The 112,444-nt window shown below is 69.8% G+C and carries 114 protein-coding genes and 1 pseudogene (2 of these 115 only partly in view); 40 read left to right on the plus strand and 75 right to left on the minus strand.

Going from position 1 to position 112,444, the window contains the following annotated elements:
- The 6 genes from ACIA5C_RS04520 to ACIA5C_RS04545 form a co-directional block, all read right to left on the minus strand.
- On the minus strand, nt 1-95 hold the start of the coding sequence (locus ACIA5C_RS04520; RefSeq protein WP_396051189.1) for a response regulator. It extends 274 nt beyond the left edge of the window; 95 of the gene's 369 nt are visible here — the first part of the coding sequence; it begins with the start codon at nt 93-95; its stop codon lies beyond the left edge, outside the window.
- Nucleotides 96-104: 9 nt separating this feature from the next.
- Entirely contained in the window at nt 105-1,142 is a 1,038-nt protein-coding gene (locus ACIA5C_RS04525; protein ID WP_396051191.1) for a methyl-accepting chemotaxis protein, read from the minus strand.
- Nucleotides 1,135-2,202: a chemotaxis response regulator protein-glutamate methylesterase gene (locus tag ACIA5C_RS04530; protein WP_396051193.1), complete on the minus strand. Its 1,068-nt coding sequence runs from the start codon at nt 2,200-2,202 to the stop codon at nt 1,135-1,137. Before ACIA5C_RS04530 ends, ACIA5C_RS04525 begins: the two co-directional genes overlap by 8 nt.
- Before the next feature lie 73 nt (nt 2,203-2,275).
- Nucleotides 2,276-2,749 carry a chemotaxis protein CheD gene (locus ACIA5C_RS04535; RefSeq protein WP_396051194.1) on the minus strand — a complete coding sequence of 158 codons (474 nt, stop codon included), beginning with the start codon at nt 2,747-2,749 and terminating at the stop codon, nt 2,276-2,278.
- On the minus strand, nt 2,746-3,567 hold the full coding sequence (locus ACIA5C_RS04540) for a CheR family methyltransferase (RefSeq protein ID WP_396051196.1): 822 nt from the start codon (nt 3,565-3,567) through the stop codon (nt 2,746-2,748). The genes ACIA5C_RS04535 and ACIA5C_RS04540 overlap by 4 nt, the downstream gene beginning before the upstream one ends.
- Nucleotides 3,564-4,121 (minus strand): chemotaxis protein CheW, encoded by a 558-nt coding sequence (locus tag ACIA5C_RS04545; protein WP_396051197.1) that lies wholly within the window; start codon nt 4,119-4,121, stop codon nt 3,564-3,566. The genes ACIA5C_RS04540 and ACIA5C_RS04545 overlap by 4 nt, the downstream gene beginning before the upstream one ends.
- Before the next feature lie 180 nt (nt 4,122-4,301).
- Here ACIA5C_RS04545 and ACIA5C_RS04550 point away from each other — a divergent pair, with 180 nt between their 5' ends.
- On the plus strand, nt 4,302-6,005 hold the full coding sequence (locus tag ACIA5C_RS04550) for a methyl-accepting chemotaxis protein (RefSeq protein WP_396051199.1): 1,704 nt from the start codon (nt 4,302-4,304) through the stop codon (nt 6,003-6,005).
- Between the two features lie 22 nt (nt 6,006-6,027).
- A complete protein-coding gene (locus tag ACIA5C_RS04555) occupies nt 6,028-6,474 on the plus strand; it encodes an NUDIX domain-containing protein (RefSeq protein ID WP_396051200.1) in 447 nt (148 codons plus the stop codon).
- A 217-nt stretch (nt 6,475-6,691) separates the two neighbouring features.
- On the opposite strand, the gene ACIA5C_RS04560 is transcribed toward ACIA5C_RS04555, so the two are convergent.
- From ACIA5C_RS04560 to ACIA5C_RS04575, 4 genes are all read right to left on the minus strand, one after another.
- Nucleotides 6,692-7,324 (minus strand): NADPH-dependent F420 reductase, encoded by a 633-nt coding sequence (locus ACIA5C_RS04560; RefSeq protein WP_396051202.1) that lies wholly within the window; start codon nt 7,322-7,324, stop codon nt 6,692-6,694.
- Nucleotides 7,321-8,349, minus strand: a complete 1,029-nt coding sequence (locus ACIA5C_RS04565; RefSeq protein ID WP_396051203.1) for an LLM class flavin-dependent oxidoreductase — start codon at nt 8,347-8,349, stop codon at nt 7,321-7,323. The genes ACIA5C_RS04560 and ACIA5C_RS04565 overlap by 4 nt, the downstream gene beginning before the upstream one ends.
- Before the next feature lie 76 nt (nt 8,350-8,425).
- Nucleotides 8,426-11,707, minus strand: coding sequence for a pullulanase-type alpha-1,6-glucosidase (gene pulA / locus ACIA5C_RS04570; protein WP_396051205.1), 3,282 nt, complete (start codon nt 11,705-11,707; stop codon nt 8,426-8,428).
- A 31-nt stretch (nt 11,708-11,738) separates the two neighbouring features.
- A complete protein-coding gene (locus ACIA5C_RS04575; RefSeq protein WP_396051206.1) occupies nt 11,739-12,128 on the minus strand; it encodes a hypothetical protein in 390 nt (129 codons plus the stop codon).
- A gap of 97 nt (nt 12,129-12,225) precedes the next feature.
- On the opposite strand from ACIA5C_RS04575, the gene ACIA5C_RS04580 reads away from it, so the two are divergent.
- Both ACIA5C_RS04580 and acnA read left to right on the plus strand, forming a co-directional pair.
- The gene (locus ACIA5C_RS04580) at nt 12,226-14,019 is read left to right on the plus strand and encodes a glycosyltransferase family 4 protein (protein ID WP_396051207.1); all 1,794 of its coding nucleotides are present in this window, start codon (nt 12,226-12,228) and stop codon (nt 14,017-14,019) included.
- A gap of 148 nt (nt 14,020-14,167) precedes the next feature.
- Complete coding sequence (gene acnA, locus ACIA5C_RS04585) at nt 14,168-16,942, plus strand: aconitate hydratase AcnA (RefSeq protein ID WP_396051209.1); 2,775 nt, start codon at nt 14,168-14,170, stop codon at nt 16,940-16,942.
- A gap of 30 nt (nt 16,943-16,972) precedes the next feature.
- Here the strand turns inward: acnA and ACIA5C_RS04590 are convergent, their stop codons facing one another.
- A complete protein-coding gene (locus ACIA5C_RS04590) occupies nt 16,973-19,588 on the minus strand; it encodes a LuxR C-terminal-related transcriptional regulator (RefSeq protein ID WP_396051210.1) in 2,616 nt (871 codons plus the stop codon).
- Between the two features lie 367 nt (nt 19,589-19,955).
- On the opposite strand from ACIA5C_RS04590, the gene ACIA5C_RS04595 reads away from it, so the two are divergent.
- On the plus strand, nt 19,956-20,201 hold the full coding sequence (locus tag ACIA5C_RS04595) for a DUF2630 family protein (RefSeq protein WP_396051211.1): 246 nt from the start codon (nt 19,956-19,958) through the stop codon (nt 20,199-20,201).
- Between the two features lie 118 nt (nt 20,202-20,319).
- Here ACIA5C_RS04595 and ACIA5C_RS04600 read toward each other — a convergent pair whose 3' ends face one another.
- Both ACIA5C_RS04600 and ACIA5C_RS04605 read right to left on the minus strand, forming a co-directional pair.
- Entirely contained in the window at nt 20,320-21,222 is a 903-nt protein-coding gene (locus tag ACIA5C_RS04600; RefSeq protein ID WP_396051213.1) for a serine protein kinase RIO, read from the minus strand.
- A 149-nt stretch (nt 21,223-21,371) separates the two neighbouring features.
- A complete protein-coding gene (locus tag ACIA5C_RS04605; RefSeq protein WP_396051215.1) occupies nt 21,372-22,022 on the minus strand; it encodes an HAD family hydrolase in 651 nt (216 codons plus the stop codon).
- Nucleotides 22,023-22,186: 164 nt separating this feature from the next.
- Between ACIA5C_RS04605 and ACIA5C_RS04610 the strand changes: the two genes are divergently transcribed.
- The gene (locus tag ACIA5C_RS04610; RefSeq protein WP_396051217.1) at nt 22,187-22,765 is read left to right on the plus strand and encodes a TetR/AcrR family transcriptional regulator; all 579 of its coding nucleotides are present in this window, start codon (nt 22,187-22,189) and stop codon (nt 22,763-22,765) included.
- A gap of 40 nt (nt 22,766-22,805) precedes the next feature.
- Here ACIA5C_RS04610 and ACIA5C_RS04615 read toward each other — a convergent pair whose 3' ends face one another.
- Entirely contained in the window at nt 22,806-23,168 is a 363-nt protein-coding gene (locus ACIA5C_RS04615) for a nuclear transport factor 2 family protein (protein ID WP_396051219.1), read from the minus strand.
- Nucleotides 23,169-23,275: 107 nt separating this feature from the next.
- Here ACIA5C_RS04615 and ACIA5C_RS04620 point away from each other — a divergent pair, with 107 nt between their 5' ends.
- Both ACIA5C_RS04620 and ACIA5C_RS04625 read left to right on the plus strand, forming a co-directional pair.
- The gene (locus ACIA5C_RS04620; protein ID WP_396051221.1) at nt 23,276-24,025 is read left to right on the plus strand and encodes a helix-turn-helix domain-containing protein; all 750 of its coding nucleotides are present in this window, start codon (nt 23,276-23,278) and stop codon (nt 24,023-24,025) included.
- Between the two features lie 9 nt (nt 24,026-24,034).
- On the plus strand, nt 24,035-24,790 hold the full coding sequence (locus tag ACIA5C_RS04625; protein WP_396051222.1) for an SDR family oxidoreductase: 756 nt from the start codon (nt 24,035-24,037) through the stop codon (nt 24,788-24,790).
- 614 nt (nt 24,791-25,404) lie between these two features.
- Here ACIA5C_RS04625 and mug read toward each other — a convergent pair.
- From mug to ACIA5C_RS04650, 5 genes are all read right to left on the minus strand, one after another.
- Nucleotides 25,405-25,938, minus strand: a complete 534-nt coding sequence (gene mug / locus ACIA5C_RS04630) for a G/U mismatch-specific DNA glycosylase (protein ID WP_396052014.1) — start codon at nt 25,936-25,938, stop codon at nt 25,405-25,407.
- A gap of 257 nt (nt 25,939-26,195) precedes the next feature.
- A complete protein-coding gene (locus ACIA5C_RS04635; RefSeq protein WP_396052016.1) occupies nt 26,196-28,127 on the minus strand; it encodes an ABC transporter ATP-binding protein in 1,932 nt (643 codons plus the stop codon).
- A gap of 77 nt (nt 28,128-28,204) precedes the next feature.
- Nucleotides 28,205-28,996 carry an enoyl-CoA hydratase/isomerase family protein gene (locus ACIA5C_RS04640; protein ID WP_396051225.1) on the minus strand — a complete coding sequence of 264 codons (792 nt, stop codon included), beginning with the start codon at nt 28,994-28,996 and terminating at the stop codon, nt 28,205-28,207.
- Nucleotides 28,993-29,220: a helix-turn-helix domain-containing protein gene (locus tag ACIA5C_RS04645; RefSeq protein WP_014441759.1), complete on the minus strand. Its 228-nt coding sequence runs from the start codon at nt 29,218-29,220 to the stop codon at nt 28,993-28,995. The genes ACIA5C_RS04640 and ACIA5C_RS04645 overlap by 4 nt, the downstream gene beginning before the upstream one ends.
- Before the next feature lie 438 nt (nt 29,221-29,658).
- The gene (locus tag ACIA5C_RS04650; protein WP_396051226.1) at nt 29,659-31,263 is read right to left on the minus strand and encodes an ABC-F family ATP-binding cassette domain-containing protein; all 1,605 of its coding nucleotides are present in this window, start codon (nt 31,261-31,263) and stop codon (nt 29,659-29,661) included.
- A gap of 211 nt (nt 31,264-31,474) precedes the next feature.
- Between ACIA5C_RS04650 and ACIA5C_RS04655 the strand changes: the two genes are divergently transcribed.
- The gene (locus ACIA5C_RS04655; RefSeq protein WP_396051228.1) at nt 31,475-32,407 is read left to right on the plus strand and encodes a neutral zinc metallopeptidase; all 933 of its coding nucleotides are present in this window, start codon (nt 31,475-31,477) and stop codon (nt 32,405-32,407) included.
- Here the strand turns inward: ACIA5C_RS04655 and ACIA5C_RS04660 are convergent, their stop codons facing one another.
- Entirely contained in the window at nt 32,408-33,040 is a 633-nt protein-coding gene (locus tag ACIA5C_RS04660; RefSeq protein WP_396051229.1) for an acVLRF1 family peptidyl-tRNA hydrolase, read from the minus strand.
- A 112-nt stretch (nt 33,041-33,152) separates the two neighbouring features.
- Here ACIA5C_RS04660 and ACIA5C_RS04665 point away from each other — a divergent pair, with 112 nt between their 5' ends.
- Together ACIA5C_RS04665 and ACIA5C_RS04670 are read left to right on the plus strand one after the other, a co-directional pair.
- Nucleotides 33,153-33,830 (plus strand): hypothetical protein, encoded by a 678-nt coding sequence (locus ACIA5C_RS04665; protein WP_396051231.1) that lies wholly within the window; start codon nt 33,153-33,155, stop codon nt 33,828-33,830.
- 9 nt (nt 33,831-33,839) lie between these two features.
- On the plus strand, nt 33,840-34,529 hold the full coding sequence (locus tag ACIA5C_RS04670) for a DNA alkylation repair protein (protein WP_396052017.1): 690 nt from the start codon (nt 33,840-33,842) through the stop codon (nt 34,527-34,529).
- A gap of 42 nt (nt 34,530-34,571) precedes the next feature.
- Here ACIA5C_RS04670 and ACIA5C_RS04675 read toward each other — a convergent pair whose 3' ends face one another.
- Both ACIA5C_RS04675 and ACIA5C_RS04680 read right to left on the minus strand, forming a co-directional pair.
- Nucleotides 34,572-35,165: a LysE family transporter gene (locus ACIA5C_RS04675; protein WP_396051232.1), complete on the minus strand. Its 594-nt coding sequence runs from the start codon at nt 35,163-35,165 to the stop codon at nt 34,572-34,574.
- Between the two features lie 162 nt (nt 35,166-35,327).
- A complete protein-coding gene (locus ACIA5C_RS04680; protein WP_396051234.1) occupies nt 35,328-35,516 on the minus strand; it encodes a hypothetical protein in 189 nt (62 codons plus the stop codon).
- 280 nt (nt 35,517-35,796) lie between these two features.
- On the opposite strand from ACIA5C_RS04680, the gene ACIA5C_RS04685 reads away from it, so the two are divergent.
- Complete coding sequence (locus ACIA5C_RS04685; RefSeq protein ID WP_396051237.1) at nt 35,797-36,477, plus strand: histidine phosphatase family protein; 681 nt, start codon at nt 35,797-35,799, stop codon at nt 36,475-36,477.
- 124 nt (nt 36,478-36,601) lie between these two features.
- Nucleotides 36,602-37,591 (plus strand): hypothetical protein, encoded by a 990-nt coding sequence (locus ACIA5C_RS04690; protein ID WP_396051239.1) that lies wholly within the window; start codon nt 36,602-36,604, stop codon nt 37,589-37,591.
- On the opposite strand, the gene ACIA5C_RS04695 is transcribed toward ACIA5C_RS04690, so the two are convergent.
- Genes ACIA5C_RS04695 through ACIA5C_RS04740 form a run of 10 tightly spaced genes read right to left on the minus strand, consistent with a single transcriptional unit; the run spans nt 37,588 to nt 45,722 of the window.
- Nucleotides 37,588-38,430 (minus strand): hydrolase, encoded by an 843-nt coding sequence (locus tag ACIA5C_RS04695; RefSeq protein WP_396051241.1) that lies wholly within the window; start codon nt 38,428-38,430, stop codon nt 37,588-37,590. The genes ACIA5C_RS04690 and ACIA5C_RS04695 overlap by 4 nt on opposite strands.
- Nucleotides 38,423-39,163 carry a maleylpyruvate isomerase family mycothiol-dependent enzyme gene (locus tag ACIA5C_RS04700; RefSeq protein ID WP_396051243.1) on the minus strand — a complete coding sequence of 247 codons (741 nt, stop codon included), beginning with the start codon at nt 39,161-39,163 and terminating at the stop codon, nt 38,423-38,425. The genes ACIA5C_RS04695 and ACIA5C_RS04700 overlap by 8 nt, the downstream gene beginning before the upstream one ends.
- A gap of 9 nt (nt 39,164-39,172) precedes the next feature.
- Nucleotides 39,173-39,622, minus strand: coding sequence for a metal-sulfur cluster assembly factor (locus ACIA5C_RS04705; protein WP_396051245.1), 450 nt, complete (start codon nt 39,620-39,622; stop codon nt 39,173-39,175).
- Nucleotides 39,619-40,065 (minus strand): Fe-S cluster assembly sulfur transfer protein SufU, encoded by a 447-nt coding sequence (sufU, locus tag ACIA5C_RS04710; protein ID WP_396051248.1) that lies wholly within the window; start codon nt 40,063-40,065, stop codon nt 39,619-39,621. Before sufU ends, ACIA5C_RS04705 begins: the two co-directional genes overlap by 4 nt.
- Nucleotides 40,065-41,294 carry a cysteine desulfurase gene (locus ACIA5C_RS04715; RefSeq protein WP_396051250.1) on the minus strand — a complete coding sequence of 410 codons (1,230 nt, stop codon included), beginning with the start codon at nt 41,292-41,294 and terminating at the stop codon, nt 40,065-40,067. Before ACIA5C_RS04715 ends, sufU begins: the two co-directional genes overlap by 1 nt.
- Nucleotides 41,295-41,305: 11 nt before the next feature.
- Nucleotides 41,306-42,067 carry a Fe-S cluster assembly ATPase SufC gene (gene sufC / locus ACIA5C_RS04720; protein WP_396051251.1) on the minus strand — a complete coding sequence of 254 codons (762 nt, stop codon included), beginning with the start codon at nt 42,065-42,067 and terminating at the stop codon, nt 41,306-41,308.
- Nucleotides 42,064-42,396 (minus strand): non-heme iron oxygenase ferredoxin subunit, encoded by a 333-nt coding sequence (locus ACIA5C_RS04725; RefSeq protein WP_396051253.1) that lies wholly within the window; start codon nt 42,394-42,396, stop codon nt 42,064-42,066. Before ACIA5C_RS04725 ends, sufC begins: the two co-directional genes overlap by 4 nt.
- Nucleotides 42,393-43,517 carry a Fe-S cluster assembly protein SufD gene (gene sufD, locus ACIA5C_RS04730; protein WP_396051256.1) on the minus strand — a complete coding sequence of 375 codons (1,125 nt, stop codon included), beginning with the start codon at nt 43,515-43,517 and terminating at the stop codon, nt 42,393-42,395. The genes ACIA5C_RS04725 and sufD overlap by 4 nt, the downstream gene beginning before the upstream one ends.
- Nucleotides 43,518-43,566: 49 nt before the next feature.
- Nucleotides 43,567-44,988 (minus strand): Fe-S cluster assembly protein SufB, encoded by a 1,422-nt coding sequence (sufB, locus tag ACIA5C_RS04735; protein WP_396051258.1) that lies wholly within the window; start codon nt 44,986-44,988, stop codon nt 43,567-43,569.
- A complete protein-coding gene (locus tag ACIA5C_RS04740; protein ID WP_396052019.1) occupies nt 44,985-45,722 on the minus strand; it encodes a helix-turn-helix transcriptional regulator in 738 nt (245 codons plus the stop codon). Before ACIA5C_RS04740 ends, sufB begins: the two co-directional genes overlap by 4 nt.
- Before the next feature lie 88 nt (nt 45,723-45,810).
- Here ACIA5C_RS04740 and ACIA5C_RS04745 point away from each other — a divergent pair, with 88 nt between their 5' ends.
- Nucleotides 45,811-46,767 (plus strand): heme A synthase, encoded by a 957-nt coding sequence (locus ACIA5C_RS04745; protein WP_396052021.1) that lies wholly within the window; start codon nt 45,811-45,813, stop codon nt 46,765-46,767.
- On the opposite strand, the gene ACIA5C_RS04750 is transcribed toward ACIA5C_RS04745, so the two are convergent.
- The 3 genes from ACIA5C_RS04750 to ACIA5C_RS04760 all read right to left on the minus strand — a co-directional run bounded on the left by ACIA5C_RS04750 (nt 46,713) and on the right by ACIA5C_RS04760 (nt 49,030).
- The gene (locus tag ACIA5C_RS04750; protein WP_396051260.1) at nt 46,713-47,621 is read right to left on the minus strand and encodes a RimK family alpha-L-glutamate ligase; all 909 of its coding nucleotides are present in this window, start codon (nt 47,619-47,621) and stop codon (nt 46,713-46,715) included. The genes ACIA5C_RS04745 and ACIA5C_RS04750 overlap by 55 nt on opposite strands.
- A gap of 11 nt (nt 47,622-47,632) precedes the next feature.
- On the minus strand, nt 47,633-47,926 hold the full coding sequence (locus ACIA5C_RS04755) for a hypothetical protein (RefSeq protein ID WP_396051263.1): 294 nt from the start codon (nt 47,924-47,926) through the stop codon (nt 47,633-47,635).
- Between the two features lie 162 nt (nt 47,927-48,088).
- Nucleotides 48,089-49,030 (minus strand): heme o synthase, encoded by a 942-nt coding sequence (locus ACIA5C_RS04760; RefSeq protein ID WP_396052023.1) that lies wholly within the window; start codon nt 49,028-49,030, stop codon nt 48,089-48,091.
- Between the two features lie 257 nt (nt 49,031-49,287).
- Here ACIA5C_RS04760 and tkt point away from each other — a divergent pair, with 257 nt between their 5' ends.
- From tkt to pgl, 5 genes are all read left to right on the plus strand, one after another.
- Nucleotides 49,288-51,417, plus strand: coding sequence for a transketolase (gene tkt, locus ACIA5C_RS04765; protein WP_396051265.1), 2,130 nt, complete (start codon nt 49,288-49,290; stop codon nt 51,415-51,417).
- 11 nt (nt 51,418-51,428) lie between these two features.
- Nucleotides 51,429-52,538, plus strand: a complete 1,110-nt coding sequence (gene tal, locus ACIA5C_RS04770) for a transaldolase (RefSeq protein ID WP_396051267.1) — start codon at nt 51,429-51,431, stop codon at nt 52,536-52,538.
- Between the two features lie 85 nt (nt 52,539-52,623).
- On the plus strand, nt 52,624-54,141 hold the full coding sequence (gene zwf / locus ACIA5C_RS04775) for a glucose-6-phosphate dehydrogenase (RefSeq protein WP_396051269.1): 1,518 nt from the start codon (nt 52,624-52,626) through the stop codon (nt 54,139-54,141).
- Nucleotides 54,138-55,154, plus strand: a complete 1,017-nt coding sequence (locus ACIA5C_RS04780; protein ID WP_396051271.1) for a glucose-6-phosphate dehydrogenase assembly protein OpcA — start codon at nt 54,138-54,140, stop codon at nt 55,152-55,154. Before zwf ends, ACIA5C_RS04780 begins: the two co-directional genes overlap by 4 nt.
- A gap of 60 nt (nt 55,155-55,214) precedes the next feature.
- Nucleotides 55,215-55,940 carry a 6-phosphogluconolactonase gene (gene pgl / locus ACIA5C_RS04785; RefSeq protein WP_396051273.1) on the plus strand — a complete coding sequence of 242 codons (726 nt, stop codon included), beginning with the start codon at nt 55,215-55,217 and terminating at the stop codon, nt 55,938-55,940.
- Nucleotides 55,941-56,261: 321 nt separating this feature from the next.
- Here pgl and ACIA5C_RS04790 read toward each other — a convergent pair whose 3' ends face one another.
- Nucleotides 56,262-56,669: a VOC family protein gene (locus tag ACIA5C_RS04790; RefSeq protein WP_396051275.1), complete on the minus strand. Its 408-nt coding sequence runs from the start codon at nt 56,667-56,669 to the stop codon at nt 56,262-56,264.
- 78 nt (nt 56,670-56,747) lie between these two features.
- On the opposite strand from ACIA5C_RS04790, the gene ACIA5C_RS04795 reads away from it, so the two are divergent.
- A complete protein-coding gene (locus tag ACIA5C_RS04795; RefSeq protein WP_396051277.1) occupies nt 56,748-57,353 on the plus strand; it encodes a GNAT family N-acetyltransferase in 606 nt (201 codons plus the stop codon).
- Here the strand turns inward: ACIA5C_RS04795 and ACIA5C_RS04800 are convergent.
- The 14 genes from ACIA5C_RS04800 to rsgA form a co-directional block, all read right to left on the minus strand.
- Nucleotides 57,350-57,691: an RNA polymerase-binding protein RbpA gene (locus ACIA5C_RS04800; RefSeq protein WP_396051280.1), complete on the minus strand. Its 342-nt coding sequence runs from the start codon at nt 57,689-57,691 to the stop codon at nt 57,350-57,352. The genes ACIA5C_RS04795 and ACIA5C_RS04800 overlap by 4 nt on opposite strands.
- A 125-nt stretch (nt 57,692-57,816) precedes the next feature.
- On the minus strand, nt 57,817-58,074 hold the full coding sequence (secG, locus tag ACIA5C_RS04805; RefSeq protein ID WP_396051282.1) for a preprotein translocase subunit SecG: 258 nt from the start codon (nt 58,072-58,074) through the stop codon (nt 57,817-57,819).
- A gap of 84 nt (nt 58,075-58,158) precedes the next feature.
- Nucleotides 58,159-58,947 (minus strand): triose-phosphate isomerase, encoded by a 789-nt coding sequence (gene tpiA / locus ACIA5C_RS04810; RefSeq protein WP_396051283.1) that lies wholly within the window; start codon nt 58,945-58,947, stop codon nt 58,159-58,161.
- Nucleotides 58,947-60,152 (minus strand): phosphoglycerate kinase, encoded by a 1,206-nt coding sequence (locus tag ACIA5C_RS04815; RefSeq protein ID WP_396051285.1) that lies wholly within the window; start codon nt 60,150-60,152, stop codon nt 58,947-58,949. Before ACIA5C_RS04815 ends, tpiA begins: the two co-directional genes overlap by 1 nt.
- Nucleotides 60,145-61,143, minus strand: a complete 999-nt coding sequence (gene gap / locus ACIA5C_RS04820) for a type I glyceraldehyde-3-phosphate dehydrogenase (RefSeq protein WP_396051287.1) — start codon at nt 61,141-61,143, stop codon at nt 60,145-60,147. Before gap ends, ACIA5C_RS04815 begins: the two co-directional genes overlap by 8 nt.
- A gap of 1,165 nt (nt 61,144-62,308) precedes the next feature.
- Complete coding sequence (locus tag ACIA5C_RS04825; protein ID WP_396051288.1) at nt 62,309-62,617, minus strand: hypothetical protein; 309 nt, start codon at nt 62,615-62,617, stop codon at nt 62,309-62,311.
- A 481-nt stretch (nt 62,618-63,098) separates the two neighbouring features.
- Nucleotides 63,099-64,079 (minus strand): DNA-binding protein WhiA, encoded by a 981-nt coding sequence (whiA, locus tag ACIA5C_RS04830; RefSeq protein ID WP_396051291.1) that lies wholly within the window; start codon nt 64,077-64,079, stop codon nt 63,099-63,101.
- Nucleotides 64,080-64,208: 129 nt separating this feature from the next.
- A complete protein-coding gene (gene yvcK / locus ACIA5C_RS04835; protein WP_396051292.1) occupies nt 64,209-65,183 on the minus strand; it encodes a uridine diphosphate-N-acetylglucosamine-binding protein YvcK in 975 nt (324 codons plus the stop codon).
- Nucleotides 65,180-66,058, minus strand: a complete 879-nt coding sequence (gene rapZ / locus ACIA5C_RS04840; RefSeq protein WP_396052025.1) for an RNase adapter RapZ — start codon at nt 66,056-66,058, stop codon at nt 65,180-65,182. The genes yvcK and rapZ overlap by 4 nt, the downstream gene beginning before the upstream one ends.
- A 141-nt stretch (nt 66,059-66,199) precedes the next feature.
- Nucleotides 66,200-68,350: an excinuclease ABC subunit UvrC gene (gene uvrC, locus ACIA5C_RS04845; RefSeq protein ID WP_396051294.1), complete on the minus strand. Its 2,151-nt coding sequence runs from the start codon at nt 68,348-68,350 to the stop codon at nt 66,200-66,202.
- A 92-nt stretch (nt 68,351-68,442) separates the two neighbouring features.
- Nucleotides 68,443-69,018 carry a Rieske (2Fe-2S) protein gene (locus tag ACIA5C_RS04850; RefSeq protein WP_396051296.1) on the minus strand — a complete coding sequence of 192 codons (576 nt, stop codon included), beginning with the start codon at nt 69,016-69,018 and terminating at the stop codon, nt 68,443-68,445.
- 245 nt (nt 69,019-69,263) lie between these two features.
- A complete protein-coding gene (uvrA, locus tag ACIA5C_RS04855; RefSeq protein ID WP_396051298.1) occupies nt 69,264-72,239 on the minus strand; it encodes an excinuclease ABC subunit UvrA in 2,976 nt (991 codons plus the stop codon).
- Nucleotides 72,240-72,390: 151 nt separating this feature from the next.
- Nucleotides 72,391-74,172, minus strand: coding sequence for a hypothetical protein (locus tag ACIA5C_RS04860; RefSeq protein WP_396051300.1), 1,782 nt, complete (start codon nt 74,170-74,172; stop codon nt 72,391-72,393).
- A gap of 23 nt (nt 74,173-74,195) precedes the next feature.
- Complete coding sequence (gene rsgA, locus ACIA5C_RS04865) at nt 74,196-75,233, minus strand: ribosome small subunit-dependent GTPase A (protein ID WP_396051301.1); 1,038 nt, start codon at nt 75,231-75,233, stop codon at nt 74,196-74,198.
- Nucleotides 75,234-75,408: 175 nt separating this feature from the next.
- On the opposite strand from rsgA, the gene ACIA5C_RS04870 reads away from it, so the two are divergent.
- Complete coding sequence (locus ACIA5C_RS04870) at nt 75,409-76,113, plus strand: maleylpyruvate isomerase family mycothiol-dependent enzyme (RefSeq protein ID WP_396051303.1); 705 nt, start codon at nt 75,409-75,411, stop codon at nt 76,111-76,113.
- Between the two features lie 2 nt (nt 76,114-76,115).
- On the plus strand, nt 76,116-76,763 hold the full coding sequence (locus ACIA5C_RS04875; protein WP_396051305.1) for an MBL fold metallo-hydrolase: 648 nt from the start codon (nt 76,116-76,118) through the stop codon (nt 76,761-76,763).
- Between the two features lie 87 nt (nt 76,764-76,850).
- On the opposite strand, the gene ACIA5C_RS04880 is transcribed toward ACIA5C_RS04875, so the two are convergent.
- Nucleotides 76,851-77,300, minus strand: a complete 450-nt coding sequence (locus ACIA5C_RS04880; protein ID WP_396051306.1) for a hypothetical protein — start codon at nt 77,298-77,300, stop codon at nt 76,851-76,853.
- Between the two features lie 288 nt (nt 77,301-77,588).
- On the opposite strand from ACIA5C_RS04880, the gene ACIA5C_RS04885 reads away from it, so the two are divergent.
- Entirely contained in the window at nt 77,589-77,993 is a 405-nt protein-coding gene (locus ACIA5C_RS04885) for a hypothetical protein (RefSeq protein WP_396051308.1), read from the plus strand.
- Nucleotides 77,994-78,075: 82 nt separating this feature from the next.
- Here ACIA5C_RS04885 and ACIA5C_RS04890 read toward each other — a convergent pair whose 3' ends face one another.
- The 6 genes from ACIA5C_RS04890 to ACIA5C_RS04915 all read right to left on the minus strand — a co-directional run bounded on the left by ACIA5C_RS04890 (nt 78,076) and on the right by ACIA5C_RS04915 (nt 81,486).
- Entirely contained in the window at nt 78,076-78,732 is a 657-nt protein-coding gene (locus ACIA5C_RS04890) for a hypothetical protein (RefSeq protein ID WP_396051310.1), read from the minus strand.
- Nucleotides 78,729-79,250: a SigE family RNA polymerase sigma factor gene (locus ACIA5C_RS04895; RefSeq protein WP_396051311.1), complete on the minus strand. Its 522-nt coding sequence runs from the start codon at nt 79,248-79,250 to the stop codon at nt 78,729-78,731. The genes ACIA5C_RS04890 and ACIA5C_RS04895 overlap by 4 nt, the downstream gene beginning before the upstream one ends.
- An 88-nt stretch (nt 79,251-79,338) precedes the next feature.
- Nucleotides 79,339-79,728, minus strand: a complete 390-nt coding sequence (locus ACIA5C_RS04900) for a hypothetical protein (protein WP_396051312.1) — start codon at nt 79,726-79,728, stop codon at nt 79,339-79,341.
- Nucleotides 79,713-79,931, minus strand: a complete 219-nt coding sequence (locus tag ACIA5C_RS04905) for a hypothetical protein (RefSeq protein WP_396051313.1) — start codon at nt 79,929-79,931, stop codon at nt 79,713-79,715. The genes ACIA5C_RS04900 and ACIA5C_RS04905 overlap by 16 nt, the downstream gene beginning before the upstream one ends.
- Before the next feature lie 41 nt (nt 79,932-79,972).
- Complete coding sequence (locus ACIA5C_RS04910) at nt 79,973-81,337, minus strand: aminotransferase class I/II-fold pyridoxal phosphate-dependent enzyme (RefSeq protein ID WP_396051315.1); 1,365 nt, start codon at nt 81,335-81,337, stop codon at nt 79,973-79,975.
- On the minus strand, nt 81,334-81,486 hold the full coding sequence (locus ACIA5C_RS04915; RefSeq protein WP_396051317.1) for a hypothetical protein: 153 nt from the start codon (nt 81,484-81,486) through the stop codon (nt 81,334-81,336). The genes ACIA5C_RS04910 and ACIA5C_RS04915 overlap by 4 nt, the downstream gene beginning before the upstream one ends.
- A 126-nt stretch (nt 81,487-81,612) precedes the next feature.
- Here ACIA5C_RS04915 and ACIA5C_RS04920 point away from each other — a divergent pair, with 126 nt between their 5' ends.
- Both ACIA5C_RS04920 and ACIA5C_RS04925 read left to right on the plus strand, forming a co-directional pair.
- The gene (locus ACIA5C_RS04920; RefSeq protein ID WP_396051319.1) at nt 81,613-82,953 is read left to right on the plus strand and encodes a dipeptidase; all 1,341 of its coding nucleotides are present in this window, start codon (nt 81,613-81,615) and stop codon (nt 82,951-82,953) included.
- A 146-nt stretch (nt 82,954-83,099) separates the two neighbouring features.
- On the plus strand, nt 83,100-83,483 hold the full coding sequence (locus ACIA5C_RS04925) for a DUF2795 domain-containing protein (protein WP_396052027.1): 384 nt from the start codon (nt 83,100-83,102) through the stop codon (nt 83,481-83,483).
- 30 nt (nt 83,484-83,513) lie between these two features.
- Here the strand turns inward: ACIA5C_RS04925 and ACIA5C_RS04930 are convergent, their stop codons facing one another.
- Together ACIA5C_RS04930 and ACIA5C_RS04935 are read right to left on the minus strand one after the other, a co-directional pair.
- Nucleotides 83,514-83,975, minus strand: coding sequence for a DUF6098 family protein (locus ACIA5C_RS04930; protein WP_396051320.1), 462 nt, complete (start codon nt 83,973-83,975; stop codon nt 83,514-83,516).
- A gap of 461 nt (nt 83,976-84,436) precedes the next feature.
- Nucleotides 84,437-84,880, minus strand: a complete 444-nt coding sequence (locus tag ACIA5C_RS04935) for an STAS domain-containing protein (protein WP_396051322.1) — start codon at nt 84,878-84,880, stop codon at nt 84,437-84,439.
- A 280-nt stretch (nt 84,881-85,160) separates the two neighbouring features.
- On the opposite strand from ACIA5C_RS04935, the gene ACIA5C_RS04940 reads away from it, so the two are divergent.
- The 4 genes from ACIA5C_RS04940 to ACIA5C_RS04955 all read left to right on the plus strand — a co-directional run bounded on the left by ACIA5C_RS04940 (nt 85,161) and on the right by ACIA5C_RS04955 (nt 92,549).
- Nucleotides 85,161-85,964 carry a GAF and ANTAR domain-containing protein gene (locus tag ACIA5C_RS04940; protein WP_396051325.1) on the plus strand — a complete coding sequence of 268 codons (804 nt, stop codon included), beginning with the start codon at nt 85,161-85,163 and terminating at the stop codon, nt 85,962-85,964.
- Between the two features lie 226 nt (nt 85,965-86,190).
- Nucleotides 86,191-89,298 (plus strand): diguanylate cyclase domain-containing protein, encoded by a 3,108-nt coding sequence (locus ACIA5C_RS04945; protein ID WP_396051327.1) that lies wholly within the window; start codon nt 86,191-86,193, stop codon nt 89,296-89,298.
- Between the two features lie 297 nt (nt 89,299-89,595).
- Nucleotides 89,596-92,079: a molybdopterin oxidoreductase family protein gene (locus ACIA5C_RS04950; protein ID WP_396051329.1), complete on the plus strand. Its 2,484-nt coding sequence runs from the start codon at nt 89,596-89,598 to the stop codon at nt 92,077-92,079.
- Entirely contained in the window at nt 92,079-92,549 is a 471-nt protein-coding gene (locus ACIA5C_RS04955) for a hypothetical protein (protein ID WP_396051331.1), read from the plus strand. Before ACIA5C_RS04950 ends, ACIA5C_RS04955 begins: the two co-directional genes overlap by 1 nt.
- Nucleotides 92,550-92,726: 177 nt before the next feature.
- Here ACIA5C_RS04955 and ACIA5C_RS04960 read toward each other — a convergent pair whose 3' ends face one another.
- The 8 genes from ACIA5C_RS04960 to ACIA5C_RS04995 all read right to left on the minus strand — a co-directional run bounded on the left by ACIA5C_RS04960 (nt 92,727) and on the right by ACIA5C_RS04995 (nt 97,101).
- Nucleotides 92,727-93,143, minus strand: a complete 417-nt coding sequence (locus ACIA5C_RS04960; RefSeq protein ID WP_396051332.1) for a CBS domain-containing protein — start codon at nt 93,141-93,143, stop codon at nt 92,727-92,729.
- Between the two features lie 132 nt (nt 93,144-93,275).
- Nucleotides 93,276-93,581 carry a PRC-barrel domain-containing protein gene (locus tag ACIA5C_RS04965; protein WP_396051334.1) on the minus strand — a complete coding sequence of 102 codons (306 nt, stop codon included), beginning with the start codon at nt 93,579-93,581 and terminating at the stop codon, nt 93,276-93,278.
- A complete protein-coding gene (locus tag ACIA5C_RS04970) occupies nt 93,571-93,942 on the minus strand; it encodes a PRC-barrel domain-containing protein (protein WP_396051336.1) in 372 nt (123 codons plus the stop codon). Before ACIA5C_RS04970 ends, ACIA5C_RS04965 begins: the two co-directional genes overlap by 11 nt.
- 2 nt (nt 93,943-93,944) lie before the next feature.
- Nucleotides 93,945-95,177, minus strand: a complete 1,233-nt coding sequence (locus tag ACIA5C_RS04975) for an NRAMP family divalent metal transporter (RefSeq protein WP_396051338.1) — start codon at nt 95,175-95,177, stop codon at nt 93,945-93,947.
- 7 nt (nt 95,178-95,184) lie between these two features.
- On the minus strand, nt 95,185-95,634 hold the full coding sequence (locus ACIA5C_RS04980; RefSeq protein WP_396051340.1) for a hypothetical protein: 450 nt from the start codon (nt 95,632-95,634) through the stop codon (nt 95,185-95,187).
- Between the two features lie 59 nt (nt 95,635-95,693).
- A complete protein-coding gene (locus ACIA5C_RS04985) occupies nt 95,694-96,368 on the minus strand; it encodes a DUF6766 family protein (protein WP_396051342.1) in 675 nt (224 codons plus the stop codon).
- An 83-nt stretch (nt 96,369-96,451) separates the two neighbouring features.
- On the minus strand, nt 96,452-96,853 hold the full coding sequence (locus tag ACIA5C_RS04990; protein WP_396051343.1) for a hypothetical protein: 402 nt from the start codon (nt 96,851-96,853) through the stop codon (nt 96,452-96,454).
- Nucleotides 96,850-97,101 carry a hypothetical protein gene (locus tag ACIA5C_RS04995; protein ID WP_396051345.1) on the minus strand — a complete coding sequence of 84 codons (252 nt, stop codon included), beginning with the start codon at nt 97,099-97,101 and terminating at the stop codon, nt 96,850-96,852. Before ACIA5C_RS04995 ends, ACIA5C_RS04990 begins: the two co-directional genes overlap by 4 nt.
- Nucleotides 97,102-97,190: 89 nt before the next feature.
- Here ACIA5C_RS04995 and ACIA5C_RS05000 point away from each other — a divergent pair, with 89 nt between their 5' ends.
- Both ACIA5C_RS05000 and ACIA5C_RS05005 read left to right on the plus strand, forming a co-directional pair.
- Entirely contained in the window at nt 97,191-98,441 is a 1,251-nt protein-coding gene (locus ACIA5C_RS05000) for a PP2C family protein-serine/threonine phosphatase (protein WP_396051347.1), read from the plus strand.
- Nucleotides 98,441-98,803, plus strand: coding sequence for an STAS domain-containing protein (locus ACIA5C_RS05005; RefSeq protein ID WP_396051349.1), 363 nt, complete (start codon nt 98,441-98,443; stop codon nt 98,801-98,803). Before ACIA5C_RS05000 ends, ACIA5C_RS05005 begins: the two co-directional genes overlap by 1 nt.
- A 23-nt stretch (nt 98,804-98,826) precedes the next feature.
- Here the strand turns inward: ACIA5C_RS05005 and ACIA5C_RS05010 are convergent, their stop codons facing one another.
- Nucleotides 98,827-99,465: a GAF domain-containing protein gene (locus ACIA5C_RS05010; RefSeq protein ID WP_396051351.1), complete on the minus strand. Its 639-nt coding sequence runs from the start codon at nt 99,463-99,465 to the stop codon at nt 98,827-98,829.
- 328 nt (nt 99,466-99,793) lie between these two features.
- Here ACIA5C_RS05010 and ACIA5C_RS05015 point away from each other — a divergent pair, with 328 nt between their 5' ends.
- Together ACIA5C_RS05015 and ACIA5C_RS05020 are read left to right on the plus strand one after the other, a co-directional pair.
- On the plus strand, nt 99,794-100,411 hold the full coding sequence (locus ACIA5C_RS05015; RefSeq protein WP_396051353.1) for a chemotaxis protein CheB: 618 nt from the start codon (nt 99,794-99,796) through the stop codon (nt 100,409-100,411).
- 107 nt (nt 100,412-100,518) lie between these two features.
- On the plus strand, nt 100,519-100,983 hold the full coding sequence (locus ACIA5C_RS05020; RefSeq protein ID WP_396051355.1) for a hypothetical protein: 465 nt from the start codon (nt 100,519-100,521) through the stop codon (nt 100,981-100,983).
- A gap of 21 nt (nt 100,984-101,004) precedes the next feature.
- On the opposite strand, the gene ACIA5C_RS05025 is transcribed toward ACIA5C_RS05020, so the two are convergent.
- Entirely contained in the window at nt 101,005-101,169 is a 165-nt protein-coding gene (locus tag ACIA5C_RS05025) for a hypothetical protein (protein ID WP_396051357.1), read from the minus strand.
- 636 nt (nt 101,170-101,805) lie between these two features.
- Between ACIA5C_RS05025 and ACIA5C_RS05030 the strand changes: the two are divergent.
- From ACIA5C_RS05030 to ACIA5C_RS05045, 4 genes and pseudogenes are all read left to right on the plus strand, one after another.
- Nucleotides 101,806-101,949, plus strand: a pseudogene (locus ACIA5C_RS05030) (cation transport regulator ChaB); the annotation flags it as partial.
- 383 nt (nt 101,950-102,332) lie between these two features.
- Complete coding sequence (locus ACIA5C_RS05035; RefSeq protein ID WP_396051358.1) at nt 102,333-102,659, plus strand: STAS domain-containing protein; 327 nt, start codon at nt 102,333-102,335, stop codon at nt 102,657-102,659.
- A 278-nt stretch (nt 102,660-102,937) separates the two neighbouring features.
- Nucleotides 102,938-103,294: a chemotaxis protein CheB gene (locus ACIA5C_RS05040; RefSeq protein ID WP_396051359.1), complete on the plus strand. Its 357-nt coding sequence runs from the start codon at nt 102,938-102,940 to the stop codon at nt 103,292-103,294.
- A gap of 247 nt (nt 103,295-103,541) precedes the next feature.
- Nucleotides 103,542-104,237 (plus strand): ATP-binding protein, encoded by a 696-nt coding sequence (locus tag ACIA5C_RS05045; protein ID WP_396051361.1) that lies wholly within the window; start codon nt 103,542-103,544, stop codon nt 104,235-104,237.
- Between the two features lie 27 nt (nt 104,238-104,264).
- On the opposite strand, the gene ACIA5C_RS05050 is transcribed toward ACIA5C_RS05045, so the two are convergent.
- The 4 genes from ACIA5C_RS05050 to ACIA5C_RS05065 form a co-directional block, all read right to left on the minus strand.
- Entirely contained in the window at nt 104,265-105,395 is a 1,131-nt protein-coding gene (locus ACIA5C_RS05050) for a SigB/SigF/SigG family RNA polymerase sigma factor (protein ID WP_396051363.1), read from the minus strand.
- 207 nt (nt 105,396-105,602) lie between these two features.
- The gene (locus tag ACIA5C_RS05055; protein ID WP_396051365.1) at nt 105,603-105,854 is read right to left on the minus strand and encodes a response regulator transcription factor; all 252 of its coding nucleotides are present in this window, start codon (nt 105,852-105,854) and stop codon (nt 105,603-105,605) included.
- Between the two features lies 1 nt (nt 105,855).
- Nucleotides 105,856-107,565 (minus strand): caspase family protein, encoded by a 1,710-nt coding sequence (locus ACIA5C_RS05060; RefSeq protein ID WP_396051367.1) that lies wholly within the window; start codon nt 107,563-107,565, stop codon nt 105,856-105,858.
- 24 nt (nt 107,566-107,589) lie between these two features.
- Nucleotides 107,590-109,305, minus strand: a complete 1,716-nt coding sequence (locus ACIA5C_RS05065) for a hypothetical protein (protein ID WP_396051369.1) — start codon at nt 109,303-109,305, stop codon at nt 107,590-107,592.
- Here ACIA5C_RS05065 and ACIA5C_RS05070 point away from each other — a divergent pair.
- Nucleotides 109,300-110,007, plus strand: a complete 708-nt coding sequence (locus tag ACIA5C_RS05070; RefSeq protein WP_396051371.1) for a glycoside hydrolase family 26 protein — start codon at nt 109,300-109,302, stop codon at nt 110,005-110,007. The genes ACIA5C_RS05065 and ACIA5C_RS05070 overlap by 6 nt on opposite strands.
- A 74-nt stretch (nt 110,008-110,081) precedes the next feature.
- Complete coding sequence (locus ACIA5C_RS05075; RefSeq protein WP_396051373.1) at nt 110,082-110,786, plus strand: transglycosylase SLT domain-containing protein; 705 nt, start codon at nt 110,082-110,084, stop codon at nt 110,784-110,786.
- Here the strand turns inward: ACIA5C_RS05075 and ACIA5C_RS05080 are convergent, their stop codons facing one another.
- Nucleotides 110,787-111,389, minus strand: coding sequence for a cysteine hydrolase (locus tag ACIA5C_RS05080; RefSeq protein ID WP_396051374.1), 603 nt, complete (start codon nt 111,387-111,389; stop codon nt 110,787-110,789).
- A gap of 100 nt (nt 111,390-111,489) precedes the next feature.
- Here ACIA5C_RS05080 and ACIA5C_RS05085 point away from each other — a divergent pair, with 100 nt between their 5' ends.
- The gene (locus tag ACIA5C_RS05085; protein ID WP_396051376.1) at nt 111,490-112,113 is read left to right on the plus strand and encodes an ATP-dependent Clp protease proteolytic subunit; all 624 of its coding nucleotides are present in this window, start codon (nt 111,490-111,492) and stop codon (nt 112,111-112,113) included.
- 256 nt (nt 112,114-112,369) lie between these two features.
- Here the strand turns inward: ACIA5C_RS05085 and ACIA5C_RS05090 are convergent, their stop codons facing one another.
- Nucleotides 112,370-112,444: the final stretch of an uL11 family ribosomal protein gene (locus ACIA5C_RS05090; RefSeq protein WP_396051378.1), read on the minus strand. Its footprint extends 351 nt past the window's final position; the window shows 75 of its 426 coding nt (coding positions 352-426); its start codon lies beyond the right edge, outside the window — the gene reads right to left on this strand; it ends in the stop codon at nt 112,370-112,372.

Raw genomic sequence — 112,444 nt, forward strand, 5'->3', positions numbered from 1 at the left:
CCCGTGATCACTTCGTAGCCGGCGCCCTTGAGGGCGATGCTCACGACCTGTCGGACCGACGCGGAGTCGTCCACGATCAGGATGGTCTTGCCCATGGTCGTCTCCTAGAAGAACGTGATTTCGGATTCGGACACCTGGGTGGCCGAGCCGGAACTGTGCGTCTGGTGCTCCTCGGCCATCGTGTACTGCGCCGACAGCTCGTCGAGCAGCCCGCGGGCGTCGAGCGCCGTGCGGGCCGCCGCGGCGGACGCCGCGACCTCGGGGAACCGGTCGATGTTGTCCCGCAGGTGCTCGAGCATCTGGCTGACCCGGTCCTGGAACTGCAGGTTGACAATGGACTCGCTGATCTCGCCGCGAATACCGAGCGCGGCCGACTCGAGCTGCTGGGAGCTGTCCCGCATCCGGGACAGCAGCGCCATCAGGTCGTCCAGCACCGCCTGCACCTCGCCGTTGGCGTGCGCGACCGCGTTGTCCTCGCGTTCGGCGCTCTCCTCGGCGTTGCTGAGCACCGCGGTGATGGCCTGGGCGACCCGGTCGACCTTCTGGACCATGCGTTCGCTGGTGTTCTGCGACCGGTCGGCGAGCTGCCGGACCTCCAGCGCGACCACGCCGAACGCGGCACCGACCGTGCCCACCCGCTGAGCTTCGATGGCCGCGTTGAGCGCGAGCAGGTTGGTCTGGGCGGCGATCCGGGTGACCTCGCCCGACATCTGGCGCAGTTCCTCGTTGAGGCTGAGCAGCGAATGCAGTTCCTCGAGGGCCTGCCGCTTGACGGTCAGCGCCTGGTCGAGCGTGCCGACGACGTCGCCGAGGCGTTCCCGGCTGCGGTCGAACGCGCCGCCCGCCCCCGGGTCGAGCGCGTCGGAGGACGAGGTGAGCACCGAGTCGAGGTTCTCGACGATGCCGGCGAACGTCTCGGTGAGGCGCTCGACCGCGTTGCCCATCTGGTTGCGCGACGAGTCGATCTGCGACGACCAGACCGGCGCGACCGCGTCGGCGAACTCGGTGACGCTCTCGGCGTACCGATCGGGCCTTCGTTCCGCCGTAGCCGCTTCGGGAGCCGGAGCCCGGCGTCCCCACAGGAGATAGCCGCCGCCGACCCCCACGGCCAGCGCGACCACCCCGACAATCAGTTCAGCCATGCTGGTTGATCACCTCCGCGATCTGTAAGAGCGGGGTTTCGCGGTCGACCGCGCCGAGCGCGACCGCCTCCCGGGGCATCCCGTGCACCACGCACGTCGCCTCGTCCTGGGCGACCGTGTAAGCACCGGCCTTGTGCATCTCGAGCAGGCCGCGGGCGCCGTCGTCACCCATCCCGGTCATGATCACGCCGAGCGCGGCCGGGCCGGCCACCTTGGCGACCGACCGGAACAGCACGTCGACCGAGGGCCGGTGGCGGTTGACCGGCGGGCCGTCGAAGACGCGTACCCGGTAACGGTTGTCCCGCATGACCACTTCCAGGTGCCGGCCGCCCGGCGCGATGAGCACGTGGCCGGGCACGACCGGGTCGCCGTCGCGCGCCTCCAGCACCCGGACCCGGCACATGCTGTCGAGGCGGGCGGCGAACGCGGCGGTGAACTTCTCCGGCATGTGCTGCACCACGACCACGCCGGTCCCGCCCGGCGGCAGCGCGGGCAGCACCTTCTCGAGTGCCTGGGTTCCGCCGGTCGACGTGCCGATCGCGACCAGACGCTCCTGGTTGGTGGCGGCCCGGACCGGGGCCGCCGGCACCGTCGTGGCCCGGCTGGGCAGGGCGGCTCCGGCCATTGCGGGGACTGCTTTCGCCGTACGCCGTCGGCCCGCCGCCGCAGCGGCCCGCACCGCCGCGGTGATGTCAGCGCTGTCGTCCTCGATGAATCTCTTGAGGCCGGTCTCGGGTTTGGCGATGACCGCGACCGCGCCGGCGGCCAGCGCCTCCAGCGAGATGTCGGCGTTGCGCTGGGTCAGCGTCGAGCAGATGACGACGGGTGTCGGACGGACCGCCATGATCTTCTTGAGGAAGGTGAGCCCGTCCATCCGGGGCATCTCGAGGTCGAGCACCACCACGTCGGGCCAGTTCTTGTTCATGTGGTCCATGGCGAAGATCGGATCCTGGACGGCCCCCACGACTTCGATGCCCGGGCTCTGGAGGAGACGGGCCGAGAGCACCTGCCGGACGACCGCCGAGTCGTCCACGATCAGCACCCCGATGCGCTCGCTCATGACGCCGCTCCCATCGGCATGCCGGTCCGGCCCTCGCCCGCGAGTCCGGCTGGTTGCCGCTGGGTGCCGGCGGTCATGCCGAGGCCTGCCGCAGCGAACGCACCCAGACCGCGCCGGTGGCGATGTCGAAGATCAGGCGGCGCGGGCCGACGCCACCGAGATTGCGGGAGCTGAGGATGAAACCGTGATGCTCCAGCAGTTCGCGCCCGGACGCGATGTTGCGGCCGGCCACGTCGAGCGCCGACGGCCGGGCCAGATGCGGGAACTGCTCGCTGCCGCCGAACATCTTCACCTCGTACTCCGAAGGAACCGTGCCGGACCGGCGCATGTCCCGCAGGAAAAGCGCGACGGCGTCGTCCGCGTAGCGGGCGTCCGGCGCCACCTCGAGATGGGCGTTGCGCGCCGGCAGCATGTAGTGGCACATGCCGCCGATCAGCCGGACCGGATGCCAGGCGGTGATCGAGACGCAGGAGCCCAGCACGGTGTGGACCCGGGTTCCGCCGTCGCCGAACCAGTAGTCACCGGGGTGCAGGAAGATGTCGGTCACGGCTCGTCCAACCGGTAGATCGACGGCTCGATCATGCGCAGCCGGGACGGGATCGCGTTGAGCGACTCCGAGCTGCCGATGATCAGATGGCCACCCGGCACCAGCCGCTCGACCATGCGCGGCACCAGGTCGCGTTTCGTGTCGAGGTCGAAGTAGATCATCACGTTGCGCAGCATGATCACGTCGAACCGGCCCAGCTGGCGGAAGTCCCCGATCAGGTTGAGGCAGTGGAACTGCACGCGCGACCGCAACTCACGGGTCACGGTCATCAGTCCCTGGTATTCCTCGCGGCCCCGCAGGCAGAACTGGCGCAGCAGCGGCTTGGGGATCCGCTCGGCCGCCGCGATCGGGTAGAGGCCGGCCCGCGCGCGCTCGACCACCCGGGTCGAGATGTCAGTGCCGACGATCTCCCACGAGCCGCTCGGCAGCGAGTCGGCGAGCACCATGGCCGCCGTGTACGCCTCCTCCCCGGTCGAACTGGCCGCACTCCACAGCCGGAACATTTTTTGCGACTTGGGCAGCACCTCGCGCCGCAGATAGTCGAAGTGCTGCGCCTCGCGGAAGAAGAACGTCTCGTTCGTCGTCAGCAGGTTGATCATCTGGTGGAGCTCGACCTCGTTGCCACGCTCCCCCAGCAGGCGCACGTAGTCGGGGTAGCCGCCGAGGCCAAGCGCCCGGATCCGCTTGTCGAGACGGCTCGAGACCAGGGCCTCCTTGCCCGGGGCGAGCCGGATGCCGGTGTGGTCGTGCAGCACCCCGGTGATGTACTCGAAGTCGGCCCGCGAAATGGTCCGCGGAGCCAGGTCCGGGGTGGTCACGCCGGCCCCGGTCCGACCTCCGCCACCGGGGTCTGCGCCAGGTCGCTCAGCCGAACCATGTCGCTGATCGACAGCACATGGCTGATGTCGAGCAGGATCAGGAAGTCCTCGTCCCGGCGGGCCATGCCGCTGATGTAGTCGGCCCGGATCCCGGCCCCGAACGCCGGCGCCGGCTCGATGTCGTCCGGCGACAGCGTGACGACCTTGCTCGCCGAGTCGACCAGGATGCCGATGTCCTGACCGTCGCCGGCACCCTTGCCGTCGCCGTCCGGGTCGGCCATCTCGGCCAGTCCCGCATCCTGGATGTGCACGATGATGATGCTGGTGCGCCGGTCGATCACCGTGCTGCCCCGGGCGAACCGGATCGCGATGTCGATGACCGGAACCGCCCGGCCCCGCAGGTTGATCACGCCACGGATGAAGTCGGGCATCATCGGGACCACCGTCAGCGGGCGGTACTCGATGATCTCCGTGACATGGAAGATGTCGAGGGCGTACGCCTCGGTGTTGAGCGAGAACGTGAGGTACCGACCGGCCTCGGTAACCGTGCTCATCTCCTGGCCCCTCTCGCTGCGCCGTTTCATTCGATCAGATTGTTCGCGGGGCGCTGCGGGAATCGGGAAAGTTCTGGCATATCGCGATCGGCACGTCGTTAAGCTGGCCTGGTCGCGGCGGGGGCCCGGCAGATTCCATTCCGCTTCTGATCGGAAAAGGAAGTGCCTTCCATGGCAGACATGTCGGAAGCACGCCATCACGGTCGATCGGGGTTCCGCGACCTGCCGATCGCCTGGAAACTGCGCGGACTGGCGAGTGTCGTCTGCGTCCTTCTGATCGCCGTGGGGCTGGTGGGCATCATCCAGCTCGGCAGCACGCAGGACCGCCTGGCGCACCTCTACGACAGCAATCTGCACGACGTCCGCCTGCTCGGCGAGGTCGCCACCGACTACAAGGACGTCCGGCTGCAGATGCGCGGGCTCGCACTGGCGAGCGGTGCCACCGAGACACAGGCCGCCCTGGGCGTCCTGGACGCGACGATCACGAAACTCGACCAGGCGTGGGCATCGTTTTCCGCCGGCGCCTCGAAGGACAGCAATGAACAGGCTTTCACCACCGCCTGGGCCACCTACAAGAAATTGGCGACCGACAAGCTCCGGCCACTCGCCGCAGCCAGTGACATCAAGCAATTCAATCAGGTTGTCAGCACTCAGGTAAATCCGGTGGCGACCGCCATCGACACCTCCTTGAACAACCTCATCGATAAGGACGACGAGGCCGCCAAGTCCTCCCTGGACTCATCGGCAAGCGCCTATTCGAAGGCGCGGACGATCCTCATCGTCCTGATCGTCGTGGCGTTGATACTCACCTTCACGGTCGTGCAGATCATCACCCGCTCGATCGCCGGCCCGCTGCGCGACACCGTCACCGTTCTCACGGCGCTCGCCCAGGGCCGGCTCGACCAGCGGGTGCACGTCAGCGCCCGCGACGAGGTGGGCCGGATGGGCACGGCCCTCAACAGCGCGCTCTCCCGCCTCGGCGAGACGGTCAGCACGGTCGTGGAGTCGGCGTCCCAGCTCAACAGCGCGTCGCTGCAGATCAGCGGCGCCTCGCAGAGCCTGTCCCAGGCCGCGACCGAGCAGGCCGCGAGCGTCGAGGAGACGACCGCGAGCATCGAGCAGATGACCGCCGGCATCAGCCAGAACAGCGACAACGCCCGCGCCACCGAAGGCATCGCCGCGACAACGGCGGCCGAGGCCCAGGAGGGCGGCGACGCGGTGACCCGCACGGTGACCGCGATGAAGGAGATCACCAGCAAGATCGGGATCATCGACGACATCGCGTTCCAGACCAACATGCTCGCCCTCAACGCGACCATCGAAGCGGCCCGCGCCGGCGAACACGGCAAAGGCTTCGCGGTCGTCGCGTCCGAGGTCGGCAAGCTGGCCGAACGCAGCCAGATCGCGGCCCAGGAGATCAGCGAACTGGCGGCCGGCAGCGTGCAGACCGCGGAACGGGCCGGCGACCTGCTGTCCACGATGATCCCCAGCATCATCCGCACATCCGACCTGGTGCAGGAGATCGCGGCGGCGAGCGGCGAGCAGTCGACAGGCGTACGCCAGATCAACATCGCGATGACCCAGATCGGCAAGGTCACCGAGCAGACGGCGTCCTCCTCGGAGGAGCTGGCGGCCACGGCACAGGAGATGTCGGCGCAGACCGCCCAGCTCACGTCCCTGATGGACTTCTTCCAGACCGGGGCGACCAACCGGCCGTCGGCGGCCCGCACGCCGGAGCCGGCCAACTCGCGCGGGGGCTGGAGCAACGACGCCTACCGCACCGGATGGGACCGCGGTAACTCGTTCAACGAGAACTCGACGCCGGCGCTGAGCGCGGCCGGTCCGCAGAACGCCGACCTGGAAGCAAAATTCGACCGCTTCTAGCATCGTCGAGCAGAATGACCGGATGGTTTGGCGACCCGCGGCTCGAGTGGTCTGCGTCGACGACCGCTCCCGCGTCCTGCTGATGTGCTGGCGCGACCCGGTCGACGGTCACCTGGTCTGGGAGCCGCCGGGCGGCGGCATCGAAGAGGGCGAGAGCCCGATCGAGACGGCCCGCCGCGAGCTCACCGAGGAGACCGGGCTGCCCGGGTCGGCGGTGCGTGAACCGGGGGTCCGGGTCCACCGCCACCTGCGGTGGAACGGCAACCTCTACGACGGCGACGAGGAGTTCTTCCTGGCCGTCTTCGACAAGCCGCCGGCCATCGGCCGCGAGGGCCTCATGGCGTACGAGTCGGACTGGCTCGTCGAACACGCCTGGGTCGCGTGGGACGCCCTCCCCGAGGGCGTCGAGCCACCCGAACTGCTCGACGTGCTCTGCCGGCTGTCCCCGACCGGCCCGTGGGCCGCCTGACCACCCCCACATGGCGCGGCGTCCGACGCGCGGCTCATGCTCCGACTTCCACGGTGACCATCCGTAGCTTGCACGGCCCGCGCCCGCCGGGCCCACCAGGCGCAGGTGCACGACGCCGCGCCGCGCACGTGGTAGGTCCGGTCGCCGCTGCGCACCACGGCGACCGTGCCGTCGACGGTGACCGCCCCCGCGCCGGTTGATCTTGGCGACAGGGCGCCTATGACATTTTGGAGCCGAGTGCCGCGCGCACCTGTTCCTGATCGAAGTTGGCGCCGAAGAGCTCCGTGCCCGGCTGCATGCGTGCGCCCGCGGCCAGCGGCCCGGCGATGACCGGGTCGAAGCCGAGCGCGTCGACCAGGTCGGCGACGGTCTCCACGTCCGGGGAGGGGCCGGCGATCGCGATCGCCTTGCGTCCGGGGGTGCCCGCCGGCCGGGCCCCGGCTTCCAGGTCGTGGTAACCCATGTGGTTGAAGCCCTTCACGACACGCGACGACGGCAGGAACGCCTGCACGATCTCGCTCGAGGTCGTACGCGGGTCGGTGAGGTCGTCGCGGATGCCGTCGATCTCCCACCAGTAGTTCATGGCGTCGACGACGAGCTTTCCTTGCAACGACGAGACCGGCACGGTGTCGTATTTGCCGAGGGGCAGGGCCAGCACGACGATGTCCGCCTCGGCCGCCGCCTCGGCCGCGGTCGTCGCGGTCGCGCCGGGCGCCAGCACGGACACGATCAGCGCGATCTTCTGCGGGTCGCCGGAGCCGGCGACCAGCACCCGGTAGCCGGCCGCGACCGCGAGCCGCGCCAGCACGGTGCCGACCTTGCCGGCTCCCAGAATCCCGATCGTGGTCATGAAGCGATCTCCCGAACCATGGGCATGACCTTCTCACCGAAGAGCTCGACGTTGCGCATCCGGGCGCCGATCGACTGCGCCCCGGCGGTGTAGATCATGTCGAACCGGCCCACGCCGAGCGTCTTGACCGCCGCGCCGATGCGGCGGCCGACGGTGTCCGGCGAGCCGACGTAGAGCGAGCCGTGCTCGATCTCGGCGTCGAACTCGGACCGGCGCAGGGGTGGCCAGCCGCGGAGCGCGCCGATCCGGTCGCGCTGGGCCTTGTACGCCGGGTAGAACAGCTCTTTGGCCTCCTCGTCGGTGTCGGCGACGAAGCCGGGCGAGTGCATGCCGACCGGGTGCGCGACCGTGCCCAACTGCTCGGCGGCACGCTTGTACAGGTCGATGTAGGGGGCGAACCGGTCAGCGGGACCACCGATGATCGCGAGCATGAGCGGCAGACCGTAGCGGGCGGTGCGGACCACCGACTGCGGGGAGCCACCGACGCCGACCCAGGTGTTGAGGCGCCCGGACTCGGTGCGCGGAAAGACCGAAGCGTCGGAGAGCGCGGGACGGGTGGTCCCGCTCCAGGTCACCGGCTTCTCGTCGAGCAGCTTCACGAACAGGTCGAGCTTCTCCTCGAACAGCACGTCATAGTCCGACAGGTCGTATCCGAACAGCGGGAACGACTCGGTGAACGAGCCCCGCCCGAGGATCACCTCGGCCCGGCCGCCGGAGAGCGCGTCGACGGTGGCGAAGCGCTGGAAGACGCGCACGGGGTCGTCCGAGCTGAGCACGGTGACGCCGGACGCGAGCTTGATCTCAGACGTACGGGTCGCGATGCCGGCGAGGACGGTCTCCGGCGTCGAGATGGAGTATTCGGGCCGGTGGTGCTCGCCCAGCGCGATCACGTCGACGCCGAGCTGGTCGGCCAGCACCGCCTCCTCGACGACCTGCCGGATCGCGACGGCGTGCGAGACGGGCGCACCGGTGCTGTCGACCGGCACGTCGCCGAAGGTGTCGAGCCCGATCACGAGGTCGGCCATGGCTATCTCCCACTTAGTGATTGACGTGTCAATTACAACTGCCCGCATCAACCACGAGGGAGGGGGTGAAATTCCGCTACGGGAGATCGGCCACGAAAACCGGCACCGAGCGCGGCGGCACGGTCAGCACGCCGCCGGCCGCCGCGGCGGTACGCAGCAGCGGGTCGGCCGAGCCGGTCAGCTCCGGGTGGAGCCGAAGGTGGAGCCCGGCCAGGGCGGGCACGGTCTCGACGGCCAGGGAGTCGGTCGCGTTGAAGACGACGACCAGGGTGCCCCACCGGGTGTCGATGCCGGTGCCGTCGAGACACATCACGATCACCCCCGGGGTCTCCCCCGGCCCGCCCAGCGGGAAGCTCAGCCGCCGCTGCACCTCGTCGCCGGTCGGCAGCCCGAAGACCGGCGACGAGCGGCGGATGCGCAGCATCTCGCGGTAGCGCTCGGCGGTCATCGCCACCAGTTCGGGCGACGGGACCAGGCCTGCGTCGGCGAGCAGCGGCCGGGCCCACGGCCAGCGGCCCTCGTTGTCGGAGGCCGGGGGCAGGCCGAGGCCGAACCCGTTGCCGGCCGCCGGGTCCCAGCGGATCGCGTTGAACCAGTCGCCGGAGTTGAACGAGTTGCGGTCGAGCGACTTCGAGCGCAGTCGCTCACTGCCCAGGGCCATGAACCCGACGCCCTGGCCGAGCACGATCAGCGACAGCGCGAGGACCTGCATGCGGGCCCGCTCGACGGGCGGGGTGCCGGGCGGCAGCTTGAACGCTAGGGCGTCGTAGAGGATCTCGTTGTCGTGGGCGTCGACGTAGTTGACCGCCTCGGCCGGGGCGAGCGCGTAGCCGCTCGGCGAGCCGTTGAAGTCGATCTGGGCGCCGCCCTGCTCGTGGCCGGTGTGGGTGACGAACCGGTAGGTCGCCAGCGCACCGGACAGCCCGATCTTGATGCGGTCATGAACCACCAGCGGAGTGCGCGAACCGAGCCCGGTCGCGAAGCCCTGGTCGGTCGGGTCGTCGCCGAACGAGCCGCCGCCGCGGGCCGCGTCGCGCAGCCGGTCGTTGAACGTGCCGATGCCGGTGCCGGCCATGTTGACCTGGGTCGCCTGGGCGAACCGGGCGTCGTAGGCCACCTCACCGAAGTTCCAGCCCTCGCCGTAGACGTAGACCTCCTTGCCGTCCACGCCGTGCTCGAACTTGCTGAGCCGGTCGAGCCCGACCCGCACCTCGAGGATGTTGGACCGCGGGTGGTGCCCCATCAGGTCGAACCGGAAGCCGTCGATCTTGTAGTCGCGGGCCCAGGTCAGCACCGAGTCGATGACCAGGCGGCTCATCATCATGTGCTCGGTGGCGGTGCCCGGGCAGCAGGTCGACTCGGCGGTGGTGCCGTCGGCCAGCAGCCGGTGGTAATAGCCGGGGACGATGCGGTCGAGCACGCTGAACCGGTCGAGCCCGTCGCCCATGGTGTGGTTGTAGACGACGTCCATGACCACGCGCAGGCCGGCCGCGTTGAGCGCGGCCACCATGGCCCGGAACTCGCGAATGCGGGAGGCGCCGGCCGGATCGACCGCGAAGCTGCCCTCGGGCGCGGTGTAGTGCCACGGGTCGTAACCCCAGTTGAAGCCGTCCCGGTCAGCGACCTCGGCCACCGCGCGCTGCTGATCTTCCGAGGAAGGTGGCAGCGCGAGCAGGTCGCATTGCGGCTGAGCCTGGTCCGAACGCCGGTCGGGCACGGTCGCGAAGTCGAACGCGGGCAGCAGGTGCAGGTGGGTGAGCCCGGCGTCGGCCAGCGAGCGCAGGTGCCGCATGCTGTCGGCCTCGGGCCGGGTGAACGCCGCGTAGGTGCCGCGCTCCTCGGCCGGCAGCGAGGAGTCGAAGATCGAGAACTCGCGCACCGACACCTCGGCGATCTGCATGCGGGCCGGCGCGACCGGCGGCGGCTTGGCCAGCGACTCCCAGCCCGGCGGCATGAGCGCCGGGTCGCTGAGGTCGATCAGCAGGCTGTGCGTCGAGTCGACGGCCAGGCCGAGCGAATAGGGGTCGGTCACGCTGGTCGTGACCACCCGCTGGGCGGCCGGGTGCCACACCTCGACCCGGAACCGGTAGTAACGCCCGAGCCATTTGCGCTTGCCGACCGCGGACCAGATCCCGGTGACCGCGTCGCGGTCCATCGGAACCAGTTTGGGTTCCTCGCCGGGGGAACGCGAGAGCTCCAATTCGACCGTACGCGCGGTGGGCGCCCACACCGCAACCACCGGGCGCTCCTCGTCGTCGATGGTGACGCCCAGGTCGGCTTCGGCCGCCTCGGCGTAGAGGTCGTCGAGCACGCCCGGCAGCTGGACCCCGGTGAGCGCGGTGAGGCGGCCGTCGGCGTCGCGGCCGGCCACCAGCAACTGACCGCGCAGCAGGTAGCCCAGCGCGGCGTCGCCCAGTTCGCGCACCGAGAACGCGCGGTAGGCCCGCAGGTGCGGGAACTTGCGGCTCTGGCCCTGGAAGAGGCCGCCCGGGCGTGGGGTCAGCGGCAGCGTGGTGTGCTCGCCGACCAGTTCGTCGCCCACCCGGCGCACCCCGTCGGACGAGCTGACCAGGGCCAGCCCGTCGGCCCGGCCGGCCAGCTCGGGCGGGAGCGCGATCGTCGTACGGTCGAGGAACACGGCGAGCGAGCGGGCCGGGTCGAGCTCGGGACCGAGCGTGCGCAGATCGGGCAGCACCGGCTCGGCCGTGCCGGCGACCAGCCACACCTCGCGGGTCACCGTCAGGTCGAGCCGCTGGTCGTCCGGCAGGTCTTTGGTGTCGCCGCGGTGCATGACGAACCGCAGCCCCACGGCGTCCGGCCGCAGCGGCACCCGGAACACCGCTCCGAACGGGTCGTAGCTGGACGGGCTCAACGGCGTACGCCAAGGGGTCCTGGACCGTGCGCCCTCCCAGACGTGCAGGCCCCACCCGCTGTAGTCGCCGTCGGGCCGCCGGAAGTGCACGGTGGCGAAGCCGTCCGGTGAGGTTTCTGCCCGGGAGGTCGGACACTCCGAATAGATGGTGGAATCGCCGGGTTTGAGCCAGATCTCCGGAGTGACCGCCGGATCGACGTGCCGGTCGTCGGCGACGTCCTTGACCCCGGCGCGGTCGGCCACGACAAAACCGACCTCCCGGGCATCGTCGGCCAGCCGCACCCAGGCGAACCGGCCGTCGGCGTCCTCGCCCGCGAACGGATGCCCGCCCGGGAAACCGGTGGCCTGGTCAGGCGCGATGTCGCCCCAGGCGTGCAGCGACCAGTGCTCGTAGTCGCCGTCGGGCCGCAGGTAGTGCACGACCAGCCATCGAGGCCGGCTCGGGGCAGTCGGTGGCGCGCTGGCCGAGATCTCGATCGTGGTCACCCGGTCATCCTCGCACCGGGGTCCGACGGTTTCAGGAAACCGCGATCACCGCCGTGATCTGGGGTCCTTCGGCCCCGATCCGGATCAGATAGCGATACGACTCGCCGGGCACCGCGTTCCCGGCGCTGTCCAGGTACTCCCACTCGACCAGCACCATCCGGAGCGCCTCGGACAGCCGCTGGACGTCGCGCAACTGGGCGTGCGCGGCGACGACCTGCTGGTCGTGATAGCCGGGCGCGGCTCCGAGGAAGGAGAGCGCGACCGCGGCCGGGGTGGCGAAAGTGAAGCTGTACGAGTCGGACATCACCATGCCCGGCAGGGCGTAGCAGGAGGCGACCGCGGCGACGTCACCGCAGGTGAGAGCCGAACCGTAGCGGTCGAAGAAGTCGGTGAGCCCGGCCCGATCGGTGGGTGTCTTCACGTGCCGCGGGATGCCCGGCGGAACACACAGGTAAACGCCGTTGGATGGCGGGCGCTAGTGTGGCGGCCCTGTCCGAGCCACGGAGGAGCGGCGCGCCGTGAAGGTCCTATTCCTGATCAACGATGCCTTCGGCATCGGGGGAACGGTCAAGACGACGTTCAACCTGGGCGGGGCGCTGGCCGGGCGCGGCCACGAGATCGAGGTGCTGAGCACCGAACGCCGGCGCGACGTGCCTCATCTCACGGTGCCGCCCGCGATCCGGCTGATGTCGCTGACCGAGGTCCGCACGGACCACCCCGACCATGTCGCGGACGCGCCCGGCCGCGACCGCCCGGGCCGCCACTACCCGAAAGCCGACTTCAAGGCCTCGACCTACAACGCGTGGGTCGAGGACCGCTACCGGCAGTACCTGGCCGGCACCGACGCCGACGTGGTGATCGCCACCCGGCCCGGCCTGATCGCCTACCTCGCGCGCCTCGCCCCGCGGCACCTCGTCCGCATCGGCCAGGAGCACCTGGTCCGCGGCCAGCACCGGGCCGCACTGCGTAAGGAGATGCCTGGCCACCTGCGCCGCATCGACGCGTTCGTGACGGTCTCCCGGCGCGACGCCGAGGACTACCGGGCCAACGTGCGCCTCGGCAGCACCCGCCTGCTGCACATCCCGAACAGCATCCCGGCGCCGTCGGTCCCGCCCTCGCACGGCCGGGCCAAGCTGATCGTCGCGGCCGGCCGGCTGGTCAAGAGCAAGCGGTACGACGTACTGATCCGGGCGTTCGCGAAGGTCGTCGCCGAGCGGCCGGACTGGCAGCTGCGCATCTACGGCGACGGCGACCAGAAACCGGCGCTCCGCGCGCTCGTGCTCGAACTGGGCCTGCACAACCACGTCCGCATGATGGGCGGTTACATGCCGATCGAGCCGGAGTGGGCCAAGGCCTCGATTGCCGCGGTCTCGGCCGACAAGGAGCCGTTCGGCATGACGCTGGTCGAGGCGATGCGCTGCGGCGTGCCGGTGGTCAGCACCGACGCGCCGCACGGGCCGGGCGAGATCCTCGAACACGGGGTGGACGGCCTGCTCACCCCGGTCGGCGACCCGGACGCGCTGGGCGACGCCCTGCTCCGGATGATCAACGACGAGCCGCTCCGGCAGTCGATGGCGACGGCCGCGCTGGCCAGTTCCACGCGGTACGACCCGGCACCGATCGCCGGGCAGTACGAGCAGCTGTTCGAGGAGCTGGCGGCGAGCAAGAAGCGGCGCTGGTGGAGCCGGCCGGGCGAGCCGTTGAAGGTGCTGGGACCGGTCGCGTCGGCCGGCCGGCCGACCCTCGACTGGGACGGGTTGTCGCCGCTTCCGGCCGGCGTACGCCTGGACGGCGAAGGCGACGACTACCGGGCCGTACGGGAGGACGGCACCGAGCTGCAGGCCGGGCTGCGCGACACCCGGTGGCTGCTCGAGGACGTCCCGGACATGCGGCTCCAGCTGCCCTACCGGCGCCCGGACGGGACCATGGGCGTACGCGTCACCGACCGGAGCGCCTATGCCGAGGTGGGACCCGTGCAGGCCGATGCGGACGGCGTACGTGTCGCCGGCCGATTGATCGGCCCGGCCTTCTCCTCCGACGCCGCCCTGGTGGCGGTTTCCGCCGGTGAGACCCGCGAGTTTCCGCTCGAACACGAATCCGCGACCTTCCGGGCCGTGATCCCGGCCCTGCCGGTCGGCACCTGGTCGCTGCACCTGCGCCTCGGGCCCGACCTGGTGCCACTGGCCGGCCTGCGCGACGACATCGTCGACAAAAGCCGCGCCTTCGTGCTCCCGGCCGCGACGATCGGCGGCGTCACGCTCCAGCCGGCCTATCTCGCCGACAACACCTTCGCGGTGCATGCCACGGCCTGACCCCGCCTTGCCCCGGCTTACAAGACGGACGTACGGTTTATGGAAAGTCGTGAACCCACAGTTAGGTCCGCCTAACCAGAGGACAGCGCCGACCAATGCGAAAGACTGCTGAGTACTACTCACGGTCGCTGGGTGTGAAGGAGTTGACGTGGCCAGCCTCGACACCTTTGGTGCGAAGAGCGAGCTGCGCGTCGGTGACGCGAGCTACGAGATTTTCACGATCGACAGGGTCGAGGGGCACGACCGCCTGCCCTACTCCTTGAAGATCCTGCTGGAGAACCTGCTGCGGACGGAGGACGGCGCCAACATCACCGCCGACCACATCCGCGCACTGGGCGGCTGGGACGAGACCGCCGACCCCAGCGTCGAGATCCAGTTCACGCCCGCCCGGGTGCTGATGCAGGACTTCACCGGCGTCCCCTGCGTGGTCGACCTGGCCACCATGCGCGAGGCCGTCAAGGAGCTCGGCGGTGACCCCACCAAGGTCAACCCGCTCGCCCCGGCCGAGCTGGTCATCGACCACTCGGTGATCGCCGACCTGTTCGGCCGCGAGGACGCCTTCGCCCGCAACGTCGAGCTCGAATACCAGCGCAACCGCGAGCGCTACCAGTTCCTGCGCTGGGGCCAGACCGCGTTCAACGAGTTCAAGGTCGTCCCGCCCGGCACCGGCATCGTGCACCAGGTCAACATCGAATACCTGGCCCGCACCGTGATGGAACGCGACGGCCAGGCCTACCCCGACACGCTGGTCGGCACCGACTCGCACACCACGATGGTCAACGGCCTCGGCGTGCTGGGCTGGGGCGTCGGCGGCATCGAGGCCGAGGCCGCGATGCTCGGCCAGCCGGTCAGCATGCTGATCCCGCGGGTCGTCGGCTTCAAACTCTCGGGTGAGATGCCGGCCGGCACCACCGCGACCGACCTGGTCCTCACGATCACCGAGATGCTCCGCGAGCACGGCGTGGTCAGCAAGTTCGTCGAGTTCTACGGCCCCGGCGTGAGCGCCGTGCCGCTGGCCAACCGGGCCACGATCGGCAACATGTCGCCGGAGTACGGCTCGACCGCCGCGATCTTCCCGATCGACGACGAGACGATCAAATACCTCCGTCTGACCGGGCGCAGCGACCAGCAGGTCGCCCTGGTCGAGGCGTACGCGAAGCGGCAGGGCCTGTGGCACGACGCGAGTAACGAGCCGAGCTACTCGGAGCGGCTCGAGCTCGACCTGTCGACGATCGTGCCGTCGCTGGCCGGCCCGAAGCGCCCACAGGACCGCGTCCCGCTGAACGCCGCCAAGCCGATGTTCCGCGAGGCCCTGGTCAACTACGTGCAGCCGTCCGGGCACGCGGACGAGGCCAGCGAAGAGTCCTTCCCCGCTTCCGACCCGCCCGCGAATGACGTTTCCGATAATTCGGACAAGCCGCACAAGTTCGAGTCGGCGGCCAACGGCTCCGAGGGCCGGGCCTCCAACCCGGTGCGGGTCACCGGTGACGACGGCGTCGAGTTCGAGCTCGACCACGGCTTCGTCGGCATCGCCGCGATCACCTCGTGCACCAACACGTCCAACCCGCAGGTCATGATCGGTGCGGCGCTGCTGGCCCGCAACGCGGTCGACCGCGGCCTGACCCGCAAGCCGTGGGTCAAGACGACGCTGGCGCCCGGCTCCAAGGTCGTCATGGATTACTACGACCGGGCCGGCCTCACGCCCTACCTCGACAAGCTCGGCTTCAACCTGGTCGGCTACGGCTGCACCACCTGCATCGGCAACTCCGGGCCGCTGCCCGAGGCGATCTCGGCCGCGGTCAACGAGGCCGACCTCACGGCGGTCAGCGTGCTCTCCGGCAACCGCAACTTCGAGGGCCGGATCAACCCCGACATCAAGATGAACTACCTGGCCTCGCCGCCTCTGGTGGTGGCATACGCGCTGGCCGGCACGATGGACCTCGACATCACCACCGAGCCGCTGGGCACCGGATCGGACGGCAAGCCGGTCTACCTCCACGACATCTGGCCCAGCGCCAAGGAGATCGACGACGTCATCGCGTCGGCGATCGGCGCCACCGGGTTCAGCGCGGCCTACTCGGACGTCTTCGCCGGCGACGAGCAGTGGCAGTCTCTGCCGACCCCGGAGGGCGACACCTTCGAGTGGGCCTCCGACTCGACCTACGTGCGCAAGCCTCCCTACTTCGAGGGCATGTCTCCCACGCCTTCGCCGGTGCGGGACATCTCCGGCGCCCGGGTGCTGGCCAAGCTGGGCGACTCGGTGACCACCGACCACATCTCGCCGGCCAGCTCGATCAAGGCCGACTCCCCGGCCGGCAAATACCTGGCCGAGCACGGCGTCCCGCGGCACGAGTTCAACTCGTACGGCTCCCGCCGCGGCAACCACGAGGTCATGATCCGGGGCACGTTCGCCAACATCCGGCTGCGCAACCAGCTGGTGCCCGGCGTCGAGGGTGGCTTCACGGTCAACCACCTGACCGGTGAGCAGACCACGATCTACGACGCCTCGGTCGCCTACCAGTCGGCCGGCGTCCCGCTGGTCATCCTGGCCGGCAAGGAGTACGGCTCGGGCTCGTCCCGCGACTGGGCGGCCAAGGGCACCATGCTGCTGGGCGTCCGCGCGGTCATCGCCGAGAGCTACGAGCGCATCCACCGCTCCAACCTGATCGGCATGGGCGTGCTGCCGCTGCAGTTCCCGCCCAAGACCAACGCCGAGTCGCTCGGCCTGACCGGCACCGAGACCTTCACCATCACCGGCATCGAGGCGCTCAACGGCGGCGACGTCCCGGCGACGGTCAAGGTGCGCACCGACACCGGCATCGAGTTCGACGCCGACGTCCGCATCGACACGCCCGGCGAGGCCGACTACTACCGGCACGGCGGCATCCTGCAGTACGTGCTCCGCAAGATGCTCAACAGCTGAATATGGTTCCGCCGATCGGGCCCGGTGCTGTCAGCGCCGGGCCCGATCGCGTACGAGATCCATGCGCGAGGTGTAGCCGAGCTTGCGCAGAATGCGCGAGACGTGGGTCTGTACGGTCCGCGGCGACAGGAACAACTCGCTGGCGACCTCGGGGTTGGACTTGCCGGTGGCGACCAGTTCGGCGACCCGGCGCTCGGCGTCGGTCAGCGCCGCCCACCCCGACTCGGGCCGCTGGTCGAGGGTCCGGCTGCCGCGCCGGATGCCCAGCGGGCGCAGTCGCGCGTCCACCCGGCGTACGTCCCAGGTCGCGCCCAGACCGGCATAGCCACGCACCGCGTCGTTGAACGCGGCCCGGGCCTGCTCGATCTGCCCGGCCGCGGCGAGCCGGACCGCGGTCTCCTCGGTCGCGAACGCCCGCATGATCGCCCAGCCGTGGTTCTCGTAGACCCGCGCGACCGCCTGCAACGTTTCAGCGTCGTCCTCGAACTGGGCCCGGCACAGCCGCGCGGCGGCCTGCTGCATCGCCAGCGCGTCCGGCCGCCGCGCATCCTGCTCGGTGGCCGCGACGATCTGTTCCTCGAGGTCACGGTCGTGCAGCTCGCGGGCGACCCGCATGAGCGGCGGCAGCCACATGTAGCGTTCCCGGTTCTCGAACTCGGCGTCCGAGTCGAGCCACGTGGTGAGCAGGTCGGCGGCCCGGCGCAGGTCGCGGTCGGTGACCGCACGCATGGCGTCGGCCGCGATCAGATAGCCCGACCAGATGCGGACGTCGCCCGAGCGGTTCGGGATGCGCAGGCCCTCGGCCAGGTGCCGTTCGGCCGGCGTCCACTCCTCGCGGTGGGCGTGCAGCATCGCGGCCAGCCCGTGCCGGCCGATCCGCAACGCGGCCGGCAGCTCCTCGGGCATCCGGGCCAGGTAGTCGAGCGAGGTGTCCCAGCGTCCGAAGTCGTAGCAGCCCATCGCCGCGGCGAGCAGCAGGGACGCACCCCGGACCACGCCGACCCGGGCGACATGGTCGGGTACCTGCCGGGCGGCCGCCTCGAACTCGTCGGCCCGGCCCAGGTTGTTGAGCGCGGCCAGCCGGTTGTTGAGCAGCCGCAGCCGCAGGTCGGGCGCCTCGTCGGCGGCCAGGCCGGCCAGTGCCGCGTCGAGGTGGGCGAGCGCCCGCGCCGGCTCCCGGTCGAGGTGGGCGAGCACGTGCCGGGCATAGCCGGCCGCCTCCGCGTCCTCGACCGCCTCGGCCTCCTCCAAAGCCCGGTTGGCCTGCTCGCGACTGCGCTCCGGGTCGCCCTGGCGCAGCAGCAGCTGGGCCTCCCGGGCCCGCAGATGGGCTCGGAATCCACGCCCGGGCGTCGGGTCGGCCAGTCCCTCGACGATCAGGTCGCCGGCCCGGTCGAGCTCGTTGTTGCGGGCCGCGATCGCGATCCGCGCGATCCAGGCCGTGCCGCGATGCCCCGGGTCGGTGCTGTCCCGCAGCAGCGACTGGGCCAGGTCGTCCGCGCGTTCCTCCCGGCCGAGCGCGGTCAGCACCCGGATCAGCCGGGCGGACAGCGTCTCGCGGACCTCGGGCGGCAGCACCGTCGAGTCGAGAGCCGGGCCGAGCACCTCGGCCGCGACCTCGGGCGCCGCCCGCAGCACCCCCTCGGGCAGCCGGGCCAGCCACCGGCCGACCCAGGGCGCGCCGGGTCCGCCGGCCGCGCGCAGGTGCCCGGCGATCGTGTCGAACGCCGCACCCCGCTCGGCCAGCGCCTCGGCGAACTGCCGGTGCAGCGCCGACCGCAGCGATGTGGACAGTTCGGCGGCGAGGGCCCGGCGGATCAGCCCGTGCCGGAACATCAGCCGCCCCGGCTCGTCGGGCCGGCCGACCCGGTAGGCCCCGGTCTCGGTCTTGCCGCGCAGACCTGATCGATAGGCCCCGGTCTCGTCGAGCAGCCCGGCCCGGTGCGCCTCGTCGAGGCTGTCGGCCAGGGCGGCCGGGCGCCGGCCGAGCACGGCCGCCAGTTCATCGGCGTCGAACCGCTCGCCGAGCACCGCGGCCAGCCGCAGCAGGCTGCGGGTCTCCGGGCTGAGCGCGGCCAGCCGCCTGTCGATCGAGCGGTCGCCGGCGAGGTAGCGCGGGTTGCCGCCGGCGTCGATCAGCTGGGCCTTGGTCGCGTCGCCCCTGGTGCGTACCAGCAGCTCGATGGCGGACGCCTCGTCGAGCGGCCCGAGGTCGATCACGAGCGACGCGTCGGCCCGCAGAGCGTCGATGTGGAGCGCGCGTGGAACCGGTCCGGCCGATCCGATCAGGAGTAGAGGTAAGGTCCCGGCCGCCGAGGCAAGGCGATGCCAGATAACCGACAGTGTCGGATCGGCGTACTGAAAATCTTCGATCGCGACCGCCACCGGGCCCTTCTCCGCGACCTTCAGAACCTGGTCGGCGCCCCCCAGCGCCGTGAACGGATCCGAAATGTGCGGTCCGGCGGACGCGCGCAGCACCTCGACGCCGTTCCCCCCGGCATCGGTGAGCACCTCGTCAAGCAGGGCAGACTTGCCGATGCCCGGCTCACCGCCGACCCAGCAGACCTGCCCGTGCCCCAGGCGCAGCCGGGAAACGGCGTCGTTGAGCATGGTTATCTCGGCCGTGCGGCCGAGCAGTCCCCCCATGGGGCGCGAGTCTAGGCATGCGCGCAAGCCTTCGACCAGCGCGGACCGCCCGGACGTCAGCGGTCGTCCGGGCGGAGATCCGAGAGAAGGGCGCTTGAGGTGCCACCGGGGGGTGGCCCCACGCCCCCGGTGACACCTCGTGACGCCGCCGACGAGCGCCCACTCGCCGGCGGTCCACCGGAACGTCGCCCCCCGGCGTCCCGGTCGTTCATGCGATTAGCTTGCCATTTCAACTACCTCGTAGACATCAGCGGACATGCGTACTTCTAACCGCCGATGTGCGCAAACCGGAGATCACTCTGCGTGATTCGGCTTTCGACCGCACCCGCTGACCCCATACGACCTGCCTGGTGAATAGGCTCAAGCCATGGATGACAACACCGTGCTCGGCCGGATCCACAGTCTGGTCGACGAGGAGCACAAGCTGCGTGAGCAGTTGGGCCGCGGGGAGATCTCCTCGACCGAGGAGCACGCCCGGCTCAAGGAGATCGAGGAAGGCCTCGACCAGTGCTGGGACCTGCTGCGCCGGCGCCGGGCCGCCCGCGAGGTGGGCAACGACCCGAACGTCGAGCAGGCTCACAGCGTGGGCGAGGTCGAGGGATATCTGCAGTGACGCGGCCCCGGCCGCGGCCACCTCGGACGAGGCGGCCGCGGACCGGGTTGTGTTCGTCGAGCCGGCCGGCTTCGCATCACCGCAGGCCCGCCTCGCATCACCGCAGCGCCGCCTCGCATCACCGCAGGCCCGCCTCGTACAGGAGGCGTTCGAGCAATGCCTCCGGCTCCACCTCGAGACCGCGGGCGGCAAACCAGGACGCCACATTGTTGACGTCCCGGGCGATGAAGTCGGCGCCCTGCGGGTTGGCGATCACGTCGACGATCTGCGGCAGGTCGATCAGCACCAGCCGGCCCTCCTGCACCAGCGTGTTGTAGGGCGACAGGTCGCCGTGCGCCACCTGGGCCCGGGCCATCACCGATAGTGCGTCGGTCATCTGCTCCCAGAGGTGGCGCAGTTCGTCCGGCTCCGCCCGCACCTGGGCCAGCCGGGGTGCCGCCTCGCCGGTGTCCCAGTCGCCGATGAACTCGAGCATCACCTCGGTGCCGTCGAGCTGCACCGGGTAGGGCACCCGGACCAGGCCGCTCTCCTGCCCGATCAGCCAGAGCCGGGACAACGCGCCGAACTCGGCCGTCGCCCACTGTCCGGCGATCACTTCCTTGCCGAACGCCGTACGGTTGGTCATCGCGCGGTTCTCGCGCGACCGCCGCACCCGCCGGCCTTCCAGATAGCCCGCGTCGCGGTGGAAGAGCCGGTGCTGGCCGTCGCGATATCGCTTGGCCGCCATCACGCTGATCTTGTCGGTGTCCGGTATGGCGCGACGCACGAGGTACACGTCCGCTTCCTTGCCGGTCTTGAGAATCCCGAGTTCGGTGTCGACCGCGCCATCCTCGGTGCGGACCCAGTCGGGCCGCGGCTCCGGGCCGTGCAGCGCGCCGTCCCAGCTTGACCATCGGTCGCCGGACGGGGGCAGGTCGGGATCTTCGCTCAGGCGCGGCTCGAGCCGGCCGCGCTTCAGGAAAGTGGAATCGTCGTCGTCGAACTTGCGGCGCCCACGGCGCACGGTCTCGTGCTCACGCACTGGAGGAACTCCTCGGAGAGAATTTCGGGGAAGCGGAAACGGGCAGCCAGCAGCACAAAGACAGCCATGTCTCACACCTCCTTCTCTCGTCGGTCGCGCCTACTTTGCCGGGCCCACGACGGAGCCCGCAAGCTATTTATCGGGCGCCTTTATCGGGGCGCGGCCATGATCGCGGACAAGCCCTGGATCACGTTGCCGACCACCCGGGTCGGCGCGAACCGGTTGTCCATCCACTCCCGGCCCCGGTGCAGCCACACGCTGGGCAGGCCCATCGCGGCCGCGCCGCCGATGTCGGCCTCCGGGCTGTCGCCGACCACCCAGGCCCCGCCGAGCCGCATGCGCACCCGCTGGGCGGCCATCGCGAAGATGCGCGGGTTGGGCTTGCTTACCCCGGCCCGTTCGGAGATCACCCAGTCGGCGACGAACTGGTCGAGTCCGGTACGCCGGATGCGGTCCTCCTGGATCTCGGCCGGCCCGTTGGTGACCACCACCGGCACGAAGCCCGCATCTCCGGCGATCTTGAGGGCGCAGCCGACCAGCGGGTCGAGCCGCTCGTAGCTGAGCGGGCCGCCGCGCAACTCTTCCAGGATGTCGATCGAGGGGATGTTCAGGTGGTAGCGGTCGCGGATCAGATCGGCCAGGTCCCACCGGGGAGTGAGGCCATCGGCATCGACCGAGAGTAACCATTGGAGATCTTCCGGTGGCGCCCCTATCTCGTCCAGAAAATCCTTCGCCCACAGCATGAAGGCACCGCTGCGGTCGAGCAGGGTGTCGTCGAGGGCCATCAGGACGAGGGGCACTCGGGCACTTTACGTGAGCTTGCCCGGAGCCGATAGTCCAGCCCTATTAACAAATCTTGACTTGAATGACGGATTTCGCGCCATCCGGCCGGGTTGTCCCCGAGGTTTGACAAGACGTACGTACGGATTGCAACTGAAAGGCCCCGCGTGACACCATCCAAGGCGTGCCCAGGGTAAGCCAGGACCAGCTGGACGCGCGTCGCCACGAGATCCTCGCCGCGGCGCGCGACTGTTTCGCGCGGTTCGGCTACGAGGGTGCCACCGTCCGCCGTCTGGAGGACGCCACCGGCCTCTCCCGAGGGGCGATTTTCCACCATTTTCGCGACAAGGAATCCCTCTTCCTCGCCGTGGCCGAGGACGACGCCGCCGCCATGGTCGAGACGGTCGCCCGCAACGGCCTCGTCCAGGTGATGCGCGACCTCCTCGACCGGGCCGGCGGCAGCGACGGCGACACCGCCGGCTGGCTCGGCACACAGCTCGAGGTCTCCCGCCGGCTGCGCACCGACCCGGCCTTCGCCAAGCGCTGGTCCGAGCGCGCCGCCGCCATCGCCGACGCCACCCGCGACCGCCTCCGCCGCCAGCGCGACGCCGGCGTCCTCCGCGACGACGTGCCGGTCGAGGTGCTCACCCAGTTCCTCGAGCTGGCCTACGACGGCCTGGTGCTGCACCTCGCCACCGGCCGCCCGCCCGGCGACCTCAGCCGCGTCCTCGACCTGGTCGAAGACGCCGTCCGCCGCCGCTGACCCCTGTCCCAGGCCACCACTTTTCGGCCGCCGTCCACAGTCACCCCGGGACCTTGTCGAGGAAGCCGAGCACCTCCCGGATCCGGCCGTCACCGTCGATCGAAGCCACGTCGAAGCCGATCACCACCGGTTCCCCGCCGGCCGGGCCCAGATGCCAGGTGAAGCGGCCCTGGTCGTGGTGGGCGTCGGCCGGGCCGGCCGCGCTGAACACCAGCCCCGGGAACTGCTGGTGGACCACGCCGATCAACGCGCTCAGCGCGTCCCGGCCCTCGACCGCGGCCAGCGGGTCGACGTACCGCACGTCCTCCGCGAACACCTCGGCGATCGCTCTGCGGCGCGCCGCCTCGTCGGTGGTGTTCCAGACCGCCAGGTACTGCCCCACCACACCGTCGAAGTCGCTCATCGTTTCGTCCTTTCGTCGTCGGTGGACCACGATCACCCACTCGAGGTAATGCCGTCGATTACCTCACAGGTAATGGCACCGATGATCGGCCGGACTACGCTGCGGGCATGAGCGACGTCGGGCAGCTGCTGCGCCGCTGGCGGACCACCCGGCGCATGAGCCAGCTCGAGCTGTCCACCGAGACCGGCGTCTCAGCCCGGCATTTGTCGTTCCTGGAGACCGGCCGGGCCCGTCCGACCCGGGACATGATCCTGCGGCTGGCGGAGCGGCTCGCCGTACCCCTGCGGGCGCAGAACGAGTTGCTCCTGGCCGGCGGCTACGCACCGGCCTTCGCCGAATCGGACCTGAAAGGTCCGCCGCTCGCGGCGGTATTGGCGTCGCTGCGCGACGTCCTCGCCGGGCACGAGCCTTTCCCGGCCCTGCTGATCGACCGGCATTGGACACTGATCGACGCCAATGCGGCGGTGGCCCCGCTTCTCGAGGGTTGCGCGCCGTGGCTCCTGGAGCCGCCGGTCAATGTGCTACGCCTGTCGCTGCATCCGGCGGGAATGGCGCCGCGCATCGGCAATCTCGCCGAATGGCGCACGCACGTGCTGCACCGCCTCGATCACCAGGCATCGGCAACCGCCGATCCGATTCTGCGTGAACTCCACGGCGAGCTGAGTGCCTATCCGGGCGGCCTTTCGGCCGCCGAACCCGGCAGCCTGGTCGTTCCCTTGCGCCTCGGGGCTCTCTCTTTCTTCAGCCTGACCTCGGTTTTCGGTACGCCGTTGGACGTGACCCTCTCCGAGCTGGCGATCGAATCGTTCCTCCCCGCCGACGCCGCCACCGCTGCGGCCCTGCACGCCGGATCCTAGGATTCGGGGATGGACCTCGGGCTGGCGGATCGCGTCTACATCCTCACCGGAGCCTCCCGCGGGCTCGGTTTCGCCACCGCGGAGGCGCTGGTCGCCGACGGCGCCAAGGTGGTCATCTCGGCCCGCGACAGCGACCGCCTCTCCGCGGCGGCCGAAAGTCTCGGCAACTCCGCGGTCGGTGTCGTCGCCGACCTCGCCGACCCGTCGGTCCCCCAGCAGCTGATCGACACGGCGATGTCGCGTTTCGGCCGGTTGGACGGCGCCCTGATCTCGGTCGGCGGCCCGTCCGTCGGCTCGGTCGCCTCACTCTCCGACGAGCAGTGGCGCAACGCCTTCGAGACCGTGTTCCTGGGCTCGATCCGCCTGGCCCGCACGGTCGCCGCCAACCTTTCCGGCGGCGGCGCGATCGCCCTCGTCCTGTCGACCTCGGTGAAGAGCCCGCTTACCGGCCTCGGCCTCTCCAACGGGCTCCGCCCCGGCTTGGCGATGGCGGCGAAGGAGATGGCCAACGAGTTCGCCCCGCGCGGCATCCGCGTGCTCAGCCTCATGCCGGGCCGCGTGATGACCGACCGCAACCGCGAACTGTTCGCCGCCTCCGGCGATGCCGCAGCCGCCCAGAAAAAGGTCGAGGACACCGTCCCGATGGGCCGCATGGGCGAACCGCACGAGTTCGGCAAGGTCGCGGCGTTCACCCTCTCCCCGGCGGCGAGCTACCTGACCGGCCTGTCAATCCCGGTCGACGGGGGCCTGCTGGCCGCCCTCTGACGTTCCAACCGGGACGTCACCCCATGCCCGCAGGTCGGCCCCCCGCCGGTGACGGTGCCGCGGCGACACACCGTCCGCAGCGGCGAGCCCATCCACCGGCGCGACGGTAACGCCGGTCGGCCCGACAGCGCCGAACCCACCCACCAGCCCGACAGTCACGCCGGTCGACCCGACAGCGCGACCGGCGCGATGGTCTCGCCAGTCGGCTGGACAGCGGCGAGTTCGTCAACCGGCGCCATAGACACGCCGATTGCGCCGCCCGGGCCGCCGCCACACGACTCATGGCGGACGGGCTCGGCTCCCGAAAAGCCGCCGGCGGCAGAGCAGAAGGCGTGACCGCTCGTCCCAGCGAGCCCGCCCACTTCAGGGCACGGTCGTCCTCCGAGGCCCTCGGCAGCCGGCCGAAGATCTGGCGGAGCGGGCGTCGGAGCGGTGTTCAGGGCCGCCAACAGCTTGACGGGCCGTTTGTCGCCCAGGCCCCCTTGTTACTGCGCAAAAGCACCAAGGTGCAGCCCTCGTCGAGAACGGCCGCTCGAAGCCGGCATCCGCCGCTCCGGGAGCCAGCCGACCCGGCACGCCGGCGACGCGGTCGGCGGCCGGGTCAGCGAGCCGGGTCAGCGAGCCGGGTCAGCGGCGGCGGCCCGGCGGAGTTCGGCATACGCGGTGGCCAGCGTGTCGACCGTGTAGTGGGCGTTGAGGCCGCTCGGGTTGGGCAGCACCCAGACCGGTACGCCGCCGAGCGGCTCGGGCTGCAGGCCCAGCACGGCCTTCGGACGGGCGAACGCCGTGCGGTAGGCCGTCACCCCGAGGATCGCCAGGTAGCGCGGGCGCCACTTGGCAGCCAGGGCGGCCAGGACTGCACCGCCCGCGGTCAGCTCGGCCGGTGAGAGCTCGTCGGCGCGGGTGGTCGCCCGGGCGACCACGTTGGTGATGCCCAGACCCGCCGCGGGCAGCTCGAACTGCTCGGACGGGTGCAGCTGCCGCCCGGTGAACCCGGCCCGGTGCAGCGCCGGCCAGAACCGGTTGCCCGGCCGGGCGAAGTGGTGACCGGTCGCGGCCGAGTAGAGGCTCGGGTTGATGCCCGAGAACAGCACCCGCAGTCCCGGACCACCCAGGTCGGGGATCGTCCGATCGGCCGCGGCCGCCACGTCGGCCGCCGTCGGCTTCCATCGGCCCCCGGGCCGCCCGGTACCGACCGACGACTCCGGCGGAACGCCGTTCCCCGCGGACCCGGCATCGACCGACAGCTGCAGTGCAACGCCGCTCCCGCCGGCACCGGCCGACCGCGCACCGGCCGACCGCGCACCGGTCGACAGCTGCAACGGAACGCCGCTCTCCGCGGACCCGGCATCGACCGACGGCTCCCGCGGAACGCCGCGAGGGCCGGCGGGCGAGGTGGGGCCGGTCACGGTTCGACCGTTCCGGCGGGGACGGTGACGATCTCGACTTCGTCGGTGAGTGCGGCCGGGATGGTCGGGGATGCCGCGGCGAACTGGGTGCGGTAGAGCTCCGAATAGAGGCCGCCCGCGGCGACCAGCTCGTCGTGGCGGCCGCGTTCGACGATGCGGCCGTGGTCGAGCACCAGGATCTGGTCGGCGTCGCGGACGGTGGAGAGGCGGTGGGCGATGACCAACGCCGTACGCCCTCGGAGCGCGACCGAAAGGGCGCGCTGGACCGCGGCCTCGGATTCGCTGTCGAGGTGGGCCGTCGCCTCGTCGAGGATGACGATCGAGGGGTGCTTGAGCAGCAGCCGGGCGATCGCTATGCGCTGTTTCTCACCGCCGGAGAACCGGTAGCCGCGCTCCCCCACGACGGTATCGAGGCCGTCGGGCAGGGTGCGCACCAGGTCGGCGACCTGGGCGCCGCGCAGGGCCTCCCACATCTCGTCCTCGGTGGCGGACGACTTCGCGTAGCGCAGGTTTTCCGCGATCGTCTCGTGGAACAGGTGCGAGTCCTGGGTGACCACGCCGACCGTGTCGCGCAGCGAGTCGAGTGTGGTGTCGCGGACGTCGACGCCGCCGACCAGCACCGCCCCGGAGGTGACGTCGTAGACCCGCGGCACCAGCATCGAGGTGGTCGACTTGCCGGCGCCGGACGGGCCGACCAGGGCGACCATCTGGCCCGGCTCGACCGTGAAGCTGACGCCCTTGAGCACCGGCGCCTGCTCGGTGCGGTCGAGGGTCACCACGTCTTCCAGCGTGGCCAGTGAGACCTCGTCGGCGCTCGGGTAGCGGAAGTGCACGTCGCGGAACTCGATGCGGCCGGAGCCGGGCGGCACCGGCGTCGCGTCGGCCTTCTCGTCGATGCCCGGCTTGAGGTCGAGGACCTCGAAGACCCGGTCGAACGAGACGAGCGCGCTCATCACGTCGACCCGCACGTTGCTGAGCGCGGTCAGCGGACCGTACAGACGGGTCAGCAGCAGGGCCAGCGTAACCACGGTGCCGGCCGTGACGCTCCCGCTCACGGCGAGCCAGCCGCCCAGCCCGTACGTCAAGGCCTGCGCCAGCGAGGCGACCAGCAGCATCGCGACGAAGAACGTGCGGGAGAACATCGCCTGCTGGACGCCGATGTCGCGGACCCGCTCGGCCCGCTCGCCGAACTTGGCCGCCTCGGCGTCGGGCCGGCCGAACAGCTTGACCAGCAGCGCGCCGGAGACGTTGAACCGCTCGGTCATCGTCGCGTTCATCTTGGCGTCGAGGTTGTACGACTCGCGGGTGATGTCGGCGAGCCGCTTGCCGACCCGGCGGGCCGGGATGATGAACAGCGGCAGCAGGGCCAGCGAGAGCACCGTGATCGGCCAGGACAGGCTGAACATCACCGCGGCGGTGAGCACCAGCTGAATGACGTTGCTGACCACGCCGGAGAGCGTCGAGGTGAAGGCGCGCTGGGCACCCACGACGTCGTTGTTGAGCCGGCTGACCAGGGCCCCGGTCTGGGTGCGGGTGAAGAACTGCAGCGGCATGCGCTGAACGTGGTCGTACACCCGGGTGCGCAGGTTGAGGATGATGCCCTCGCCGATGCGAGCCGAGTACCACCTCTGGGCGAGCGACAGGAACGCGTCGACGACCGCCAGCAGGGCGATCGCGACCGCGAGCTTGACGACGAGCGCCCCCGCGCCCTGACTCCGGCCGGTGATGGCGTTGACCACGTGGCCGGCCAGCAGCGGGGTGGCGACCCCGATGCCCGCGTCGAGCACCACCGTGACCAGGAACACCGCGATGTCGCGCCGGTAAGGCGCGGCGAAACGCAGGATGCGGCGGGTGGTCCCGCGGGACAACTGGTGCTGCTTCACCCGGTCCGAGGTCTGGATCGAGCGCAGCATGCTCCAACCTTGCATGCTCATCCGTGACCTCCCGATTCGTCGTCGGGCAAGAGTCTGCCCGGTGGGTACGACAACTTCGGGAGGTGACGAAGCTATTCCGTCAGGTCGCGCAGGCGCCGGGTCTGCGCCTCACGCTCGGCGCGGTCCTGCTCGGCGTACGTCCGCGTGCCGATGCCGGTCATCAGGCCCTTGATCTCGGAGACCGCGCCCCGGTCGCCGGCGAGAATCGCCGCGGTGAGGTCGGCGACCGCGGCGTCCAGCTGATCACCTGGGACCACCGTGGTGGCCAGGCCGAGCCGGTCGGCCTCGTCGGCCGCGATGCGCCGGCCGGTCACGCAGATCTCCAGGGCCCGGCTGGGCCCGACGAGTTCGGCGAGGCGTTTGGTCCCGCCAAGATCGGGTACGAGACCGAGAGTCACCTCGGCCATCGAGAACCGGGCGTCGTCGGCCAGGATTCGCATGTCGCAGTTGAGGGCGAGCTGGAATCCGGCTCCGATTGCATGCCCTCGTACGGCCGCGATGGTGACGACGGACGGGTTGCGCAACCAGGTGAACGCGGACTGGAAGCCGGCAATCCGATCCGCGCACTCCTCGGGTGACAACTGCGCGAGTCGGGTCAGAGAAGAATCGCCTTCACCACGAGCGGCTGACAGATCCAGGCCCGCGGAAAAGGAACGCCCTTCACCGCGCACAATGACGACTCGGACCGACCCTGGCAATTTCCGGGAAATGTTGCCGAGCTCGGCCCACATCTCAGGAGTCTGCGCATTGAGAACCTCGGGCCGGCACAACGTCACCGTTGCGACCGGCCCGTCCAGGTCGTAGCGCACGCCCACCTCGTCAGTGGGCTTCGAGGCTCCGGGGTCGGGGTTGACGGAAGTCACGCCTTCTTGCGCCGGCGAGCACCGCCACGCTGGCGAAGCTGCACGCCAGACTCGGTGAGCACCCGGTGCACGAATCCGTAGGACCGTCCGGTGGACGCCGCCAGCGCGCGAATGCTCTCGCCGGAGGTGTACCGCTTGACCAAGTCCTTTGCTAGCGACTGTCGCTCGCTGCCGACGATTCGGCGACCCTTCTCTGTGCTGGTAGCTGTGCCGGTGGCTGCCATGTTGAATCCTCACGTCCCAGACTGTGCGGTTCGATACGGTCCCACCTATTAGACCGCCTCCAACGATCATGCGCTAGGTATCTTGGCTTAGCCAACGTGCCCATTTATCACTGTCAGGAACTTGACGCTGACCACGCGCATCAATGTCAGACAGTTAACTGATGTTAGGGATAGGCGCTATCCGGCGTGACGGGACGATGCCGCCACCGAAGCCCAAGACCATCGATCACCTGCGGAAACACTCGATCGAGGGCGACTCCACCGAAGACATGACAGACCGTCGATGCCGCGCGCACCGTCCGCTGTCGGCCGAGCGGGCGTGACCGAAGCCGCGGACGCCGTGGCCGCAAATTCCCGAACGTCGCACTGTCTGTGTGGGCACCAGTTGACAACTGACGATCCCCATGATTATCGATCACCGCGACCGTGCGTGACGGATCACGCGAGTTCGACAAGCTCCAGGAGGTCGTCGCTCCACGCGTCCTCATCACCGTCCGGCAGCAGGATCGCGCGGTCCGGCTTGAGCGCCTGCACCGCGCCCGCATCGTGCGTGACCAGCACGATCGCGCCCGGGTAGTTGGCGATCGCGTCGAGCACCTGCTCCCGGCTCACCGGGTCGAGGTTGTTGGTCGGCTCGTCGAGCAGCAGCACGTTGGCCCCCGAGCAGACCAGGGTGGCCAGCGCCAGCCGGGTCTTCTCACCGCCGGAGAGCACCCCGGCCGGCTTGTCGACGTCGTCACCGGAGAAGAGGAAGGCGCCGAGGATCTTGCGCAGCTCGGTGTCGGTCTGGTCGGCCCCGGCACTGCGCATGTGCTCGAGGATCGTCCGGTCGACGTCGAGCGTCTCGTGCTCCTGGGCGTAGTAGCCGAGCCGCAGGCCGTGCCCCGGTCGCACCTCGCCGGTGTCGGGGGCGAGCAGGCCGCCGAGCATACGCAGCAGAGTCGTCTTGCCGGCGCCGTTCAGGCCGAGGATCGCGACCCGGGAGCCGCGGTCGACCGCCACATTGACGTCGGTGAAGATCTCGAGGGACCCGTACGACTTCGACAGCCCGGTCGCGGTCAGCGGAGTCTTGCCGCAGGGCACCGGGTTGGGGAACCGCACCTTCGCGACGCGGTCCGAGACGCGGGTCTCCTCCAGGCCGCCGAGCAGCTTCTCGGCCCGGCGCGCCATGTTCTGCGCGGCCACCGTCTTGGTCGCCTTGGCCCGCATCTTGTCGGCCTGCGCCATCAGGGCGCCGGCCTTCTTCTCGGCGTTGGCCCGCTCGCGGCGGCGCCGGCGTTCGTCGGTCTCCCGCGACTCCAGGTATTTCTTCCAGCCGACGTTGTAGATGTCGACCACCGAGCGGTTGGCGTCGAGGTACCACACCTTGTTGACCGCGGCCTCGAGCAGTTCGACGTCGTGGCTGATCACGACCAGGCCGCCCTTGTGCTGTGCCATGTAGCCACGCAGCCAGGCGATCGAGTCCTGGTCGAGGTGGTTGGTCGGCTCGTCGAGCAGCAGGATGCCCTTGCCGTTCTGCCCCGAGTCGGCGAACAGGATGCGGGCCAGTTCGATGCGGCGGCGCTGCCCGCCGGACAGCGTGCCGATGGTCTGGGCCAGAGCCCGGTCGGGCAGCCCGAGGTTGGAGCAGATGCGGGCGGCCTCGGCCTCGGCCGCATAGCCACCGAGCGCGGCGAACCGGTCTTCGAGATTGCCGTAGCGCCGGATCAGCTTCTCGTCGGCGCTCTCCTCGAGGCTGATCTCCAGCTTCTGCATCTCGGCGATGATCGAGTCGAGGCCGCGGGCCGAGAGCACGCGATCGCGGCCGGTGACGTTGAGGTCGCCGGTGCGCGGGTCCTGTGGGAGGTAACCGACCTCGGAGGTGCGGGTCACCTCACCCGTATAGGGCTGGCCCTCGCCGGCCAGCACCTTCAGGGTGGTCGTCTTGCCGGCGCCGTTGCGCCCGACCAGGCCGATCCGGTCGCCCGGCTGCACCCGGAGGGTGACCGGGGACAGCAGGATGCGGGCGCCGGCACGCAGTTCGAGTCCGGTGGCGGTGATCATCTGAAACGCTCGCTCTCGGGAAGAAAGGGCTGACTCCGGGCACACGAAGAGCGCCGGCCAGGAGAAAGGGGTCGGCGCTGGGGCAGGTCAGCCTTCGCAGAGCAGCACCCGGCCATAATACTCGGGGCCCGCTGCGGCTTCCCACCCGATTACTTTTCAAGATCATCGGGTACCTGCCGGGATACGTGCCGAATCGGTCAGTGAGGACGACATGGAGCTCAACGAGAACGCTGACATCGACACCAGTCAGATCGAGGACCAACGTGGTTCGGGAGGGGGCGGTGGAGGCGGCTTCGGCGGCCTGCCGATCCCGATCGGTGGCGGCGGCATCGTCGGCATCGTCATCTTTCTGCTGGTAGCGGTAGTTGGCGGATATTTCGGGATCAACAAGGCGACCAGTGGCACCAGCGGGACCGGCGACAACACGAGCCTCAAACAGAAGTGCTCGCAGAGCGACAGGCTCAAGCAGCTGGACTGCCGCAACGCGCTCTACGTCAACTCGATCCAGAGCTTCTGGGCCCAGGCCGAGCCGAAATACTTCAACAAGAGCTATCAGAAGGCGCCCACCGACTTCTTCTCCGACCGGGTGACCACCGGCTGCGGCGCGGCGGACTCGGGCACCGGCCCGTTCTACTGCCCGGCCGACAAGAAGGTGTACATCGACCTCACCTTCTACAAGCTGCTCGCCGACCAGCTGGGCGCGCCGGGCGAATTCGCCCAGCCGTACGTGCTGGCCCACGAATACGGCCACCACATTCAGGACCTGGTCGGCACCGAGGCCAAGATGCGCCAGCTCCAGCAGGGCGCGTCGAACGGGCAGAAGAACCTGCTCTCGGTCAAGCTCGAACTGCAGGCCGACTGCTATGCCGGCGTGTGGGCGAAGGGCGCGACCGGCACCACGTCGTCCAACGGGCAGAAGATTTTCAAGAGCCTCACCACCGACGACGTCCAGCAGGGCATCCAAACGGCCGGGCAGATCGGCGACGACACGCTGCAGAAGCAGGCCGGCCAGCAGGTCAACCCGCAGGAATTCACCCACGGCACGTCGGCCGACCGGCAGAAATGGTTCTCCCGCGGCTACGCCTCGGGCACCCCGGAGAACTGCGACACGTTCGCCGACGGCGCGGTCGTCGAGGGCGACTGACTAAGGCTCTTTCACCAGGATCGTCACCGCCCGGGCCCCGGCGACCGCGGAAACCAGAACCGCGTGCCGGGGCTCGGGCACATCCAGGACCCGCCCGTCGCGCAGCGCGGCCACCGGCGCCAAGGAAGGCGCGGCCAGAATCATGTCGATGGCGGAACGGTCGCCGCCGGTGACGAGCGCGGCCAATCGGCGTACCTCCGGAAGCAGAATGCGCCCGACGATGCCGGCGCCGTCGGCCGCCGCCGCCTTCGCCTGATTGTCGCGGCGGCGCGCGAAACGCTGCTGCGACCAGCCGCCCGCGGCCGTCCGCCCCTGCACATAATGGGTGTCGACCTTGGACGAGACCAATTCCTCGCCTTCGGCAATGCCGACGGCAACGGCGCCCTTCCGGGCCAGAAGCAGACCGAGGCGCCGCGGTTCCTGTGCCCGGCGGACAAGCTCGGCCACGCTTTCCGCCGCACGCACGCCGGGCGGCGGGCTGAGCTCCGCCGAGGCGCCGTCGGCGGCGACGAGGGTCAATCCGCTTTCCCGGTACGCCCCGTGCCGGGCCCCGAAGTTCTCCATCCATCGCGCCAACCGCTCCGGCGCGACATCAACCCACTTCCCGCCGCCCGCGGCCGCCCGCTCGCCCATTCTTGTCACCCTACGGTGACCGCCGCGTGGCCGATCCGGTGCCGTCGGATCCCTAGCCTTCGGCCATGGGGCAAGCATGAAGGTATTGCAACGGGTACTGATCGCCGTCGTTGTGCTGGTGGTGAGCGTTCCGGTGGTGGCGGTTCTCGGATTCTCGCTCTGGTGGCATCACGTGACGACCGGCCCGGACGTGCGGAAAGAGTCCCAGTCGGCCAAGGCGCGGCAGCAGCGCGCCGCGACGGCCGCCATTCTCGACGAGGCCGTGACGGCGTTCGTCAGCACGGCGCCGAACGGGACCCGGCTGGCTACCTCGGTGAATGATTCGTGCGGCGGCGACACGGGCTTCCTCGGGGAGCGTCCGCAGATGTCCTGCCGCCGGGACGTCGTCGTATACCTGGCATTCGACGGGGATCAGGCCGGCATTCAGCGCACCTGGACCAGCGGTTTGGCGGCCCGCCACTGGAAGCGGTCGGAGCGGCCGACAACGGGCGGCCAGCAGTACTTCTATGAATTTGCGGACTCGCCGCGTGTACAGCTGCAGTGGGGCACGCGCCCGAAGGAGCCGGAGCATCCGCGGACCGCATTCAGCGACGAGATCACGGTGGAACAGCAGCCGGTCGACGTGGCCGAGGTCTATCGGAACGGATATGCCCGTCATCGCTATGTCGTCGAGTTGGCCGTGGGGTCGCAGTATTACCCGGAAGCGCCGAAGGCACCGCGGAGCCCGGCTCCGGCATCCGGGTCGCCGGGCCACGGCTGTTTCAACGGGCACGATTGCCCGGGCGGCTGACCTGACATGATGCCAGGCGTGGGTGACCTGGCTTCGACCCTGCTCGAACGGCTCGACGACCGCTTCGCGGCGTCTCGCGACCCCGAGCGGGCGGCGGCCATGCGGGCTTACATGCGCGACCAATTCCCGTACGCCGGCCTGCCCGCACCCGCCCTGCGCAAGCTGCAACGGGAGGTTTTCGCCGGGCTGTCCACGCCATCGGATGCCGACCTCCGAGAAATCGCGCTCGCATGCTGGTCGCGCGACGAGCGTGAATACCAGTACGTGGCGTGCGACTACCTGCGTAAGCATGTACGGGCCGCCGACGCGTCTTTTCTCGACGTGACACGCACGCTGATCACGACGAAGCCGTGGTGGGACACGGTCGACGCGCTGGCCACCCGGTTCGTGGGCGATCTGGTGCGATGCCATCCGTCGTTGGTGGCCACGATGGACGCCTGGTCGGCCGAATCCGACATGTGGCTGATCCGCTCGGCGATCCTGCACCAGTTGCACTACGGCACCGCGACCGACACCGCCCGGCTGTTCGAATACTGCGCGCGCCACGCCTCCCATCGCGACTTCTTCGTGCGTAAAGCCATCGGGTGGGCGTTGCGGCAATACGCCCGCACCGACCCGTCCGCGGTGCGCGAATTCGTCGCCGCCAATGCGTCCCGGTTGTCGCCGCTGTCGGTGCGCGAGGCCACGAAACATCTGTAGGGCTGCCGGCCCGGCCGCGGGGGGCGCGGCCGGGCCGACAGGTCAGAGGAGGCGTACAGCCAGGACGACGATCACCACCGAAGAGACGAGCGCGGTGATCTTACGACCGCGCGAGCCGGTCAGCAGGCGACCCACCAGAGAACCGCCGCCGGCGATCAGCAGTTGCCAGCTGGCCGACGCCAGGAACGCGCCGACCACGAACCAGGGCCCTCCCCCGGCCCCGCCCCGGCCGATCACCAGCGCCGCGAAGTAGATCACGGTGGCCGGGTTGAGCAGGGTCAGCGCCAGGACGGCGGCGTACGCCCGGGACGCGGTGGCCGGACGCTCCGGCGTGTCCTGGACGGCCCGCCGACGAAACGCGCCCCACACCGTCAACCCGGCCAGCCCGAGCAGCACCACCGCCGCGGTCCACCGCAGCGGCGTCGCCACCGGCGCGATCAGGTCGGCGACGGCCGCGCCCCCGAGCACGGCCACCGCCGCATAGATGCCGTCGGCGGTGGCAGCACCGAGACCGGCGGCGGCTCCGACGCGGAGCGAAGTGCGGGCGCTGAGCCCGGCGATCAGCACCCCGATCGCCCCGACCGGCACAGCGATGCCATAGCCGGCGGTGACGCCGGCCAGGAACGGGGCGCTCACGACAGCTGACGATGGACCGCCGGGACGCCCGGGCCGGTCTGCTGCCGGGCGGCCCGATCGGCCACAGCGACAGAGACGGCACGGAACGTTCTCGGCTTGATCACGCGGCCATCATTGCGGTGCCCGCAACGCCGCCGCCACCGATTTACCGCCCGGATCAGGTCAGGTGGAGGAGGCGCTGACCCGGGCCGGTTCCGTCCGACAGCCCGGCGGGCAGTTGTCGAGCGGTCGATAGCCCAGGTCCTCCCGCGTACGGTCGGTGCGCCGGAGCCGGGCCGAATTCGCCGACACGCCGTGGTAGACGCCGAATCGCACGTCAGCGGTCAGCGCCGCACCGACGAGCCGCACCACGTCCGGTCCGCTGAGCCAGGCCGGCAGCCAGCTGCGCGAACGGCCGGTCCTGCACGCCGCCGAGTCGCAGGCAGACGACCCGCAGACCGTACCGATCGGCGTACAGGACGTCCGGGACCGGCCACCGGTCGGTCAGGCGAAGCTTGTACGCCGGGCGCAGCCCCGGCACCACGTACCGGGCGACGCCGCCGGCCGCGCCTTCTTATCGGTGCCCGCTCGCAGACTGCCACCGAATTCGACCGGATCGGCGGAGCGACGGCCGGGGTAATAGAGTCCGATCATGAGTGTGGTGGCCGAACTGATCCTTGTCCGGCACGGGCAGAGCCTGGCTAACGTGGCGTTTCCCGCGGCCAACGCGGCCGGGTTGATGGAGGCCGAGGTCAGCGGGCGCGACGCCGAGGTGCCGCTGACGCCACTCGGCGAGGAACAGGCCGCGGCGGTCGGCCGATGGCTGGCCGCGGCGCCGGCCCCGCCCGAGGTCGTGATCACGTCGCCCTACCTGCGGGCCCGCGAGACATGGCGCATCGCGGCGGCGACCTCCGGACTGCGCCTGCCCGAGCCGACCACCGACGACCGGCTGGTCGACCGGCTGATGGGCGACCTGGAACTGATGACCGCGGCGGCGGTCGCGGCCCAGTTCCCGGAGGAGGCCGCCCGCCGCGAGGCGGCAGGCGAATACCGCTACGCGCCGCCGGGCGGCGAGGCGTTCGCCGATGTCGAGGTACGGCTGGGCTCGTTCCTGGCCGACCTCAACCACGATCAGGCGGGGAAACGGGTCGTCGTGGTCGCCCACGACGCCGTCGTGCTGATGATGCGGGCAGTCATCGAGTCGCTGACCTGGGACCAGGTGGTGAAAATGGAGCGGGCCGCCGGCACGGTCCGCAACGCGTCGATCAGCCGCTTCGTCGAGCAGGACGGGCGGTTGGTCCTGGACCACTACAACAGCGTCGACCATCTGTAGTTGAACGGTTGCAGCTGGTTCGTATCGTGGTCGCTCGATGGCACGGTCACGCGGGCATCACGGCTCGGAGGGCGAAGACCCTCCCGAGTCCCGCCGCCACGGTGCCGGACCGGCGGCCCGGAGCGTGGCGCACGGCCAGCAGATCACCTCCGAGTTCGCGGAGCGAGGTCGCGCCGGCGCCGGCTCGTCCGGGTCGAGCAGCACGCCGCGGCAGGTGCGCCCGGAGGACGTCGAGCTCAACCGCATGCTCGCCACCTACGACAAACTGGGCGACCAGCCACCGAACTTCAAGGTGCCGAAGAACGACGACCTTTACCAGGACCAGGGTGCGCACACTATGAAGCACCATGGCGGCGACGTTCCCCTGCGACACACGCCCGGCACCCGAACGATTGAGGGTCGCCTCTACGGGGATCATGGCTGGCGACGTCGGGAGAACAAGTCGTTCCGATGGACTGATCACCACACGATGAATCGGACCATCAACGACTACGTGAGCCGGAACTGGGAGACGATTCGCAGCGATCTCGCGATGACCGGCGTGCACCGACGTACATTCGACGCCGGCCATCGGATCGGGGAAGGCTTCGTCAACGACGGCATGTTCGGCGCCGGACCGGTCAAGCCGCGTTACATGACGACCAGCTTCGTGACGATCCGCATGAGGCTTGCCCCCGGAACAGATCCGCCGGAACCGTTCATCCTGACGCCTTTCCTGCCGGGCTATGGTGAGCCGATGGACATCTCGCGGCTTCCCGAGCCGATGCAGCGACGCATCGCGGAGCTCAACGCGGAGCCTCCGCTGGAGACCGTGCGTGATTTCCTCCGCGCCTACTTCGGAGATGCCGACAGCCTCGAAGAGGTCCACGCAGACCTCGAAAGCCTGGCACAAACCAACGTCAGGTCACACCAGCGGGATCTGGCGGCGTTCGAGGCCGTGATCGCCGACCCGCCGACCGAGCCGAACGCCCTTGCCCATCTGGTCGCCTGGGACGGCAACTGGGTCCTCGACGATCCGTCCGACACCGGCGCGCTGCAATTCCTGCGCGAGGTTGCCGAGATGCTCCGCACGGTCATCGTCGAGGCTCCGGAGACGGCCGAACGCTGGCGCTAGGCCTCCACCCGCACCACGGAGCCGCTCTCCATCGCGACCCAGACCTCGTCGCCCACCAGGGCCAGCCCGTGCGGCTCCTGGCCCGGCAGGTCGAACAGACTCACCGATCCGTCCGCGCTGACCCGCGCCAACTGCCCCGACCCCCACAACGTGACCCAGCACCCGCCGTCCGGCGCGGCCGCCACCGCGTGCGGACGGCATGCCGGGTCGTCGAACTCCACCCGTTCGACGATCGAGCCCGAGCCGGCGTCTGCGGCGGAGACCAGGCCGACGCTTCCGCCCGCGATGTCGGCGAACCACACCCGGTCGCCCGCGGCCGCCACCCCGACCGGCGCCGCCGGCGTGCGTCCCGGCGGAATGTCCACGATGTCGGCCGTGCCGCCCACTGACCAGCGGGCGAGTTGGCCGGCCCCGTTGAGGGTCACCCAGGCCGCCCCGTCGTCGGCGACCGTGACCATGGCCGGGTAGCCCGGTGCCGGAACCATTTGGATCTCGCCCGCGGCGGTGATGTGCCCGATGCGGTCGATGCCCGGCGCCGTGAAGTAGGCCCCGCCGTCCCGGTCGGCCGCTATCCCGTACGGCGCCGCGCCCTCCGGCAGCGGGAACCACGACTCGCCGGCACGCCCGATCCGGCCGTCCTCGCTGGTGTGCCACACCGTGCCGTCGGCGCCGACCGCGACCTGCATCGGCTTGGCCGGCAGCTCAAGCAGCGTCACGTCGGTGCCGTCGGGCGACAGGCGGGCCAGGCCCGCCGGGGAGAGCACGGTCAGCCACACCGGGCCGTCGGGGCCGGCGGCGATCGCGTACGGCGACCAGCCGGTCAACGGGATCTCACGCATGCGCCCAGCTTCTCAACTCGGCGAGCAGGGACGCGTCGCCCTCCAGCCGGAGGCTGTCGAGCGGGATCCGGTTGTAGAGGCCCAGCACCAGCTCACCGGCCGTTCCGTGCACGGTCAGCGCCGGCGACGAGGTCGTGGGCGGGTCGACGGAGACGCCCACGGACGACAGGTCGACCAGGTGGGTCCGCCCGTCGGAGGCGGCGAAGGCCATGCGCACCGGCGCGCCCGGCCACGGCCCGGCCGAGGCCAGCGGCACCGACAGGAACTCGGCCACGCCGTCGACCGCGACCGCGGCGGGCAGCGGAGCGGCCCGGCCGATCGTCTCTTCGGCGTCGCGCGCGTGCACGGCCGCCTCCTGCACCTGGTGGCGCGCCACCGCCCCGGCGTTCAGCGGAGCGCCCGAGGAACCCCACCACGCCCACGCCGGCGATGACGGCCCGGCGGCACGCAGCGCGTCGAGTAGCTGGCGGGTCGCCGACGCCGACCACGCGACCAGGTCGCCGGTCGGTGACTCGAAGTCGGTTTTGTCCCCCGGTGGCCGGCTGCTCGCGTCGGCCTCGGCGACCACCACGGCCCAGAACATCTGCACTCCGCCGACGTGTTCGACCAGGTCGGCGAGCGTCCAGTCGGGGCAGCCGGGCACCCGGGCCTGCAGAGACGGCGCGGCGGCGACTGCGGAGCGCAGCGCCGCCGAGCGGTCTTCGATGAGGGCGAGGTAGTCGTCGAAAGTCATGCCTGCGTTTCAGACGTTGAAGCCGAGTGCCCGCAGCTGCTCGCGCCCGTCATCGGTGATCTTGTCGGGGCCCCACGGCGGCAGCCACACCCAGTTGATGCGGAAGTCCTTGACCAGGCCGCCGCCGGGTCCGGTGGTGAGGGCGCTGCGGGTCTGGTCCTCGATCACGTCGGTCAGCGGGCACGCCGCCGACGTCAGTGTCATGTCGATCGTGACCACGTTGTCGTCGTCGACGAACGTGTCGTAGACCAGGCCGAGGTCGACGACGTTGATGCCCAGTTCGGGGTCGACGACGTCTTTCATCGCCTCTTCGATGTCGGCGATCGAGGCCTTGGAGACCACGCCGTCCGAGACCGCCGCGGCGGCCGGGGGCGCGATTACCGGTTCCCCGGACGAAGCCCGGTCTTCAGCAAGCCAGGTCGGCTCCTCCGAGGAGAAGCCGGTAGCGGATTCACTCATGCCTTTACCTCCACACCGGCCCGCGCCGCGGCGTCCTTGAACGCCATCCACGGCAGCAGAGCGCATTTGACCCGGGCCGGGAACTTCGCCACCCCGGCGAAGGCCACCGCGTCCCCCAGCACGTCCTCGTCGGGTTCGACCTGGCCGCGTCCCTGCATGAGCGCGACGAAAGCCTCGTGGATTCCCGCCGCCGACTCGACATTCTGCCCGGACAACAGCTCGTGCAGCACCGACGCCGAGGCCTGGCTGATCGAGCAGCCGAGCCCGTCATACGAAATATCCGAGATATCCGAGGAGGACATCGCGACCCGTACGGTGATCTCATCTCCGCACGTCGGGTTCACGTGATGAGCCTCCCCGGAGAAAGGATCACGCAGTCCACGACCGTGCGGATGCTTGTAGTGGTCGAGGATGATCTCCTGGTACAGCCCCTCGAGCATCATCAGCCGAACACCTTCCGCACCTCACCGAGGCCCCGCGCCAGCGCGTCGACCTCGTCGGTGGTGTTGTAGATATAGAACGACGCCCGGGTCATCGCCGGCACCCCGAAGCGCGCGCACGTGGGCTTCGCGCAGTGGTGCCCGACCCGCACCTCGACTCCCAGCGCGTCCAGGATCTGCCCCACGTCGTGCGGATGCACGCCTTCTACTCCGAAAGAGAGCGTGCCCCCTCGCCCTTCGGGCTCGGCCGGCCCGAAGAGACGCACGCCGGGGACGTCCGCCAACGCTTTCAGCGCGTACGCGGTGAGCTCCTGCTCGTGTTCATGGACTGCTCGCATCCCGATCGCCGAGAGGTAGTCGACGGCCGCGCCCAGTCCGATGGCCTCGGCGATCGGCGGTGTGCCGGCCTCGAAACGGGCCGGCGGCGGCGCGTAGGTCGTGCCGCCCATCGTCACCGTTTCGATCATCGAGCCGCCCCCGAGGAACGGCGGCATCTGCTCGAGCAGCGAGAAGCGGCCCCAGAGGACGCCGATGCCGGTCGGGCCGAGCATCTTGTGCCCGGTGAACGCGATGAAGTCGGCCCCGAGCGCCCGCACGTCGACCGGCAGGTGCGGCACCGACTGGGAGCAGTCGAGCATGACCAGCGCGCCGACCTCGCGGGACCGGGCGACGATCCGGCTCACGTCGTTGATCGTGCCCAGCGTGTTGGACATGTGCACGACCGAGACGAGCCTGGTGCGCTCGTTGACCAACGACTCCAACGAGGACTCGTCGAGCCGCCCGTCGTCGGTGATGCCGAACCAGCGCAGCGTCGCGCCCGTACGCTCGCACAGCAGCTGCCACGGGACGATGTTGGAGTGGTGCTCCATTTCCGAGATGACGATCTCGTCGCCCGGTCCCAGGCGAAGGTGCTGCCCGGCCGAGTGCGCGACCAGGTTGATCGCCTCACTGGAGTTCTTGGTGAAGACGATCTCCTCGGGCTGGGCGGCGCCGATGAAGGTCGCCACCTTCCCGCGCGCGTCCTCGTACGCCGACGTGGCCTCGGTGCCGAGCGTGTGCACCGAGCGGGACACGTTGCCGTTGTGCAGTTCGTAGTGCGAACGCAGTGCGTCCAGCACCTGCACCGGTTTCTGCGAGGTGTTGGCACTGTCCAGATAGACCAGCGGGTGCCCGTTGACCTGCCGGTCGAGAATCGGGAAGTCCTTGCGGATCCGGGCCACGTCGAACGTCATGGGAGTTTTCCTCAAACCGTCGCGTTCACGTAGCGCTCGTAGCCCTCGGCCTCGAGCTGCTCGGCGAGCTCCGAGCCGCCCTCCTGGACGATCTTGCCCGCGACGAAGACGTGCACGAAGTCGGGCTTGATGTAGCGCAGGATCCGCGTGTAGTGGGTGATCAGCAGCAGGCCGGTGTCGCCGGTCTCGCGCACCCGGTTGACGCCCTCGCTGACGATCCGCAGCGCGTCGATGTCGAGGCCCGAGTCGGTCTCGTCGAGGATTGCCATCTTCGGCTTGAGCAGCTCGAGCTGCATGATCTCGTGGCGCTTCTTCTCGCCACCGGAGAAGCCCTCGTTGACGTTGCGCTGGGCGAACGCCGGGTCCATCTGCAGCTTCTCCATGGCCCCGCGCAGCTCGCCGGCCCAGGTGCGCAGCTTGGGCGCCTCGCCGTCGATCGCGGTCTTGGCGGTGCGCAGGAAGTTGGCGACCGAGACGCCGGGCACCTCGACGGGGTACTGCATGGCCAGGAAGAGGCCGGCCCGCGCCCGCTCGTCGACGGTCATCGCCAGCACGTCGTCGCCGTCCAGGGTGACCGACCCGCCGGTGATCTGGTACTTCGGGTGGCCGGCGATGGAGTAGGCGAGCGTCGACTTGCCGGAGCCGTTGGGGCCCATGATGGCGTGCGTCTCGCCGGCTTTCACGGTGAGGTCGACCCCGGACAGAATCGGCTTCAGCTCGCCCTCGGGCAGCTTCACCGAAACCTTGAGGTCACGGATCTCCAGGGTGCTCACGGGTTGACTCCATTGCTCGGTGTGGTGGAAACGTAGAGGTCGCCGTCGCGCAGTTCGACGGCGAAGGCCGCCACCGGCTCGGTGGCGGGCAGGCCGGTCGGCGCGCCGGTGCGGAGGTCGAACCTCGACCCGTGCAGCCAGCACTCGAGGGTGCACCCGTCGACCTCGCCCTCGGACAGGGCGACCGCGGCGTGACTGCACTCATCGCGTACGGCATAGAAGTTGTCGTCGTCCGCATGGACGACGGCCACCTCGATGTCGCCGACCTCGACCTGGATCGCAGTGCCCTTGGGCACGTCGTCGGCCGGGCCGACCAGAACGAAGCTCATGAGTGGTATTCCGCCAGCCGCGCCTCGATGGCGTCGCCGAGGCGCTCGCGCAGCTCCTCGACCGGGATCTTGTTGACCAGCTCGGCGAAGAAGCCGCGGACGACCAGCTTGCGGGCCTCGAACTCGGGGATGCCCCGGGCCATGAGGTAGAACAGCTGCTCGTCGTCGAACCGGCCGGTCGCGCTGGCGTGCCCGGCGCCGGCCACCTCGCCGGTCTCGATCTCGAGGTTGGGGATCGAGTCGGCGCGGGCGCCGTCGGTCAGGATCAAGTTGCGGTTGATCTCGTACGTGTCGGTGCCGGTCGCGTCGGCCCGGATCAGCACGTCACCGACCCAGACCGTGTGGGCGGAGGAGCCCTGCAGCGCGCCGCGGTAGCCGACGTAGCTGCGGCAGTCGGGAACGCTGTGGTCGACCAGCTGGCGGTGCTCGAGGTGCTGGCCGGCATCGGCGAAGTAGAGGCCCCAGAGCTCGGCGTCGCCGCCACGGCCGGCGTATTCGACGCTGGTGAACTGCCGGACCAGGCTGCCGCCGAGCGCGACCTGCACGTGCTGCACCCGGGCGTCCTTGCCGACCCGGAACTTCACGTGCTGGGCCTGCACCGCGTCGGCGTCCCAGTCGGCCAGCGTGACGAAGGTCAGCTGGGCGCCGTCGCCGATGATCACCTCGACGTTGTCGGCCAGCATGACCGTGCCGACCTGCTCGAGCACGATCGTCGCCTTGGCGAAGCGCCCCACCTTCACGTAGATCCGCGCGGCCGCGGCCTCGGCGCCCTTGCCGACCACCTGGAGCAGCACCGGCTGCTCAGTCTCGGTTTCGGCATCGACCTCGATCAGCGTGACGCCGGGCGTCGAGCTGAAGGCGAGCGCGCTGATCCGGTCGAACGGCGTCAGCACCGGCTCGAGCGGCCCGGCCGGCGTCACGGTGACGCCGGCCGGCAGCTCGCCGTGCTCGACCGACGGCGCGTCCCCGCTCAGCGAGGTGGCGGTGACCAGCTCACCGAGCCGCTTGAGCGGGGTGAAGCGCCACTCCTCCTCAAGCCCGTTCAGGGCCGGGAAGTCGGTGACGTCGAACGACCGCAGCACCTGCGACTTGGTGCTGGGCGGCGGGGCAACGGTAGTCATTACGTCCTTCATGAATTCAGCGGAACCATTGGTGAACGAGGCGTGGGCGCTAGCCCACCGCCCCCTCCATCTGGAGCTCAATGAGACGGTTCAGTTCGAGGGCGTACTCCATCGGGAGCTCCTTGGCGATCGGCTCGATGAAGCCGCGCACGATCATCGCCATCGCCTCGTCCTCGGTGAGGCCGCGGCTCATCAGGTAGAAGAGCTGGTCCTCGCTGACCTTGGAGACGGTCGCCTCGTGGCCCATCGACACGTCGTCCTCGCGGATGTCGACGTACGGGTAGGTGTCGGAGCGGGAGATCGTGTCGACCAGGAGAGCGTCGCACTTGACCGTGCTCTTGCTGTGCTGCGCCCCGTCCATCACCTGCACGAGACCGCGGTACGACGTACGGCCGCCGCCCCGGGCGATCGACTTCGAGATGATGGTCGAGGAGGTGTGCGGCGCGAGGTGCACCATCTTGGCGCCCGCGTCCTGGTGCTGGCCCTCGCCGGCCATCGCGACCGAGAGCACCTCGCCCTTGGCGTGCGGGCCGGTCATGTAGACGGCCGGGTATTTCATCGTCACCTTGGAGCCGATGTTGCCGTCGATCCACTCCATGGTCGCGCCCTCTTCGCAGGTGGCGCGCTTGGTGACCAGGTTGTAGACGTTGTTCGACCAGTTCTGGATGGTCGTGTACCGCACCCGGGCGTTCTTCTTGACGACGATCTCGACGACCGCGGAGTGCAGCGAGTCGGACGAGTAGATCGGCGCGGTGCAGCCCTCGACGTAGTGCACGTAGCTGCCCTCGTCGGCGATGATCAGCGTCCGCTCGAACTGACCCATGTTTTCCGTGTTGATCCGGAAGTAGGCCTGGAGCGGGATGTCGACGTGCACGCCCTTAGGCACGTAGATGAACGAACCGCCGGACCACACCGAGGTGTTGAGCGACGCGAACTTGTTGTCGCCGACCGGGATGACCGTGCCGAAGTACTCCTTGAAGATGTCCTCGTACTGCTTCAGAGCGGTGTCGGTGTCGACGAAGACGACGCCCTGCTCCTCGAGGTCCTCACGGATCTTGTGGTAGACGACCTCGGACTCGTACTGCGCGGCGACGCCGGAGACCAGGCGCTGCTTCTCCGCCTCGGGGATGCCGAGCTTGTCGTACGTGCTCTTGATGTCGTCGGGCAGGTCGTCCCAGGACGCGGCCTGCTTCTCGGTCGAGCGTACGAAGTACTTGATGTTCTGGAAGTCGATGCCGGTGAGATCGGCGCCCCAGCTCGGCATGGGCTTGCGGTCGAACAGCCGCAGGCCTTTCAGCCGCAGGTCGAGCATCCACTGCGGCTCGCTCTTGAGAGCGGAGATGTTGCGCACCACGGCCTCGGACAGACCACGCTGCGCGGACGAGCCCGCCACGTCGGCGTCGGCCCACCCGTACTCGTACTTGCCCAGGGCGGCGAGGTGCTCTTCCTGGCTGACGATCTGGTCGGTCATGTACCTGTCCTAACCGTGGTTCGTGCCTGCTTATTTGGGCTGGGGATGTGCGTGGTGCACACCCCATCGCCGTGCGCGATGGTGGCGAGGCGCTGCACGTGGGTGCCGACGATCCGGGAGATGACCTCGGTCTCGGCGTCGCACAGCTGGGGAAACTCGGCAGCCACGTGGGCCACCGGACAGTGGTGCTGGCACAGCTGGCCGCCGGACGCGATCGTGGTCGCGTTGGCAGCGTAGCCCTCGGCGGTCAGCGCCCCGGCGAGCGCCTCCGCCCGGCCGATCGGGTCGTCGCCGGCCTGGCAGACCGCGGCACGCAGCCGGGCCTCCAGGGGGCCGACCTGTTCGGCTGCGAACCGGGCGACCGCCTCCGGGCCGGCGTGCTCGGCGATCCAGTGCAGCGCGGCGCTCGCGATGCCGTCGTAGAAATGCGGGAAGGTCTCGCGGGCCGCGGCGGTCAGCACGAACGCCTTGGCCGGGCGGCCCCGGCCCCGCGGGCCGGTGCTGCGAACCTCGCGGGTCTCGACGAGGTGCTCGGCGAGCATCGCGTCGAGATGCTTGCGGATGGCCGCCGGGCTGAGCCCCAGGGCGGTGCCGAGCTGGGCCGCGGTGGTGGCTCCGCGCTCGAGGAGGAGCTGTGCGACCCGGTCCCGGGTGCGGCCGTCCGCACCGGTGGCGTTCGCCACCAGGCCGTCGCGAGCCGACTCCGGGTATTTCACAACTGCAACGTTACGTATTTCGTCCAGCGCTCGCAAACCAACCTTGGGTGATCCATCACACCGGGCCCGGGCAGGCTCGAATTTCATGATCAAAGCCGTGCGTACGATGCGAGAAGTGAAGTCGTTGCTGCGCCCGCTCGCCCTCGCGTCCCTGATCGCCAACATCGGGCTGATCGTCACCGGTGGCGCGGTCCGGCTGACCGGGTCGGGCCTCGGCTGCCCGACCTGGCCGAAATGCACCGATGCGTCATACACGACCACCGAGGCGATGGGTGTGCACGGCGTCATCGAGTTCGGCAACCGGCTGCTCAACTTCGTGCTCATCGCCGTCGCGCTGGGCTGCGTGTTCGAGGCGTTCCGGCTGCGCCCGCGCCGCTGGCCGCTGATCGTGCTCAGCCTCGGCGTCCTCGCCTACATCCCGGTCCAGGCGGTGGTCGGCGGCATCACGGTGCTGACCAAGCTCAACCCCTGGGTCGTCGGCGTGCACTTCCTCGCGTCGATCGGACTGATCACCGTCGCGTACGCCCTCTGGCGGCGGACCGCCGAGGGTGACCGGGCCCCCCGCCTGCTGGTTCCGCCGCCCCTGCGTCAGCTGGGCGCCCTGACCGCGATCGCCGGAGGCGCCGTGATCGCGGTCGGCGTCGTGGTGACCGGCAGCGGGCCCCACGCCGGCGACGAGCACGCCAAACGGACCGGCCTCGACCCGGCCGCCGTCGCCCAGGCCCACGCCGACCTGGTGTTCCTGCTCATCGGCCTGACCGTGGCGCTGGTCCTGGCGCTGCGGGCCACCCACGCCCCGGCGGCCGCCGTGCGTGCCGCGGTGGTGCTGCTGGCGATCGAGTTCGGGCAGGGCCTGATCGGCTTCGTGCAGTACTTCACACACCTGCCGATCGTGCTGGTCGGCGTGCACCTGCTCGGCGCCGCTCTGGTCTGGGTCGGCATCCTCAACGTGCTCTGGTCGATGCGCTCGCGCGACACCGAGGTGACCCCGCAGCGCGTCGAGAGCCCTCAGAGCCGAGCCATGACCGCGTCCGCGAGCCGCTCGGCCGCCCCCGGCGCATAACGGAAGAACAGCGACGGCTCGGTGAGCTCCAGCTCGATCAGCGTGGGCGCGCCGTCCGGGCCCGGGATGAGGTCGATGCGGGCGTAGAGCAGCCGGTCGGCGCCGCCCGGGATCTCCTCGAGCACCTTGGCCGCGACCGCCAGTTCGGCCTCGCTCGGCGTGCGCGCGCTGATGTCCTCGCTCCCCGGGTCGACCCAGCCGCCGCCGGTGCCGGTCAGCATCGGGCCCTTGCGGACGGCGTGGCTGAAGCCGAGCCTTCCACCGGCGTCGGGCAGGCAGAGCACCGCCGTCTCGCCGGCCGAGTCGACCGCCGTCAGGTAGGGCTGGATCATCGCGGTGCGCCCGCCGGTGGTCAGCCGGGCCACGTGCGCCTCGGCCAGGCCTCGCTGCGACGGGAGCAGGTAGCGGCCGGTGTCCTGGCTGCCGGCGCTGACCGTGGGCTTGACGACCCACTCCCCGTCGGCCGGGGCGGTCCAGGACTCCCCCGGCGCGACGAAGGTCGTCGGAATCACCGGGATGCCGGCCGCGGCCAGTTCGCGCAGGTAGGTCTTGTCGGTGTTCCAGGCGACGACATCGGCCGGGTTGAACAGGCGAGGGACGCCCGCGGCCCAGGCGACGAAGCGGTCGCGGCGGGGCACGTAGTCCCAGGGCGAGCGGATCAGGGTCAGCGCGTATGCCGTCCAGTCGGCCGTGTCGTCGTCCCAGCGGACGGCGTCCACCTCGGCGCCGCGCGCCCGCAGGGCGTCGCGGAGCGGGAAGTCGTCCTCCCAGAGGTCCGGGAAGAGGTCACAGGTAACGAGAGCGACCCGGGAGTTCGGCTCCCGGGTCGCTGTGTCAGTGGTGGGGTCGGGCACGTGCGGGAAGACTACCGGGCCATGCTCCGGCGCGACATGGAGCGCCACAGGTCGTTGCTGGGCCGCATCTGATCGAGCAGTTCGCGCTCCCACTCGTTGTCGACCTCGACGCCCGCGATCTCGCAGGCCTCCCGGGCGACGCTGGTGCTGTCGGCGAACTGATCGGACCACTCGCCGTCCTGGCCGACGAGCACGATGCGGGCACCGCGCTTGCCGACGTACTCGATGACCGCTTTCGCACCGCCGTGGCCGGCAGCGAAGGACTTGATCCCCGCGGTCAGTGTCGTATCGGAACCTTGAGCCATGCCGGGCAGCGTAGGCAGACAACCGCGCGAAGCAAGCACCCTCTGCGGCATTTTGTGATGCCAATTACCTGCGGGTTTAACGAATTATGGCATTGGTATGCACCAATTGCGCCCGATTTGTCCCATCAACAAGTTTCCATCCAAGGAGTGACGACCAACCCCTCAAACGAGTGCGTCGACCGCCACAGCGATGAACAGGATCGTCAGGTACGTGATGGACGCGTGGAACAACCGCATCGGGTTGACCGCCTCGCCCCGCCGCGTGCGCTGGACCAGCCGGAACGCCTCGTACAGAAAGAAGCCGCCGGTCAAGAGGGCGGTCGCGCCGTAGATCGGGCCGAGCCCGAGCGGCCACGCGGCCAGCGACGCCGCCACGGTGAGCACAGTGAACACCGCAATCTCGACGTTCACCCTGGTCATCGACCGCACCACCGGCAACATCGGGATGCCGGCCCGGGCGTAGTCGTCCTTGTACTTCACGGCCAACGCGTAGAAGTGCGGCATCTGCCAAAAGAAGACAACCGCGAAAAGCGCCCATCCGAGTGGAGACACCCCACCGGTCACGGCGGCCCATCCGATGATCACCGGAGCCGCACCGCAGACCCCGCCCCAGAAGGTGTTGGCCGGGGTGCGCCGCTTCAGCCAGAGCGTGTAGACCACGTCGTAGTAGAAGATGGCGCCCGCGGTAAGCGCGGTGGCGAGCCAGTTGGTGTAGACCGCCATCAGCGCGACCGAGATCACGGCCAGGGCCAGGCCGAACACCAGAACCGACCGTGGGGTGACGCTGTGCGCCGGCAGCGGGCGCCGCTTGGTGCGCCGCATGAGCTGGTCGATGTCGCGGTCGATGTAGCAGTTGAGCGCGCTCGCGGCACCGCCGGCCAGCGCCCCGCCGATCAGGACGACGGCGAAGACGCGCAGGTCAGGCCAGCCGCCGGCGGCCAGCATCATCGACGGCACAGTGGTCACGAGCAGAAGCTCGACGATCTGCGGCTTGGTGAGCGCGAGATAGGCACGGAGGACCGCAGCCCAGTCACGACGGCCCGACCGCGCGGCACGGGCCAGTTCACCTGGCGAGGCCACGACCACGGGACGCTCGGTGATCATGCTCACGGACAGCCACCTTCCGGCATTCGACACCAGCCACTCACGGCCGTTGCCGGCCGGGGCCGGCGGGACGCCCGGTCAGCCTACGCGCAGTCATCTGTGCTGCTCTGGCGACCCGGGACCCGATGCGGGCGGGTCCCCGGCGTGTCCGCTCTCAGCGTATGGGCCTGAGCCGTTCCCGGGGCGCGGGTTTAAGGCAAGTGGATAGGGTCAGTCTCAAAAGGGTCCCTCAACCATGCCCGAGGAGCACAACCGACGTGGCTGCCACTGATCCTGCTCTCAACTGGTCCGACCTCGACCGCAAAGCGGTGGACACCGTGCGGGTCCTCGCCATGGACGCCGTCGAAAAGGCGGGTAACGGCCATCCCGGCACCGCCATGAGCCTCGCTCCCGCCGCCTACCTGCTGTTCAACCGGGTCATGCGGCATGACCCGACCGATCCGCAGTGGGCCGCCCGCGACCGCTTCGTGCTCTCCTGTGGGCACTCCAGCCTCACCCTCTACATTCAGCTCTACCTCTCCGGCTACGGCCTGGCGCTGGACGACCTGGCCTCGCTGCGCCAGTGGGGCTCGCTGACCCCAGGTCACCCCGAGTTCGGGCACACCCCCGGTGTCGAGATCACGACCGGCCCGCTCGGCCAGGGCATCGGCAACGCGGTCGGCATGGCGATGGCCGCCCGGCGTCAGCGTGGCCTCTTCGACCCGGAGACCGACGCGGGCCGGTCCCCGTTCGACCACAACATCTACGCGCTCTGCTCGGACGGCGACATCGAGGAAGGTGTCAGCCACGAGTCGAGCGCGCTCGCCGCGGTGCAGAAGCTGGGCAACCTCACGCTGATCTACGACGACAACGAGATCTCCATCGAGGACGACACCCGCATCGCCAAGAGCGAGGACGCCGGCAAGCGCTACGAGGCGTACGGCTGGCACGTCCAGACCGTCTCGTGGCGCAAGGGCGATCCGGCCAAGGGCGACTACCACGAGGACGTCGAGGCCCTGTGGAACGCGATCCAGGCCGCCCGGCAGGTCACCGACCGTCCGTCCTTCATCGTGCTCAAGACGATCATCGGCTGGCCGGCCCCCAACAAGCAGAACACCGGTAAGGTCCACGGCTCGGCCCTGGGCGCCGACGAGGTCAAGGCGACCAAGGAGATCCTCGGGTTCGACCCCAACGAGACCTTCGCCGTCGACCCGGCCGTCCTCGAGCACACCCGGGGTGCGGCCGAGCGGGGTCGCGCGGCGCGCGCCGAGTGGCAGAAGGCGTTCGACTCCTGGGCCGAGGCCAACGGGGAGCGCAAGGCGCTGTTCGACCGGCTGACCGCGAACAAGCTCCCGGACGGCTGGGAGAAGTCGCTGCCCGAGTTCCCGGCCGACGCCAAGGGCCTCGCGACGCGGGCCGCCTCGCAGCAGGTCCTCAACGCGCTCGCCCCGGTGCTGCCGGAGCTGTGGGGCGGCTCGGCCGACCTCGCGGAGAGCAACAACACCACGATGAAGGGCGAGCCGTCCTTCATCCCGGCCGAGTACGCCACCAAGGAGTTCCCCGGCAACGAGTACGGCCGGACGCTGCACTTCGGCATCCGCGAGCACGGCATGGGCTCGATCCTCAACGGCATCCAGGCCGACGGGCTCACCCGGCCGTACGGCGGCACGTTCCTGGTCTTCAGCGACTACATGCGGGGCGCCGTCCGGCTCGCCGCGCTGATGAAGCTGCCGGTCATCTACGTGTGGACGCACGACTCGATCGGCCTCGGCGAGGACGGCCCGACCCACCAGCCGATCGAGACGCTGTCCGCCCTGCGGGCGATCGTCGGGCTCAACGTGGTCCGTCCGGCCGACGCCAACGAGACCGCCTGGGCCTGGCGCGGCGCGATCGAGCACACCGACTCGCCGACCGCCCTCGCCCTCAGCCGCCAGCCGCTGCCGACGATCGACCGCTCGAAGCACGCGTCGGCCGAAGGCGTCCTCAAGGGCGGATACATCCTGTCCGAGGCGTCCGGCGGCGAGCCCCAGGTGATCCTCGTCGGCACCGGCTCCGAGGTGTCGATCTGCCTGCTCGCCCAGGAACGCCTCGAGGCCGCGGGCACACCGACCCGGGTCGTGTCGATGCCCTGCCAGGAGTGGTTCTACGCGCAGGACACCGCGTACCAGCAGCAGGTGCTGCCGCGCGGGGTCAAGGCCCGTGTGACGGTCGAGGCTGGCATTCGGATGAGCTGGGACCGCATCCTTGGAGATGCGGGCGAGCCGGTCAGCATCGAGCACTACGGCGCCAGCGCGCCGGCCAAGATCCTGTTCGAGCAGTTCGGGTTCACCGCGGACAACGTGGTGGCAAAGGCCAACGCCGCCCTGGCCAGGGTCGGCGAGATCACCGGTCACACGACCGGTAACTGAGGAGAATCACAATGACTGACCGTCTAGGTGAGCTCTCGGCCGCGGGTGTGGCGGTCTGGCTCGACGATCTCTCCCGAGTCCGCCTGACCAGTGGCTCGCTGGCGAAGATGCTCAAGGACCAGCACGTGGTCGGCGTGACCACCAACCCGAGCATCTTCCAGAAGGCGCTCTCCGACGCCGACGCGTACGACCAGCAGGTCGGCGACCTGGCGAAGATGGGCGTCTCGGTCGAGGAGGCCGTGCGCCTGATGACCGCTCGCGACGTCCGCGACGCCTGCGACGTCGAGCGTCCGGCGTACGACGCGTCCGACGGCGTCGACGGCCGGGTGTCCATCGAGGTCGACCCGCGCAGCGCGCACGACTCCGACAAGACCGTCGCCGAGGCCAAGTCGCTCTGGTGGCTGGTCGACCGGGAAAACCTCTACATCAAGATCCCGGCGACCATGGACGGTCTGCCCGCGATCACCAAGACGCTGGCCGAGGGCATCAGCGTGAACGTGACGCTGATCTTCTCGCTCGAGCGCTACCGCGCGGTCATGGACGCGTTCCTGGCCGGCATCGAGCAGGCCAAGGCCAACGGCCACGACATCACCAAGATCGGTTCGGTCGCGTCGTTCTTCGTGTCGCGCGTCGACTCCGAGGTCGACAAGCGCCTCGACAAGATCGGCACTGACGAGGCCAAGGCGCTGCGGGGCAAGGCGGCGATCGCCAACGCCCAGCTGGCCTACGAGGCATACTCCGAGGTCTTCGGCACCGACCGCTGGAAGGCCCTCGAGTCGGCCGGCGCTCACCCGCAGCGGCCGCTGTGGGCGTCCACCTCGACCAAGAACCCGGACTACCCGGACACCATCTATGTCGAGGAACTGGTCGCCAAGGGTGTCGTCAACACGATGCCCGAATCCGTGATCAAGGCGTGGGAGGACCACGGCGAGCTCAAGGGCGACCTGACCAGCAAGTACGGCGAGGCCAAGCAGGTCATGGCCGACCTCAAGGCGGTCGGCATCGACTTCGACGACGTCGTCAAGGTCCTCGAGGACGAGGGTGTCGACAAGTTCGAGGTCAGCTGGAAGGAACTGCTGGAGAGCGTCCAGAAGTCGCTCAAGGCCGGCACCGGCGTCTGATCCTCATAACAGGGGCTCGCTCTTTCATGGGCGGGCCCCTGCCTTCTTCACCTGCACGACACCGAGAACTGGCAGGATGGACCACGTGGGCAATCCGCTGCGTACCGCACAGGACCGCAGGCTCCCCCGCATCCCGGAGCCCTGCGCTCTGGTGATCTTCGGAGTCACCGGTGACCTGTCCCGAAAGAAGCTCATCCCGGCCGTCTACGACCTGGCCAACCGCGGTCTGCTGCCGCCCGGTTTCGTGGTGCTGGGCTTCGCCCGCCGCGACTGGGGCGACGGCGACTTCGAGTCGCTGGCCTACGAGGCGGCGAAGAAGGGCGCCCGGACCCCGTGGCGCGAGGACGTCTGGCAGCGCCTGGCCAGCCAGTTCCAGTTCGTACCCGGCTCGTTCGACGACGACGCCGCGTTCGACCACCTGGCGGCCACCCTGGACGATCTGCGCGAGCGCAACGGCATCCCCGGCAACGCCGCCTTCTACTTCTCCATCCCGCCGGCCGCGTTCCCGCTGGTGCTCAACCAGCTGGCGCGCACCGGCATGGCCGACAACGCGAAGTCCGGCGGGTGGCGCCGGGTGGTCGTCGAGAAGCCGTTCGGCAACGACCTGCAGACCGCGATCTCGCTCAACCAGCTGGTCGACGAGGTCTTCACCCCGCAGGACGTCTACCGCATCGACCACTATCTGGGCAAGGAGACGGTTCAGAACATTCTGGCGCTCCGCTTCGCCAACAGCCTGTTCGAGCCGGTCTGGAACTCCAAGTACGTCGACTCGGTCCAGATCACCATGGCCGAGGACGTCGGCATCGGCACCCGGGCCGCGTTCTACGACGCGTCCGGCGCCGCCCGCGACGTGCTGCAAAATCACCTTCTCCAGCTGCTGGCCCTGGTCGCCATGGAGGAGCCGACGAGCTTCGACCCGCAGGAGGTGCGGGCGGAAAAGCTCAAGGTCCTCAAGGCGATCAGCATCCCGGCCGACATCGCCAAGGGCACCGTCCGCGGGCAATACCTGCCGGGCTGGGTCGCCGGCGAGCGCGCGGTGGGCTACCTGGAGGAGAAGGACATCCCGTCCGACTCCACGACCGAGACCTATGTGGGTGTCCGGCTCGGCATCCAGAACCGCCGCTGGGCCGAGGTCCCGTTCTTCGTCCGGGTCGGCAAGCGCATGCCCCGCCGGGTGACCGAGATCGCGATCATGTTCAAGCGGGCCCCGCACCTGCCGTTCGACCCGGCCGACGTGGAGATGCTCGGCAACAACCAGCTGGTCATCCGGGTCCAGCCGGACGAGGGCGTGGTCCTCAAGTTCGGTTCCAAGGTGCCCGGCACGACCATGGAGGTCCGCGACATCGCGATGGACTTCCAGTACGGCGAGGCGTTCACCGAGTCCAGCCCCGAGGCGTACGAACGCCTGGTGCTCGACGTGCTGGTCGGCGACCGGACCCTGTTCCCGGACGCGGCCGAGGTGGAGCAGTCGTGGCGGGTCATCGACCCGCTGGAGGCCGCGTGGGCCGGCACCAAGCCGGAGCCCTACCGGGCCGGTGAGTGGGGCCCGCGCGCCGCGGACGAGATGTTGGCCCGCGAGGGTCGCGCATGGAGGCGAGCATGATCGGTCTTTGGGACACCACCGGCAACGAGGTCGTCAAGGCCCTCGCGGCCGAGCGGCGGAGCGCCGGCGGCGTGGCCTCCGGTCTCGCGCTGACACTGGTCGCGGTGGTCGAGGAGAAGAAGGTCCGGGAAGCCGAGGCCGCGGCCACCATCGCGGCCGCCGCGCACCCGTGCCGGCTGCTCATCGTCGTACGCTCCGACCTGGAGGGCCGCAGCCGGCTGGACGCCGAGATCGTGGTCGGCGGCCGCCTCGGTCCGGCCGAGGCGGTCGTGATGCGGATGTACGGCCGTCTCGCCCTGCACGCCGAGTCGGTGGTCATGCCGCTGCTCGCACCGGACGTCCCGGTGGTCACGTGGTGGCACGAGGAGCCGCCGCACCAGATCGCCAACGACTTCCTGGGCGTGGTGGCCGACCGGCGGATCACCGACTGCGCGCTCGCGCCCGACCCGGTCGCCGCCCTGCGCCAGCGGGCGGCCGACTACGCGCCCGGCGACACCGACCTCACCTGGACCCGCATCACGCTGTGGCGCACCCTGGTGGCGGGCGCGTTCGACACCACCGAGGAGCGGGTCACCGGGGCCACGATCGTGGCGCCGCCGAGCGACCCGACCGCGGCCCTGATGAAGGGCTGGCTGCAGTCCCGGCTCGGCATCGTCCCCGTGTGGGAGCCGACCGACCGGTCCCCGCGGATGCACTCGGTGCAGCTGCAGTGCGCCAACGGCGACTGTGTGACCGTGACCCGCGAGGAGAACACGGCGCTGTTCAGCCGCACCGGCCAGGAAGACCGCTACATGCCGCTCCCCAAGCGGCCGGTCGGCGACGAACTGGCCGAGGAGCTGCGCCGGCTCGACGCCGACCAGATCTACGCCGAGGCGCTCGGCGCGATGGCCGGCCAGACCGGCCTCGACAAGAGGGCGCCGATGCGGGTGCACGTCTGGAAGGACCCGGCGCTGGCCGCCCGCGCGGGCGCCGACGAGGGCGCTCTCGCCGGCCCCGGCGGCTCAGCCGCCTGACAGCCGTTCCAGGGCCGTCCACCGGTAACGGTGGGCGGCCCTTTCCGCCTTGGAGGCCCCATGAGTAAGACCCTGGTCGTCGTGTCCCCCGACGCCGACACCTTGGCCGCGACCGTCGCCGCCCGGCTCACCATCAAGATCATCGACGCTCAGGCCGAGCGCGGTTCGGCAAGCATCGTGCTGACCGGCGGCCGCATCGCCGCCAAGGTCCTGGCCGGCCTCAAGGACCTGCCGGCCGCGAAGGCCATCGACTGGGCCCACGTCGACCTGTGGTGGGGCGACGAGCGCTTCCTGCCCACCGGCGACCCGGACCGCAACGACACCCAGGCCCGCGCGGCCCTGCTCGACGCCCTGCCGCTCGACCCGGCCCGGGTGCACGCGATGCCGGCGTCCGACGGTCCCGACGGCGACGATGCTTCCGTCGCGGCCGAGCGTTACGCCCGCGAACTGGGCGACCACCCCGCCTTCGACGTCCTGATGCTCGGCGTCGGCGAGGACGGCCACGTGGCCAGCCTGTTCCCCGGCCACCCGGTCCTCAACGAGACCGGCGCGACGGCCGCCACCTTCAACAGCCCGAAGCCGCCCCCCACGCGCATCACCCTGACGATGCCGACGATCCAGTCGGCCGACGAGGTGTGGCTGGTCGCCGCTGGCCCCGACAAGACCAAGTCGGTGGGAGCAGCCCTCAACGGCGACAAATCCCTCCCGGCCGCGCACGCCACCGGCACCAGCCGAACCCTCTGGCTCCTCGACGGTGCGGCAGCTGCCGACGTCGCGGCCTCATAACGTACGGACGTCCGACACCCACCGTGCTTCAGGGAAACGGCCAACTGCAACACCGGGCCGTTTCCCGCCGCCGGCCGGGGCGATCAGCCGGCCCAGCCGCCCCCCGGGTTGGCCGCCCGCGGCCCAGCCGTCCCCGGCCGAGCCCGCCCCCGAATCAACCGCCCGCGGCCATCGTCCCGCAAGGCGGGCCGGCCAGGCGATCAGCCGGTCCAGCCCGCTTCAGGTCGGCCACCCGTGGGCCATCCTCCGGCTGGGCGGGCCGGCCGGGCCGTCAGCCGGTCCAGCCCCCTCCGGATCGGCCGGACGCGGCCGTCGTCCGGCTCAGGCGCGGGTCGAGATCTGCTGGATGCCCCAGCTGTTGCCGTCCGGGTCGTCGAAGAACAGGAAACCGACGTTGTCGAGCGGGTGGGCCACCGGATGCGGGTTTTCCCCGATCACCTGCACCTCGCCGACCGCCACGCCGTGCGCCAGGAGCTCTTCCCGGGCCGCCGCAATGTCCGGCACCACCAGCTGCAGCCCTTTGAGCGACCCCGGCTCCATGGCCGGCACCGCGCCCTTGCCGATCACCACCGAGCATCCGCTGCCGGGCGGCGTCAGCTGCACGATCCGCACCTCGTCGCCCATCACGATGTCGTGGTCGACGTGGAAGCCGAGCCCGTCCGCATAGAAGGCCTTGGCCCGGTCGATGTCGCCCACCGGCACCACTACCACTTCGAGTGTCCAGTTCACCGAGCCATCGTGTCAGACCGGCTGCGAGCGTGAACACACGTTAAGGCGTCAGGCGATCACTCCCCCTAGACTCGCGGGGTGCAGCCGATCATCCGCGGGTATCGCCCGAGCGACCTCGACGCCCTGTACGACATCTGCATCTCCACCGCCGACGCCGGCGCGGACCTGCGCGGCCGGTTCAGCGACGACCGGCTCATGGGCGACATCTACGCGGCGCCGTACGTCACGCTGGAGCCCGGCGTGGCCCGGATCCTCGACGACGGCGAGGGCAACGCGGTCGGCTACATCCTCGGGACGGTGAACACGCCCGAGTTCGTGCGCCGCTACGAAGCCGAGTGGCTGCCCGCGCTCGGCGGCCGCTACGACAACGACGACGACCCGCGGGACGAGAACCTGCTGAAGCAGCTTCGCCAACCGCAGCGCATGCTGCTGCCCGAGCTCGAGGCCTACCCCGCCCACCTGCACATCGACCTGCTGCCGGAGGCGCGCGGGCATGGCGAGGGGCGGGCGCTGATGACCAGCTTCCTGCAGGGCCTGCACGCGGCCGGCGTCGAACGGGTGCACCTGAGCATGGCACCGTCGAACACCGGCGCGCGCGCCTTCTACGACCGGCTGGGCTTCACCGAGATCCCGATGCCGCCGGACCGCGGCGGCCTCTATCTCGGGCGGGAGACGAAGGTTTAGCGCCCTCGCCGCTGGCGCAGCTTTTCCAGGGCCTCGGCCAGGATCTTGGCGCCGTCCTCGTCGGACCGGCGCTCCTTGACGTACGCCAGATGCGACTTGTACGGCTCGGCGCGTGACCGCCCCGGCGGGTTCTGCCCGTCGAGGCCGGCCGGCTGGCCGCAGCGCGGGCAATCCCACGTCTCGGGCGCGGCGGCGTCGAGCGCGAACCAGATCTGGCTCTCGTGGCCGGCCGCGCAGAAGTAGGTCACCTCCCGGCGCGGGGCGGGTTCACTGCGCTCGTCGGGGCGCATCGGGCTGGACCCGACGCGGCTTCCGCGGATCGCACTGCCACTGGACACGGACGTCACTCCTGTCTCGAGGGGCGAGATAGGGGCCGGAAGAAATCACGGCCTTACGGGATAAATAAACAACCGCGCGCCCGGCCGGCCGGGCGCGCGGAGGATTCTACGACTATTACTGTCGGTCAGGAAGAAGGCAGCGCGGTGCGCAGCCAGAGCGCGAGCCCGACAATGCACGCGAACCATACGACCCCGACCAGGATCGTGTAGCGGTCGAGGTTTTTCTCCGCCACCGACGAGCCGGACAGGCTGGAGGTCACGCCGCCGCCGAACATGCTCGACATACCGCCGCCCTTGCCCCGGTGGAGCAGGATCAGCAGCGTCAGCAGGATGCTGGTGATGATCAGCAACACGACCAGCGTGTATGCGAACGCGATCGGCATGGTCAATCCTCTCAAAGGGCACCGCAGCGGTCCAACAATAGCGAATGCCCGGGCGTTCTCCACGCCCGGGCATGCTGCTCGTTGTTACTTACCTACGTGCTCGCGGTAACGGACGATCGAGGTGAACTCGTCGGCGTCCAGACTGGCGCCACCGACCAGGGCACCGTCCACATCCGGCTGCGACATGATCGAGGCGATGTTGTTCGCCTTCACCGAGCCGCCGTACTGGATGCGAACCACGTCCGGGATTTCCTTGCCGTACGTCTCGGCAAGCCGCGAGCGCAGCTCGCCGCAGACTTCCTGGGCGTCCTGCGGCGTCGCGGTCTTTCCGGTGCCGATCGCCCAGACCGGCTCGTACGCGATCACGACCTGCTTGACCTGCTCCGGGGTGAGCCCCTCGAGACCCGCGTCGAGCTGGCCCCGGCAGTGCCCGACGTGGCCGCCCTCCTCGCGGACGGACAGGCCCTCGCCCACGCAGAGGATCGGCGTGAGGCCGGCCGCGAAGGCCGCGCGGACCTTGGCGTTGACCAGGACGTCGTCCTCGTGGTGGTATTCGCGGCGCTCGGAGTGCCCGGCCAGCACGTAGGTGCAGCCGAGCTTGCTCAGCATCGACGCGGCGATGTCCCCGGTGTACGCCCCGCCCTTGTGCGGCGAGACGTCCTGGGCGCCGTACGCGATCTGCACCTTGTCGCCGTCCACCGCGGTCTGCACGGTGCGCAGATCGGTGAACGGCGGCATCACGACCACCTCGACCTGGCTCAGCGTCTCGGCGGACAGACCCGCGGCCAGCTTCTGGATCAGCAGATTGGCCTCGAAATGATTGAGGTTCATCTTCCAGTTGCCGGCGATGATCGGCTTGCGCGCGTCAGTCATCACTTCTCCAGTGCTTCGACGCCGGGCAGCTTCTTGCCCTCGAGGTATTCGAGGGAGGCGCCGCCGCCGGTCGAGATGTGCCCGAAGCCGGACTCGTCGATGCCGAGCGTGCGCACGGCCGCGGCCGAGTCGCCGCCGCCGACGACCGAGAAGCCGTCGATCTTCGTGATGGCCTCGGCGACGCCCCGGGTGCCGGCCGCGAACGGCGCCAGCTCGAAGACGCCCATCGGGCCGTTCCAGAAGACGGTCTTCGCCGAGGCGATGGCCGACGCGAAGAGCTCAACCGACTTCGGACCGATGTCCAGACCGAGCCGGTCCGCCGGAATGGCCGACGCGTCAACCACGTCGTGCTCGGCGGCGGCGTCGAAGGCGGTCGCCGCGACGACATCCACCGGAAGGACAATGCGCCCGTCGGCCTGCGCCAGAAGATCGGCACACGTGTCGATCATCTCGGCCTCCAGCAGCGACTTCCCGACCTCGTGGCCCTGGGCCTTGAGGAACGTGAAGCACATGCCGCCGCCGACCAGAAGCTTGTCGACCTTGGGCAGCAGCGCCTTGATCACCGCGAGCTTGTCGGAAACCTTGGAACCGCCGAGCACCACCACGTACGGCTGCTCCGGGCTCTCGCTCACGCGCTTGAGGACCTCGACCTCTTTGAGGACGAGCCCGCCCGCGTAGTGCGGGAGCAGAGCCGGCACGTCGTAGACCGAGGCGTGCTTGCGGTGCACCGCGCCGAAAGCGTCGTCGACGTAGTAGTCGGCGAAGGCGGCCAGCTGCTCCGCGAAGGCGACGCGTACGGAATCGTCCTTGGCGGTTTCGCCCTGGTTGAACCGCAAGTTCTCCAGGAGCAGGACGCCCCCGTCGGCCAGCGCGGCCACCTTCGTCTGCGCGTCGTCACCGATGGTGTCGGTGGCGAACACGACCGGCGAGCCGAGCAGCTCGGCCAGGCGGGTCGCGACCGGCGCCAGCGTGTACTTCGGGTCCGGCGCACCCTTCGGCCGGCCGAGGTGCGACATCACGATGACGCGGGCACCGGCGTCACGCAGCGCGATCAGCGTCGGCAGCACCGCGCGGGCCCGGCCGTCGTCGGTGATGACACCGGCGTTGTTCTTGTCGAAGGGGACGTTCAGGTCGGCGCGCACGATGATGCGCCGACCCTGCACACCCTCGCCGAGCAGGTCGTCGAGCGTCTTCAACTCACGCACCGACCAGCTTGACCAGGTCGACGAGGCGGTTCGAGTAGCCCCACTCGTTGTCGTACCAGCCGACGACCTTGACCTGGTTGCCGATCACCTTGGTGAGGCCGGCGTCGAAAATGCACGAGGCCGGGTCGGTGACGATGTCCGACGAGACGATCGGGTCCTCGGTGTAGACCAGGATGCCCTTGAGCGGCCCGTCCGCGGCGGCCTTGATCGCGGCGTTGACCTCGTCGACCGAGGTCTCCTTGCCGGCCTGGAAGGTCAGGTCGGTGGCCGAGCCGGTCGGGATCGGCACGCGCATCGCGAAGCCGTCGAGCTTGCCCTTGAGCTCCGGCAGCACCAGGCTGACGGCCTTGGCGGCACCGGTCGAGGTCGGCACCACGTTGAGGGCGGCGGCGCGGGCGCGACGCAGGTCCTTGTGCGGGCCGTCCTGCAGGTTCTGGTCCTGGGTGTACGCGTGGATCGTGGTCATGAGGCCACGCTCGATGCCGATGGTGTCGTTGAGGACCTTCGCCATCGGGGCGAGACAGTTGGTGGTGCACGACGCGTTCGAGATGATGTTGTGCTTGGCGGCGTCGTACAGGTTGTCGTTGACGCCCATCACGATCGTGATGTCCTCGTTCTTGGCCGGCGCCGAGATGATGACCTTCTTGGCACCGTTGTCGGCGTGCACCTTGGCCTTGGTGGCGTCGGTGAAGAAGCCGGTCGACTCGATGACCACGTCGACGCCGACGTCGCCCCACTTGAGGTTGGCCGGGTCACGGTCGGCGAACACCTTGATCGCCTTGCCACCGACGTTGATCTCGTCGGCGGTGGCCTTCACCTCGTGCTGCAGGCGGCCCAGGATCGAGTCGTACTTGAGCAGCTGGGCCAGGGTCGCGGTGTCGGTCAGGTCGTTCACGGCGACGACCTCGATGTCCGCACCGGAGGCGAGAACCGCCCGGAAGAAGTTGCGGCCGATACGGCCGAAGCCGTTGATGCCAACCCGGATGGTCACAGGTGGATCTCCTCGTTTCGGTCCGCCGGAGTCTGCGACCGGCGGAGGATCTGCGTGCCGACCATGTGTCGAGGCCGGCAAGGGGGCGCCCGGCCGCCGATAAGGCGCCGCGCCAGCACTTCGGCGGCGTCACGGCACGGGTCGGCCAAGCTGCCGGCACCGTCGCCGTCACCCCGAACCCTATCCGAGCCCGCTGAGCACCCACCGTCGGGGTTGCAGCTGAACCGTTATCACCCCAGCTTCACTTTCCATTTGTCTCAAAACCCCCATACCGTACGGCGTAAATCACCCCCAACCACCCCACCGCAGCGCCCCGACCTGCTGCAACACGGGCCATCGCCCCTTCCGCCCGGTTAGATGCTCACCCCGCGCGGGTAACGCCCCCGACCGCCCGCAGACGATCACGTTCAGTGAGCGCAAGCCAAGATCGTGGATGACGGACCCGCCTGCTCGACTCCAGCAAACGAAGAACGCCGGGCCAGACGCCCGCCCCGCACCGGTCACGGCCGAGTCGCCGACGCGGCGGCCACGTCGCAGAAGGCCGGCTTGCCGCACCCCCCGACGCAGCGGCCCGGCGTCGGGAGAGGCCGGCTTGACCGCAGGGTCCGGCTTGACCGCAGGGTCCGGCTTGACCGCAGGGTCCGGCTTGACCGCAGGGTCCGGCTTGGTCGCAGAGGCCGGCTTGGTCGCAGAGGCCGACTTGCCCCCAGAGGCCGACTTGCCCCCAGAGGCCGACTTGCCCCCAGACGCCCGCTTGCCCCCAGACGCCCGCTTGCCCCCAGACGCCCGCTTGCCCCCAGACGCCCGCTTGCCCCCAGACGCCCGCTTGCCCCCACACGCCCGCTTGCCCCCACACGCCCGCTTGCCCCCACACGCCCGCTTGCCCCCACACGCCCGCTTGCCCCCACACGCCCGCTTGCCCCCAGACGCCCGCTTGCCCCCAGACGCCCGCTTTGACCCCAGAGGCCCGCTTGACCCCAGGGTCCGGGGGGCCGCCTTGGTCGCAGGAGTCCGGCTTGGTCGCACCGCCGACGCTGCAGCCCGACTTGCCGGGCCGTCGACGCGGGGACCCACCGTTGCGAGAGGCCGGCTTGATCGCAGGAGACGCGGTTGCCGGACCGCCCGACCCCTGGACCGCCTGGCTCGGGGCCGTGGTGGGTCCCGCTCAGCGGGAGGCGTTTGCCGTGCCGGCGCCGGTGCCGGGTTCCCTGAGCAGGCGCACGATGTGCTGCAGACGGGCCTCGACCCGGGCGAGACCCGTCGCGAGGTCTGTTTTGTGCTCTGCGTAGCGCTCGATCTGCGCCTGTCTCAGTGCCTCGAGGCCGCGCGTATGTGCACGCAGCTCGGCTCGATAATCCGCCACGTCCCGATTCACTCCGGCCGCCAGCGCACGTGCCGCCGCGGTCTCTCTTCGCACCTCGGCGACCTCGGCCTCGACCGCGGTCACCCGTCGTTCCAGATTGTCGTCGCTCACACCGGAATTTTCCCGCGCCGACGAGCCCGGAGAAACCACGCTTCCGCCGCCTGTGGATAACCCGGCGAGCGGCCGCCCTTCGAGGGACAGCGGCTACCAGATGCTTTGCTTCGTCTGTTTCAGCCGCTCGGAATCAGGCGGCGAACCTGGTGCCGTCACGGACCGGAAGCCGGTGCCGTCGATCTACATCTGGCGGTGGGCCGGGCGCAGCCGCGGTGGTACTCGAAGACAGGTCGGCCGAGTGCGCGGGCGCACCGGCGACGGCGGCTCTTCGACCGTGTCAAAGGCCCGTCGTCCGGAGCGCCGGACAGTCCGGGAACGGCCGGGCGGTGTAGCAAGGTCGGTCATGTCGGCGTCGTCGCCCTCCCCCCGCCGCCCGGCCGGCGGCGGCGCTACGGTCCGGTGTGGCGACCGGCCCGGCCGGTGGAGCCGAGAGCTGGTCGGACGACGCGTACGTCTGCGGCCTCCCGGCAAGAAGCCGTCAGCAAGCCATCATTTCCGGGGTGACCGCGGCCTCGGTGTCGGGGATGCCCAGGTCGCGGGCCCGCTTGTCAGCGAGCGCGAGCAGGCGGCGGATGCGTCCGGCGATGGCGTCCTTGGTCAGCGGCGGGTCGGCGAGGGCGCCCAGTTCCTCGAGCGAGGCCTGCCGGTGCTCCAGGCGCAGCCGGCCCGCCGAGGTGAGGTGGTTGGGGGCCTCGTCGGCGAGGATTTCGAGGGCACGGGTGACGCGGGCGGCCGCGGCGACCGCGGCGCGGGCCGAGCGGCGGAGGTTGGCGTCGTCGAAGTTGGCGAGGCGGTTGGCGGTTGCGCGGACCTCGCGGCGGACTCGGCGTTCCTCCCAGGCGAGGACGCTCGAGTGTGCTCCGATGCGGGTCAGCAGGGCCGAGATGGCGTCGCCGTCCTTGATGACTACGCGGTCGACGCCGCGGACCTCGCGTTCCTTGGCGGTGATGCCGATGCGGCGGGCGGCTCCGCGCAGGGCCAGCGCGGCCTCGGGGCCGGGGCAGGTGATCTCGAGGGCGCTGGAGCGGCCCGGCTCGGTGAGGGAGCCGTGGGCCATGAACGCGCCTCGCCAGGCGGCTACCGCGCAGCAGACGTTGGCCGAGACCACGTGCGGCGGGAGGCCGCGGACCGGGCGGCCGCGGACGTCGAGCAGGCCGGTCTGGCGGGCCAGGGCCTCGCCGTCCTTGACGATGCGGACTATGTAGTGGCTGCCCTTGCGCAGGCCGCCGGAGGCGAGCACGTGCACTTCGCTCTGGTAGCCGTACACGTCGCCGATCTCGCGCCGCAGGCGCCGGGCGACGGCGCCGGTGTCCAGTTCGGCCTCGACCACGACGCGGCCGGAGACGATGTGCAGGCCGCCCGCGAAGCGCAGCAGGGCCGCCATCTCCGCGCGGCGGCAGCACGGCTTGGGCACGTCGACCCGGCTCAGCTCGTCCTTGACCGCTGCCGTCATCGCCATCGTGTTGTCACCTCATGCGCCGGATCTTGAACAGTTGAGAATTATTCGCGACGGTCGAAACCGCTCACACAAGCCTCGGCCATCTGCGACTCAAGGCGAGTCGCGAACAACCCGTGGTACGCCGTCTGCTTAACGAGCGGCGCCCAATACTGGCACCAGTGCAACGCCCAACGACTCAGGATCATGCCTGGGGCTGCCGTCCGCAACGGCGAGTGGTGCCAATACGAGCTGCGCGCCGAGCGATTCGGCCGCCTGGTGCACCGGTTCGGGCTCGCCCACCCACTTGGCGTCGGCGAGGACGGTGTCGACCCGGAGACCGGGACGGTACCAGTGCAGCGCCGCCAGGTGGTCGGCGACCGAGAGGCCGTGGGTCTCGTTGTCGGCGGCCAGGTTAAGGGTGACCAGCCGGCGCGCCGGGCTGGCGCTGATCGCGGCGGCCAGGCCGGGCACCAGCAGGTGCGGGAGCACGCTGGTGTACCAGCTGCCCGGCCCGAAGATCAGCCAGTCCGCGTCCGCGATCGCGGCGATCGCCTCGTCGCAGGTCGGCGGGTCGGCCGGCTCGATGCGGAGCGCCGCTACGTGTCCGTGCGCGACCGCCACGTTGTGCTGACCGCGCACCGTCACCACGTCGTCGGGGCGCGCCGGGTCGCCGCCGAGCATGTCCGCCACGATGTCGATCTTGCGGCGGGCCATCGGCAGGATGCGGCCCTGGGCACCGACCATCTTCGCGGCGTGGTCGAGGGCGGCCACCGGGTCGCCCAGCATCTCCATCAGGCCGAGCAGCAGCAGGTTGCCGACCGGGTGGCCGGCCAGGCCGTCCGCGGTCTCGACGGCCTGCATCGCGGCGAAACGGTGCTGGAGCAGCTCGGCGGTGCGCTGCTCGTACGGTTCGTCGGCCGCCAGCGCGGCCAGGGCCTGACGCAGGTCGCCGGGCGGGATGAGCGCGTCGCGTTCGGCTCGTAATCTTCCGCTGGAGCCGCCGTCGTCGCCGACGGTGACTATCGCGGTGATCTCCAGGTCGAGTTCGCGGGCACATCGCCGCAGGCCCCGCAGGGAGGCGCTCAGCCCGTGGCCGCCACCGAACGCGACCACCCGCAAAGTCACTCGCGCCCCAGATCGCGGTGCGAGGCGTGGGCGGAGAGCCGGATGTCGCGCAGCTGGGCGGTCAGTTCCTCGGCGATCGCGACGCTGCGGTGCTTGCCGCCGGTGCAGCCGACCGCGACGGTCAGGTAGCGCTTGCCCTCGCGCTCGAAGCCGGGTGCGGTCGCGGAGATCAGGTTGGCGTACGACGTGACGAAGTTGTTGGCGCCCTCCTGGCCCAGCACGTAGTTGCTGACCGCCTCTTCCAGCCCGGTGTGGTCGCGCAGCTCGGGCACCCAGAACGGGTTGGGCAGGAAGCGCGCGTCGACCACGTAGTCGGCGTCGGGCGGCAGGCCGTACTTGAAGCCGAAGGACAGCACGGTGATGCGCAGCCGGCGCGCGTCCTCGCCGCCGAACAGCTCCTCGACCCGGCGCCGCAGCTGGTTGACGTTGAGGTGGCTGGTGTCGATGATCACGTCGGCCTGCTCGCGGGCCTCCTCGAGGAGCTTGCGCTCGGCCGCGATGCCGTCGGCCAGCCGGCCGTCGCCCTGCAGCGGGTGCGAGCGGCGCACCGACTCGAACCGCCTGATCAGCACCTCGTCGTCGGCGTCGACGAAGACGACCCGCGGCGAGAAGCCGCGGTCACGCAGGGCGTGGACCGCCCCGGCCAGGTCGGTCGAGAAGGCCCGGCTGCGGACATCGAGGACCATTGCCGTACGCCGCGCCGCGCCCCCGGCCTGGAACGCCAGCTGCGCCATGTCGAGCATCAGCGCCTGGGGCAGGTTGTCGACCACGTAGTAGCCGACGTTCTCCAGGGCCCGGGCGACCGTGCTGCGGCCACCGCCGGACACGCCGGTGACCACGACCAGGTCGGTGCCGGCCTCATCCGGTTCGACCACTTCGCCGTCGGGTTCCCGTTCGCGGTCCGACGAGTCGAACTCCGTCACGCACGCCTCCCGCGTCGTTTCGCCGCAACCCCATCGGGCGGACACAACATCCTAGGCCGACATCGCCCGGCTGGTTTGCCGGACGCCTGAATCTCACATCTCGCCCGACGTCCGCACCGGAGCCGGGGCGGGCAGACCGGCCGTACGCGATCGGGTCTTCGCCTTTCCCGCACCGCCGACCGGGACCGCGCCGGGCTCCGGCTCGGCCTTCGACCCGGAGGCCGGCGGGTTGAGTGCCGCCAGCACCGCCTCGGCGGTCACCCGCCCGATGCCCGGCACCTCGGTGATCTCTTCCGGCGTCGCCGCGGACACCCGTTTGAGCGACCCGAAGTGCCGCAGCAGCGCCTTGCGCCGGGCCTCCCCCAGCCCGGGCACACTGTCCAACGCGGACGCCGTCATCCGCTTCGACCGCCGCTGCCGGTGGAACGTGATCGCGAACCGGTGCGCCTCGTCGCGGACCCGCTGCAGAAGGTAGAGCGACTCGGACGTCCGCGGCAGGATCACCGGGAAGTCGTCGCCCGGCAGCCACACCTCTTCGAGGCGCTTGGCCAGCCCGCACAGCGCCACATCGGTGATGCCCATGTCGGCCATCACCGTGGCGACGGCGTTGACCTGCGGCTGCCCGCCGTCCACCACGATCAGTTGAGGAGGGTAGGCGAAGCGGCGCGGCCGGCCGGTCAGCGGGTCGATGCCGGGCAGGTCGCTGGTGGCGAGATCGTCGGTGGTGGGGTCGTCGGTGGTGGGGTCGTCGGTGGCGGGGTCGTCGGTGGTGGGGTCGTCGGCTGCGACGTCGTCTGCTTCGGACTCGGGCCGGTCCCGCAGCGCGTCCGCGCCGGCCTCGGCCTTGTAGCGGGCGAACCGCCGCCGCATGACCTCGCTCATCGCCGACAGGTCGTCCATGCCGCTGCCGTCCGGGTTGCCGCGGACCGTGAACCGGCGGTATTCGCTCTTGCGGGCCAGGCCGTCCTCGAAGACCACCATGGACGCCACCACGTCGGTGCCCTGGATCTGCGAGACGTCGAAGCACTCGATGCGCAGCGGTGCCGTGTCGAGCCCGAGCGCCTCGGCGATCTCGTCGAGTGCCTTCGACCGCGTGGTCAGGTCGCCGGCCCGGCGCAGCTTGTGCCGCTGCAGCGACTCGCCGGCGTTGCGGGCCACCGTCTCGAGCAGGGACCGCTTGTCGCCGCGCTGGGGCACCCGCAGGCTGACGTGGCTGCCCCGGTGCTCGGAGAGCCAGTCGGCCAGGGCCGGTGCGTCGTCGGGCAGGGCCGGCACCAGCAGCTCGCGGGGCACGTCGCCCTCGCCCTCGCCCTCGCCGTACATCTGGCTGCAGAAGTGGTGCACGAGGTCGCCGGTCGTCAGATCCTCCACCTTTTCGACCACCCAGCCGCGCTGGCCGCGGACCCGGCCGTCGCGGACGTGGAACACCTGCACGGCGGCCTCGAGCGGGTCTTCGGCGAACGCCACCACGTCGGCGTCGGTGCCGTCGCCGAGCACCACGGTCTGCTTCTCCATCGCCCGGCGCAGGGCCGCGATGTCGTCACGCAGCCGGGCCGCCTTCTCGAATTCGAGTTCCTCGCTGGCCTGCATCATGTCGCGCTCGAGCCGCTTGACGAACGTGTCGGTGCGGCCGGCCATGAAGTCGCAGAAGTCGTCGACGATCTGCCGGTGCTGGTCGGCACTCACCGAGCCGACGCAGGGCGCCGAACATTTGCCGATGTAGCCCAGCAGGCACGGGCGTCCGATCTGGCCGGACCGCTTGAAGACACCGCTCGAGCAGGTGCGGGCCGGGAACACACGCAGCAGCAGGTCGAGGGTTTCGCGGATGGCCCAGGCGTGCGAATAGGGTCCGAAGTAGCGCACGCCCTTGCGCTTGGCGCCCCGCATCACCTGCAGCCGGGGGAACTCCTCGTTGAGGGTGACGGCGAGAAACGGGTACGACTTGTCGTCGCGGTATTTCACGTTGAAGCGCGGATCGAATTCCTTGATCCATGAGAACTCCAGCTGGAGGGCCTCGACCTCAGTACCAACCGTCACCCAGTCGACGCTGCCCGCGGTGGTGACCATCTGCTGCGTCCGTGCGTGCAGCGACCACGTGTCGGCGAAGTAGGAGTTCAACCGGTTCCGCAGATTTTTCGCCTTGCCGACGTAGATGACGCGGCCGGTCGGATCACGGAAGCGGTAGACGCCGGGAGCCTCGGGGATCGAGCCCGGGGCCGGCCGGTAGCTGGAGGGGTCAGGCACAGTTCACAAGCCTAGTGCGGGGGACTGACATGATTACCCGACCGGAGGTCCGTCGCCACCGCCATGGCGCGGACCTCCGGCCGGGCCGGAGATCATGCGGCGACGACGTTGGCCCCGTCAACCTTGACGTTCTTCGCCGTCAGGCCCTGGGTCGCCGGTCCGGTGACGACCGAGCCGTCCTTGACCGAGAACTGGCTGCCGTGGCACGGGCACTTGATCACGCCGCCGTCGATCTTGTTGACGTTGCAGCCCTGGTGCGGGCAGACGGTGCTGAACGCCTTGAACGTGCCGGCGGTCGGCTGGGTCACCACGTAATCACCCTTGATGACGCCGCCGCCGACCTTCACATCGGCGACCTTGGCGATCGGGGTGCTGCCGCCGCCGTCACCCGCGTTGGGGCCTGCGGTGCCGCCGGGGCCGGCGGTGCCGACCGGGCCGGCGCCGGTCGCCTGGGCGCCCGCGCTGCCGGCCGGGGCCGGGTTGTTGCTGAAGTCGGTGCCGTTCGCGTGCGCGCCGCCGGTCGTGCCGCAGGCCGCCAGGACCGCGGTCGCACCGACCGCGCCGGCGCCGAGCAGGACGTTGCGCCGGTTCGAGTGAGCGCACGCGCACGACTGCGTCGGCTCGGTCTCGCCGACGTGGGGCTCGGTCGTCGTCTGCACGTCTGTCATCGGGGTTGTCCTCCAGTGCTGGTCCGCGTTAGTGGTCACGCGGCGTCGCAGTTAGATACGTCGTCGCGGCGGCGGTGGTTCATCCCGTCCGCGACTTTTGGTCACCGACTTACGCCCTTTGGGGCGCCTTTGCCCGGGCGCTTTGCACGCCGTTGACCGGCGCACAGCGAACCCGGTCGACGATAGATCGTCGACCGGGCATCGTAGCTAGAAGTCACCTGAGAACCTGCTGAGCGAAGCCTGCCTCAGACCGCTGCCTTCGCCCTCGACCGCGTCGACCGGGGCTTGGCGGCCGCCGCGACCGGGGGCGCCTTGGCCCCATTGGCCTTGGCCGCCCGGGCCAGCGCCGCCTTGCCGCCGGACGCCGGCGCCTTACCCTTCAGTCCGAGCATCGGGCGCAGGAACTGCCCGGTGTGGCTGCCCGGCACATCGGCCAGCTCCTCGGGAGTGCCGGTGGCGAGCACCAGGCCACCCTTGTTGCCACCCTCCGGGCCCATGTCGATCAGGTAGTCGGCGTTCTTGATCACGTCGAGGTTGTGCTCGATGGTGATCACCGTGTTGCCCTTGTCGACCAGGCCGTTGAGCACGATCAGCAGCTTGCGGATGTCTTCGAAGTGCAGACCGGTCGTCGGCTCGTCGAGCACGTAGACCGTCCGGCCGGTCGACCGCTTCTGCAGCTCGGAGGCGAGCTTGACCCGCTGCGCCTCACCGCCGGACAGGGTCGGCGCGGGCTGGCCCAGCCGGACGTAGCCCAGGCCGACGTCGACCAGGGTCTTGAGGTGCCGGTGGATCGACGTGATCGGCTCGAAGAAGGTCGCGGCCTCCTCGATCGGCATCTCCAGCACTTCGGAGATCGTCTTGCCCTTGTAGTGCACCTCGAGGGTCTCCCGGTTGTACCGGGCGCCCTTGCACACCTCGCACGGGACGTAGACGTCGGGCAGGAAGTTCATCTCGATCTTGATCGTGCCGTCGCCCGCGCAGTTTTCGCAGCGGCCGCCCTTGACGTTGAACGAGAACCGGCCCGGACCGTACCCCCGGACCTTGGCCTCGACGGTCTCGGCGAACAGCTTGCGGATGTTGTCGAACACGCCGGTGTAGGTCGCGGGGTTGGACCGCGGAGTGCGGCCGATCGGCGACTGGTCGACGCCCACCACCTTGTCGACGTTGTCGAGACCGGAGATCCGGGTGTGCCGGCCCGGCACCATGCGGGCGCCGTTGATCTGGTTGGCCAGCACCGTGTAGAGGATGTCGTTGACCAGCGTCGACTTGCCCGAGCCGCTCACCCCGGTCACCGCGATGAACTGGCCGAGCGGGAAGCCGACGGTCAGGTTGCGCAGGTTGTGCTCGCGCGCGCCCTGCACGACAAGCTCGCGCTCCGGCACCTGCGGGCGCCGGGTGGCCGGCGTCGGGATCGACTTGCGGCCCGACAGGTAGGCACCGGTCGGTGACTTCTCGTTGGCCAGCAGGCCCTCGACCGAACCGCTGTGCACGATGTGACCGCCGTGCTCGCCCGCGCCCGGGCCGATGTCGACGATCCAGTCGGCCGTCCGGATCGTGTCCTCGTCGTGCTCGACCACGATCAGGGTGTTGCCCAGGTTCTTCAGCCTCACGAGGGTCTCGATCAGCCGGTGGTTGTCGCGCTGGTGCAGGCCGATCGACGGCTCGTCGAGCACGTAGAGCACGCCGACCAGGCCGGAACCGATCTGGGTGGCGAGCCGGATGCGCTGCGCCTCACCCCCGGAGAGCGTGCCCGCGCCCCGGTCGAGCGAGAGGTAGTCGAGGCCGACGTCGACCAGGAACCGCAGCCGGGCGTTGATCTCCTTGAGCACCCGCTCGGCGATCATCTTCTGCCGGTCGTCGAGCTCGATCGTGGCCAGCAGGTCGGCGCACTCCCCCACCGACAGGTTGCAGACCTCGGCGATGCTCTTGCCGGCGATGGTCACCGCGAGCACCTCGGGCTTGAGTCGCGTGCCGCCGCAGACCGGGCACGGCACGTCGCGCATGTAGCCCTCGTATTTGTCACGCGACCAGTCGCTCTCGGTGTCGTTGTGCCGGCGCTCGATCCACTGGATCACGCCCTCGAAACCGGTGTAGTAGGAGCGCTCCCGGCCGTACTTGTTGCGGTAGCGGACGTGGACCTGGTCTTCCGAGCCGTAGAGCACCGCCTTCTGCGCGCGGGCGGGCAGTGAACGCCACGGCGTGTCGACGCTGAACTTCTCGGCCTCGGCCAGCGCCTCGAGCGGGCGCATGAAGTATTCCGCCGTCGAGCCGGTCGACCAGGGCTGGATCGCACCCTCGCGGATGCTGCGCTCCGGGTCGGGGATGATCAGCTCGGGGTCGACCTCTTTCTTGGTGCCCAGGCCGGTGCACTCCGGGCAGGCGCCGTACGGAGCGTTGAACGAGAAGACCCGGGGCTCGAGGTCCTCGATCGCCAGCGGGTGGTCGTTGGGGCAGGCCAGGTGCTCGGAGAAGCGACGCTCGCGGCCCGGGTCGTCCTCCGGCAGGTCGACGAAGTCGAGCAGCACGATGCCGGCGGCCAGGCCGAGTGCCGACTCGACCGAGTCGGTCAGGCGCTGCTTGCTCGCCGCCTTGACGCTGAGCCGGTCGACCACCACCTCGATGGTGTGCTTCTCCTGCTTCTTGAGCTTGGGCACCTCGGTCAGCGGGTAGACCACGCCGTCGACCCGGGCCCGCGCGTAACCCTTGCTCTGCAGCTCGGCGAAGAGGTCGACGTATTCGCCCTTGCGGCCGCGGATGACCGGGGCGAGCACCATGAAGCGGGTGCCGTCGGCCATCGCGAGCACCCGGTCGACGATCTGCTGCGGGGTCTGCTTGCTGATGCGCTCGCCGCAGACCGGGCAGTGCGGGATGCCGGTGCGGGCGAAGAGGAGCCGCAGGTAGTCGTAGACCTCGGTGATCGTGCCGACCGTCGAGCGCGGGTTGCGCGAGGTCGACTTCTGATCGATCGAGACGGCCGGCGACAGGCCCTCGATGAAGTCCACGTCGGGTTTGTCCATCTGCCCGAGGAACTGCCGGGCGTAGGACGAGAGGGACTCGACGTACCGCCGCTGCCCCTCGGCGAAGATCGTGTCGAACGCGAGGCTCGATTTGCCCGACCCGGACAGGCCGGTGAAGACGATCATCGCGTCCCGGGGCAGATCGAGGTTGACGTCACGCAGGTTGTGTTCGCGCGCGCCTCGAATGGTCAAACGGTCGGCCACGAGCCAGCCTCTCCGTACAGGTGTTTGATTTCGGTGGAGCCGCGGCCACTCTAGCCATGGGGTCTGACAAGTTTTGCCCGCGCGGCCCCGCCCTACTCCCAGCGCTTGCCGGATGCTGCACATTCCCGCACTTCAGGCGGGCAAAAGTCACTCAGGCGAGGGACCGCACGTCCCAGATCTGGACGCCACCGACCAGCCGCGGAGGCCCCAGGACCTCGGTCAGCGTCGCGAGCAGCACGTCGCCATGAACAGAAGAAGGCACCAGCACGACCACGGCCGCCCGCCAGTAGGCCAGGTCGGCGCGGAACGAAGCCCGCACGGCGTCGTCGACCACCGGCGGCCGCCCGGTGAAGACGATGGCGCGCAGCATGGTCGAGGTCCGGCGGGGTGGTGCCGTCCACGAACCGGTCAGATCGTCCGGCGGCTCGGCCGGCCCCATGAAATAGCCCCGCGGCATCGGGATGTCGAGGCCGGTCAGGGCCGCCCACCGCATGCCCTCCCGACCGGTTGTCACCTCCGGTAGCGGCACCGGCACCATCGTGTGATCGCCGGTCACGTACTGCTTCCAGGTGCCGTCGGCCAGGAACGCGGGCAGCGGCGGCGCGGTGAACGTGGCCAGCGGCTTCGGCGCGAGCGGCACCAGAGCGAGCACCAGACCGGCGACGAACAGGCGGCGACGTTTCCACGACAGGGCGGGCAGGCGGTCGGTCGCCAGCGCCAGCAGCACGCCGGCGATCACCGCGGCGACCATGCCGAGCCGCACCACGCTCACCAGGTCGATCAGCGGCAGGTGGTTGAGCAGCGCGAACGGCAGCGGGATCGGGGTCACGACACCGCCCGCCCGCAGCTTGGTGCCGAGCGAGCAGACCAGCACGGCGATGCCGGCGATCGCGGTGGCCCGGCCGGCCCGCGAGCGCCACAGCACGACCGTCGACACGATGATCATCACGAGGCCGAACGGCCCGAAGAACGTGTCGTCCTCGGTCGCGCTGACGCTGAGACCGCGGGCCAGCGTCACGTTGCCGGCCACCGACTGCCGGGCGAACGCCCCCAGAGCGGCCAGATCGGTCACGAACTCGTCCGGCGCGAACGGCTGCCCGTGATAACTGCCACCCCGCGTGAACTGCCACCACAGCGGATAGGCCAGCACGATCAGGGCGAGAAGACCCGCGACGCCCAGGCCGGCCAGGAAGTGCCGCGCCTCGCTCCTCGTCGGGCGGGGGCTTGCGAGGGCGTACGCCACCACGAACGCACCGAGCGCAAGCGCGGCGAAAAGCAGCACCTCCTCGTTGAGGAAGACCTGCGCCACCACGAGCAGCCCCAGCGTGATGCCGCCCCGCCACACCCGGCCCGGCTCGCGCAGCCGCACCACCTGCAGCACGATGAACGGCACCAGCCACGCGTTGACGAAGTTCACGTGGGCGTTGGAGTGCGAGATCATGGCCGGCGCGAACCCGCACCACAGCCCGCCGATCCACGCCGCGACCCGGCTGCGCACGAAGTGCCGGGACAACACCCAGTACCAGGCCGCGGCCGTGCCGGCCAGACCCAGCGTGAGCAGGAACACCACCGAGACACCGGGCCCGAAGAAATGAGTGACCGGTGCCATCGGCAGGCTCAGCCCGAGCACCGACGTGTTGGCCATCATGTTGACCACACCCGGCGCGTTGAGCCGGTCGTCGGAGAGCGGGTTGGCCCCGTGGAACAGCACCCGCTCGCCGTGCGCCATCACGAACAGGAAGAAGCCGTGGTCGTCCTTGTTGCCGGTGAGCACGCGCCCGTTCGGGTCGAGCCAGAGCCGGAACATCACGAAGACCGACAGCGCCGCGTAGCTGAGCAGCGGCCAGAGATCGCGCGCCGTCCGACCCGGCTCGACCGGTGCCGGAGGCGTCTCGGCCGGTTGCTCCTCGACCACCTGGTTCACCGCGCGCACCGGTGCATTCTGCCAGAGCGGTGTCAGGAGCGGCGACGTCGCTTCCCGGCCGCCTCGGCCAGCCGCACCGTCCGCCGGGCGCTCTCCACCTCGATCTCGCGCCGCAGCTTGCGCCAGCTCTCCAGGCGCCGCGGCGACAGCAGACCGTCGGCCAGCGCGGCGGTCACCGCGCACCCCGGCTCGCTCTCGTGCCGGCAGTCGTCGAACCGGCACTGCTCAGCCAGGGCGGTCACCTCGGCGAACGCCCGGTCCAGACCGGTGCCGGTCTCGAGCAGACCCACCCCACGGATGCCGGGAGTGTCCAGCACGGCGCCGCCTTGCGGCAGCAACACCAGATTCCGGTACGCGGTGGTGTGGCGCCCCTTGCCGTCGGCGTCCCGGATCTGCTGCACGGGCATCACCGCTGTCCCGGCCAGCGCGTTGACCAGCGTCGACTTCCCGGCGCCGGAACGGCCCAGCAGCGCCAGGGTGCGGCCTTCCCCGGCGTACGCCCGCACCTGCTCGACGCCCAGCCCGAGCCGCACGCTGACCGCGACCACCGGAATGCCCGGCGCGAGCCCGGCGATCTGCCGGGCGACCGCCTCGGGCTGAGCCGACATGTCGCACTTGGTGAGAACGACGACCGGGTCGGCCCCGGACTCCCAGGCCAGCGCCAGGAGGCGCTCGACCCGGGCGTCGACCGGCTCCGGATGCATCGGCTCGACCACCGCGACCGTGTCCATGTTGGCGGCCAGCAGCTGACCGGAGGCGTCCTTGTCGGCGGTGCGCCGGATCAGCGCGGTCCGCCGCGGCAGCACACACTCGACCGTGACGCGATGGCCCGGCCATCGGCGCAGCACCACCCAGTCACCGGCACACGGCAGATCGGCCGGGTCGCGGGCGCCGCTGATCAGCACGCCGCCGCCGAGCGAGGCGCGCTCAACCTGTTCCTCGGTCGCGACGGTGCAGACGCCCCGGTCGGCCCGGAGCACGCGGCCGGGGAAGGAATCGGACCGGTCGAGGGACCGGTAAGAGGATGCAAGTGTCTCGTCCCAGCCCAGCTGGGACAGCGTGTATGACATGGGAACCCTTTACGGGAAAGGAAGGCGCGCTCAGGCGCGAGCCTCCGGGTGAAGGGACGCAACGACGAAAAGCACGTTCCTCACCTCCCTCCGAGCCCGTCGGCGTGTCTGCACCGACGGTACGGTCCCCGCTACCCGCAGCGGAAGCGAATTCCGGTCCACTAGGGTTGCGGGGGTGACGATGGATCCGCTGGTGCTGCTCACTGACGTCGACCGCGCCACCGAAGAACTCCTGCGGACCGCGCAGGATCTCGACCCGGCGTCGCTCGGGTCGCCGTCGCGCCTGCCCGGCTGGACGCTCGGCCACGTACTGACCCACGTCGCCCGTAACGCCGACGCCCAGACCAACCTGCTCACCTGGGCCCGCACCGGCGTCGAAACCCCGATGTACGCGTCGCCCGAAGCCCGGGAGGCCGGCATCGAGGAGGGCGCGACCCGCCCGCTGCGCGAGCAGATCGAGGACATCAAGGCGTCTCACGAGCGTTTCGCCGACGCTGGGGCCGCGATGCCGGCCCAGGCCTGGACGGTGGTCCTTCCCGCCATCGGCCAGCCGGCGGCCGCGGTGCCGTGGGCCCGTCTGCGCGAGGTCGAGGTGCATCACGTCGACCTCGGCGACCGCTACACCCCCGGCGACTGGTCGGACGCGTTCGCCCTGCGGCTCCTGCGCGAGATCGCGGCCGTCGCGACCGGCGGTCCCTCGATGACCCTTCGCCCCTGGGGGTTCGACCACCCCCTGAAGATCGGCTCTCCTTCCGACGCCGACCCCGTCGTCGGCGGACCCACCAAGTCGCTCGCCGCCTGGCTGGCCGGCCGGGGCGACGGCACCGACCTCACCGTCTCGCCGGACGGCGAGCTTCCCGTACCCGCGAGGTGGAAGTGACCATGGCCTACACCGGAGACGTCGAGCGCGGCGGCCCCGCCGCCGAGCGCACCCTCGGCCCGATGACCATGCGCAAGGTCTCGGTCGGCCGGATGGACAACAACGCGTACCTGCTGACCTGCGGCGGCTCCCAGCTGCTGATCGACGCCGCGGAGGACGCGCCGACCCTGCTCAGCCTGGTCGGCCCGGCCGGCCTCGAGACGGTGGTGACCACCCACCGCCACCCCGACCACTGGCAGGCCCTGGCCGACGTGGTCGCCACCACCGGCGCCGAGTCGCTGGCCCACGAGGACGACGCGGTCGAGATCCCGGTGGTCACCCACCCCCTGGCCGACGGCGACCGGGTCACGGTCGGCGAGTGCGAGCTCGAGGTGATCCACCTGGTCGGCCATACGCCGGGCTCGATCGCGCTGCTCTATCAGGAGCCGGGCGGCATCGCCCACCTGTGGACCGGCGACTCCCTCTTCCCGGGCGGCGTCGGCAACACCCACAAGAACCGGGCCCACTTCGAGTCGCTGATCAACGACGTCTCGGCCAAGCTCTTCGACCGGCTGCCCGACGACACCTGGTTCTACCCGGGCCACGGCAAGGACTCGACCCTCGGCGCCGAGCGCCCCCACCTGGCCGAGTGGCGCGCCCGCGGCTGGTGACCGGCCACAGCAGCACCGGCGGTGAGTAGCCGGCCCGGCCATAGTTGCGCCGGCGGGCGGTCGCGGGGCAGGCCCCGGGCCCAGGTCTCAGGCGGCTCTCCAGCGAGCCTGCCTTTCGCCGGCCTTACGGGTGCAGCGCATCAACGTGCCCTTGCTCGTGCGGCCGGTCGCGCCCTCGGGCGAACAGAACGCGCCCGGGTGGACGGCGCCCGTGGCCGGCGGCTTGGTCGTCGGTTTCGGGGCCGGCTTCTTCGTAGTGACCTTGGGCTTCGGCGACGGCTTGTGGGTCGTCGACCTGGCGGCCGGCTTGGCCGCCGGCGGCTTGGCGGTCGACGGCTTCGTGGTCGGCGGCGTGAGCGTCGCGGCCGGCTCGGCGGTCGCGGGATCGCTCGCCGGCTCGGTGGGGTCGGCGGCGGCCGGGGCGGTGGTCGCCTCCGTTGCCGTTGCCGGAGAGGAATCGGCCGGCGACGACGGCTGGCAGCCTGCGACCAGGGCACCGACCACGGCCAGACCGGCGATAACACGGGAGACCTTCATCGGACCACGATGGACCCGGGCGTGTCCGGAATGGATTGGCCGACCGGGTCGGCTCCCACCCCGAACGGGCCCGGCGGGGCGACGCCCGGGACGGCTGGGCGCTCGGCCGTCCATAGCCTATATATTCAATGCAGTCAATTAGAAAAAGCCAATCTTAATGTTTCGCCGCCGCCTTCCTCCGGCGCTATTCCTTGCCAAGATCACATCGACCATGTACGATTCCTCCTGCACGGGGGTGCAAGGCTGGAGGCCCCCGCGTGCCCAATTGTTTCTGCAACGGGAGGCTCAGTGAAACTCACCATGAAGCGCAATGCGAAACGTGGCGCCCTGGCGGTAATCGCATCCGGAGCGGCCGCGGCCGCGACGCTCGCTGTGCTCCCGGCCTCACCGGCAATGGCAGCCGATGCGAAGTGCCATTCCCAGACGGTGGGTGGCGTTTCGTTCAGCCTGTGCACCGAGCGGGTCAGCTCCACCCGCGGCCGCGCTCGCATCATCGTGACCGCGGGCACTTATGCCAGCGGCACCCTTTACCTGGAGACTTCGAACGGGACCACCGACTCCGGTTGCACCTCGAGAATCAACGCCGGCAGTGAGTGTTCTTTCTCCGAGACCCGCGGCAGTGGCAATTACGTGACCATTTTCAACCCCAACGGCGGCGGCAGCTATTCCAGCGGCAACCTTTTCATCAGCTAGGTCACGCTGATTTAAAGTCCAAAACAGCACGGACCTCAATAATCTTGAGGTCCGTGCTGTTTGTGCGGATGCCCGGCCGGGGTCAGCCTTTGCCCAGCTGGGCGCCCGGCAGCACGTGGATGCCGGCCGCGAACTCGACGATCGCGGCGTTGCTCCAGCCGCGGGCGTCCCCGATCTGCACGATCAGGTAGACGCCGTTGGGCTGCTTCACGTACAGGGTGCGGCCCTCCGCCTGGCCCTCCGGTGTGATCAGGAAGCCACTCTTCCCGTCCACCGTGACCGCCGTACCCGACGGCGTGATCTGCTCGCCCTCCGACTGCAGCATGATCGCGATCTTGCCGACGAAGGTGTGCGGATCCTTGTCCTTGGCGTTCGTCGGGGCGATCGTCAGAACCGACGGGTCGACGCCCTGGATCTCCCAGCCCGACGGCACCTTGTCGATCGTGTAGCCCTTGGGCTGCTCGCCGTGGTAGGCGACGAGGGCGGCCGAGACCACGGCCGGCCAGGTCACCGCAGACCCGGGCGCGGCGGCCGGGTGGGCGGCAGGCTGCGACGCGGTGCCGTAGGCGAGGGCGGCGGTTGCCGCGGCGACGGCGAAGACGCCGGTCGCGGCCCCCTTGACCGTACGCCGGTGCCGCAGCGCCCGGCGGCCACGGGCCAGGTCGGCCGCGGCCTGGGCCTCGGAAACGTCGACGGCCGGGCCGGCCAGGCGGTCGAGCCGGTCGTGCAGTTCCATCATCGGGTAACTCCTGTCAGGGGAAGGCTGGGTGCGAGGACGGTGCGCAGCCGGTCGAGTGCCCGGGCGGTCTGGCTCTTCACCGTGCCCACGGAGCAACCGAGGGCGTCGGCGGTGTCGGCGACGTCGAGGTCGTAGAAGTAGCGGAACACCACCGCGGACCGCATCCGCGGCGGCAACTCCCGCAACGCCGTACGCAATCCGGCGTCGACCTCGTCGCCGGGTGGCGATCCCTCGACCCCGGGCCGGTCCGGCACCTCGGACATCGGCCGCTCGTGCCGCCGCCACCACCGCCGCTTCTCGTCGACCAGCGCGTTGACCAGCGTCCGCCGGAGGTAGCCGTCGGGATTGTCCGCACGGCGAAACGATGGCCAGGCCACGTAAAGCTTGGTCAATGTCGCCTGTACCAGATCTTCAGCCAGGTGCCCGTCACCGGCCGTCAGCAAGGTCGCCGTACGCACCAGCGACGCTCTTCGGTCGAGCACGAAGCTGTGGAACTGCTCGTCACGCTCTGTTGACACCAGCACTCCTCTCGCTCCCACGATCCCCTGACGATCGCGAGCCGCGCGAGGTTGCACGATCCCACACAGCACTCCTACCGACTTATCTTCAAACAGGACGAGACCGACAAAGCTTCATCAAATCGCGCCTGACAATCCGCGGCAGCGGGACCTGATCCCGTGGACCAGAATCGTTCGCAGTCGGCGGCGATGCCCGCCGATGGGCGTCTGTTCCGGCGGGGCCGTGTCCGAGCTTGCCCAGCGTGAACTGGGCGACCTGTTGATTGACTTGATCGTCCTCGGCCAGCAGCACCCGCAGCGGGGCATGCCAGGCATCATCCGGCAGCACCGGCTCGGTCGGGCTGACCGCCGCGGTGTCCAAACCACTGCCAGGTGCCTGGACCGTCACGTCACCTGCCGTGACTCGGTCGGCGGTGGCGGTGCGAACCGGCCGGCTCACCGATCGGGTGATCCACCACGCCGTCACGGCGAGGAGCACGGCAGCGATCGCCCCGCGCCGATCATCGTCCTGACCGCTGACGTCGCTTCGTCGGCTGCGCGCTGCTGTTCGGCGTGCAGGACGCCCAGCTGGTCGTGGCGCAGCGCATCGAGCTGTTGTCCAGCGTGCGCCAGCATCTCGCTGCCAGCCGTCGGTACGATGGCTGGCACCGCGGCGGCTACGGCCGGCACGCGGCCGATCACGGTTGCTGTCGAGGAGGCCGGAGCGGGCTATCGCGACGGCGTCATGCGCCTTCTCCTGAGCCGGCCGAATGCCGGAAACTGCCCACCTCGGAGCCGGTGTCAATCGCGTTCGTCGCGAGGTTCGCGGGCTGCTCCGCTCGGACGACACGGAAGGTTTTCAGGCTGGGGTCCGAGGCGTCCGGCAGCGTCATGCCGGACGCGAGCCCGGCCCGCAGATAGTCCACGACCGCGGCATTGAACCGCTCGCCGGGCAGGATCGCCGGGACGCCCGGCGGGTACGGGCTGATCATTTCCGCGCTGATCCGGCCGACCGGATCGGCGACCTGCTCGGTGCCGGCGAAGTACGCCTCCCGCGGGGTTATCGCCTGCTCCAGGTTCAGGTCCTCCAGGGCCGGAATCCGCGGCGCGGGCCGATCCGCCTGCGGCGGCTCGGCGGCCAACGTCTCCAGGGCCTCGGCGAGCCGCTCGATCGCTTCGTCGTCGTCGGAGTACGTGAGTGAGCAGACGACCCGGTGCGCGTCGCCGAGCTGCGCGGTGAGCCGCCGCTGTTCCTGCAGCCAGTCCTTGGCCTGGTAGCCGGTGATACCGAGGGCGGACACGTCGACGCTGAGCTTGAGCGGGTCCCATTCGGCGACGCCGTCCTGCCCGATGATCGACTCGTCCAGTACGGTCAGGCCGGCCGTCTTCGACAGCCGGGCCCGGAGGCCGTTGGCCCGCTGCAGCGCGTCGTCGAGCAACTGCCGCCCCTGGTGGACCATGCGGTGCCGGAAGCCGTCGATCGATCCGAACATCAGCGCCGACGGGCTGGTGGTGGTGATCAGGTCGAGTCGCAGTCGCAGGTCGACCGGGTCGACGAGGTCACCGCCGAGCAGGATCACCGACGCCTGGCAGAGGCCACCGTCGGCCTTGTGCAGGCTCTGCACCACCAGGTCGGCGCCGGCCCGGACGGCGGCGGTGGGCATGCCGGGATGAAACGGGAAGTGGGCGCCCCACGCCTCGTCGACCATCAGCGGAAGGCCGCGGGCGTGGCAGATGTCGGCGATCCCGCGTACGTCGGCGCCGGTGCCGTACTCGGTCGGCGTGATGATCAGTACGGCGCTGACATCCGGGTCGCGCCCCAGGGCCGCCTCGACGTCGCGGGCGGTCGCCGGGTGTGCGATCTGCCGTTCGTGGTCCCAGCGGGGGCGGAGCCAGACCGGCCGGGCGCCGGCCAGAACCAGGGAGGCGACCACGGACTTGTGTACGTTACGGTCGATGAGGATCTTCTTGCCGGGCCCGGTGACGGTGAGCATGGCGGTGTGGATCGAGATGCTCGAGCCGCAAGTCGTGAAGACGGCCTCGCGAGCGCCGACCGCGTCGGCGAGCAGCCGTTCGGCGTCCGGAACGGCCTGCTTCGCGGTGATCACATCGGCCTGGAACGCACCTCTTGACAGCACGGCGGCGGTGCGCTGTCGATGCCCTCGCCGAGCCGGTGACCCGGCAGCGCGAAAGTGTGGTTGCCCTGCCTGCGGTACTGCTCGATAGCATCGAGAACCGGCGTCGTGTCCTGATCCATAACTTCCGGGATACCACGTCGGCGACCTGCTGAAACCCGGTCCGGCGTCCGGCGGGCGGCGATCACCCGCCCGGCCGTGCCTTCGGCCCGTGACGGTGCCGCCCGGCTGTGCGAAGAATGTTCCTCGTGACTCTTGCCGACCAAGACCTCCGCGATGCGATCAGGCGGGAGCTGCCGCGGATACGCGCGGACCTGGAGCGCCTGATCCGGATCCCCGGTGTTGCGTTCGACGGATTCGACCATGCGCACGTCGAGCGGTCCGCCCGGACCGTGGCTGAGCTGCTGCGCGATTGCGGCCTCGACGTACAGGTCTCGCGCGCCGACGGGCAGCCGGCGGTCATCGGCCGCCGGCCCGCACCACCCGGCGCGCCGACCGTGCTTCTTTACGCCCATCACGATGTCCAACCGGCGGGCGACCCGATGCTGTGGGACGGCGATCCGTTCGAGCCGGTCGAACGTGACGGTCGGCTCTACGGCCGCGGCGCCGCCGACGACAAGGCCGGCGTGATGGCGCACATCGCCGCGCTGCGGGCCTTCGGCGACCGGCTTCCGGTTGGCGTGGTGGTGTTCGTCGAGGGTGAGGAGGAGTACGGCTCCGGGTCGCTGGACAGGCTCCTCGAACTGCACGCCGACCTCCTGCACGCCGACGTCATCGTCGTCGCTGACTCGGACAACTGGGACATCGGCCGACCGGCCCTGACCGTCTCTCTGCGCGGCGTGGTCAGCTGCTTCGTTGAGGTCGCAACGCTTGGCAACGCCGTGCACAGCGGCATGTTCGGCGGCCCGGTCCCGGACGCGTTGACCGCGCTCGTGCGCCTGCTCAGCACCCTGCACGACGAAAATGGTGAGGTCGCCGTCGGCGGGCTGACGCGCGGTGAGGGAAGCGCCGTGGAGTGGGCTGAGGATCGTTTCCGCCGGGAGGCCGGCGTCCTCGACGGCATCACCCTGCTCGGTGACGGCCGTCTCACCGACCGCGTCTGGAACCGACCCGCGATCGCTGTCCTCGGCATCGACGGGCCTCGCACCGGCGAGGCGCCCAACGCCCTCGTGCCGCGGGCACGGGCCAAGCTGAGCGTGCGCATCGCGCCCGGCGACGAGCCACAGACCGCGTACGCCGCCTTACGTGCCCACCTGGAGAAGCACGCTCCTTGGGGCGCCCACGTCCGCGTTATCGCCGAGAGCCTCGGTTCCCCCTGTCGCATCGACCCGACCGGTCCCGCCTACGACGCGGCCCGTTCCGCCATCGCCGTGGCCTGGGACGGCGTCGCTCCCGTCGAGATCGGGATCGGGGGGTCAATTCCCTGCGTCGCGACGTTTCAGCACCGGTTCCCGGCGGCCGCCATCCTCGTCACCGGCATCGAGGATCCCTACTGCGCCGCGCATGGTCCGAACGAGAGCCTGCACCTCGGGGAGTTCGCCCGCACGTGCCTCGCCGAGGCGCTTCTGCTGCGCAATCTGGCCGGTTGAGTCAGGCGGCGCAGGCAGTGGTGCAGGAGGACACGGCGAACAGGTGGCCCGTCCGTGGACCGTGGGCATGCGGCGGCCACGGCTCGCCCGGCCGCCACGGTCGCCGCCGTCCGTTTATGCGGCTTGCTCAGGGGAATGCGCGAGCCATGGAACGAGGCAGCAGCAAGCACAGTCCGCGCGTCGACGAGCAGATGAGTCAGGAAGTTCTCGGCGCCGTCCAAGGCGGCACCGAATCGCGGGCCGAGGAGTGGAAGATGGCCGAGCCGCCGGGCGAGGACCAGCCGGAGCCGACTCGGGTGACCCAGGCCGACGCGGGGAACCAGCTCAGCCGCTTCGGGCGTTACATCGGTCGGTCGGCGATGCCCGGTGATCGTGACGCCTTGATTCGCAGCGCCGAGATCCTCACCGCGCCGGACGACGTTCTTGACGATTTGAATCGGCTGCCCGACGGCGTCATTTACCACACGGTCACGGAGATCTGGTCGGCGCTCGGACGCGGGTCCACCGAGCGCGCGCCGGAAGCACGTTAGAGGCCGGGGCGAGGCCGGGTTCGCCGGTAATCATCGGGCGTCGCGCCGGTCCAGCGAGCCCCACTCGGCCGATCCCTGGGCCTCGACCATCTGCTCGGCCTCCATCAGCGCGGTGTCGGCAATCCAGGCGACCGGCCGGCGCACCTTGACCAAGGGCTCGTTGTCCGGTCCGCGACCGCGCTGATCGCCCACTAGAACCCAGGGCCGGACTTGCGGCCCGCGCAGGCTACGGAGGTGGCGGTAGTCGTACAGGCGCCGGGCGACCCAGAGCCGCGGGGACCGGTCACCCCACCATCGTTCGACGGCGAGCGGATTGGCCGACAGACCGGGCAGCGGCACCCCCGTCAGCGAATCCCGGCTGGTCTCGTCCCGGCGCAGGTCCACAGCCGGGCCGGCTGACCACCGTACATAAAGTTGATCTTTTTCCGTCGACGTGGTGACCAGTTCGGTGAGGTCGTCGAGCCCTGCGACGGTGGGTAGGCTTTCGTGCACGGGTCCCCGCGTGCCCTCGATTCGCGAGGTTTACACGCCAGCGTTCGCATGCCGAGCGGCCGGGCCGGCAGCGGCACGAGCCTGCAATGCGGCACGAGATGAACCATTAACCCGCGGGCGCGACGATCACTCACTCCCAGGGCGGGTCTCGCTGCCTGTCGAGCTGCTGTGCAGACGAGCGCGGCGCTCGTCGTTGTCCTGGAGCATCCGCTGGGCGCGGATCCGGGCCTGGCGGGCCGCCGATGCGAGGGCTATCGCATCCTCCCGGGACCTTCTGGCCGCTGCCCGGTCCGCCTCCAACCGGAGCGGTGAGACGGCCGCCTGCGGGTTCTGTGGGCCCCTGATAGTGGTATCCAGCGGGGCTGGAACCCTTCCGGTGGGCGGGCCGACATCGCGGCGCGGTGGCGTACCGGACGGTGGCCGCGGCGGCGTCATGCCGTGGGTGGAGGCCACGTCGGGGATCATCGAACGACCGGTGACATGGCGCGGCGATCCTGGGGTTCCGGGCGCTGCGCGCATGTCCGGGCGTACGGCTGCACGGGCGCGCGGCTGAGCGCCAAGAGCTGATCGTCACCGGTGATGGCGAGGATCCGGCGTGTCAGCGGGGACGGGTCACGAAGCGTGAGCCGGCCGCCCGCGGCGGTGATCATGTCGCGGGCGCGCAGGAGTGCGCCAACCCCGTGGGCGCAGACGAACGTCACGCCGGCCATGTCCAGGATCACCGGCCCGGCATGGTCACGGACGACATGGTCAACCAGTTCGATGAGCAGGTGGTCGGTGTCCCTCTCCAGGGCACCGCGAATGGTGATCACGACGTCCGGACCGCCGCCGGACAGCTCCAACGACAACGCGGATGCCGGGCCAGGACCGGACCGCAACTGGTCTTCCGAGAATTGGGTGGACACGGGACCTCCGCAGCTGAGCAGCGGCGATGCCGACCGGTAAACGTCGCGGTCGAGGATCGGCCGGCTCACGGCAAGATCGGTTGGGCTGTTACCCGGGCTCGTGTCCGAACCGAACCTCAGCGTACCTCGCAAGGGCAGATGTCGACACGATCGCCGACGCGTGAGAGAGCCGGGAGGGGCATACTGAGAGGTATCCGTGGTTCTTCCGCGCGTTGCCGTCCCGGTTGCGCCGACTTCGGTGACCAACTCCCGAGGCCTCGCTTCAGGAAGCCGGCATACCGTGCCCGAGACATCCCGGCCTGAGACATCCCAGCCTGAGACATCCCAGCCGTTCACGCCCAGCTCGACCGCCGGGCACCTGCTCGGCCTGCTCGTGCAGTCACCGGATCTGGACGCCCTGCTCACCAAACTGGCGCACCTCGCCGGCGAGGTCGTGACACCGGCCGCGGTCTGCGGCATCACGATCCGCCGTGACGGCCGTCCGTTCTCCCCGGCGGTCAGCGATTCCCTGGCCGCGCAGCTCGACGAAATCCAGTACGTCACGGACGAAGGACCGTGCCTGGACGCGCTGCGCGGCGGATCGGTCGTCGTGGTTGACGACCTCAGCCACGAGGATCGCTGGAATCAGTACCGGCCGGCCGCCATCGCCTACGGCGTCGTCAGCTCCCTGTCGCTGCCCTTGATCGTTGATGGCGAGCGCCTCGGTGCCCTGAACCTGTACTCGACCACCGCCACCGCGTTCACCGGACCACTCCGGGAGCAGGCCGAAGGGTTTGCCGTCCAGGCCATCGACGCGTTGACCCTCACCATGCGTCAGGTCCGCCAGGCGCAGATGCAAGACCAACTCGCCCAGGCCGTGGTCTCCAGCAGCGTCATCGATCAAGCGATCGGCATCCTGATGGCCGAGCAGCGCTGCACCGCGGCCGCCGCGTTCGATCTGCTGCGCCAGGCATCACAGAACCGCAACCGCAAACTCCGCGACATCGCGGGCGACCTCATTACCCGAGTCAGCGGCGCACCACCACAACCCCGGCCCGCCTTCAGAGCCGCCGCCGAAGGGCCGCCGCCGCCAAAGGAGCAGTAGCCGTCACCTCCGGCAAGTGCCAAGGCACCAATCGCCCTCTTCGGCATGAGATTTGCATATCGCCAGGGCAGCTCATCAAGAAACGCTGGCTGCCGAAGGGCCGGATAGGGCGGTGCCGCGGGAGTCGTGCGGCTACGCCCGTTTAGCCGAGTTTGCGCGAATCTGTGGGGTGTGGATGAGTTTGCGGTCAGCACTGATGCGAACGTTTGCGTTCACGCTCGTGTATGTGGGTGCGACCTATGCCGGGCGGCTGACGGTGATGGATGAGACCAGTCTGAGCCTGGTCTGGCCGGCGGCCGGTGTGTCCGCGATGTGGTTCCTGATGCAGTACGGCTCACGCTGGCGTGTCTGCGATGCCGTGGCGCTGTCCGCGGTCACGATGGGGGTCAACGTGGCGACCGGCGCGCCGCTCGGGCTCGCGCTGTGCTTCGTGGTCGCCAATCTTGTGCAGGCGTGGCTGTTCGCCTGGCTGTTCCGGCGCTGGTTGCCGCAGCTATGGGGCGGGGGCGGCGAAGAACCGTTGGCCAAACTCAGCCATCTGTGGCGACTGCTGGCAGCGGCCTTCTTGAGTACGGCTGCCGGCGCGGTCATCGGACCGACCGGGGTGTGGGCGGTCAACGGCGTGTACTCGTGGCCGGCCACGGCGGTCTGGCTGACGCGTAACACGGTCAGCATTCTGATGATCGGGGTCGCGGGTATCTGCGTCGGCCAGTCATGGCGCGAGCACCGGAAATCGTCTGACCATGCCGGAATGCGGGCTGCGTGGGCGGGCGTGCCGTTGCGCCGCCGGCTTGAGTACGTGAGCCTGGTAACGGCCTCCGCCCTCGGTTACACCGCCGTGTTCGGCGTGAATCACCGGCTCCCTCTGGCATTCACCGTGATCGCGTTGACCGTGTGGGCCGGATCGCGGCTGCACACCACGTTCGTAGTAATGCATGACCTGACGTTCGGTTGCGTGGCGGTCCTGTTCACCCTGCACGGCAGTGGGGTGTTTGCCCAGATTCCGTCACACCCGGCGCGGGCACTGGTCGCCCAGGCGTTCGTCGGCATGATCGCGGTGGTCGGCCTTGCCCTCGCGCTGGGCCGCGACGAGCGGGCGGCTCTGGTGGAGCAGCTGCGTACGGCCGAGCGCGCTGCCGCCCGCCAGGCCAAGATGATGACCGCCATCATCGATTCGATGACCGAGGGCCTCACCGTCGTCGACGCGCAAGGCCGCTTTCTGCTGCGTAATCCGGCCGTACGCAGCCTCATGGGCGGCGTGGTCAGCCAGTCCGACCGGATGGCCAACCCCCACTACTACGGCCTGTTCCACCCCGATGGCAGGCCGATGGCCGCCGAGGAGATGCCGTACCGGCGGGCGCTGGCCGGCACCGACGTGCGGAAAATTGATGTCATGGTCCGCAACCCGGGGCGCCCAGAAGGTCGGATCTTGAGTGTGAGCTCGACCGCCTTACCCGATGACAACGAGGGTGACCGCTACGCCGTCTCGATATTCCACGACGTCACCGCTGAACGCCGTCACCGCGACGAACTGGCGTCCTTCGCCGCCACCGTCGCACACGACCTGCTGAACCCGCTCGCCACGGTCGAAGGGTGGAGCGAAAACCTGGCCGACACTATCGACGACGCACCGCAACCCTCGGCCATACGCGACGCGGAGGACGCGGTACAGCGGATCCGCCGCGCCGCCGCACGCATGCGCAACATGATCAACGATTTGCTGGAATACACCACCGCCCGCGATGCCGCGCTTTCACCGAACCTGGTCGACCTCGGTGAGCTGATCAACGACATCGCGATCGCCCGTATCGACCAGGCACAGAGCAACGGCACCCCGACGCCCGCCTTCAGCATCGGTGAACTGCACCCCGTGTATGCAGACCCGGTCCTGGTGCGCCAACTGCTCGAAAACCTCGTCGCCAACGCCATCAAGTACACCGAACCCGGCGTCATGCCGCAGATCGCCATCACCACCGAGCACGCGGGCGGCCTGGTCACGGTGACGATCGACGACAACGGCATCGGCATCCCCGACGGGCAGCACGAGGCCGTCTTCGACAACTTCCACCGCGCCCACCGCGCCGGCGGCTACACCGGCACCGGACTCGGCCTGGGCATCTGCCAACGCATCGTCGAACGACACGGCGGCACCATCAAAGCGACCAACAAACCCGCCGGCCAGGGCACCCGCCTGGTCTTCACCGTGCCCGCCGATGCGACTACCGTGCCGGCGTCGCACCCTGAGCAGCCAACCACCGAACATCCGGATCTCTCATCATCGCCGACGGCATCCAAGGCTGATCCCGCCCAGACGCCGGAAGACCGGATTACGCCGGAAGACGCCTCGCAGCGCATCGAGTTGCCATCGGCCGCGGCGTTCGAACACGCCGCGCACCTGGTCCTGGACTACCTGCATGATCGGATGCCACTCGCCTTCTGGGCGGTCACTCGCGTCGAGAACGGACGACAGACCTACCTGTACCTCGACGCCGACAACGGCTACGGACTGCGACAGGGCCAAAGCCACCCCTGGCAGGACAGCTTCTGCGTGCACATGGCCGCCGGGCGGGCACCCACCGTCGCCCTCGACGCCCAGCAGATCCCGGAGTACGCGAACGCCGCGGTCAACGACCTCATCGACATCGGCACCTACGCCGGAGCGGTCATCACCGAACCCGACGGCACGGTGTTCGGCGCCATCTGCGGCCTCGACCCGCAGACACACGCCGGCGACCCTCGCATGGCCGACGCCGAACCCCTATTGGCCCTGCTCGGCGGTCTGCTCACCACCACGCTGGCCGCCGACCGGGCCCAGAGCCAGTCCACCAACGCGCTGCTGCGCGAACAGCTCACCGCCGAAACCGACGCCCTCACCGGCCTGCCGAACCGACGCGCCTGGCAACGCCTTCTCGACCAGGCCCAAGCCCGCTACGAACGCCTCGCCGACCCCACCGTCATCGCCATGCTCGACCTCGACCGGCTCAAAATCATCAACGACAGCCGGGGACACGCCGCCGGCGACGCCTACCTCGTCGCCGCCGCCGCCGCGATGCAACGCGCCCTGCGCGACACCGACATCGTCGCCCGGCTCGGCGGCGACGAATTCGCGTTCCTATTGCACAAATGTACCGAGAGCGACGCTCCCATGGTCGTCGCCCGGATCTGTTCCGAACTCGATGCCGCCGGCGTCGAAGCCTCGATCGGATGGGCCGCCGTCACCATCACCGACGGCTTCACCACCGCCATCGAAGAAGCCGACGCCGCGATGTACAGCACCAAACTCCAACGCCGCAAGAACAGAATGGTGGCCACCGCGCCACAGGAAACCGCCTGAACGGCCGAACTGGACCGGAACCGACGGAGCGCGTTGACGGTGTCAGAGCGCCCGAAAGCTGCCCTCGCAGGCATAGTCGTGGTGTTGTCCCACCCGGGTGTTGCGCCGCTATCCATCAGCGCTGACGCCCGCGTTCCGTCGGGCCGCCGCCGACTGCTCCGTCTCGAAAGTTGCATAATGCAAGGAGTGCAGGCGGCATGGTTGCGCGGCGGGTCGATCGCTGAAGCACCAGGTTCCCTGCGGAAGGCGGCTACGCGGGAACCGGCAGTACGGACGTGGATCAGGGAGGTTGATGTGGTGGACAGAATCGCCGACATCTGGGGCCCGGGAATGCCCCACCCGAAGGGCACCGTCTGGCCGGCCCGGGTCGACCTGCACCTGGACGCCGGGCTCACCGAGGAGCAGATCGACCGGTGGGTGCCCGGCGCCTGCCTGCTGTGCAGCAACGGCTGCGGCTGCGACATCGCGGTCAAGGACGGCCGCATGGTGGGCGTCCGCGGACGGGCCACCGACGTGGTCAACCATGGCCGGCTCGGACCCAAAGGCCTGTACGGCAGCACCGCCTGGGCGCAGGCACCGGACCGGCTGACCCGGCCGATGATCCGCGACGGCGGCATCCTGACCGACTGCACCTGGGAGACCGCGATGGGCCGGGTGGTGGAGACCTCCCGGCGCCTGCTGCGCGAGAAGGGACCGCTGTCGCACGGCTTCTACACCAGCGGCCAGCTGTTCCTCGAGGAGTACTACACCCTCGCCGTGCTCGGCAAAGCCGGCATCGGCACACCGCACATGGACGGCAACACCCGGCTGTGCACGGCGACCGCGGCGTCGGCGCTGAAGGAGTCCTTCGGCACCGACGGGCAGCCGGGCTCCTACACCGACATCGAGCACTGCGACGCCATCTTCCTGTACGGGCACAACATGGCGGAGACACAGACGGTGCTGTGGACGCGGATCCTCGACCGGACCCGCGCCGCCGACCCGCCGGTGCTGGTGTGTGTCGACCCGCGGCGCACCAGGGTGGCCGAGGAGGCGGAGCGAACCGGTGGCGTCCACCTGGCTCCCCGCGTGGGCACGAACCTCGCCCTGATGAACGGCCTGACCCGGGAGCTGTTCGAGAACGGCTGGGTGGACGAGGACTGGGTGCGGGAGCACACGCTCGGCGCCGACGACCTGCGGGACACTGTGGACTCCTACCCGCCGGAGCGGGTGGCCGAGATCTGCGGGGTGGCGCCGGACGATCTGCGCCGCGCCGCCCGCATCTTCGGGGAGAGCGGCAACGTGCTCTCCACGGTGCTGCAGGGCTTCTACCAGTCCCATCAGGCGACCGCGTCCGCGGTGGCGGTCAACAACCTGCATCTGCTGCGGGGGCTGATCGGCCGGCCCGGCTCGGGAATCCTGCAGATGAACGGCCAGCCGACCGCGCAGAACAACCGCGAGTGCGGCGCCGACGGTGACCTGCCCGGCTTCCGCAACTGGGACAACCCGCGGCACGTGGAGCAGCTGGCGGAACTGTGGAACGTCGACCCGCTGGTGATCCCGCACTGGGCCGCACCCACCCACGCCATGCAGATCGTCAGCTACGCCGAGGAGGGCTCGATCGGCTTCCTCTGGATCTCGGCGACGAACCCGGCGGTGTCGATGCCGGAGTCGGCCCGGATCCGCCGCGTCCTCGCCGGGGAACAGTGCTTCGTGGTGGTGCAGGACCTGTTCCTGACCGAGACCGCCCGGCTCGCCGACGTGGTGCTGCCGGCCGCCGGCTGGGGCGAGAAGACCGGGACGTTCACCAACGTCAACCGCACCGTGCACCTGTCCGAGAGAGCGGTCGAGCCACCCGGGGAGGCGCGCAGCGATCTCGACATCTTCCTGGCGTACGCCGAGGCGATGGATTTCCGCGACCGCGACGGGGCCCCGCTGATCACGTGGCGTACGGCCGAGGAGGCGTTCGACGCGTGGCGGGAGGCGACCCGGGGACGGCCGGTCGACTACACCGGCCTGTCGTACGACAAGCTGCGCGGCCCCACCGGAATCCCGTGGCCGGTCAACGAGGAGCACCCGGAGGGCACCGACCGGCTCTACGCCGACGCGGTGTTCCCGACCGGCACCGAGGTCTGCGAGACCTACGGTCACGACCTGCTCACCGGCGCCGCGGTGACCGAGCAGGAACACCGGGCGGTGCGCCCGGCCGGCCGAGCGTTTCTCAAGGGCGCCGAGTACGCGCCGGCGCATGAGCCGACCAGCGATGAATACCCGTTGCTCTACACCACCGGCCGCACCGTCTACCAGTTCCACACCCGCACCAAGACCGCCCGTTCCCGCTCGCTCCGTGAGGCGGCCCCCGAGATGTGGGTCGAGCTGTCCCCGGTCGACGCCGAGCGCCTGGGCATCGCCGAGGGCGACGTCGTACGGGTCGAGTCCCCTCGCGGCGCCTTGGAGGCGCAGGCGCGGGTCGGCCGCGTCATGCCGGGAGCGGTGTTCGCGCCGTTCCACTACGGCACGCCCGGCCTGCCCGGTGAGGTGCCCCGGCAGGCGAACGAGCTCACGATGACCGTGTGGGATCCGGTGTCGAAACAGCCGTACTTCAAGACCGCCGCGTGCCGCGTCCGCAAGGTTCGTGACGGCGGCGGACCGGCGAAGGCCCCGACCACGGGCGCGTCCGCACCGGTGACCCCGGGCACGGTGCCCGAAACGGCCGGGGGAGCGCCCACGATCAGCCGGGCGGTGCCGACACCGGCGTACCCGAACGACCCCGCCCGATCCGAGCCGCCGGGAGGCCGCTGATGAACCTGATCGTCTACCTGGGCCTCGTGCACCACGCCGAGCAGACCATGGCCGACTCGCTGCGCACGGTCGGACACGGCCACGCCCAGCATCCCGACGTCCTCTTCACCTGTCAGACGCTTGCGGCGATGAGCGACGACCACGTCCGGCGCCTGACCCCGATCGTCGAACGGTACGGCGAACAATGGCACGGCGACGACGTCGACGAACCCGACCGGCTGCACGCCGACGGCCTCGCGGAAGTACGCACCGGCCCGGTCGGCCTGCTACGCGACCTGCAGGATCTGCATGTGCTCGGCACCCTCGCGCAGACGACGTGGACGGTCGTGCGCCAGGCCGCACAGGCCCTTCGCGACACTGACCTCATCGAGCTCTGCGAGCTCGCCTCCAGCCAAACCTCCCGCCAGCTGTCCTGGCTCAACACCCGGATGAAGGCCGCCGCACCTCAGGCGCTGATCGTCGCTCGCTGACGCGGTGCGAAATGACATATTGCCGCGAGCACCTGGCGATGACGGCGGGCAAAGGCCCCATCCGCGGCGGTCGACGGCCGGCCGACCATCAGATCGGGAACGTTGACGCAGGACGCCGGATCAGTGCTCGCCGTTGTGCCGAGCACTGATCCAGCGTCGGGCGGTCGGCTGGGTGCCTCAGGACTTGGAGATGGCGTCCACGAGGTCACCGACGGGGCGGTCGGACAGGGCGCGGGCCACGTCGGCCAGCGCGACCATACCGACCAGGTTGTGACCGTCGATGACCGGCAACCGCCGCACCTGGTGTGAGCCCATGGTGCGCAGGATTTCCGCGGCGTCGTCGTCCGCGCCGATCGTGACGGGTTTGCCCTGGGCGAGCTCGCCGGCGGTGACCTCGGCCGGGTTCCGGCCCTGTGCGAGGGCCTTGACGACGATGTCGCGGTCGGTGAGCATGCCCTTGAGCCGGTTGTCCTGGCCGCAGATGGGCAGGGAGCCGACGTCGAGCTGGGCCATCTTCTGGGCGGCATCGGCCAGGGACTCATTCTCGCCGATGCACGTCACGTCCGGGGTCATGATCTCTCTTGCGCTGGGCATGGGCTCGCTCCTTGCTCCTCGCCGGGTTGATGCGATACACCGTCGGCATACCCGGGCATCCGCCGTTGATGCATCCGCGGTCCGGCACCGTCCGTACGATGACGCTTGCGACGGCGCAGCGAACGCACACCATCAACCATCATCTTCGTCCGCTGTCAGGCGCAGCTTCTGCCAGGGAACCTCTTGGGCGTTGCGGCGCAGGATGAGCCGGGCGAGGTGTTCGAGGATCCAGGGCCTGGTCATCTCGCGGCGTTCGTAGCCGAGCAGCCTGCCCCAGTGGTGTTGGACGACGATGGCGGCGGTGACGCGCTGCTGGGCGCCGTCCGGGCCGGGTTCGGTGATCAGGTCGGCGATGCGGCCGATCGGCTTGCCGGTGTCGTCGTGCACGCGTCGGCCGAGGATGTCGCTGGCGCGGCCGACGCGCGGGTCAGGACTCATGAGTGGCTCCCGGGATGCGTTGGATCAGGTGGTCCCTGAGCCAGGTCTCCAGCGGTGGGTCTTGCAGCAGCGCGCGGTTGACGGACAGGTTGACGGCGCTGTCTACGTGGGTGACCAGGTCGATGCTGATGCGCATGGGTGGGCGGTCCGGGGAGTCGGACAGGCGCCTTGCGGCGCCGGCGATCCACCGGCCGAGCCGGCCGCCGATGCGGTCGCCGAGGACTGCCTGGCCGAGCAGCAGGGCGGTGACGTGCGGGGTGCCGGTGTCGTCGTAGGTGAGTTCGACGTCGTCGACCTTGCCGACGGGTGCGCCGTCGCGGTCGATGATCTGCCGATCGAGCAGGTCGAAGCCGATGAGCATGACTAGCCGCCTCCCATCCGGGTGATGATCATGAGGGGTATCGCGGCGACGGCCGCGGCGAGCACGATGATCAGGTATGTGACGCCGAGGGTGTTGGCGAGCCGGCCGTTGACCCGGTTGCCGAGGTAGCCGCGGTCGTTGGCCACGACGAGGATCGGCAGATAGGTCAACGGCAGGGCCACGGCGCTGAACACCAGGGTGTACTCGGTGAGCTGGATCGGGTCGATGCTGGTCATCAGCACCGCAACGCCGGTGAGGATGGCAACCATGACCACGGTGTGGAAACGGGCCGCGTTGCGCGGCCGGCGTAGTTTTCCCCAGGTCCAGCCGAAGTACTGGGCGACGGTGTACCCGGTGGACAGACCGGTCTCCATGGCGGCACCGAAGGTGGCGGCGAAGAACCCGAGGATCGCCGCCGCCAGGCCGAGCTTGCCGAGGGCGATCGCTGCGGGCATGGCGACCTGCGACAGGGTGTCGACCGACATCGACAGCGGGTGGAAGACGGCCGCGGAGGTGAGCATCAGGGCGAAGGCCAGCAGACCGCCCAGCGGGAAGCCGACGAACACGTTGACCCGTGAGGTGATCAGGTCGCGGGTGGTCCAGCGTTCCTCGACCGCACCGGAGGAGAAGAAGAACACCTCGTACGGGGTGAGCGCCGAGGCGAACAGGGCCACAGCGAAGAACCAGTAGGTGCCCCAGTCCTCACCGTGCGACGGCCCGGGATGCGCCGCCTGCTGCCACAGGCTGCCGTAGTCGGCCGGCAACCGGAAGAACGCGATCACGAACACGATCAGGACGAGTCCGGTCACCCCGAACACGTTCTCGAGCACGCTGAATTTGACCCGCCACAGCGCTACCCACAGGACGAAGGCAACCACCGGGACCCACAGCAGGTAGTCGACGCTGGTCGCCAACTGCAGCGCCAGACCGACTCCGCCGAGCTCGGCGCCCAGGGTCAGCACGGTGACCAGCAGCGACCCGGCGAGGTTGGCCAGGGCGACGCGCGGGCCGAGGCGTTCGCGGACCAGGTCGAACACCGGCCGGCCGCTGACCGCGGTGACCCGGCCGGCCATCTCGGCGTACGCGCAGATGCCGATCACGCCGACCAGCAGGACCCAGGCGTGTGCGATGCCGAAGCGGGCGCCCGCTTCGGCGTTGGCGACAATGTCGCCGATGTCGACGAAACCGCCGATGGCGGTCAGAATGCCCAGGGCGATGGCGAGGAATTTCTTCATGGCCGGCTCACTGGTGTGCCGTGATGAAGTCGTCGAGGTGCTGCGCCAGCGTGTCCAGTTCGGCCGCGCCGCTGCGCAGGGTGCTGTTGTCGCTCGCTTGCGAGGTGTCGCCGAGGGCGGTCACGGCCGCGGACAGCAGCGGTGCCAGGCCGTCCCGTAGCGCCGCCGAACGGGCATCCGGCGGCCCCTGGTTCGCGAACTTCTTCTGCGCTCCCGCCAGAGCCTGGCCGGCGTCCTCGAACGCTGTCCGGGCGAACAAGCTGGTCACGCGACCCGCCAGTTGTTGTTCCGCGGTCAGCCGACCGGTCTGCGCCGCGTCGTGCGCGGACTCGGCCACCTGCAGCATGGTGCGGTGATACGCCCGGTAATCCGCGGGCCGGGACAGGTAATACGCGAACCCGGCCCAGAACAACGCCACCGCGGTCACCGCCACGGCGAACCTCGTCTTCGTCGACATGGATCCACGTATACCCATGCGGCACCATTTTGGATCACGCGTCTGAGGCTGGCGGGCTGCTATCCCTCCACGCCGGTGGCGGTGTGTGCGCTGCCGACGGGCTTGGACTGCGGTGACCCGCGCTGGCGCAGGTAGATCGCCAAGATCGCCATCGAGGCCACGGCCAGTAACTCGGACTGCCAGTTCTGCAGGGTGCGGTTCCAGAAGTCCGGCTCAGTCAGGTACTGCGGCCAGGACACGGGGTCTTCCAGGTTGCCCAGTTGCTCCTCGTTGAAGGCGGCGACGCCGGCGATGGACTGGCCCAGCCAGGACAGCAGGAAGATCAGGCCCATTATCAGGCCGAGCGAGTTGGAGAACAGCCACAGCTTGAACCCCCGCGTGCGGGCCCATTTCGGTGAGCTGGCGTCGGCGTACGTGCCGATCTTCTGGTCCTGATCTGACTCGCGGCCCGCCTTGCCGAGCTCCTTGGACTCCGGTGACCCTTTCTGCAGCAGCCAGACGGTCAGGAAGATGTAGAGGAAGAACTGCAGGTATTCCGACTGCCAGTTCTCCAGGACATCGGCGCCGAAGCTGGCCGAGGTGATGTACCGCCCAAACGACACCGGGTTCAGGCCCTCGGAGAGCTGCTGCTGGTTGAAATCGGCGTGCCCGGCGAAGGCCTGTGCGACCAGCACGATCAGGAAGAGCAGCCCGAACACCAGGCCCAGGGCGTTCTCCCGTAGGAACCGTTTCACCGGTGCAGCACCCCCAGCGTCGAGAAGTAGATCAGGCCGGCGGCGACGACCAGCAGAAGCAGCACGAACTGGAAACGCATCGCTCAACCTCCCTGCAGCGTGCAGTCGTACGGCCGGTCGCCCTGGGAACTGCAGCCGGCGGCCACCACTCGCCAGCCGTCGCCGAAGACGCCCAGGAAAACGGTGTCGTCGGAGAGCCGCACCTGCGCCCACTGCCCGTACACGGCAGTGTGCGCGACCGCACCGGGCTTGGGCAGGTCCTCCTCCAGGATCGCTTGAGCACACGGCTTGCCGGCCGACTCCTGAAGCTCCGACACCGTCTCGGGAGCCAGCACCGCGCACGCCTGCGCACCGTCCTGTCCGTCGACCGCCGTCAGCATCCGCACAGCAGCCCCGGACGCCGCAGCTTCGCGGTCACCGACCGAACCGCAGCCGGCCACAGCGAGCAGCCCCAGCGAAGCCGTCACCACCAAGGTCCACTTCATGGCGGCCAACATGCCCACATAGTGCCAATTTCAATCGTGAGGACACCGGAGATGCCGTCCTCTTCGTGGACTCCGCCGGGGTGTCCACCGGCGATTGCCGCTACGCACCGGCCATCGGCGCCAGCGAGCACAAGGACGACGCGGGGCATCAGCGCGGTGACGGTGATGCCGGTGTCCTTGAGCTCGTTGCGCAGCACCTCGGACAGGGAAAACGCGTCCGGTCCCGCGCCGCGCCGGTCCGGCAACACCGGACGGTAATGTACCGAAATACCGAAACGTGGGGACTTCGGCAGTACCCCGATGGCTGTCTCGTCCGGCCGGTCATAGGCTGTGGACCATGGGACAGGCGGACACGACGCAGTGGTTCGGCGTCCTCGACGAGATTCTGAGCGGCTCGCACCTGTGGCGACCCGACCAGCTGGCCCCCTCCGTCGACGCGGCGGTCGTCAGGCTGGGCATGCGTACGACGGTCTGGCTGGTCGACTACGAGCAGATCGCGTTGCGGGCGTTACCCGTGCCGGGACGCGAGACGCCGTCACCGGTCCTGGTCGACGGGTCGTTGCCGGGCCGGGCGTTCGCGCGGGTGGAGTCGATGCCGGCGGCGGCCGACGACGGCCGGCACCGATGGTGGGTTCCGATGGTGAACGGCACGGACCGTCTCGGCGTGGTGGAGTTCGTCGTCGCGGCCGGCGGTGATGCCCAGGACGCCGATTTCGTACGGCGGTGTGAGCTGCTGGCGGGACTCGTCGGGCACCTGATCACCACCTCGTCCGAGCGCGGGGACCACTTCGACGTCGTACGCCGGTCCCGCGGAATGTCGACGGCGTCGGAACTGCTGTGGCAGATGGTGCCGCCGTTGACGGCCAGTTGCGATCGCGCGGTCGTGAGCGCCGTCCTGCAGCCCTGTTACGAGGTGGGTGGCGACGGCTTCGACTACACACTCGACGGTGCGGTGGCGCATCTGGTGATCCTCGACGCGGTCGGCAAGGGATTGGGGGCCGCGCTGGCGTGCGCGGTGGCACTCGCCGCGATCCGAGCCGAGCGCCGGGCCGGCCGCGGACTCCGGGAACAGGCCGGCGCTGCCGACGTGGCGCTGCTCGAACAGTTTTCCGACGCGCGGTTCGCCACGGCCGTCCTCGGGGAACTCGATCTCGACACCGGCCGGCTGCGCTATCTCAACGCCGGTCACCCGGCGCCCCTGCTGCTGCGCGACGGCAAGCTGGTCCAGGAGCTTCCGGGCGCGCGGCGCATGCCGCTGGGTCTGGCCGACCCGGAGACGCACATCGCGGAGGCGCGGTTGGAGCCCGACGACCGGCTGCTGTTCTATACCGACGGCGTCACCGAGGCCCGCACCCCCGGCGGCGAACGGTTCGGCCTGTCGCGCCTGGTCGGCCTGGTGGAAGGGCATGCCCGCTCGAACCTGGCCGCCCCGGAGGTGCTGCGCCGGCTGGCACACGCCGTGATCGAGTACCAAGGCGGCCCGCCGGACGACGACGCCACCTTGCTGTTGGTGGAATGGTCCGAGGCGGCCGTACCGAGGACCGTACCCACGACCGGCCGGTCGGCCGCCAACGACGAGGACCGCTGATGTCCGATCAGATCCTCACGGTGATCACCGAACACGTGACCGAGTCGATCGTCGTCCTGACCGCCACTGGCGAGATCGACCGGGAAAGCCAGTCGGTACTCGGCGAAGCCGCGGCGTCGGCGCTCGAGGGTGACAATGACCGGCTCGTGATTGACCTCAGTGCGGTCTCGTTCTGCGATTCCAGTGGTTTGAGCCTGTTTGTCCGCCTGCACCGGCGGCTCGCCGAGCGCGGTGGCTCGCTGCGGCTGGCCGGTGCCCAGCCACTGGTGCGGACCGTGCTGGAGGCGACGAACCTCCATCGGCTGTTTCCCGCGTACCCCACCGTGGAGCAAGCGGTGCAGGCCGCCCTGGCGGCCGACTGAGCGACGTACCTGGCGCCGGCGGCTCAGATGCCCTGGGTGAGCAGCAGCCCCGCGGCCCGCGCGAGGTCCGTGTCGGTCTGGCCGGCCCGGATGCACAGCGCCAGGTAAGCGTCGTCGGCACCGCAGTGAAGTTCCTTCATGATGACGCTCACCGCGAGCCGGATCGTGGCGCGGATGCAGAGGGCTTCGGCGTAGCCGGTGACCAGTTCCCGGCCGCCCTCGTCCAGCAGGTGCAGGTCGTCGGATCCGGCGGTCGCCCCGCCGCTGTGCTCGTGCACCGCCCATATCGCGTCGATCAGCGGGGCCATGGCGGTGCTGTCGCGACCGTACAGGTTCAGGACGGCGATGGGTTCTCCGCCGCCGGCGCACAGCGGGACGGACACCGAGGCGTGCAGGCCGAGGCGCGGTGCTTCCTCGTGGAAGTGTGGCCACTGCACGGTGGCGGCGATGGCCGGTACGCCCACCGGTGTGCCGGTGTCCAGCGCCTCGATGCAGGGACCGGCGCTGTCGATGTACTGCGCTTCGTCGACCGCCCGGACGAGTTCGTCGCTCACCGCGACGGTGACGTGCACCCTGCCGGTCAGGGCGGTGACCGACGCGTAGGTCGTGGCGCCGATGCGGCCGGCGGCCAGCTTCGCGATGGCCACGAGTTGGGAGCTCACGTCTTGCGCATGGTCCGGCGTCGCCGCCAGCGTGACCAGAGCGGTGGCCAAGGGCCCCGGCCCTTGGAGATGCGGGTTCGTGGACGGATGAACGGCCATGGCTTCTCCCGAGTGGCACAGATCCCGAGCGGCACAGAGGGGCCGCCCGCGTACCCGCCGGCGCATCGTTTACTCCGGCGTCCTCAGCGGCCGGCACCGGCGGTAAGGTTTACGACCGTGCCTGATGCTCTGATCAAGGCGAGCGGGCCGGCGTCGTGATGTGGCGCGGACGGATTTCGCCTGTTATGACCGGGCCGGTTAGGGCTCGGTCCGATATGAGGACTCAATGATGAGCGGCCGTTTCCCCGTGATCATGCTGGTCTGCTCCGCCGGAGGGCTCGAGGCCCTCGGCGCGGTCCTCGGCCGCCTGCCGGAGAACCTGCCCGCGGCCGTCGTCGCTCTGCAGCACCTCGAACCCGACCGGGCCAGCCAACTGCCGATGCTTCTGGACCGGTACACCGCCCTGACCGTGGCGCCGGCAACCGACGGCGACGCGCTGACCCCCGGCCGGGTTCTGATCGCCCCGCCGGGACAGCACACCCTGATCGCCGTTGACGCGTCGATCGCGCTGATCCCCTCGGGAAGCCTGCCGCCCTACCGGCCCTCGGCCGACCTGCTGCTCACCACGGCGGCGATCGCGCTCACCACCCGCCTGATCGCCGTCGTGCTCACCGGGCGCGGCAACGACGGCGCGACCGGCGCGACGGCGGTGCACCGCTTCGGCGGCACCGTGATCGTCAGCAGCCTGGACAGCTCCACCCAGCAGGCGATGCCCGAGGCGACCATCGGCCGAGACCACGTCGCCGGCCACGTCGTACCGCTTTCCGACGTTCCGATCCTCCTGCAGGAACTCGTCACCGCCCCACTGATCACGCCGGCGCGGAAGCCCACCACCGACGACGATTAGAACGCCGATAGGGGAGGCCGGCGTTGTTCCGACGGGGAAACCGGACGGGCGGTCCGCTGACGTTTCATTCACCGCTCGATGGGCAGGACCGACGGCGGAGGTGGAGCATGACGAGGGGAATCCTGGCGGGAATGGCCGCGGGCGCGGCGGGAACGGCGGCGCTCAACGCTGCGACTTATCTGGACATGACTGTTCGGGGCAGGGGTAGCAGCAGCACTCCGCAGGAGACGGTCGAGGCGATCGAACAGCGGCTGCCGGTCTCCGTACCGGGGGCGGGGGACGTCCGGGAGAACCGGGTGAGTGGCCTGGCCAGCCTGTCGGGCATCGCCACGGGTGTCGGCGTGGGCGCGCTGTTCGGCGTGCTGCACCATGCCGGTCTGCGGCTGCCGAAGCCGCTGGGCGCGGTTCTCGTGGCGCTCAGCGCGATGGCATCGACCGACGTGTCCATGGCCCGGTTGCGGGTCAGTGACCCGCGCGCGTGGTCGACGACCGACTGGCTCAGCGACCTGGTGCCGCATTTGTTCTACGGTGCCGTCACGTACGCCACCCTGGAGGCGCTGGACCGGTCGTGACCGCCGGTTCTCCAGCGGCCGTCACGACGACTTGTTTCCGGGCTCCTTGGTACGGGTGTCGAAATCGCTGTGGCCGTTCGGGCACTTGGGGATCTTGTGGCCTTCTTGCACGTGCACTGTCGCGTTGCACGTCGCACAGTGGAAGTCACCGGTCTTCTGTGCTTTCTCGCCCGCATGTGCAGCCATGGTGGGCTCCTCTCAAGGGGATCCGGCGCCGATGTCCGAGGTTGTCGCGGCTTGTCGTTGCTGCTTCAGGAGCCCGGGGTGAGCTCTTTCGCCGGTGCCGTGTACCCGTGGGGAAGGCCCCTACGCCGAGCGGCCGGAAATTTTCCGGGCCGTCGGCCATGGTGGTGGCGCCTGCCCGGTTCCTGCACGGTCGGGACACGCCACCCCTCGGCAAACCCGGCTTCGCGGCGCCGCCCCCGGTAGCCGCCGTGTCGGCCCGGCTGCCCGAAGGAAGCCGGCAGTGGATCTACAGCATGTTGAGCGGTGCCCAGGGCCGGCCCGAGGCGGAGGTCCCGCGGTTCGACGCGGACGCGGTGGCCAGGGCCATCGCCGGCGTCTATCCGCGCCGTCGCTACCCGGCCGTGGTGACCGGTTCCTACAACGGCGCTCTCACTCACCTGTGCGCCGCGCTGGGAGTGCCTTGGCCGCCCCAGACGATACTGCTGCCCGTACGTCAGCGGGGAAATCTCGCCCGACGACCCGGCGCGCGCCGCACATGCGTTCGACCGCACCGCCCGCGCGCTGCTGGACCGTAACTCCGATCTGGTGCTGCGTCACATGCACGATCCGAACCAGGGCCGGCGCCCCGGTACTTGCAAGCACTCGTTCGAGAAGTCCGGAGACCACTGGGAGCCCAAGGCGAAGAAGGGCCCGAGCGACGCCAAGGCCGCCGGCGGACGGGATACGAAGGCTGAGACGGCCGGTGGCGTGGACGCGAACGCCAGCAAGCAGCATTTGATGGCTCCGCGCGATCGCCGCGGTCGCGTAGCCGCGGGCGTTCAGGCCAAGAAGCTCGAGATCGGCTAGACCATGGGGGGCCACCGGGGGAAGGACGGCGGTGTTACCGGCCATTCGGGCCGGCGCAGGGTCAAGCTCGAGGGGTCAGGACCGCCCGCGCGCGTGTCGGCGGCGGGCAGCCGTACCCCGGTGCGCGCGGCGGTGGCCCAGGTGTCTGTCTTGCCGGATGGGGTGGAAGGTTTTAGAGTCGCCTCAGGGCCAAGCCGCGTGCCCGTCGTATCCGCGTCGACGGAGGGCGTGTTTCGTTGGACCTTCAATCACATTTCCGGTCCCCGGAGCGCGTAACGATCGCTTCGATCGCCGACCCCGACGACACGGTGACCGCGATGATCTACCGTCACGCGCAGCCGCTGGTGCCCGAGGCGGCCCTGTCCTTGGTCGTGATCTCGGTAGACGGCGATGTGGAGTGCGACGCCGCCGCACACCTGGACCACATCCTGCAGCAAACGATGAAGGACGGAACGCCGGTCTGCTGCGACCTGAGCCGCACCGACTTTTTCGGTGCGGCGGGGGCGACCGTCGCACTGCGCGCCGCACACCGTGCCGCCGAATCCGGCTCCGTGTTCCTGCTCCGGGGCGTGCACGGCGTTTCAGCAATCGTTCTCAAGGTGGTCGGCTTCGACCAGTCTCTGATCATTCAGGCCGATTCCTGATGCCGGACGGCTGCCCACCTCCGGCGTCCACGGGGACACACCCCGAACCGATCTCGCCGAACAAGGGTTTCAAGTTCGTGGCCGGGTTAGCTGTACAGCGCCGAATCACCCGGCTTGCGAGGCTACGGGTCGGCGCATCTATACGGCGGTGCCCGACCGCCACCTCGTCATCGACGATGACGACGTGCTGGGGCTGAGCCACGGGGCCGCGTGAGAACCGTGTGCGCCCGGCTGTCGACGCGCTGTTCCGCCCGGCCGCTCGGTGATGCGGGGCCCGGGTGATCGCGGTGGTGCTGTGGGGCGCCCTCGAGGACGGGGCGGCCGGGCTCGCCGCGATTGCCGGGCGGGGCGGCCTCGGTCTGGTCCAGCAGCCGGGAAGAGGCCGCGTTCAACGGTGTGCTCGGGCGGCCCGGCCGCGGTGCCCGCCGCCGTCGCGTCTCGCGCGGTCCAGCTGGCGCGGAGGATCACCGAACTTGCCGGCCGGCCGGGGCCACGTCCTCCGCACCGTCCGAGGCTCTGATCTGGGAGACCACATCATCCGGGACGGCAATTCGAAGGCCGCTCACGTCGGCCGACCGGTGGAGCTCGGGTGCCCCGAGCGCAGCGGCGACCGGCAACGCCGTGCACTTCGGTGAGGTATTGCATCCGTTTTAGTCGGTTCACTACGGTGGCCAACTCGTAGGCGCGGGTGTGCCACCGGGCATTGTCGGCCGCGCAGGCGGCGCCGCAGGCCGCGACGGTGTCATCATTGCGCTGGAGACCGGTTGAAGTGCCCACGGCCGCCGATCGCGTTGCGCCCTCCCCACCAGGGAAACCGGCACGGAACGGGAGGTCTCGACAGTGACGATGGACTGCTCGGTAGAGAATCTGGACGATGTCCTGGTGGCGGTCCTTACGGGCCGGCTGGGGCTCGCCGACGTTGCCGGGTTGCGGCTGCGTCTTGTCAAGTGCCTGGCCGAGCAGCCCGAGGCGATGCTCGTGGACCTGTCCGGCTGCACAGTCGCGGAGCCGCTGGCGCTCACGGTCTTCACCGCGGTGTCCAGCCAGGCGGTGCGCTGGCCCGGCATCCCGGTGCTGCTCTGTGCGGCGGCCGGGCGGACGCAGGCGCTGCTGAGCCGGGCGGCGTTCCGCCACCTCCCGCAGTTTGCCAGCGTCGAAGCGGCCCGCGAGCACGCCGCGGCCTACCGGCAGACCCTGCCGCGGCTCACCGAGGAGTTCCTGCCGCTCTCCGGTGCGGCCCGGCACGCGAGGAACGTGGCCACCGACGCCTGCCTGCGCTGGGATCTTCCACACCTGATCGGGCCGGCCAGCCTGATCGTCAGCGAACTCGTCAGCAACGTGATCGATCACGCGAACACGATGGCGACGCTGCGGTTGTCGCTGCGCCCCCGCTATCTGACCATCGCCGTACGCGATGGATCGCTGGTCGAGCCGGTCTGGCCGGGCACGCAGCCGGGCACCGACGCCCTGCCCAGCTTCCGCGGCCATGGCCTGCACCTCGTGGAGACGATCGCGCACAGCTGTGGCTGCCTGCCGACGGAAGGTGGCAAGGTGGTCTGGGCGTCGCTGGCGGCCTGAACGCCGGTCCACGCTCAGCGGCAGTTGTTACCCGAAAAGCAGTTCGGCCAAGCCGGACACTTTGAGGACGTGGAAAACATAGGGCCGGGCGCCGGTCAGGCGCAGTCCGACGTCGGCCAGCCGGGCGGCCGAAGCGGCATCGAGTAGCGCGGCTACGCCCGCCGCGTCGACCAGAGGCACGTCGACCAGGTCCACGATCACCCTTTCCGGGCGGGCGGCGACCGCGTTGTGCAGGGCGGCCCGAAGCCGGCCCGAATTGTCCCGGTCGAGCTCGCCGCGGGTCCGGACGATCAGCACGCCGTCGTGGCGGCGGCTGGTCAGCTCCAGGCCGTAATGATCGGGCAGGTCGGTGCCCTCCCAGGGCGGCAGCACGTCGTTCAGCATGGCCTCGCGCAACCAGGTCAGCGCGCGGGTAAGGAGCCGAGACACATGCATCTGGGAGATGCCCAGTTCGGCGGCGATCTCCGTCTGGGTGCGGTTGCCGTAGAACCGCAAGGCAAGGATGTGACGATCACGAGCCGGCAACCGGAGAAGCAGCGCGGACAGGGTGAGCTTGTCGTCCACCGATTCGAGGGCGTGATCGGAGGTGGCCAGCACGTCGCCGAACTCGTACGAGCCGTCACCGGCGGTCACCGGCGTGTTCAGCGACATCGGTGCGTAGCCGCGGCTGGACTTCAGTGCCTCGGTCACCTCGTACTCGCGCACGCCGAGCCGGTCGGCGACTTCGGCTCGAGTCGGTGTGCGGGCCAGTCCGCCGGTCAATTCCGCGACCGCGCGCCGGGCCGCCAGGCTGAGGTCCTGGAGGTCGCGGGGAACGTGCACACCCCAGGCCTTATCCCGGAAATGGCGCTTGATCTCGCCGGTGATCGTCATGAAGGCATACGCGGTGAACGATCCCCGGCCCGGCTCGTATCGGTCGATGGCATTCACCAGGCCCATGCGGGCGACCTGTTCGAGGTCGTCGACCGCCTCGCCGCGGCCGCGGTAGCGGCGGGCCAGCCGACCGGCGAACGCCAGGCATTCCATGGTGAACTCGTCACGGAGGGTGGCTCGTTCACCGGCGGAGGGGGCAACGGCTGACCGGTCGAAGTACGCGAGTGCCCCGGCATCAAGATCCTCGAAGGTACCATCTCCGGAAGCCCGATCACCCCTCGCCATCGGTATACGCTCTCCTTCGTCCGCCGGGCGCCTTTCCGTCGAATTGCCCCTGGGCTTGCCGCCCCAAACCGTAAGCCGATCAGCCGGCCGCGACCACGAAAACACCTGCCCGAGCAATAGTCAGTGGATTGGCGTCCCTCGTTGCCTTGTCGGCCGTCATCGCCGTTGGGCGCGTCCCCGGAAGGAGACGCACCGCGCTCGGTCATCCTAGGATCCTGGGTCAGCGGTCGTCGTGCAGCAGGCCGGCTGGTGGGCGAGGACGGCCAGGTGGGTGCGGTCGTTGATGCCCAGCTTGGCGGACATGCGGCGCAGATAGGTGCGGACCGTCTGGAGGCTGAGCAGCAGTTCGTCGGCGATCTGCCGATTGGAGAGCCCGGCGGCGACCAGTCTGGCAGCGCCGCCAGAACGTCGAGAATCCGGCTTCGCATCCCCCGGAGGCTGGCCCACCAGGCCGCCCATCTCAGAAGGTCGGCAGCGGGGCCACCAGCGCAAGGCTGAAGACCCCGCCCGCACTGATGGCGAGCACGCCGCCGAGTCCGGTCGGGACTGCGCACTGCTCGTATGTGTCGTCACCCCAGGCGTGCAGGATGCCGTCACTGGTGAGGGCAAGGCAGTGCGACTCGCCGGCCGAGAGCTGCACACTGCTGCCGGCCAGGTGCTGCGGTGAGCCGCGTGGTGCCTGGCCCCACGAGATGAGCTTGCCGTCGTCGCGCAGCGCGATGCTGTACGTGGCGCCGGCCGCAACGGCGACCACTCCGAATGCGTCCAACGGAACCCTGGCCTGGCCGTAGTCGTCCCGCCCCCAGGCCACTACCGTCCCGTCGGCCCGCAGCGCCAGGTTGTGGGCCTCTCCTACGGCGACCTCGACGACATCGCGCAACCCGGCCGGCGTCCTGGTCTGGCCGTGAAAGTTCTCACCCCAGGCGACCACCGTGCCGTCGGGCCGCCGCGCCACGCTGTGCCAGCCGCCGGCCGCCACCGCGACCACCTCGCCGACCGACCGGGGCACCCGGCATTGTCCCCCGTTGTTGTTCCCCCAGGCTGCGACCGTGCCGTCGGTGCGGATCGCCAGGTTGTGCGCGGCGCCGGCCGAGACGGCGCGCGCCTGGCCCAGCCGGCGCGGAACCCCGGCCTGCCCGAACGCATTTTCACCCCAGGCAACGACATCACCCTGGATGGTGAGCGCGAGCCCGTGCCGAGCGCCGGCGGCGACCGCGGTCACGTCGCGGAGGCCACTGGGCACCGTGACCTTGCCGAACTCGACGCCCGTGGCCATCGCCCGCACGATGCTCGGGTTGCGGGCGCCCCAGCCGACCACTCGCCCGGCGACCGGAGAGGGCCGGCTGGCTGCCGGCGGCGGGATTTCCGGCACTGGATTCGGGGTGTAGGGCGTCGGCGCCGCGCGCCCGGTGAGCGTATGGGCGAGCCAGATGTCGCCGTGCACCCCGTAGGCCCATCGTCGCGGTGTTTGCTCGAACCCGTGCCGCACGACGAAGTCGGAGGCGTACGTGAAGGCGTCGTCGACCGAGATGAGCTCGCGCCCCTCCCGCACCGCGTGACCGGACCGGAGGCCGTCAATCAGACCAGCTGTGAAGGCGGAGCCGGCGATCGCGGCCCCCGGTAGCGCGTATCCCTCGAACGAGTATTCAGTCGCGCCGGAGGCGGTCAGCACGATCCGGCCCCGTCCGTGCCCGGCGAGCTGGGCGAGGCTGTCGGCGAGGTCGTCCTCGCCGCTTTTGGTACCGGCCGCGAACGCGCCGCTGAAGCAGCAGTCCAAGATCACGACCTGCTGACGGGCCCGGCATTCGTCGAGCCGGTCCACCAGCCACTGGGCCTCGATGGCGGTCGCGGCGAGCCTCGTCTGGATGGTGTCGCACAGCACGAAGTGAAGCCGGCCGCGAGCGTCCTTCTTGCCGTGCCCGGAGAGGTAGACGACCAGGGTGTCTATGCCTCGCCGGGACAGATGCTCCTCGATCGCGATCCGGCACCGTTGGCTCGTCGGATCGCTGATCGACTCGACCTCGAACCCGCCGACCCCCGGGTCGCCGAGTACCCCGGCGAGTTCCGCCGCGTCGCGTGCCGGCGCCCGCAAGCGTCGGAAACTCTCATCCCGGTAGGACGACGTCGCGACGATCAGCGCGGATCGTTTTCCCAGTCGCTGTTCAGGCATGACGGACCACGATCAGTGCTGCGGTCACGGAGTCACCTCCGGCCTCAGTTTCGCGGCGTGCCGGCCGGCCTCCTCGGCCAGCGGGTGGAACCGTGCCCGTAGCCCACGGACCACTACCAGAAGCACAACCAGCCCGGTGCAGACCAGGGTCACGAGGCCGACGGCATAGACGCCGTAGCCGAAGAATCCGAGGATGCCGAAAATCCAGCCACCGAAAAGAATCCCGATAAGGGTCACGGCCACCAGACGCACGGTGAACTCCATGACGGTATCGGCGACTTCCCTGATCGGCAGGGCGGACAGTGCGGTCCAGGCCAGAGTCAGGACGAAATACGCGACTGCGGCAAAGCCGAGGACCAGTCCGAGATTTGATCGCGACCCGGTGACGACGTATTTCACGTCAGCCTCGGCGGTGAGGCGAACAAGGACCGCGCCGAGAACGAGACCAGTCGCCGGCACCACGACCATACGGGTCGCGTTCCGAGCCGCGAGGAACCAGAGCCGTGCGGCCCGGATCGCGATATCGACAATGGCGGCGAACCATAGGAGCAGCCAGTTCGCTACGCCGACCAGAATGCGAAGCGTCCAGTAGTAGAGCACATAGACGAGCAGATCGATCACTGCGAGGACGAGCTGGGTCGCGTTGTGCGTCAGGCCGTCCAGCAACCGGTCCGGGACGGACCGCCGGCGAACGGAGCGGCTGGGCTGCCGCACGGAAGCCAGCTTGTCCGGGCGACGTGGCGTGGCAATCAGACGTGATTCGCCGGCCGTCCAGCGGGTGACGCTGTGGATGGCGGCGAACCCGCACAGGGCGAACGCGATGAAGATGACTGCCATCCAAGCAAGCCAGGTCATGGGCGTCACCAGAAGCTGGGCCACCCATGGGCCGCCGGAATTCGCCGGAGCGACCCCGGCGAATCGAAGCACTGATGCACCGGCCGCCACGCCGAGGCAGGCCGCGATCAGCGGCGCGCCCGGAATGCCGCCGATCGAGTCGGCGGCCTTGTTCGTGGTGATGGCCCGCTGGCTCAGGCGAGTCGCCCAGCCTGCCGCGACCACCAGCGCGACCACCGTGAGCACCGGCCGGAAGGCGCTGCCGTGCGAATGAGTCAGCACGAAGGAGAGTCCGCACGCGACCGCCCAGCCCGCCACCGCGGATCGACCGGCGACCGGGAAGTGCCGGAGCGGCAGACCCGTGACGGCGAGACCGGCGCCGGCGAGAACAAAGAAGATCGGCAGCGAATTGCCGGCGATCGGCGCGAAATAGAAGGCGAGCGCTGTCAGGACACAGACTGCCGCGCCCAGCGCATAACGAACGCGTAAGGAAAGTCTGCGCAGAACAAGCAGCGCGCCGTGGGTCCGGCAGAACACGGGAACCGTCCGGGACGTTTTCGCCTCCGCACGCGGAATGCCGGTTTCGGTCCGGTCAGCCGCGGCCGACCGGACTGCCGGATGAGGCCGACCGCCTGCCCTGATGTCACAATTGCCAGATATGTCAGTTCGGACGGAAGGAATCGCGTGGGTCTGACCCGACGGGGGCTGTTGAGTCTGGGTGCACTGACCGCGCTCGGCACGCTCGTGCCCGGTGAGGCGGAAGCGGCGGCGCCGCTCGGCGGCCCGGTCCGTTTCCAGCCCGGCCGGGCGATGCTCGGCTCCTACCTGGCGCTGCGCGGCCGCAGCCTGACCCAGAGCCTCGCCCTCCGGCAGCAGCAACTCGGGCGGGGCCAGCGGATCGTGCACAAGTATTATCCCTGGTCGGGCTACTACCCGGCGGCCGAGCCGGACGTGCCGTCGGGCAGCGTTTTGATGATCAGTTGGAACGGCACCAACTATCGCCCGATCGTCGACGGGTCGTCCGACCTGGCCATCACCACGATGGCGACGCATCTGCGGGACCTGAAGCGGCCGATCCTGCTGCGCTGGGGCTGGGAGATGAACGGCAACTGGTTCGCCTGGGACGGCACCCACAACGGCAAGAAGCCGAGTGGCTACATCGCGGCCTGGCAGCGGATGCACAAGATCTTCCGGGCGAAGGGCGCCACCAACGTCGCCTGGGTGTGGGGCCCGAACTGGAACTCCGGCCCGAATGTCAGCTGGAACCACTTCCAGCACTACTACCCGGGTGACTCGTTCGTCGACTGGGTCGGCGTGTCCGGGTACAACTTCTCCGGCGAGACCCCGCGCACGCTGTTCACGCCGATCGTTTCGGCGTACGGGAAACGCAAGCCGATCATGCTGGCCGAGACCGCGGCCGTCCGTTCGAAAGCTACGTGGATCAAACAGTTGTCGTCGTACGTTGCGGCCACCCCGTCGGTCGGGGCGGTGGTCTGGTTCGACACCGACATCCAGAAGGGCGCGAAGTACAACTTCCGTCCCGACACGGACGCCGCCACGCTGGCCGCCTACCGGGCCATGGCCCGGTCCAAGAGGTTCTCCGGCTGACTCCCGGCTTGCGCCCGGACGTCTCGTACGCCAAGGTGGGTACCCGCATCTGCCCCCGGCGGAAGGGACGCCTCGTGGATCGGCTCTGGAGCCGAGTCGGTGTACGCACCCTCGCGGTCGCCCTGCTGGCCGGCGGCATCGCCGGCGGTGTCCATCTCGGACAGCACCGCGACCAGCAACAGCAGGGTGCCCAGGAGCAGCTCGCCATGGACGCCGACGCCGCCGACCTGCAGTTCCTCAAGGCCCGGCAGAACGAGCACGCGGCGGCCCGGGCCCAGCAGCGCGAGGCCGAGAGCGACGCCGCGTCCAAGGCGGCAACCGAGGCGAAGGACGCGGCCGGCAAGGCGTCGTCGCTGCGGCAGGCCGTGGCCGACAAGAAGAAGGCCGAGAAGGCGGAGAAGGCCGCCAAGGCGAACGCCAACGCCGACAAGGGCACCGTTGCCTACAACGGCCCGATCCCCGGCTCGTGCAAGGAGTTCGTCGGCAACCGGGCGACCGGCTGCGCGCTGATGCTCGAAGCCGGCTTCGGCATCGACCAGTTCCCGTGCCTCGACCACATCTTCACCAAGGAAAGCGGCTGGAACGCCCATGCCGAAAACAAGAGCAGCGGGGCGTACGGCATCCCCCAGGCGCTTCCGGGCAGCAAGATGAGCTCGGTCGCCTCGGACTGGAAGACCAACCCGGCCACCCAGATCAAGTGGGGCATCGGGTACATGAAGGGCCGCTACGACTCCCCGTGCGGGGCGTGGTCGCACTGGCAGAACTCGGGCAACTACTGATCAGAGGGCGGCCCTGACCTCGGCCGACTCCATCGGCAGGGAAAACATCGGGAAGTCGTAGGCGATCGCGTTGTCGTGCTGCTCGGGTGACGTGGCCGCCATGCAGTCGGTCAGCGTGATCACCCGGTAGCCGTTCTCGTACGCGCTGCGCATCGTGGACTCCACGCAGCAGTTGGTCAGGAACCCGCCCAGGATCACGGTGTCGATGCCCTTGCTGCGCAGGATGAAGTCGAGGTTGGTGCTGGCGAACGTGTCGAGCCCCCGCTTGCCCTCGATCAGGATGTCGCCGTCGGCCGGGGTCAGGTCGTCGACGATCGCCGCGCCCCACGTGCCCTTGACGAACGCGTTGCCGTCGACGACGCCCTTGAGGATGCCGTACGGGTGCCGGGACAACTCGCCGAAGCCGGGCGCGAACATGATCGGCGCGTGCATGATCGTGCAGCCGGCGGCCCGGGCCGCCTCGACGAACGTCACCGTCTTCGGCAGCATGCCGGTCTTCTCCATCACCGGTGCGACCGCGTCGTGGAGGACGCCGCCGTCGGAGGTGAACTCGTTCTGGTATTCGATGAGGACGACGGCGGTCCGGGACGGGTCGAGCTGCATGGCTGCAACCTCCTGTGGCGAGCGTCACTGCTTCACTCCCCCACTCTGCCGTCAGCGGAAGAAAAGGTCGATACCTTCTCCTCGTCGATACGCTGGCGGGATGCATGCGCGTCACGACCCCTACCGGTGGGGCCAGCCTTCCCCTGGCGGCCCGTGGCAGCCGGCCAACCTGCCCGGCGCCGGCCCCGGTCTGCCCGGATGGCTCGAGGAACGCCTCTTCGACCAGCGGATCGTCATGATCCGCGGCGCTCTGACCGGCGAGACGTCGACCGGTGTGGCGGCCGCACTGCTCACGCTCGACGCGGCCGGCCCGTCCCCGATCCAGCTGCACGTGGCCAGTTCGGGCGGCGACCTGGCGGCCGCACTGGCGGTCATCGACGTGATCGACGCGATGGTGGCCCCGGTGCACGCGGTGGTGACGTCCGAGGCGGGCGGCGCGGTGATCGCGGTGCTGGCGGCGGCCGAGAAGCGGTCGGCCTACCGGCACGCCCGGTTCCGGCTCACCGAACCCCGCGCGGCCGGCGTCAACGGCACCGCCGACGAGGTCGCGGCGGCGGCCGGCCAGCACCTGCGCGAACTGGAAGAGGTCATCCTGCGGCTGGTCACGGTCACCGGACAGCCCCGCAGCAAGATCGAGGACGACCTCTCGGCCGGGCGCAACCTGAGCGCCCAGGAGGCACTCGCCTACGGCCTGATCAACGAGGTAGTCGGCAAGGAGGATTAGCCGCCGGCTGCGCCGACAATCGGCCGGCGCGGCCATCGGCCATAGCGGAAGCCGCCGGCCGCACGGCCGCGCGGCCCGATCGACGGCGGCGCGGTGGGGGGATCGGCAGAGCGGCGAAGGACGGGCCACGGCCCGGCGAGAACGAGAACGAAAACGGCCCCGGGTCTCCCCGGGGCCGTTGTTCGTACGCGGTGAGGTGCCTCAGCCGGCGATCGTCACGCCGTCGCCGAAGTCACCCGCGTTTGACGTCTGTGCGTCAGTCGGCGACCTTGACGCCCATGGAGCGGGCGGTGCCGGCGACGACCTGGATCGCAGAGTCGAGGTCGTTGGC

It is taken from the genome of Actinoplanes sp. NPDC051343 (assembly GCF_044455125.1).
Lineage (GTDB): Bacteria > Actinomycetota > Actinomycetes > Mycobacteriales > Micromonosporaceae > Actinoplanes.

Bases quoted from the DNA above. Each gene is read 5' to 3' on its own strand.
- ACIA5C_RS05020 (WP_396051355.1), top strand. From the start codon at position 100,519: ATGACGAGGGGAATCCTGGCGGGAATGGCCGCGGGCGCGGCGGGAACG.
- ACIA5C_RS05000 (WP_396051347.1), top strand. From the start codon at position 97,191: ATGGGACAGGCGGACACGACGCAGTGGTTCGGCGTCCTCGACGAGATT.
- ACIA5C_RS04660 (WP_396051229.1), bottom strand. From the start codon at position 33,040: ATGGGCGAGCGGGCGGCCGCGGGCGGCGGGAAGTGGGTTGATGTCGCG.
- ACIA5C_RS04525 (WP_396051191.1), bottom strand. From the start codon at position 1,142: ATGGCTGAACTGATTGTCGGGGTGGTCGCGCTGGCCGTGGGGGTCGGC.
- ACIA5C_RS04850 (WP_396051296.1), bottom strand. From the start codon at position 69,018: ATGACAGACGTGCAGACGACGACCGAGCCCCACGTCGGCGAGACCGAG.
- ACIA5C_RS04545 (WP_396051197.1), bottom strand. From the start codon at position 4,121: ATGAGCACGGTTACCGAGGCCGGTCGGTACCTCACGTTCTCGCTCAAC.
- pgl (WP_396051273.1), top strand. From the start codon at position 55,215: ATGAGTAAGACCCTGGTCGTCGTGTCCCCCGACGCCGACACCTTGGCC.
- ACIA5C_RS04980 (WP_396051340.1), bottom strand. From the start codon at position 95,634: ATGTCGACGAAGACGAGGTTCGCCGTGGCGGTGACCGCGGTGGCGTTG.
- ACIA5C_RS05005 (WP_396051349.1), top strand. From the start codon at position 98,441: ATGTCCGATCAGATCCTCACGGTGATCACCGAACACGTGACCGAGTCG.
- ACIA5C_RS04560 (WP_396051202.1), bottom strand. From the start codon at position 7,324: ATGACCACGATCGGGATTCTGGGAGCCGGCAAGGTCGGCACCGTGCTG.
- ACIA5C_RS04725 (WP_396051253.1), bottom strand. From the start codon at position 42,396: ATGAGCTTCGTTCTGGTCGGCCCGGCCGACGACGTGCCCAAGGGCACT.
- ACIA5C_RS04965 (WP_396051334.1), bottom strand. From the start codon at position 93,581: ATGAGTCCTGACCCGCGCGTCGGCCGCGCCAGCGACATCCTCGGCCGA.
- ACIA5C_RS04970 (WP_396051336.1), bottom strand. From the start codon at position 93,942: ATGCTCATCGGCTTCGACCTGCTCGATCGGCAGATCATCGACCGCGAC.
- ACIA5C_RS04655 (WP_396051228.1), top strand. From the start codon at position 31,475: ATGGAGCTCAACGAGAACGCTGACATCGACACCAGTCAGATCGAGGAC.
- tal (WP_396051267.1), top strand. From the start codon at position 51,429: ATGACTGACCGTCTAGGTGAGCTCTCGGCCGCGGGTGTGGCGGTCTGG.
- rsgA (WP_396051301.1), bottom strand. From the start codon at position 75,233: ATGTCATACACGCTGTCCCAGCTGGGCTGGGACGAGACACTTGCATCC.
- ACIA5C_RS04590 (WP_396051210.1), bottom strand. From the start codon at position 19,588: ATGGGGGGACTGCTCGGCCGCACGGCCGAGATAACCATGCTCAACGAC.
- ACIA5C_RS05060 (WP_396051367.1), bottom strand. From the start codon at position 107,565: ATGCCTGAACAGCGACTGGGAAAACGATCCGCGCTGATCGTCGCGACG.
- ACIA5C_RS05035 (WP_396051358.1), top strand. From the start codon at position 102,333: ATGATCTACCGTCACGCGCAGCCGCTGGTGCCCGAGGCGGCCCTGTCC.
- ACIA5C_RS04755 (WP_396051263.1), bottom strand. From the start codon at position 47,926: ATGGCTCAAGGTTCCGATACGACACTGACCGCGGGGATCAAGTCCTTC.
- ACIA5C_RS04780 (WP_396051271.1), top strand. From the start codon at position 54,138: ATGATCGGTCTTTGGGACACCACCGGCAACGAGGTCGTCAAGGCCCTC.
- secG (WP_396051282.1), bottom strand. From the start codon at position 58,074: ATGCCGATCGCGTTCGCATACACGCTGGTCGTGTTGCTGATCATCACC.
- ACIA5C_RS04625 (WP_396051222.1), top strand. From the start codon at position 24,035: ATGGACCTCGGGCTGGCGGATCGCGTCTACATCCTCACCGGAGCCTCC.
- ACIA5C_RS04975 (WP_396051338.1), bottom strand. From the start codon at position 95,177: ATGAAGAAATTCCTCGCCATCGCCCTGGGCATTCTGACCGCCATCGGC.
- ACIA5C_RS04635 (WP_396052016.1), bottom strand. From the start codon at position 28,127: ATGCAAGGTTGGAGCATGCTGCGCTCGATCCAGACCTCGGACCGGGTG.
- ACIA5C_RS04990 (WP_396051343.1), bottom strand. From the start codon at position 96,853: ATGAAGTGGACCTTGGTGGTGACGGCTTCGCTGGGGCTGCTCGCTGTG.
- sufD (WP_396051256.1), bottom strand. From the start codon at position 43,517: ATGACTACCGTTGCCCCGCCGCCCAGCACCAAGTCGCAGGTGCTGCGG.
- ACIA5C_RS04705 (WP_396051245.1), bottom strand. From the start codon at position 39,622: ATGAGTGAATCCGCTACCGGCTTCTCCTCGGAGGAGCCGACCTGGCTT.
- ACIA5C_RS05080 (WP_396051374.1), bottom strand. From the start codon at position 111,389: ATGCAGCTCGACCCGTCCCGGACCGCCGTCGTCCTCATCGAATACCAG.
- ACIA5C_RS04880 (WP_396051306.1), bottom strand. From the start codon at position 77,300: ATGAAGGTCTCCCGTGTTATCGCCGGTCTGGCCGTGGTCGGTGCCCTG.
- ACIA5C_RS04955 (WP_396051331.1), top strand. From the start codon at position 92,079: ATGAACCTGATCGTCTACCTGGGCCTCGTGCACCACGCCGAGCAGACC.
- ACIA5C_RS05050 (WP_396051363.1), bottom strand. From the start codon at position 105,395: ATGGCGAGGGGTGATCGGGCTTCCGGAGATGGTACCTTCGAGGATCTT.
- ACIA5C_RS04565 (WP_396051203.1), bottom strand. From the start codon at position 8,349: ATGGCCGACCTCGTGATCGGGCTCGACACCTTCGGCGACGTGCCGGTC.
- ACIA5C_RS04685 (WP_396051237.1), top strand. From the start codon at position 35,797: ATGAGTGTGGTGGCCGAACTGATCCTTGTCCGGCACGGGCAGAGCCTG.
- ACIA5C_RS04960 (WP_396051332.1), bottom strand. From the start codon at position 93,143: ATGCCCAGCGCAAGAGAGATCATGACCCCGGACGTGACGTGCATCGGC.
- ACIA5C_RS05055 (WP_396051365.1), bottom strand. From the start codon at position 105,854: ATGGGCGGCCTGGTGGGCCAGCCTCCGGGGGATGCGAAGCCGGATTCT.
- ACIA5C_RS04555 (WP_396051200.1), top strand. From the start codon at position 6,028: ATGGTTTGGCGACCCGCGGCTCGAGTGGTCTGCGTCGACGACCGCTCC.
- sufB (WP_396051258.1), bottom strand. From the start codon at position 44,988: ATGACCGACCAGATCGTCAGCCAGGAAGAGCACCTCGCCGCCCTGGGC.
- ACIA5C_RS04615 (WP_396051219.1), bottom strand. From the start codon at position 23,168: ATGAGCGACTTCGACGGTGTGGTGGGGCAGTACCTGGCGGTCTGGAAC.
- ACIA5C_RS04890 (WP_396051310.1), bottom strand. From the start codon at position 78,732: ATGATGGAACTGCACGACCGGCTCGACCGCCTGGCCGGCCCGGCCGTC.
- ACIA5C_RS04530 (WP_396051193.1), bottom strand. From the start codon at position 2,202: ATGAGCGAGCGCATCGGGGTGCTGATCGTGGACGACTCGGCGGTCGTC.
- ACIA5C_RS04915 (WP_396051317.1), bottom strand. From the start codon at position 81,486: ATGGATCAGGACACGACGCCGGTTCTCGATGCTATCGAGCAGTACCGC.
- ACIA5C_RS05085 (WP_396051376.1), top strand. From the start codon at position 111,490: ATGCATGCGCGTCACGACCCCTACCGGTGGGGCCAGCCTTCCCCTGGC.
- ACIA5C_RS05015 (WP_396051353.1), top strand. From the start codon at position 99,794: ATGAGCGGCCGTTTCCCCGTGATCATGCTGGTCTGCTCCGCCGGAGGG.
- ACIA5C_RS04550 (WP_396051199.1), top strand. From the start codon at position 4,302: ATGTCGGAAGCACGCCATCACGGTCGATCGGGGTTCCGCGACCTGCCG.
- ACIA5C_RS04650 (WP_396051226.1), bottom strand. From the start codon at position 31,263: ATGATCACCGCCACCGGACTCGAACTGCGTGCCGGCGCCCGCATCCTG.
- ACIA5C_RS04745 (WP_396052021.1), top strand. From the start codon at position 45,811: ATGCGAGAAGTGAAGTCGTTGCTGCGCCCGCTCGCCCTCGCGTCCCTG.
- ACIA5C_RS04715 (WP_396051250.1), bottom strand. From the start codon at position 41,294: ATGACGTTCGACGTGGCCCGGATCCGCAAGGACTTCCCGATTCTCGAC.
- ACIA5C_RS04695 (WP_396051241.1), bottom strand. From the start codon at position 38,430: ATGCGTGAGATCCCGTTGACCGGCTGGTCGCCGTACGCGATCGCCGCC.
- tpiA (WP_396051283.1), bottom strand. From the start codon at position 58,947: ATGACTGACGCGCGCAAGCCGATCATCGCCGGCAACTGGAAGATGAAC.
- ACIA5C_RS05025 (WP_396051357.1), bottom strand. From the start codon at position 101,169: ATGGCTGCACATGCGGGCGAGAAAGCACAGAAGACCGGTGACTTCCAC.
- ACIA5C_RS04875 (WP_396051305.1), top strand. From the start codon at position 76,116: ATGGCCTACACCGGAGACGTCGAGCGCGGCGGCCCCGCCGCCGAGCGC.
- ACIA5C_RS04645 (WP_014441759.1), bottom strand. From the start codon at position 29,220: ATGGCAGCCACCGGCACAGCTACCAGCACAGAGAAGGGTCGCCGAATC.
- ACIA5C_RS04620 (WP_396051221.1), top strand. From the start codon at position 23,276: ATGAGCGACGTCGGGCAGCTGCTGCGCCGCTGGCGGACCACCCGGCGC.
- sufU (WP_396051248.1), bottom strand. From the start codon at position 40,065: ATGATGCTCGAGGGGCTGTACCAGGAGATCATCCTCGACCACTACAAG.
- whiA (WP_396051291.1), bottom strand. From the start codon at position 64,079: ATGGCGATGACGGCAGCGGTCAAGGACGAGCTGAGCCGGGTCGACGTG.
- ACIA5C_RS04700 (WP_396051243.1), bottom strand. From the start codon at position 39,163: ATGACTTTCGACGACTACCTCGCCCTCATCGAAGACCGCTCGGCGGCG.
- ACIA5C_RS04760 (WP_396052023.1), bottom strand. From the start codon at position 49,030: ATGATCACCGAGCGTCCCGTGGTCGTGGCCTCGCCAGGTGAACTGGCC.
- ACIA5C_RS04925 (WP_396052027.1), top strand. From the start codon at position 83,100: ATGGAACGAGGCAGCAGCAAGCACAGTCCGCGCGTCGACGAGCAGATG.
- ACIA5C_RS04670 (WP_396052017.1), top strand. From the start codon at position 33,840: ATGCCAGGCGTGGGTGACCTGGCTTCGACCCTGCTCGAACGGCTCGAC.
- ACIA5C_RS04595 (WP_396051211.1), top strand. From the start codon at position 19,956: ATGGATGACAACACCGTGCTCGGCCGGATCCACAGTCTGGTCGACGAG.